General features: G+C 66.4%; 103 protein-coding genes and 1 riboswitch (2 of these 104 only partly in view). Of the genes, 44 read left to right on the plus strand and 59 right to left on the minus strand.

Translation table 11 applies throughout. The features are described from left to right. From NZL82_RS07245 to NZL82_RS07270, 6 genes are all read right to left on the minus strand, one after another. A protein-coding gene (locus NZL82_RS07245) for an urea carboxylase-associated family protein (RefSeq protein ID WP_261269105.1) crosses the window boundary here: on the minus strand, positions 1-596 show its 5' portion. It extends 1 nt beyond the left edge of the window; the window shows 596 of its 597 coding nt (coding positions 1-596); the start codon lies at positions 594-596; only part of the stop codon is in view: it crosses the left edge, with 2 bases visible at positions 1-2. Beyond that, positions 593-1312, minus strand: coding sequence for a guanitoxin biosynthesis heme-dependent pre-guanitoxin N-hydroxylase GntA (gntA, locus tag NZL82_RS07250; RefSeq protein ID WP_261269106.1), 720 nt, complete (start codon positions 1310-1312; stop codon positions 593-595). The genes NZL82_RS07245 and gntA overlap by 4 nt, the downstream gene beginning before the upstream one ends. 115 nt (positions 1313-1427) lie before the next feature. After that, positions 1428-4022, minus strand: coding sequence for a methionine synthase (metH, locus tag NZL82_RS07255; RefSeq protein ID WP_261269107.1), 2595 nt, complete (start codon positions 4020-4022; stop codon positions 1428-1430). A 143-nt stretch (positions 4023-4165) separates the two neighbouring features. After that, entirely contained in the window at positions 4166-5212 is a 1047-nt protein-coding gene (locus tag NZL82_RS07260; protein WP_261269108.1) for a homocysteine S-methyltransferase family protein, read from the minus strand. 61 nt (positions 5213-5273) lie between these two features. Continuing rightward, positions 5274-6215, minus strand: a complete 942-nt coding sequence (gene metF / locus NZL82_RS07265) for a methylenetetrahydrofolate reductase (RefSeq protein ID WP_261269109.1) — start codon at positions 6213-6215, stop codon at positions 5274-5276. Further along, the gene (locus NZL82_RS07270; RefSeq protein WP_261269110.1) at positions 6212-7174 is read right to left on the minus strand and encodes a metalloregulator ArsR/SmtB family transcription factor; all 963 of its coding nucleotides are present in this window, start codon (positions 7172-7174) and stop codon (positions 6212-6214) included. Before NZL82_RS07270 ends, metF begins: the two co-directional genes overlap by 4 nt. 125 nt (positions 7175-7299) lie before the next feature. Between NZL82_RS07270 and NZL82_RS07275 the strand changes: the two genes are divergently transcribed. Further along, positions 7300-7677 carry a hypothetical protein gene (locus tag NZL82_RS07275; protein ID WP_261269111.1) on the plus strand — a complete coding sequence of 126 codons (378 nt, stop codon included), beginning with the start codon at positions 7300-7302 and terminating at the stop codon, positions 7675-7677. Positions 7678-7853: 176 nt separating this feature from the next. On the opposite strand, the gene arfB is transcribed toward NZL82_RS07275, so the two are convergent. Both arfB and NZL82_RS07285 read right to left on the minus strand, forming a co-directional pair. After that, positions 7854-8279, minus strand: a complete 426-nt coding sequence (gene arfB / locus NZL82_RS07280; RefSeq protein ID WP_261269112.1) for an alternative ribosome rescue aminoacyl-tRNA hydrolase ArfB — start codon at positions 8277-8279, stop codon at positions 7854-7856. A gap of 11 nt (positions 8280-8290) precedes the next feature. Further along, the gene (locus NZL82_RS07285; RefSeq protein WP_261269113.1) at positions 8291-8935 is read right to left on the minus strand and encodes an RluA family pseudouridine synthase; all 645 of its coding nucleotides are present in this window, start codon (positions 8933-8935) and stop codon (positions 8291-8293) included. Between the two features lie 49 nt (positions 8936-8984). On the opposite strand from NZL82_RS07285, the gene NZL82_RS07290 reads away from it, so the two are divergent. Continuing rightward, entirely contained in the window at positions 8985-9779 is a 795-nt protein-coding gene (locus NZL82_RS07290; RefSeq protein ID WP_261269114.1) for a M15 family metallopeptidase, read from the plus strand. A gap of 67 nt (positions 9780-9846) precedes the next feature. Continuing rightward, the gene (locus NZL82_RS07295) at positions 9847-10500 is read left to right on the plus strand and encodes a hypothetical protein (protein WP_261269115.1); all 654 of its coding nucleotides are present in this window, start codon (positions 9847-9849) and stop codon (positions 10498-10500) included. A 141-nt stretch (positions 10501-10641) separates the two neighbouring features. Here NZL82_RS07295 and wrbA read toward each other — a convergent pair whose 3' ends face one another. Together wrbA and NZL82_RS07305 are read right to left on the minus strand one after the other, a co-directional pair. Beyond that, on the minus strand, positions 10642-11244 hold the full coding sequence (gene wrbA, locus NZL82_RS07300; protein WP_261269116.1) for an NAD(P)H:quinone oxidoreductase: 603 nt from the start codon (positions 11242-11244) through the stop codon (positions 10642-10644). A gap of 28 nt (positions 11245-11272) precedes the next feature. After that, the gene (locus NZL82_RS07305; protein ID WP_261269117.1) at positions 11273-12004 is read right to left on the minus strand and encodes a pirin family protein; all 732 of its coding nucleotides are present in this window, start codon (positions 12002-12004) and stop codon (positions 11273-11275) included. A 155-nt stretch (positions 12005-12159) separates the two neighbouring features. On the opposite strand from NZL82_RS07305, the gene NZL82_RS07310 reads away from it, so the two are divergent. The 3 genes from NZL82_RS07310 to ctrA all read left to right on the plus strand — a co-directional run bounded on the left by NZL82_RS07310 (position 12160) and on the right by ctrA (position 14984). After that, positions 12160-13083: a LysR family transcriptional regulator gene (locus NZL82_RS07310; protein WP_261269118.1), complete on the plus strand. Its 924-nt coding sequence runs from the start codon at positions 12160-12162 to the stop codon at positions 13081-13083. Further along, a complete protein-coding gene (locus tag NZL82_RS07315) occupies positions 13080-14174 on the plus strand; it encodes an AI-2E family transporter (protein WP_261269119.1) in 1095 nt (364 codons plus the stop codon). Before NZL82_RS07310 ends, NZL82_RS07315 begins: the two co-directional genes overlap by 4 nt. A gap of 102 nt (positions 14175-14276) precedes the next feature. Continuing rightward, positions 14277-14984: a response regulator transcription factor CtrA gene (ctrA, locus tag NZL82_RS07320; protein WP_261269120.1), complete on the plus strand. Its 708-nt coding sequence runs from the start codon at positions 14277-14279 to the stop codon at positions 14982-14984. Positions 14985-15156: 172 nt separating this feature from the next. On the opposite strand, the gene NZL82_RS07325 is transcribed toward ctrA, so the two are convergent. Both NZL82_RS07325 and NZL82_RS07330 read right to left on the minus strand, forming a co-directional pair. Further along, complete coding sequence (locus NZL82_RS07325) at positions 15157-16215, minus strand: choice-of-anchor A family protein (RefSeq protein WP_261269121.1); 1059 nt, start codon at positions 16213-16215, stop codon at positions 15157-15159. A gap of 76 nt (positions 16216-16291) precedes the next feature. Further along, a complete protein-coding gene (locus tag NZL82_RS07330; protein WP_261269122.1) occupies positions 16292-17968 on the minus strand; it encodes an amidohydrolase in 1677 nt (558 codons plus the stop codon). Positions 17969-18120: 152 nt separating this feature from the next. On the opposite strand from NZL82_RS07330, the gene NZL82_RS07335 reads away from it, so the two are divergent. Beyond that, a complete protein-coding gene (locus NZL82_RS07335) occupies positions 18121-18594 on the plus strand; it encodes an NUDIX domain-containing protein (RefSeq protein WP_261269123.1) in 474 nt (157 codons plus the stop codon). Positions 18595-18603: 9 nt separating this feature from the next. On the opposite strand, the gene NZL82_RS07340 is transcribed toward NZL82_RS07335, so the two are convergent. After that, positions 18604-19047: an Lrp/AsnC family transcriptional regulator gene (locus tag NZL82_RS07340; RefSeq protein ID WP_261269124.1), complete on the minus strand. Its 444-nt coding sequence runs from the start codon at positions 19045-19047 to the stop codon at positions 18604-18606. 130 nt (positions 19048-19177) lie between these two features. Between NZL82_RS07340 and ald the strand changes: the two genes are divergently transcribed. Both ald and NZL82_RS07350 read left to right on the plus strand, forming a co-directional pair. After that, positions 19178-20284, plus strand: coding sequence for an alanine dehydrogenase (ald, locus tag NZL82_RS07345; RefSeq protein ID WP_261269125.1), 1107 nt, complete (start codon positions 19178-19180; stop codon positions 20282-20284). Between the two features lie 161 nt (positions 20285-20445). Continuing rightward, on the plus strand, positions 20446-20658 hold the full coding sequence (locus NZL82_RS07350) for a DUF3072 domain-containing protein (protein WP_261269126.1): 213 nt from the start codon (positions 20446-20448) through the stop codon (positions 20656-20658). Between the two features lie 4 nt (positions 20659-20662). On the opposite strand, the gene NZL82_RS07355 is transcribed toward NZL82_RS07350, so the two are convergent. From NZL82_RS07355 to ccmC, 6 genes are all read right to left on the minus strand, one after another. Beyond that, positions 20663-21289 carry a hypothetical protein gene (locus NZL82_RS07355; protein WP_261269127.1) on the minus strand — a complete coding sequence of 209 codons (627 nt, stop codon included), beginning with the start codon at positions 21287-21289 and terminating at the stop codon, positions 20663-20665. Continuing rightward, positions 21289-21666, minus strand: coding sequence for a cytochrome c-type biogenesis protein (locus NZL82_RS07360; RefSeq protein WP_261269128.1), 378 nt, complete (start codon positions 21664-21666; stop codon positions 21289-21291). Before NZL82_RS07360 ends, NZL82_RS07355 begins: the two co-directional genes overlap by 1 nt. After that, positions 21663-22190: a redoxin family protein gene (locus NZL82_RS07365; RefSeq protein ID WP_261269129.1), complete on the minus strand. Its 528-nt coding sequence runs from the start codon at positions 22188-22190 to the stop codon at positions 21663-21665. The genes NZL82_RS07360 and NZL82_RS07365 overlap by 4 nt, the downstream gene beginning before the upstream one ends. Beyond that, positions 22187-24121, minus strand: coding sequence for a heme lyase CcmF/NrfE family subunit (locus NZL82_RS07370; protein WP_261269130.1), 1935 nt, complete (start codon positions 24119-24121; stop codon positions 22187-22189). Before NZL82_RS07370 ends, NZL82_RS07365 begins: the two co-directional genes overlap by 4 nt. Further along, a complete protein-coding gene (gene ccmE, locus NZL82_RS07375) occupies positions 24118-24552 on the minus strand; it encodes a cytochrome c maturation protein CcmE (protein ID WP_261269131.1) in 435 nt (144 codons plus the stop codon). Before ccmE ends, NZL82_RS07370 begins: the two co-directional genes overlap by 4 nt. A 97-nt stretch (positions 24553-24649) precedes the next feature. Beyond that, entirely contained in the window at positions 24650-25375 is a 726-nt protein-coding gene (ccmC, locus tag NZL82_RS07380) for a heme ABC transporter permease CcmC (protein WP_261269132.1), read from the minus strand. A gap of 227 nt (positions 25376-25602) precedes the next feature. On the opposite strand from ccmC, the gene NZL82_RS07385 reads away from it, so the two are divergent. Then, positions 25603-27702, plus strand: coding sequence for a TonB-dependent receptor (locus NZL82_RS07385; RefSeq protein ID WP_261269133.1), 2100 nt, complete (start codon positions 25603-25605; stop codon positions 27700-27702). 86 nt (positions 27703-27788) lie between these two features. Here the strand turns inward: NZL82_RS07385 and NZL82_RS07390 are convergent, their stop codons facing one another. From NZL82_RS07390 to NZL82_RS07410, 5 genes are read right to left on the minus strand one after another with little or no spacing between them, the layout of a single operon-like run. Beyond that, on the minus strand, positions 27789-28238 hold the full coding sequence (locus tag NZL82_RS07390; RefSeq protein WP_261269134.1) for a MaoC family dehydratase: 450 nt from the start codon (positions 28236-28238) through the stop codon (positions 27789-27791). Then, complete coding sequence (locus tag NZL82_RS07395; RefSeq protein ID WP_261269135.1) at positions 28235-30088, minus strand: acetyl/propionyl/methylcrotonyl-CoA carboxylase subunit alpha; 1854 nt, start codon at positions 30086-30088, stop codon at positions 28235-28237. Before NZL82_RS07395 ends, NZL82_RS07390 begins: the two co-directional genes overlap by 4 nt. Further along, positions 30088-30360, minus strand: a complete 273-nt coding sequence (locus NZL82_RS07400) for a barstar family protein (protein ID WP_261269136.1) — start codon at positions 30358-30360, stop codon at positions 30088-30090. The genes NZL82_RS07395 and NZL82_RS07400 overlap by 1 nt, the downstream gene beginning before the upstream one ends. A 5-nt stretch (positions 30361-30365) precedes the next feature. After that, positions 30366-31964 carry a carboxyl transferase domain-containing protein gene (locus NZL82_RS07405; RefSeq protein WP_261269137.1) on the minus strand — a complete coding sequence of 533 codons (1599 nt, stop codon included), beginning with the start codon at positions 31962-31964 and terminating at the stop codon, positions 30366-30368. 16 nt (positions 31965-31980) lie between these two features. Continuing rightward, complete coding sequence (locus NZL82_RS07410; RefSeq protein ID WP_261269138.1) at positions 31981-33147, minus strand: acyl-CoA dehydrogenase family protein; 1167 nt, start codon at positions 33145-33147, stop codon at positions 31981-31983. Between the two features lie 184 nt (positions 33148-33331). On the opposite strand from NZL82_RS07410, the gene NZL82_RS07415 reads away from it, so the two are divergent. After that, positions 33332-35488: a histidine kinase dimerization/phosphoacceptor domain -containing protein gene (locus NZL82_RS07415; protein WP_261269139.1), complete on the plus strand. Its 2157-nt coding sequence runs from the start codon at positions 33332-33334 to the stop codon at positions 35486-35488. A 46-nt stretch (positions 35489-35534) separates the two neighbouring features. Here NZL82_RS07415 and NZL82_RS07420 read toward each other — a convergent pair whose 3' ends face one another. The 7 genes from NZL82_RS07420 to rpiA all read right to left on the minus strand — a co-directional run bounded on the left by NZL82_RS07420 (position 35535) and on the right by rpiA (position 42618). Further along, positions 35535-36044: a biliverdin-producing heme oxygenase gene (locus NZL82_RS07420; protein ID WP_261269140.1), complete on the minus strand. Its 510-nt coding sequence runs from the start codon at positions 36042-36044 to the stop codon at positions 35535-35537. Next, positions 36041-36787 (minus strand): HAD-IIB family hydrolase, encoded by a 747-nt coding sequence (locus tag NZL82_RS07425; RefSeq protein ID WP_261269141.1) that lies wholly within the window; start codon positions 36785-36787, stop codon positions 36041-36043. The genes NZL82_RS07420 and NZL82_RS07425 overlap by 4 nt, the downstream gene beginning before the upstream one ends. Then, positions 36784-37605, minus strand: coding sequence for a Cof-type HAD-IIB family hydrolase (locus NZL82_RS07430; protein WP_261269142.1), 822 nt, complete (start codon positions 37603-37605; stop codon positions 36784-36786). The genes NZL82_RS07425 and NZL82_RS07430 overlap by 4 nt, the downstream gene beginning before the upstream one ends. Next, complete coding sequence (gene gnd / locus NZL82_RS07435; RefSeq protein ID WP_261269143.1) at positions 37602-38585, minus strand: phosphogluconate dehydrogenase (NAD(+)-dependent, decarboxylating); 984 nt, start codon at positions 38583-38585, stop codon at positions 37602-37604. The genes NZL82_RS07430 and gnd overlap by 4 nt, the downstream gene beginning before the upstream one ends. A gap of 76 nt (positions 38586-38661) precedes the next feature. Then, positions 38662-39786, minus strand: a complete 1125-nt coding sequence (gene tal, locus NZL82_RS07440) for a transaldolase (protein WP_261269144.1) — start codon at positions 39784-39786, stop codon at positions 38662-38664. Beyond that, complete coding sequence (gene tkt, locus NZL82_RS07445; RefSeq protein ID WP_261269145.1) at positions 39786-41873, minus strand: transketolase; 2088 nt, start codon at positions 41871-41873, stop codon at positions 39786-39788. The genes tal and tkt overlap by 1 nt, the downstream gene beginning before the upstream one ends. A gap of 73 nt (positions 41874-41946) precedes the next feature. Further along, positions 41947-42618 carry a ribose-5-phosphate isomerase RpiA gene (rpiA, locus tag NZL82_RS07450; protein WP_261269146.1) on the minus strand — a complete coding sequence of 224 codons (672 nt, stop codon included), beginning with the start codon at positions 42616-42618 and terminating at the stop codon, positions 41947-41949. A 267-nt stretch (positions 42619-42885) separates the two neighbouring features. Here rpiA and NZL82_RS07455 point away from each other — a divergent pair, with 267 nt between their 5' ends. Genes NZL82_RS07455 through NZL82_RS07465 form a run of 3 tightly spaced genes read left to right on the plus strand, consistent with a single transcriptional unit; the run spans position 42886 to position 48900 of the window. Next, positions 42886-44073, plus strand: coding sequence for an efflux RND transporter periplasmic adaptor subunit (locus tag NZL82_RS07455; protein ID WP_405051353.1), 1188 nt, complete (start codon positions 42886-42888; stop codon positions 44071-44073). Positions 44074-44080: 7 nt separating this feature from the next. Beyond that, complete coding sequence (locus tag NZL82_RS07460) at positions 44081-47311, plus strand: efflux RND transporter permease subunit (RefSeq protein WP_261269148.1); 3231 nt, start codon at positions 44081-44083, stop codon at positions 47309-47311. After that, the gene (locus tag NZL82_RS07465; protein ID WP_261269149.1) at positions 47311-48900 is read left to right on the plus strand and encodes an efflux transporter outer membrane subunit; all 1590 of its coding nucleotides are present in this window, start codon (positions 47311-47313) and stop codon (positions 48898-48900) included. The genes NZL82_RS07460 and NZL82_RS07465 overlap by 1 nt, the downstream gene beginning before the upstream one ends. 43 nt (positions 48901-48943) lie before the next feature. On the opposite strand, the gene NZL82_RS07470 is transcribed toward NZL82_RS07465, so the two are convergent. The 6 genes from NZL82_RS07470 to NZL82_RS07495 all read right to left on the minus strand — a co-directional run bounded on the left by NZL82_RS07470 (position 48944) and on the right by NZL82_RS07495 (position 51695). Then, positions 48944-49312, minus strand: a complete 369-nt coding sequence (locus NZL82_RS07470; RefSeq protein ID WP_314732874.1) for a phasin family protein — start codon at positions 49310-49312, stop codon at positions 48944-48946. Between the two features lie 96 nt (positions 49313-49408). Beyond that, entirely contained in the window at positions 49409-49867 is a 459-nt protein-coding gene (locus tag NZL82_RS07475; protein ID WP_261269150.1) for a hypothetical protein, read from the minus strand. Beyond that, positions 49857-50243, minus strand: a complete 387-nt coding sequence (locus tag NZL82_RS07480; RefSeq protein ID WP_261269151.1) for a hypothetical protein — start codon at positions 50241-50243, stop codon at positions 49857-49859. The genes NZL82_RS07475 and NZL82_RS07480 overlap by 11 nt, the downstream gene beginning before the upstream one ends. Positions 50244-50387: 144 nt before the next feature. Further along, positions 50388-50735: a hypothetical protein gene (locus NZL82_RS07485; protein ID WP_261269152.1), complete on the minus strand. Its 348-nt coding sequence runs from the start codon at positions 50733-50735 to the stop codon at positions 50388-50390. 61 nt (positions 50736-50796) lie between these two features. Next, positions 50797-51345 (minus strand): helix-turn-helix transcriptional regulator, encoded by a 549-nt coding sequence (locus NZL82_RS07490; protein WP_261269153.1) that lies wholly within the window; start codon positions 51343-51345, stop codon positions 50797-50799. Positions 51346-51497: 152 nt separating this feature from the next. Continuing rightward, positions 51498-51695, minus strand: coding sequence for a hypothetical protein (locus NZL82_RS07495; protein ID WP_261269355.1), 198 nt, complete (start codon positions 51693-51695; stop codon positions 51498-51500). 350 nt (positions 51696-52045) lie between these two features. Here NZL82_RS07495 and acnA point away from each other — a divergent pair, with 350 nt between their 5' ends. Then, the gene (gene acnA / locus NZL82_RS07500) at positions 52046-54733 is read left to right on the plus strand and encodes an aconitate hydratase AcnA (RefSeq protein ID WP_261269154.1); all 2688 of its coding nucleotides are present in this window, start codon (positions 52046-52048) and stop codon (positions 54731-54733) included. A gap of 200 nt (positions 54734-54933) precedes the next feature. Here the strand turns inward: acnA and NZL82_RS07505 are convergent, their stop codons facing one another. From NZL82_RS07505 to NZL82_RS07515, 3 genes are all read right to left on the minus strand, one after another. After that, a complete protein-coding gene (locus NZL82_RS07505) occupies positions 54934-55446 on the minus strand; it encodes a hypothetical protein (RefSeq protein ID WP_261269155.1) in 513 nt (170 codons plus the stop codon). Between the two features lie 118 nt (positions 55447-55564). Then, entirely contained in the window at positions 55565-56251 is a 687-nt protein-coding gene (locus NZL82_RS07510) for a hypothetical protein (protein ID WP_261269156.1), read from the minus strand. Further along, entirely contained in the window at positions 56248-57471 is a 1224-nt protein-coding gene (locus NZL82_RS07515; protein WP_261269157.1) for a TIGR04063 family PEP-CTERM/XrtA system glycosyltransferase, read from the minus strand. Before NZL82_RS07515 ends, NZL82_RS07510 begins: the two co-directional genes overlap by 4 nt. 95 nt (positions 57472-57566) lie before the next feature. Here NZL82_RS07515 and NZL82_RS07520 point away from each other — a divergent pair, with 95 nt between their 5' ends. Together NZL82_RS07520 and NZL82_RS07525 are read left to right on the plus strand one after the other, a co-directional pair. Then, positions 57567-57704, plus strand: a complete 138-nt coding sequence (locus tag NZL82_RS07520) for a hypothetical protein (RefSeq protein WP_261269158.1) — start codon at positions 57567-57569, stop codon at positions 57702-57704. After that, positions 57697-59076: a putative O-glycosylation ligase, exosortase A system-associated gene (locus NZL82_RS07525; RefSeq protein WP_261269159.1), complete on the plus strand. Its 1380-nt coding sequence runs from the start codon at positions 57697-57699 to the stop codon at positions 59074-59076. The genes NZL82_RS07520 and NZL82_RS07525 overlap by 8 nt, the downstream gene beginning before the upstream one ends. Here NZL82_RS07525 and NZL82_RS07530 read toward each other — a convergent pair. Next, positions 59051-59977 (minus strand): right-handed parallel beta-helix repeat-containing protein, encoded by a 927-nt coding sequence (locus NZL82_RS07530; RefSeq protein ID WP_261269160.1) that lies wholly within the window; start codon positions 59975-59977, stop codon positions 59051-59053. The genes NZL82_RS07525 and NZL82_RS07530 overlap by 26 nt on opposite strands. A 125-nt stretch (positions 59978-60102) precedes the next feature. Then, positions 60103-60675 (minus strand): type 1 glutamine amidotransferase domain-containing protein, encoded by a 573-nt coding sequence (locus NZL82_RS07535; RefSeq protein ID WP_314732875.1) that lies wholly within the window; start codon positions 60673-60675, stop codon positions 60103-60105. A gap of 125 nt (positions 60676-60800) precedes the next feature. Here NZL82_RS07535 and NZL82_RS07540 point away from each other — a divergent pair, with 125 nt between their 5' ends. Together NZL82_RS07540 and NZL82_RS07545 are read left to right on the plus strand one after the other, a co-directional pair. Beyond that, positions 60801-61802, plus strand: coding sequence for a DNA topoisomerase IB (locus NZL82_RS07540; RefSeq protein WP_261269161.1), 1002 nt, complete (start codon positions 60801-60803; stop codon positions 61800-61802). A 24-nt stretch (positions 61803-61826) separates the two neighbouring features. Continuing rightward, complete coding sequence (locus NZL82_RS07545) at positions 61827-63005, plus strand: mechanosensitive ion channel family protein (RefSeq protein WP_261269162.1); 1179 nt, start codon at positions 61827-61829, stop codon at positions 63003-63005. Here the strand turns inward: NZL82_RS07545 and NZL82_RS07550 are convergent. Both NZL82_RS07550 and NZL82_RS07555 read right to left on the minus strand, forming a co-directional pair. Continuing rightward, complete coding sequence (locus NZL82_RS07550) at positions 62987-64027, minus strand: DUF2167 domain-containing protein (RefSeq protein ID WP_261269163.1); 1041 nt, start codon at positions 64025-64027, stop codon at positions 62987-62989. The genes NZL82_RS07545 and NZL82_RS07550 overlap by 19 nt on opposite strands. 47 nt (positions 64028-64074) lie before the next feature. Further along, positions 64075-67005, minus strand: coding sequence for an L-glutamate gamma-semialdehyde dehydrogenase (locus NZL82_RS07555; protein WP_405051354.1), 2931 nt, complete (start codon positions 67003-67005; stop codon positions 64075-64077). Positions 67006-67248: 243 nt separating this feature from the next. On the opposite strand from NZL82_RS07555, the gene NZL82_RS07560 reads away from it, so the two are divergent. Beyond that, positions 67249-67728 carry a pyridoxamine 5'-phosphate oxidase family protein gene (locus tag NZL82_RS07560; protein ID WP_261269165.1) on the plus strand — a complete coding sequence of 160 codons (480 nt, stop codon included), beginning with the start codon at positions 67249-67251 and terminating at the stop codon, positions 67726-67728. Between the two features lie 204 nt (positions 67729-67932). On the opposite strand, the gene NZL82_RS07565 is transcribed toward NZL82_RS07560, so the two are convergent. Next, the gene (locus tag NZL82_RS07565) at positions 67933-69165 is read right to left on the minus strand and encodes a polyhydroxyalkanoate depolymerase (RefSeq protein WP_261269166.1); all 1233 of its coding nucleotides are present in this window, start codon (positions 69163-69165) and stop codon (positions 67933-67935) included. Between the two features lie 210 nt (positions 69166-69375). Between NZL82_RS07565 and NZL82_RS07570 the strand changes: the two genes are divergently transcribed. Continuing rightward, positions 69376-71160, plus strand: coding sequence for an ABC transporter transmembrane domain-containing protein (locus NZL82_RS07570; protein WP_261269167.1), 1785 nt, complete (start codon positions 69376-69378; stop codon positions 71158-71160). A gap of 294 nt (positions 71161-71454) precedes the next feature. After that, positions 71455-73404, plus strand: coding sequence for a beta-N-acetylglucosaminidase domain-containing protein (locus tag NZL82_RS07575; protein ID WP_261269168.1), 1950 nt, complete (start codon positions 71455-71457; stop codon positions 73402-73404). Here the strand turns inward: NZL82_RS07575 and NZL82_RS07580 are convergent. Continuing rightward, positions 73388-75889: a family 20 glycosylhydrolase gene (locus tag NZL82_RS07580; RefSeq protein WP_261269169.1), complete on the minus strand. Its 2502-nt coding sequence runs from the start codon at positions 75887-75889 to the stop codon at positions 73388-73390. The two genes, NZL82_RS07575 and NZL82_RS07580, sit on opposite strands and share 17 nt — an antisense overlap. Before the next feature lie 149 nt (positions 75890-76038). Here NZL82_RS07580 and rnr point away from each other — a divergent pair, with 149 nt between their 5' ends. Both rnr and NZL82_RS07590 read left to right on the plus strand, forming a co-directional pair. After that, a complete protein-coding gene (rnr, locus tag NZL82_RS07585; RefSeq protein WP_261269170.1) occupies positions 76039-78237 on the plus strand; it encodes a ribonuclease R in 2199 nt (732 codons plus the stop codon). Between the two features lie 179 nt (positions 78238-78416). Continuing rightward, on the plus strand, positions 78417-79385 hold the full coding sequence (locus NZL82_RS07590) for a glutathione S-transferase family protein (protein WP_261269171.1): 969 nt from the start codon (positions 78417-78419) through the stop codon (positions 79383-79385). Between the two features lie 157 nt (positions 79386-79542). Here the strand turns inward: NZL82_RS07590 and proS are convergent, their stop codons facing one another. Then, on the minus strand, positions 79543-81075 hold the full coding sequence (proS, locus tag NZL82_RS07595; protein ID WP_261269172.1) for a proline--tRNA ligase: 1533 nt from the start codon (positions 81073-81075) through the stop codon (positions 79543-79545). A gap of 92 nt (positions 81076-81167) precedes the next feature. Here proS and NZL82_RS07600 point away from each other — a divergent pair, with 92 nt between their 5' ends. Further along, entirely contained in the window at positions 81168-82064 is an 897-nt protein-coding gene (locus tag NZL82_RS07600; protein WP_261269173.1) for a DMT family transporter, read from the plus strand. Between the two features lie 31 nt (positions 82065-82095). On the opposite strand, the gene bluB is transcribed toward NZL82_RS07600, so the two are convergent. After that, entirely contained in the window at positions 82096-82719 is a 624-nt protein-coding gene (gene bluB / locus NZL82_RS07605) for a 5,6-dimethylbenzimidazole synthase (RefSeq protein ID WP_261269174.1), read from the minus strand. A gap of 118 nt (positions 82720-82837) precedes the next feature. Here bluB and NZL82_RS07610 point away from each other — a divergent pair, with 118 nt between their 5' ends. Next, entirely contained in the window at positions 82838-83077 is a 240-nt protein-coding gene (locus NZL82_RS07610; protein WP_042484722.1) for a SemiSWEET family transporter, read from the plus strand. Positions 83078-83201: 124 nt separating this feature from the next. Here the strand turns inward: NZL82_RS07610 and gcvPB are convergent, their stop codons facing one another. The 5 genes from gcvPB to NZL82_RS07635 all read right to left on the minus strand — a co-directional run bounded on the left by gcvPB (position 83202) and on the right by NZL82_RS07635 (position 88976). Then, the gene (gene gcvPB, locus NZL82_RS07615; RefSeq protein ID WP_261269175.1) at positions 83202-84758 is read right to left on the minus strand and encodes an aminomethyl-transferring glycine dehydrogenase subunit GcvPB; all 1557 of its coding nucleotides are present in this window, start codon (positions 84756-84758) and stop codon (positions 83202-83204) included. Further along, the gene (gene gcvPA / locus NZL82_RS07620) at positions 84755-86113 is read right to left on the minus strand and encodes an aminomethyl-transferring glycine dehydrogenase subunit GcvPA (protein WP_261269357.1); all 1359 of its coding nucleotides are present in this window, start codon (positions 86111-86113) and stop codon (positions 84755-84757) included. Before gcvPA ends, gcvPB begins: the two co-directional genes overlap by 4 nt. Before the next feature lie 188 nt (positions 86114-86301). Next, positions 86302-86673, minus strand: coding sequence for a glycine cleavage system protein GcvH (gene gcvH / locus NZL82_RS07625; protein WP_261269176.1), 372 nt, complete (start codon positions 86671-86673; stop codon positions 86302-86304). Positions 86674-86675: 2 nt separating this feature from the next. After that, complete coding sequence (gene gcvT / locus NZL82_RS07630; RefSeq protein WP_261269177.1) at positions 86676-87851, minus strand: glycine cleavage system aminomethyltransferase GcvT; 1176 nt, start codon at positions 87849-87851, stop codon at positions 86676-86678. A 162-nt stretch (positions 87852-88013) separates the two neighbouring features. Then, positions 88014-88121, minus strand: a riboswitch (glycine riboswitch). A 216-nt stretch (positions 88122-88337) separates the two neighbouring features. Then, positions 88338-88976 carry a hypothetical protein gene (locus tag NZL82_RS07635; RefSeq protein ID WP_261269178.1) on the minus strand — a complete coding sequence of 213 codons (639 nt, stop codon included), beginning with the start codon at positions 88974-88976 and terminating at the stop codon, positions 88338-88340. Positions 88977-89078: 102 nt separating this feature from the next. Here NZL82_RS07635 and ispH point away from each other — a divergent pair, with 102 nt between their 5' ends. The 4 genes from ispH to NZL82_RS07655 all read left to right on the plus strand — a co-directional run bounded on the left by ispH (position 89079) and on the right by NZL82_RS07655 (position 92111). Beyond that, positions 89079-90035 carry a 4-hydroxy-3-methylbut-2-enyl diphosphate reductase gene (ispH, locus tag NZL82_RS07640; protein ID WP_261269179.1) on the plus strand — a complete coding sequence of 319 codons (957 nt, stop codon included), beginning with the start codon at positions 89079-89081 and terminating at the stop codon, positions 90033-90035. A 3-nt stretch (positions 90036-90038) separates the two neighbouring features. Then, positions 90039-90992 (plus strand): homoserine kinase, encoded by a 954-nt coding sequence (gene thrB, locus NZL82_RS07645; protein ID WP_261269180.1) that lies wholly within the window; start codon positions 90039-90041, stop codon positions 90990-90992. Further along, complete coding sequence (gene rnhA, locus NZL82_RS07650) at positions 90989-91426, plus strand: ribonuclease HI (protein ID WP_261269181.1); 438 nt, start codon at positions 90989-90991, stop codon at positions 91424-91426. Before thrB ends, rnhA begins: the two co-directional genes overlap by 4 nt. Positions 91427-91679: 253 nt before the next feature. Beyond that, the gene (locus NZL82_RS07655) at positions 91680-92111 is read left to right on the plus strand and encodes a hypothetical protein (RefSeq protein ID WP_261269182.1); all 432 of its coding nucleotides are present in this window, start codon (positions 91680-91682) and stop codon (positions 92109-92111) included. 115 nt (positions 92112-92226) lie between these two features. On the opposite strand, the gene NZL82_RS07660 is transcribed toward NZL82_RS07655, so the two are convergent. Together NZL82_RS07660 and NZL82_RS07665 are read right to left on the minus strand one after the other, a co-directional pair. Next, positions 92227-93300, minus strand: coding sequence for an FAD-binding oxidoreductase (locus NZL82_RS07660; protein WP_261269183.1), 1074 nt, complete (start codon positions 93298-93300; stop codon positions 92227-92229). Next, positions 93297-94232 (minus strand): alpha/beta fold hydrolase, encoded by a 936-nt coding sequence (locus tag NZL82_RS07665; protein WP_261269184.1) that lies wholly within the window; start codon positions 94230-94232, stop codon positions 93297-93299. The genes NZL82_RS07660 and NZL82_RS07665 overlap by 4 nt, the downstream gene beginning before the upstream one ends. A gap of 50 nt (positions 94233-94282) precedes the next feature. Here NZL82_RS07665 and NZL82_RS07670 point away from each other — a divergent pair, with 50 nt between their 5' ends. The 8 genes from NZL82_RS07670 to NZL82_RS07705 all read left to right on the plus strand — a co-directional run bounded on the left by NZL82_RS07670 (position 94283) and on the right by NZL82_RS07705 (position 101803). Then, entirely contained in the window at positions 94283-94777 is a 495-nt protein-coding gene (locus NZL82_RS07670) for a prepilin peptidase (protein ID WP_261269185.1), read from the plus strand. 52 nt (positions 94778-94829) lie between these two features. Continuing rightward, a complete protein-coding gene (cpaB, locus tag NZL82_RS07675) occupies positions 94830-95813 on the plus strand; it encodes a Flp pilus assembly protein CpaB (RefSeq protein WP_261269186.1) in 984 nt (327 codons plus the stop codon). 8 nt (positions 95814-95821) lie between these two features. Then, positions 95822-97366, plus strand: a complete 1545-nt coding sequence (locus tag NZL82_RS07680) for a type II and III secretion system protein family protein (protein ID WP_261269187.1) — start codon at positions 95822-95824, stop codon at positions 97364-97366. 26 nt (positions 97367-97392) lie between these two features. Further along, positions 97393-98067 carry a CpaD family pilus assembly protein gene (locus tag NZL82_RS07685; RefSeq protein ID WP_261269188.1) on the plus strand — a complete coding sequence of 225 codons (675 nt, stop codon included), beginning with the start codon at positions 97393-97395 and terminating at the stop codon, positions 98065-98067. Then, complete coding sequence (locus NZL82_RS07690) at positions 98064-99329, plus strand: pilus assembly protein CpaE (RefSeq protein WP_261269189.1); 1266 nt, start codon at positions 98064-98066, stop codon at positions 99327-99329. The genes NZL82_RS07685 and NZL82_RS07690 overlap by 4 nt, the downstream gene beginning before the upstream one ends. 4 nt (positions 99330-99333) lie before the next feature. After that, a complete protein-coding gene (locus NZL82_RS07695; protein WP_261269190.1) occupies positions 99334-100320 on the plus strand; it encodes a type II secretion system F family protein in 987 nt (328 codons plus the stop codon). Then, positions 100321-101313 carry a type II secretion system F family protein gene (locus NZL82_RS07700; RefSeq protein WP_261269191.1) on the plus strand — a complete coding sequence of 331 codons (993 nt, stop codon included), beginning with the start codon at positions 100321-100323 and terminating at the stop codon, positions 101311-101313. A 100-nt stretch (positions 101314-101413) separates the two neighbouring features. After that, positions 101414-101803, plus strand: coding sequence for a hypothetical protein (locus NZL82_RS07705; RefSeq protein ID WP_261269192.1), 390 nt, complete (start codon positions 101414-101416; stop codon positions 101801-101803). An 86-nt stretch (positions 101804-101889) separates the two neighbouring features. Here the strand turns inward: NZL82_RS07705 and ppdK are convergent, their stop codons facing one another. The 3 genes from ppdK to NZL82_RS07720 form a co-directional block, all read right to left on the minus strand. Continuing rightward, complete coding sequence (ppdK, locus tag NZL82_RS07710; RefSeq protein WP_261269193.1) at positions 101890-104550, minus strand: pyruvate, phosphate dikinase; 2661 nt, start codon at positions 104548-104550, stop codon at positions 101890-101892. A 126-nt stretch (positions 104551-104676) separates the two neighbouring features. Beyond that, the gene (gene glyS / locus NZL82_RS07715; RefSeq protein WP_261269194.1) at positions 104677-106863 is read right to left on the minus strand and encodes a glycine--tRNA ligase subunit beta; all 2187 of its coding nucleotides are present in this window, start codon (positions 106861-106863) and stop codon (positions 104677-104679) included. Beyond that, a complete protein-coding gene (locus NZL82_RS07720; protein ID WP_314732876.1) occupies positions 106863-107702 on the minus strand; it encodes a glycine--tRNA ligase subunit alpha in 840 nt (279 codons plus the stop codon). Before NZL82_RS07720 ends, glyS begins: the two co-directional genes overlap by 1 nt. A 246-nt stretch (positions 107703-107948) precedes the next feature. Here NZL82_RS07720 and NZL82_RS07725 point away from each other — a divergent pair, with 246 nt between their 5' ends. Genes NZL82_RS07725 through NZL82_RS07745 form a run of 5 tightly spaced genes read left to right on the plus strand, consistent with a single transcriptional unit; the run spans position 107949 to position 110157 of the window. Then, a complete protein-coding gene (locus NZL82_RS07725) occupies positions 107949-108152 on the plus strand; it encodes a helix-turn-helix transcriptional regulator (RefSeq protein WP_261269196.1) in 204 nt (67 codons plus the stop codon). After that, positions 108130-108576, plus strand: a complete 447-nt coding sequence (locus NZL82_RS07730; protein WP_261269197.1) for a hypothetical protein — start codon at positions 108130-108132, stop codon at positions 108574-108576. Before NZL82_RS07725 ends, NZL82_RS07730 begins: the two co-directional genes overlap by 23 nt. Then, positions 108573-108764, plus strand: a complete 192-nt coding sequence (locus NZL82_RS07735; RefSeq protein ID WP_261269198.1) for a hypothetical protein — start codon at positions 108573-108575, stop codon at positions 108762-108764. Before NZL82_RS07730 ends, NZL82_RS07735 begins: the two co-directional genes overlap by 4 nt. After that, entirely contained in the window at positions 108761-109204 is a 444-nt protein-coding gene (locus NZL82_RS07740; RefSeq protein ID WP_261269199.1) for a hypothetical protein, read from the plus strand. The genes NZL82_RS07735 and NZL82_RS07740 overlap by 4 nt, the downstream gene beginning before the upstream one ends. 53 nt (positions 109205-109257) lie before the next feature. Further along, positions 109258-110157 carry a TraB/GumN family protein gene (locus NZL82_RS07745; protein WP_405051350.1) on the plus strand — a complete coding sequence of 300 codons (900 nt, stop codon included), beginning with the start codon at positions 109258-109260 and terminating at the stop codon, positions 110155-110157. Between the two features lie 45 nt (positions 110158-110202). Here the strand turns inward: NZL82_RS07745 and NZL82_RS07750 are convergent, their stop codons facing one another. Further along, positions 110203-111345, minus strand: coding sequence for a hypothetical protein (locus tag NZL82_RS07750; protein ID WP_261269201.1), 1143 nt, complete (start codon positions 111343-111345; stop codon positions 110203-110205). Positions 111346-111521: 176 nt separating this feature from the next. Between NZL82_RS07750 and NZL82_RS07755 the strand changes: the two genes are divergently transcribed. Further along, on the plus strand, positions 111522-111767 hold the beginning of the coding sequence (locus NZL82_RS07755) for a 50S ribosomal protein L25/general stress protein Ctc (protein ID WP_261269202.1). Its footprint extends 363 nt past the window's final position; the window shows 246 of its 609 coding nt (coding positions 1-246); its start codon is at positions 111522-111524; its stop codon lies beyond the right edge, outside the window.

Genomic DNA, 111767 nt, shown 5'->3' on the forward strand with positions numbered 1-111767 from the left:
TAGGGGCGCTCGACCCGATATTCAATCGGTTTGAAGCTCCCCCCGTTCGAAGCGGGTGCGGAACAGGCGGTGAGCCCGATCACCAGATCCATCTGCGCCACAAAGCGGATATGATCGCCCGGCCCACTCAGCGGCGGCAGCACCTCCAGCTTGCCGGTCGCGCCATCGACCGGCACGTTCATGAAACAGTTGAACGCCACCGGAATCCGGTCGGGCACCACGCCGAAAGGCGCCAGCGCCGCCGCCAGATTGCCGAAGCATCCGCGATGGCGCGGCAGGTCGGGATAGAAATGGTCGAACGTATCGACCGAACAGGGCGTCAGCAGGAAATCGTGCATCCCAACCGTGTCGGCCACGATCTCCAGCATCACCCGCGACCGGTTGGAATAGAGCTTGTGCCCGGTGGTGAGCCGGATCGTCTCGGCGTAGTCGAGCGTGCGGCCTGACGAGATCACCTCATCCAGATCATCGGCGTTGAAAGCGAGCAGATCGGCGACCTGTCGACCGCGCGGGTCGATGACAGTCAGGCTGTCGCCCTTGGCCATGCGAAAGGCGTCGCCGCTGCGGGGCGGAATCTCGACGGTTTCGGCGCTCATCGATCGGCCGCCGCTTCGGCACCCGTATAGTGGAAGGGGCAGCGCCAGCCCTCCTCCACCGCGCGACCGCTATATTGCCGGGCCTCGCTCATCTCGCCATGGCGCGCCAGCATCGGGTTGCGCGATCCCGCCAGCGCCTCATCGCGGACCATGATCTTCTCGCGCATCCCCTCATATTTGCCTTGGGCGCGCAATATCTCGAACTGGTCGTGCAGGTTGAAGATCATGGCCGGGCGCGGGAAGCGCCGCGCGGGGCGGCTGGCGTTGGGATGCAGCCCAACGACGAAGAATGCCTCGCCGCCGAAGGACAGCGAGAAATGCGGGTCTTCCGGATCGGCGCTGACCCGTTCGTCCCAATCCTGCCCCAGCCAGACATCCTTGTCCGACAGCGACTGGATCCGCGCCCAGATCGCGCGCTCGAACGCGGCTTCGTCGAGTTGCTCGGGTCCGGCGAAGACCACCGCCAGGCTGCGGAATAGCTGCGGCTCGGCACGATAGCGTTCGGCGAAGCGCCGCAGCCGGTCATGGATGCGCAGATCGTCCCAGGCGCTCGCTATGTCGCGCGCGCCCAATATGTCCAGCGTCCCCCGCGCCATCGCCGCCTTGGCGCCGACACAAGGAAAATCCGCCGCCGCGATATGGGCACGAAGCATCGCGGCCGACTCGGGCTCGCTGGGATCGTGCGGGGGGAATAGACTGCTTCCGGTTTTCGACATGGGATGCCCCAACGCGACGGTTAGGGCAGCGTTCCCGAAAAGCCGTTTTATCTCACATAATTAGCATCGATCAATCGGACTGCTGATCCAGGTCACAAAGCGGAATGCCACCCCGTCAGTCGAGATTGGGGCGCAGCCAGCGGGTCGCCTGGGCGACATCGACCCCGCGCCGCGTCGCATAGTCCGCCAACTGGTCCTCGCCGATCCGCGCAACGCCGAAATATTCGGCCTGGGCGTGCCCGAAGTAGAAGCCGCTGACCGCCGCCGTCGGCAGCATCGCAAAGCTGTCGGTCAACTCCAGCCCGACCGCGCTTTCCGCCGCCAGCAGGTCGAACAGCGTCCGCTTGATGCTGTGTTCGGGGCAGGCGGGGTAGCCCGGTGCAGGGCGGATGCCGCGATATTGCTCGCGGATCAGCGCCTCGTTGGTCAGCTGCTCGCCCGCCGCATAGCCCCACAGGTCGGTGCGGACATGCGCATGGAGCCGCTCGGCGAACGCCTCGGCCAGACGGTCGGCCAGCGCCTTGAGCAGGATGTCGTTATAATCGTCATGCCCCGCCCGGAAGCGTTCGATATGCGCGTCAATGCCATGGATGCCGACCGCGAAGCCGCCCATCCAGTCGCCTGTCGGATCGATGAAGTCGGCCAGGCACATATTCGCCCGGCCTTCGCGCTTGGCGATCTGCTGGCGCAGGAAGGGGATGCGTGTCTCTTCCCCGTCCGTCGTCAGGATCACGTCGTCGCCGTCGCGGCGGCACGGCCAGAGCGCCGCCACGCCGCGTGCGGTCAGCCACTTCTCGGCGATGATGGTGTCGAGCATGGCCTGCGCATCGGCATAGAGGCCGCTGGCGCTCTCGCCGACCACTTCATCGGTCAGAATGGCGGGGAAGTTGCCCGCCAGTTCCCAGGCGCGAAAAAAGGGCGTCCAGTCGATATAGTCGCGCAGGTCCGACAGGTCCCAGTCCTGATAGACATGCACGCCCGGCTGCTTTGGGTCGCCCGCCTTCAGCGCCATGTCCGCGACGAAGCCGCGCGCGCGGGCTTCCTCCAGCGGCAACAGGGCATTCGCCCCCTTCCCCTCACGCGCCTTGCGGACGGCTTCGTAATCGGCGGCGACCTGCGCGACATAAGGATCGCGCTGGGTATCAGACACGAGCGTCGTCGCGACGCCAACCGCGCGGCTGGCGTCGAGGACATGGACCACCGGCCCCGAATAGGCGGGCGCGATACGCAGCGCAGTGTGAACCTTGGAGGTCGTCGCGCCGCCGATCAGCAGCGGCATGGACATGCCGGCGCGCTGCATTTCCTCGCCCACCGTCACCATCTCGTCGAGCGAGGGGGTGATGAGGCCCGACAGGCCGATCATGTCGGCGTCATTCTCATTCGCCGCCGCGATGATCTTCGACCAGGGGACCATGACGCCCAGATCGACCACCTCGAAGCCGTTGCACTGGAGCACGACGCCGACGATGTTCTTGCCGATATCGTGCACGTCGCCCTTCACGGTCGCGAGCACAATCCGGCCCTTGCCCTTGGCGCCCGGCTCCTTCGCCGCTTCGATGAAAGGCAGCAGGTGCGCGACCGCTTTCTTCATGACGCGCGCGGACTTCACCACCTGGGGCAGGAACATCTTGCCCGAGCCGAACAGGTCGCCGACGACGTTCATGCCGTCCATCAGCGGACCTTCGATCACCTCGATCGGCCGTGCGAATTGCTGGCGGCATTCCTCGGTATCGTCGACGACATGCGCGTCGATGCCCTTGACCAGCGCATATTCCAGCCGCTTGGTCACCGGCAGGCTGCGCCACTCGGCAGCCTGCTTCTCAGCGACCGCATCGGTGCCGCGATAGCGCTCGGCCAATGCGACCAGCCGCTCGCCAGCCTCTGGGTCACGGTTGAGGACGACATCCTCGCACGCCTGGCGCAGTTCGGGGTCGATCGTGTCATACACGTCGAGCTGGCCCGCATTGACGATCGCCATGTCCATGCCCGCCGGGATGGCGTGGTAGAGGAACACCGAGTGCATCGCGCGGCGCACCGGCTCGTTGCCGCGGAAAGAGAACGACAGGTTCGACAAGCCGCCCGAGATATGGACGTGGGGGCAGCGCGCCTTGATCTCGCGGCACGCCTCGATGAAGTCGACGCCGTAATTGTTATGCTCTTCGATGCCGGTGGCGACCGCGAAGACATTGGGATCGAAGATGATGTCCTCGGGCGGGAAGCCGATTCCCATCAGCAGGTCATAGGCACGCGCGCAAATCTCGACCTTGCGGTCCTTGGTGTCGGCCTGGCCGACCTCGTCGAACGCCATGACGACCACCGCCGCGCCGTACGCCATGCATCGGCGGGCATAGTGCAGGAACGCCTCCTCGCCTTCCTTCATGCTGATCGAATTGACGATCGGCTTGCCCGACACGCACTTCAAACCCGCCTCGATCACGCTCCATTTCGAGCTGTCGATCATGATCGGCACGCGCGCGATATCGGGCTCTGCGGCGATCAGCTTGAGGAAGGTGGTCATGGCGTATTCGGCGTCGAGCAGCCCTTCGTCCATGTTGACGTCGACCACCTGCGCGCCATTCTCGACCTGGCTGCGCGCTACCTCCACCGCGCGGGTATAGTCGCCCGCCAGGATCATCTTCTTGAACGCCGCCGATCCAGTGACGTTGGTCCGCTCGCCGACATTGACGAAATTGGTGGAGGTGTTGGTCATGGTGTCTTCTCAAATCCTCCCCGCTCGCGGGGAGGGGGACCAGCGAAGCTGGTGGAGGGGGGTCTCCACAAATTGCGTCGCTGGTGGATACCCCCCTCCACCAGCCTCCGGCTGGTCCCCCTCCCCGTGCCGGGGAGGATTGTTCAGGCCGCCATGGTGAACGGCTCCAGCCCGGCGAGGCGGGTGACGACCGGCGGGGTCGGGATGGTGCGGGGGGTCATGCCCTTCACCTTGTCGGCTATCGCCTTGATATGCGCAGGGGTCGAGCCGCAGCAGCCGCCCAGCACATTGACCTGCCCCTCGACCGCCCATTCGCCGACCAGACCGGCGGTGGTGACGGGCGCTTCGTCATAGGCACCCAGTTCGTTGGGCAGCCCGGCATTGGGGTAGATCATGATGAGCGTGTCGCAGATTTCCGACAGCGTCTTGACGTGCGGGCGCAGCTGTTCCGCCCCGAACGAGCAGTTCAGCCCGATGGTCAGCGGCCGGGCATGGCGCACCGCGTGCCAGAAGGCCTCGACCGTGTGGCCCGACAGGTTGCGGCCCGACAGGTCGGTCAGCGTCATCGACAACATGATCGGGATCTCGCGGCTCAGCGCCTCGCCTGCCTCGATCGTCGCCATGATCCCGGCCTTGGCGTTCAGCGTATCGAACACCGTCTCGATCAGGATGAAGTCTGCGCCGCCCTCGATCAACGCGTCGATCTGTTCGCGGTACACGTCCTTGAGGTAATCGAAGTCGATCTCGCGGTAACCCGGATCGTTCACGTCCGGCGACAGCGACAGCGTCTTGTTGGTCGGCCCGATCGCGCCCGCGACGAAGCGGGGGCGGCCGTCCTTCGCGGCGAACTCGTCTGCGATGCGGCGGGCGAGCTTCGCGCTCTCGACATTGATCTCCCGCACCAGATGCTCGGCTCCGTAATCGGCCTGGCTGATCCGGTTGGCGGAGAAGGTGTTGGTCTCGGCAATGTCCGCCCCCGCCTCGAAATAGGCGCGGTGGATGGCCTCCGGCACCTCGGGCTTGGTCAGCGCCAGGATGTCGTTATTGCCCTTCTGGTCGTGGGACAGGCCCAGCGTCCCCGCATAGGCCGCCTCGTCCAGCTTCCAGTTCTGGATCTCGGTGCCGAACGCGCCGTCGGTGATCAGGATGCGCTTGGCGGCTTCGGCGAGGAACGTGTCGCGGGTCGTCATGATCTACTCCTGCCCCCGACCAGTGCGGGAGCGTATTGGCATTCCTATAGGGGCAGAGAGGTTACGCCGCCGCTACCGTCTCGGCCTTCTTTCCGCGCACGCCCAGCAAATGGCTGATCGCATAGGCCAGTTCGGCGCGGTTGAGCGTGTAGAAGTGGAATCCCTTCACCCCGCCCGCGTACAAGCGACGGCACATCTCGGCGGCGATGGTCGCGGCGACCAGCTGGCGCGCGCCGGGATGATCGTCCAGCCCCTCGAACAGCCGGTCCATCCAGTCCGGGATGCACGCCCCGCACATGGCGGCGAACTTGCGGGTCTGCGCGACGTTCGACACCGGCAGGATACCCGGCACGATCTCCGCCGTGATCCCCGCGGCGGCGGCGGCATCGCGGAAACGGAAATAGGCTTCGGGCGAGAAGAAGAATTGCGTGATCGCACGGTTCGCGCCGGCGTCGATCTTGCGCTTAAGGTTATCGATGTCCGCCTTCTGGTCCGCCGAGTCCGGGTGGCATTCGGGATAGGCCGCGACCGAAATCTCGAACGGATGCAGCTTCTTGAGGCCCGCGACCAGATCGGCGGCATTCTCATAGCCGCCCGGATGGCTGACGAAGCGCGCGCCCTCGGCGGGAGGATCGCCGCGCAGCGCCACGATGTGCCGCACGCCCGCCGCCCAATATTCCTGCGCGACCTGGTCGATCTCCTCGCGGGTCGCCTCGACACAGGTGAGATGCGCGGCGGCGTCCATCGTCGTCTCGCGTTGGATTCGCGCGACGGTGGCATGGGTCCGCTCGCGGGTCGAGCCGCCCGCGCCGTACGTCACCGATACGAAGCGCGGATCCAGCGGCTCCAGCGTGCGGATCGCGTCCCAGAGCTGCGCATCCATCTTCTCCGTCTTGGGCGGGAAGAATTCGAAGCTGACCGCGATATCGCCGCCCACATCGGCGAACAGCGGTTCCTCATGCGCCAGCGCGGCCTCGGCCCGCGTCAGGATCGTGTTCGTCATGCCGCCTTCACCCTATTCGTCTCGACGGGCCGAAGCCCCTTCTTCACACCCAGCCAGAGCTTGACGGTCAGCTCGCCGCCCTCCAGCGTCTCGGCCCGCGCCAGCGTCAGCCCGGCAGGGCCGAACCAGCCCGCCATCTGTTCGTCGGCGAAACCCAGGCGGCTATGCGCCGCCTTCTGCCGCAATTCCTCGCGATCATGCGGCGCGAAGTCGGCGATCAACAGCCGCCCGCCCGGCCCCAGCACCCGCGCCGCCTCGGCGATCGCCGCGCCCGGCTGCTGCGCGAAGTGCAGCACATGATGCAGGATCGCGATATCCGCCGCGCCGTCGCCCATGGGCAGCGCATAGAGGTCCGCCTGCCGCAACTCGGTATTGGCGCGGCCGTGCAGCTTGGCGCGGGCCAGCCGCAGCATCTCCGACGAGCGGTCGATGCCCAGCGCCGAGTCCGCCCGGTCGCCGAACAGCTCCAGCATCCGCCCGGTGCCGGTGCCGATGTCGATCAGCGTGCCGAGATCGCCCTCGCCGATCAGCCCGGCCATCGCCTCCTCGATCTCGCTGTCCGCGACATGGAGCGAACGGATCGCGTCCCACTCGCCCGCATGATCCTCGAACCAGGCGGCCGCGCTCGCCGCCCGGTCGGCGCGCACCGCCGCCAGCCGCGCGACATCGGCCACCATCCAGGGATCGGGCGCATCCGCCGTCCAGCGATCGAGCGCCGCCATCATCGGCTCCACCGCCTCGCGGTCGCCCAGCGCGACGAAGACCCAGCTGCCTTCCTTACGGCGCTCGGCCAGTTCGGCGTCGACCAGGATCTTCACATGGCGGCTGACGCGCGGCTGGCTTTGCCCCAGCACCTGCGCCAGTTCGCCCACCGACAGCTCCATCGACCGCAGCAGCGCAAGGATGCGCAGCCGCGTCGGGTCGCTGAGGGCGCGAAAGATTTCGAGCGCATTGGCCATGGATCACGATATAAAGATATCTTTATATGCGGTCAACGGAGCGAACTCATTTCGGCCGACACGGACCCGAAACGGATGATCTGCGTTGGCACGCCGATCAAATGATGAAAACGGGAGTGTTTGCGATGAAGAAGGCCCTGATCCTCGCCCTGACCGGTGCCGCCGCATTGTCGCTGGCCGCTTGCAGCGAGAATGCCCAGCAGCAGACCGAGCAGGCCGCCGACGCCATCGGCTCGGACGTGAAGGCGACGACGCAGAACGCCTCGGACGATGTCGAGGCGGCGACCGCCAAGGCACTGAACTCGGCCGAGAATGCCATGGACAAGGCGGGTGACAAGCTGGACCGCGCCGGTGACCGGGCTGCGGCCCATGCCGACCGCGCGGGCGAGAATATCGATCGCGGGCTCGACCATGCGGGCGACAAGATCGAGCGCGGCGCGGACAATGCCCGCCAGGCGACCGGCAACGCGCTGGTCCGCGCGGGCGAGGATGTCCGCCGCTAAAGGGCGTTATCCTCAGGGATTACAGAAGCGGGTCGGCGATCAGTTCGCCGGCCCGCTTTTCTTTGGGCGGTCTGCGTGGCCTTCGAGTTCGCTCATGCTGAACGGCGTGAGGAGTTTATGACCCCATATTCCAACGTCCGTTCAGCCTGAGCGAAGAAGGCTACGCCCCAACGCTTTCAATCGAACCGAACCTTCCCCCGCCCCGCCTTCACCTGCGCCCGCCCCTTCTTGGCATCGACCCGCCGGGTCTGGGACGCGCGGGTGGGTTTGGTCGGCCGCCGCTTCTTCGGAACGATGGTCGCCTCGCGGAGCAGGTCGATCAACCGTTCACGCACCTCGCGCCGGTTCATCTCCTGCGAGCGGCTGGCATCGGCGCGCAGGGTCAGCACGCCGTCCTTGCCCAGCCGCTGCCCTGCCAACACGGCCAGCCGCATCTTCACCGCTTCCGGCAAACTCGGCGAGCCGCCCACGTCGAAGCGCAACAGCACCGCGCTGTCGGTCGTGTTGACATGCTGCCCGCCCGGCCCGGAGGCGCGGGTGAAGCTCTCGGTGATCTCGCGCTCGTCGATCGCGATGGCGCGGGTGACGGGGATCAGCGCCATCGCCTGCGCCCCTAGTCCCGGAACGCGCCGAAGCGTTCTGGCGTCGGGGCCTCGGCGGTGATCGGGTCCTTGGCGTCTCCGCGCGGCACCGTCAGGCTGGCGGCGTGCAGCAACATGCCGCCCGCTTCGCCCGCTCCATAAACGGGGTCGCCGACCACCGGCGCGCCCAGGCCCGTCGCCGCATGAACGCGAATCTGGTGGGTACGGCCGGTTTCCGGGCGGAACTCGACCAGCGTCCGCCCGCCCTCATGGCGCAATGCGCGCCAGCCGGTCCGCGCCGCCTTGCCCGTCGGATCGGCGACCATCCGCCAGCCCTCTTCCATCGTCGACACCTTGGCGAGCGGCAGGTCGATCATCCCCTCGCCCTCGATCTCGCCGTTCAGAACCGCCAGATAGCGCTTCTCGACCAGCCCGGCCTCGAACGCCTGCTGGAAACGGGCGTGCGCCTTGGGGTTGCGCGACAGGAGCAGGCAGCCGCTGGTGTCGCGGTCGAGCCGGTGCACCGCATGCGGCCAGCGCTTGAACCCGAATTTCAGCGATTCCAGATGGTTTTCGAGGCTGATCGACCCGTTACGGGGCCGATCGACGGGCAGGCCCGCCGGTTTGTCGATCACCAGCGCTTCGCCGTCGATGAATAGAACGCGATCTCCGTGCATCGCGCTCCCTTGCCACCGTGCGCGCCGACATGCCAGAGGCGCGCGTGTCATGCCGAGCGCTCTTGCCGTTTTCCTTCGCCTGTTGGCACTGCTGTCGATCGCGGTGACGCCCGTCATGGCGGCGGCGCAGTCCTGCGACGGCGTGCTGCCCCCGCCAGGCCCGGACGGTCGGGTCGCCGGGCATTTTCCCTATGGCGACGGATCGCCTCAGGACATCGTGCCAGCCCCTGCCGGGTTCGGGCTCAAGCCCTATTGCCGCCTGCACCGCGCGATGATCCCCGATCTGCAACGGCTGCTGGACGCGGCGAAGGCCGATCCGGCGGTCGGCGGCACCTTGCACGGCCTGTCCTGCCACCGCGAGGTCGCTCGCCAGCGCAACGTCTTCTGCCGCGACCGGAGCGTGTCCGCCGCCGAGCGCGCCATTTCGGTCGCGCCGGCGGGGTATAGCGAACATGCGACCGGCTATGCGGTCGATTTCGCGGTGCGTCCGGCGCGCGGATGCCCGGATGCGGAGGCGTGCATGGCCGCGTCGCCCGCGGCGCGCTGGCTGATCGCCAACGCCCCGCGCTTCGGGTTCGAGATGAGCTTTCCGGCGGGAAACAGGCAGCGGGTAAAGTGGGAGCCCTGGCACTGGCGCTGGGTCGGGACCAGTCCCGCCGAGCCGGGCGCAGCGCAGGCGCGGGCGGTCTTCGCCAGAGCGCGGGCGCAGTTCCCGGCCGATCCGGGCGTGCGCGATCCGTTGAAGGTGGTGATGACGGCCCAACCGCCGGTTCCCGTGCCCCCGCCAGCGGCCGCGCCTAGCCCAGCGACGACGAAGGGCAAATCGCGCCGCCAACGGCCCTGAACAACGGCGTGACAGGATCGCGCTTCCCGCTTAGGATCGATCCTCGCAGCACGAGAGGTGACATCGCATGACACGATGCGCGACGTATCTTCTGATAGCGGGTGCTGCTCTGGTCACGCTTCCTACGCCCGTTCTGGCGCAACATTCGGAGACGGCTTCCGACGCGGCCGTTATCAGGACGCTCCCCTCCCTCTCGATCCTCGAATTCAAGCCGGCATTCCGCTATACCGACCCGGACAGGGGCCCCTTTACCGATCGCAATATCTATTTTGGCACCGAACTCCCCGATATCGACGGAGGCCGCGTCATTGATGCCTGGTCACGAAGCCATCTCCCGGCAACGCTGTATCTGACTAACGGCACCTGCCTGCTCTATTCCATCAACCTCGGAAGTTACGGGCCCGTAAGCGGGCGTTTGGAGCCCAGCGCCTGCGCCGATCGCCCCACCAATGATCGCCAGATGCCGTCCCATCCTGTTCCAGCCGGGCTAAGATTCGTCGGTTCGTCCTGGGGCATGAGCGCCTGGGTTAATGAAAAGGACGGTACGACGGTCGTCACCAAACCCTTTGCGAAGACATTCGCACCGCTTTTCACGGCCGATTTTCCGGTGCTGGCGATGATGGCGATAATTGATCCGCATGGCGTGGGGGCGGGCATAACCCTGATCGGTCCACGGAGGGGCAAGCTCGTCGCGGTGACGGTCGATGTGGCGGTGCGGTAAATGCATCGTGGCCGCCATGCCGATCCGGCGTCGGTGCGTACCGGCTGGTCGAGGTTGTGGGCCTTGGCCTCCACCCGTCTCAGGCCGAACGGAGGAAGGATATAAGAACGGGGGCACCCTTCGGCGCCCCCGTCCCTTGCATTACCCGAACAGCTTGGCGGCCGTCTCGGCGATGCGCTTGCCCTGGTAGCGCGCACCGTCCAGATCGACCTGGCTCGGCTGGCGGCTGCCGTCGCCGTCCGCCAGGGTCGAGGCGCCGTACGGCGTGCCGCCATGGACTTCCTTGACGCCCATCTGGCCCTGGAACCCATAATCCAGGCCGACGATGGTCATGCCGTGGTGGATCAGGTTGGTCAGGACCGAGAACAGGGTCGTCTCCTGCCCGCCATGCTGGCTGGCGGTCGAGGTGAAGGCACCGCCGACCTTGCCGACCAGACCGCCCTTCATCCACACGCCGCCGGTCGTGTCCCAGAAGGCCGCCATCTGGCTCGCCATCCGGCCATAGCGCGTGGGCGTGCCGACGATGATCGCATCATAGTTGGTCAGCGCGTCGGGGCCCTCGATCTCGGGGTGCGCGGTGTCGGTCTTGAAGTGCGCCGCCGCAACCACCTCGGCAGGCGCGGTCTCGGCGACGCGGCGGATGTCCACCTCGGCGCCCGCCGAACGCGCGCCTTCGGCGATCGCGTCGGCCATCTGCTCGATGTGACCATAGGACGAATAATAGAGGACCAGAACCTTGGCCATGTGATGTACTCCCTTGCAGAAACGTCAGTTATTCGGCGTCGACCAGAACGATCTCGGCATCCTCGATCGCCGTGATCGTCACGGTCCGGCCACCGGTGAGCGCCGCACCGTCGCGTGCCGCGAACGGGACACCGTCGATTTCGATCCGTCCGGTGGCCGGGACGAGATAGGCGTGGCGCCCCTCACCCACCGCATGTTCGACACTCTCCCCGGCGCGCAACGTGGCGCCCAGGACACGGGCATCGGCGCGGATGCGCAGCGCGTCGCCATCCTCTTCGAACCCGCTGGCCAGCGTCACGAACTTCCCCGAGCGTTCGCCCTTGGGGAACGGCTTGGCACCCCAGCTTGGCTGACCACCCCGGCTGCGCGGCTCGATCCAGATCTGGAACAGCGTCGTCGGTTCGGATTCGAGATTATATTCAGCGTGGCGCACACCCGAACCCGCGCTCATCACCTGCACGTCGCCCGCCGCCGTCCGACCGACATTGCCCATCGAATCCTGATGGGTGATCGCGCCGGTGCGGACATAGGTGATGATCTCCATGTCGGCATGGGGATGCGGCGGGAAGCCGGCGTTCGGCCCGATGACATCGTCGTTCCAGACGCGGATCGCGCCCCAGCCCATGCGGGCCGGATCATAATAGTTGGCGAACGAGAAATGGTGCCGTGCGTCCAGCCAGCCATGATTGGCATGGCCCAGGCTTTCGAAACTGCGGCGGTCGATTCCCCGAACGGGGTGGGTGATGACTTGCGTGCTCATGGGGTAACTCCCTTGGTTGCGCCCAAGATAGTGACGATCATGATCGCGTAAACGGAAACGCTGGAAACCGATCGTTTCCATGTGCATTGTAACGCAGAACCGGCCGTTTGCCGGTCGTACGGGGGTGCCGAACGGTGCTCCAAAGGGGGGTATCAATGCGTCTGCCGGATCTGGAGGCCTGGGCGATCTTCGCCGCCGTCGTCGAGCATCGCTCGTTCAGCGCCGCGGCCGATGCGATCGGCCTGTCCAAGGCCACCGTGTCCAAGGCGATCACCCGATTGGAGGCGCAGCTCAACCAGTCGCTGTTCCACCGCACCTCGCGCCGCCTGGCGCTGACCGAGGCGGGAAAGCCGCTGGCCGATCACGCCGCGCGCATCCTGGCCGAAGCGCGCGCCGCCGAGGAAGCCGCACGCGACGCCGCCAGCGCGCCCGCCGGTCGCATTCGTCTGGCCGCGCCCATGTCGTTCGGCGTGACCAATATCGCGCCGGTGATCGCCGATTTCCTGGCCAGGCATCCGGGGATCGAGATCGAACTGAGCCTGTCCGACGCGCGGGTCGACATCGTGGCGGAGGGCTATGACATCGCGCTGCGCATCGCCGACCTGCCCGACAGTTCGCTGCGCGCGCGGCGGCTGTGCGGCATTTCGACCCATATCATCGCCTCGCCCGGCTATCTGGCGGAGCATGGCACGCCGACCCATCCCAACGAACTGGGCGAGCATCGGCTGCTCAGCTATTCCAACGTCACCGGCCCCTGGCGTTTCCGCCATCCCGGCGGGGCCGAAGTTTCGGTGCGCCCGCAAGGTCCGCTGACGGCCAATAGCGGCGATGCGCTGGTCCCCGCCGTGCTGGCCGGACTGGGAATCGCGCGGCTGCCCGGCTTCATCATCGGGCCCTATCTGACCGGCGGACAGGCGGTGGAGATCTTGCAGGACTGGACCCCGCCACCCATCGGCCTGCACCTGCTGACCCCGCCCAGCCCCTTGCGCCCCGCACGGGTGGAGGCGCTGATCGCATGGCTGGCCGACAAGGTCCGCGATCCCTGCGTCACCGCGCGCCAGCAGGAGGCGGCCCGATGAACCGGCTTCGTCCCGACGAGGGGGATGCGCGGTTCATCCGCCGCGTCGTCCTGATCCTGTTGATCCTGGGCATCACCGCCGCGCTGTTCCGCGCCGGTGATCTGCTGATCCTGGCCTTCGGATCGATCCTGGGGGCCATTGTCATCCATGCGATCGCGGACCTTTATGCCGACCATCTGCCGATCGGGCCCAAACGGTCGCTGACCCTGTCGGTCGCCACGGTGCTGGCGGTGCTGGGGTTCCTCGCCTGGTTGTTCGGCGTCGCCTTTCGCCAGCAACTCAACACGCTGGTCACGCAATTGCCGAACCTGATCGACCAGTTGGCCGCCTGGGCGTCGCAATCACCGGTAGGGGCCAAGGTGGTGGACGCGGTGCGCGCCGCCTATGCGGGCAGCCGGGTGGCGCAGGATATTGGCGGCATCGTGTCGGGCGCGGGCGAATTCGTCCTCAACTGCCTGTTGCTGCTGGTCGGTGCGCTGTTCTTCGCCGCCGATCCCAAAATCTATGAGCGCGGTTTCCTGCTCCTCATCCCCCGATCGATGCGGCCGGCGGTGGAGGATGCGCTGTTCGACACCGGCTCCACCTTGCGCCTCTGGCTGCGGGCGCAGTTGATCCAGATGACGACGATGGGCGTGCTGGTCGGCGTCGGGCTGGCGATCGCCGGAGTGCCCTCTGCCGCCGCGCTGGGATTGCTGACGGGCTTGAGCGAATTCGTGCCCTATGTCGGGCCGATCGCCGCGATGCTGCCAGCGCTGGGATTGGCGGCGCAGGCAGGCAATGGCGCGATCGTCGGCACGCTTATCACCTTTGCGATCGTGCGGCTGATCCAGACCAACGCCATCACGCCCTTCGTCACCAGCCGGGTCGTCGCCATCCCGCCCGCCGTCACCCTGTTCGCCATCATCGGGATTGGCACGATCTTTGGTCTTTTCGGCCTGTTCTTTTCGGCGGCTTTGTTGATCGTCGCCTTTACTTTGATTCGCAGCCTGTATCTTCGGGAAGTTCTTGGCGAGGACATTCCCCCGGTGAAACATCAGACGCTGCTCGACCCTTTTGCACAAGTAAAACAAGACAATAATAATCCGGGTTAGGACCGAATTAACCTTTTACGTTCACCCCCACGTTGGTTAATGGTAAGGATATCCGGTCGCCGGGGGAAAAGGGGGGCGGCCATTCGCGAATGGGGACTGTCGATGCGCGTGCTGCTGATCGAAGACGAACCGACGACCGCCAAGGCGATCGAGCTGATGCTCGGCAGCGAAGGCTTCAACGTCTACACCACTGATCTAGGTGAAGAAGGCCTCGATCTGGGAAAGTTGTACGATTACGACATCATCCTGCTCGACTTGAACCTGCCGGACATGCACGGCTATGACGTGCTCAAACGGCTGCGCGTCGCGCGAGTCTCCACTCCGGTCCTGATCCTGTCGGGCATCAACGAGATGGACTCCAAGGTGCGCAGCTTCGGCTTCGGCGCCGACGATTACGTCACCAAGCCCTTCCACCGCGAGGAATTGATCGCGCGCATCCATGCCGTGGTCCGCCGGTCCAAGGGACATTCGCAATCGATCATCCGCACCGGCAAGCTGGCGGTGAACCTGGACGCCAAGACCGTCGAGGTCGAGAATGCCCGCGTCCACCTGACCGGCAAGGAATATGCGATGCTGGAGCTGTTGTCGCTCCGCAAGGGCACGACGCTGACCAAGGAGATGTTCCTGAACCATCTCTATGGCGGGATGGACGAGCCGGAACTGAAGATCATCGACGTCTTCATCTGCAAGCTGCGCAAGAAGCTCAGCCTGGCCTGCGATGGCGAGAATTATATCGAGACGGTGTGGGGCCGCGGCTATGTCCTGCGCGAGCCGGACGAGATGGGCCAGGGCGAACAGGCCGTCGCCTGACGCTTTCGCATCGGGGGCGGAAGGGGCGGGTTCGCGATGCGGACCGGCCCTTTTTCATGGCCAATCCGCTTGACCTTCGGGCGCACATGGGCCGAACGGGGTCGGCCGATTGCGCCTGACCGATTAGCCCCTTGGTCCGAGCGCGGCCGAAGGCCACGCCCTCCCTCTCCCGTCAGGCCGCCACGCGCCGCCGAAGCGCCAGCACCAACAGAACCAATCCCCCAGCCATCAACGCCAGACTGGCGGGCTCGGGGACCGTCGCAGGGCTTCCGCCGCTGCTCCCGGTCCCGCCCGAACTGCTCGGCGGGTTGGACGTCCCCGGCGTATAGGTGCCGATATAGGTGCCCAGATGGAACTCGCCATTCTGGACCAGGCTGCCGAACACGGCCGATCCCTCGATATAATTGCCCGTCACGGCCGCCGCCTTGGGCGCGAGGACCGATCCCTTCCACGCCGTCGTCAGTTCCAGGCTGGTCGCGTCGGGGAAATTCCAGATGACCTGCTTGCCTAGTCCGCTGGCGTTGCCCAGAAAATTGTCGTCCAGCCGGATCGCGCTGCCGCTGACATTGACGATCACCGTGTCCGCGCCGTTTGCGTTGAAGGCGATTTCGCCGAAGCGGGCCAGGTCGGCGGCGGTCAGGTTGAACACCGCGACGCCATTGGCCCCCTTCACCGCGTCGAACGTCGCCCGATTGCCGCTGATTGCGACCTGCCCGGTGGCGGATAGCGCGGCATAACTGTTCGACAGGTCGGTCATGCCGCTCGTCAGCAGCGTCTTCTGCTGGTTCAGGCCGGCGACGAAGCCCGGATCACTGCTCGCCAAGCCCGATTGCACGATATTCTGGTTGATGTTGGTGTTCGACAGGGTCCCGCCGACCTTCACGTTCTGAACTCCGCCGTTCAGATTGAAGCCGCTCTGGACAATGCCCCCGATCAGCGCACCGGAGCCGTTGTTGAGATTTTTTGTGCCGCCGATCACATTCCCCACCACGGTCAGACCGGGCAAGGCATAGGTGGATGGGGCGGGCGTGGCGATCTGGTAGTTGGACGAATTGCCGCTGAGATTACCGCCGACAAAGGTGCGCCCCTCCACCTCCGAACTGGATGTCAGATCGCCCAGCACGATGAGGTTCCACTCCTTCAAGGCGTCGATGCCGACGACCGGCGAGGCGATGGCAAGGGACGGCAAGGCGGCTGCCACGAGTCCCGCGAGCAACAGTCGATATTTCATGCTCGCGGGGATAGCAGGAAAACCCTGCCAATTGTTTACGCAGTCGATCCCGATGTGGGACCCGGTCCCCGCCGGGTCAGCGCCGTTCCCACACCTTCTGCCCGCCGATCCATGTTTCCTCGACGCGGGTCGCACGCAGTTCGCTGGGGTTGATGTCCAGCGGATTGCGGTCGACGATGATGAAATCGGCCTGCTGCCCCTGTCCCAGGCGTCCGAACAGATCCTCGGCGAACCCGGCATAGGCCCCGTCCATGGTGAAGGCGCGCCATGCCGCCTCGCGCCCGATAATCTCCTGCGGCTGCCACCCGCCATAGGGCTGGCCATCCGGACCCTGCCGGGTGATCGCCGCCGCCCAGCCCGCAAAGGGATCGGGGCTCTCGACCGGATAGTCCGATCCGAAGGTCAGCGTGGCACCATTCTTCAGCATCGTGTTCCAGGCATAGGCTCCCGCCAGCCGCGCCGGGCCCAACCGCGCCTCCGCCATCTGGCGGTCGCTGGTTTCGTGCACCGGCTGCATCGAGGCGATGATGCCATGCTTGCCGAAACGCGGCAGATCGACCGGATCGACGATCTGCGCATGTTCGATCCGCCAGCGTCGATCGCCCTTATAGGTTTCGGCCAGTTCGTCGATCGCATCGAGGACCTGCGCATTGGCCCGGTCGCCGATCGCATGGACGGCGATCTGATACTTGTCCATCGCCGCGCGGCTCATCAGGTTGCGGATGACGTCGTCGGTCATGAAGCCGAGCCCCGTCTGCCCCGGCGCGTCGGCATAGGGTTGCTTCAACCATGCCCCCCGCGATCCCAACGCGCCATCGCCATACAGCTTCACCCCGACCAGCCGCAGCCTGTTATTGTACAGCCAGGGCGTCGGCCCCGTGCCGCCGATCCTCACGGTGTCGTCGATCCCGCCGCCATAGCTGAGGATGCGCACGCGCAAGTTTCCGGCATCGCCCATCCGGCGATAGGTCATCCATTCGTCCAGCGTCGTGCCCATGTCCGCCGTGGCGGTAATGCCGTGGCTGAGCAACGCGTTCTGCGCCTTGAGGAACGCGGCGTTGCGGTCCTTGGCCAGCGGCTGGGGAATGGCCTTCTGGATCAGGGCCATGGCCGCGTCGACGAACACGCCGGAGGGCTGTCCGCCAGCCTTCTCGATCCGGCCACCGGCGGGGGAGACGGTCTTCGCGGTGATCCCCGCCGCCTTCATCGCCGCGCTGTTCGCCCAGAGGGCATGGCCATCGGCGCGCTCCATCACCACCGGGCGGTCGGCGGCGACGGCGTCCAGATCGGCAGCGGTCGGGAAGCGGCCCAGGCCCCAGCTTTCCTGATTCCAACCGCCACCCAGGATGAACTTGCGGTCCGGATTGGCCGCGACATAGGCTGCGATCCGGCTGCGCGCCTCGTCCAGCGACTTGGTGGTCGACAGGTCGAGTTCGATCAGCCGAAAGCCCAGCCCCATCACATGCCCGTGCGAGTCGACAAAGCCGGGCAACATCACCCGCCCCTTCATGTCCGCGCGCCAGTCGAGCTTTTCTGGGCGCTTGTCCTTGGCGGACAGCAGCCGCACGACCTTGCCGTCCGGGGTCAGCAACAGGCCGGTGAAGCGGACGACCTTGCCATCCTTGTCCAGCGTCAGGCCGGTGACATTGTCGACCAGCGCATCGGCAAAGGCCGCCGCGGGGGTCAGCGTCACCGCCAGCGCGGCGGCGAGGAAGGTCCGGAGCGGACGACGGAAACGAGCCTGTTTTGCCATAAGCGTCCGTTCCTAATCGCTGAACGGCCCGGTTGGAAGGTCGCAACCGCGCAGGGTCGGCGTCGGCGCCATGATCCGGTCCGATCGTTTGACAGCGGCGTCGGGCGGGTGACAGTGGGTCGCGGCGCGCGAGGACGATGAGGACGACGGGCATGGCATGGTATCACCGGGTTGCGGGCGGGATCGCCCATCGCGTCTGGCGGATCACGCGGCCGCGCACCTTCGGCGTCCGGGCCATCCTGCTCGATCAGGCCCACCGCGTCGCGCTGGTGCGCCATACCTATACCGATCATTGGTATCTGCCCGGCGGCGGGGTGAAGAAGGGCGAAAGCACGCTGGCGGCGATCCGACGCGAATTGCGCGAGGAGATCGCGATCGAGAATGTCCGGATCGCCCATGTCCTGGGCGTCTATCACAGCATGCGCGAGGGCAAGGACGACCATGTCGTCATCTATATCGCCCATGCGGTGACCGATGGCGACACTCCGCTGTGCCCCACCGACATGATCGAGATCGAACAGGCGCGATGGTTCGCGCTGGACGACCTGCCGGACAGCCTGTCCCCCGCGACGCGGCGGCGGATCGACGAATATCGCTCGGCCGCATCCATCGCGGAGAGATGGTAGGCGATCCGGTCAGGATCGGCGCACCACCTCGCGGATCACGAAATGCGAGGCGAGCCGCGTCACCCCCGGCAGGCGTGCCAGCGTCTCGCGGTGGATGCGTTCATAGCTGTCGTCGCGGCGGACCTCGACCTGGATCATATAATCCGCCTCACCGCTCATCAGAAAGCATTCGACGATCTCTGGACAGCGCAGAATCTCCCGCTCGAAGGCCGCCATCGTTTCCTGCCGCTGATCCTTGAGCGTGACATTGACCATCACCGTGGACGGCCGCCCCCGCGCCTCATGGCTCAGGATCGCGCGATAGCCGGTGATCACCCCCGCCTCGCGAAGCTGCGCCACGCGGCGATGCGCGGCACTGGCGGACAGCCCGACCTTGTCACCCAGCGCGGCGCTGGTCAGGTCGGAATCGCGGGCCAGCTGGGCCAGGATGCGGCGGTCTATTGCGTCGGACATAACTATCCCGCTATATAGCATTCACGCGCAAAGATATCCTGAATTATACGGCCTGGCGGGACCGCTTTGCACACCTCTCCCACCCGATCGGCGCTATTATCGGGACAACGCCTTTTCAGGAGAGTTCGTCATGCGCGTCGGTGTCCCCAAGGAAATCAAGAACCACGAATATCGCGTCGGCCTGACCCCGCCCTCGGTTGCCGAGCTGGTCGCCGCCGGTCATGAGGTCATCGTCGAGACCAAGGCCGGCAGCGGCATCGATTTCGAGGACCAAGACTATATCGACGCGGGCGCGCGCATCGTCGCCACCGCCGCCGAAGTCTTCGACCAGGCCGAGATGATCGTGAAGGTGAAGGAGCCGCAGGCGGTCGAGGTTGCGATGCTGCGCCCGCACCACGTCCTGTTCACCTATCTCCACCTCGCCGCCGACAAGCCGCAGGCGGAGGGCCTGATGCAATCGGGCGCGACCTGCATCGCGTACGAAACCGTCACCTCGCCCCGTGGCGGCGTGCCCCTCCTGAAGCCGATGTCGGAAGTCGCTGGCCGCATGGCGGTACAGGTCGGCGCGCATTATCTGGAAAAGCAGCAGGGCGGCCGCGGCATCCTGCTGGGCGGCGTTCCGGGCGTGGCGCCCGCCAAGGTCGCGATCCTGGGCGGCGGTGTCTCGGGCGTGAACGCGGCGCAGATGGCGGTCGGCCTCCGCGCCGATGTCACCATCTATGACATCAACAACGACCGTCTGGCCGAACTGGACATGTTCTTCTCCAGCCAGATCAAGACCGCCTATGCCTCCAAGGCGGCGATCGCGGCGGCGGTGAAGAACGCCCACCTCGTCATCGGCGCGGTGCTGGTTCCGGGTGCTGCGGCGCCCAAGCTGGTCACCCGCGACATGCTGAAGACGATGAAGCGCGGTTCGGTGATGGTCGACATCGCGATCGACCAGGGCGGCTGCTTCGAAACCAGCCACGCCACCACCCATCAGGACCCGGTGTTCGAGGTCGACGGTGTGATCCATTATTGCGTCGCCAACATGCCGGGCGCGGTCGCCCGCACCTCGACCTTCGCGCTCAACAACGCGACGCTGCCCTTCGCGGTGAAGCTGGCCAATATGGGTGCCGAGGCCGCGATGAAGGCGGACGCGCATCTGGCGGCGGGCCTGAACGTCTCGGGCGGGAAGATCCGTCACGCGGCGGTCGCCGAAGCGCTCGACCTGCCGTTCGAGGCCTGGGCGGGCTAAGCCCCCACCCGTTCGCACCGAGCGAAGTCGAAGTGCACGCCCGGACCTTGGCCGCCAAGGCTGGTCCCATGGCCTTCGACTTCGCTCGGGCTGAGCCGCGGCAAGAGCTTGCGGAACGTAAAGCGAACACCGTCGTTGATCGCCGCGAAAGGAATTTCGCGATGACCGACAACCCCAAGACCGAACCCTTCTCCAACGCCGAGAAGGACCCCGATGACTGGACCACCGGCGACGAGCCGATGACCGGCGCGCAGGCCAGCTATCTCAAGACTTTGTCGGAGGAAGCCGGCGAAGCTTTTGACGATACGCTAAGCAAGGCCGATGCCTCCAAGCGGATCGACGCGCTTCAGTCCAAGACCGGCCGGGGCCAGTAAACCCCTATTGCCCCATCATCCGCATCGCCTGGTCGAGCAGCATCACACGCTGTTCGATGGCGGGGCGATAAGGGGCGTCGGCGGGCGTGCGCTGCAACGCACCCCTCCACAGGATGCGGGCTTTGGCGAAGTCCCCGGCCCGCATCCAGGCCAACCCTTCGAAGAAGAAGGGCACAGGATCGTTCGGTCCCAGCGTCCGGGCCCGGCGAAAGGCGAACCGCGCGGCGGGCGACATCTGAAAGTGGTCATGCGCGAACAGCACGTTGCCCAGCTCGGTCCAATAGGGGACGCTGCGCGGGTTCGCGCCGACCGCGCCGAGCATGATCTTCACCGCCGTCCGGTTGTCGCCGGATCGCGCCAGGGCATCGGCGGCGGTGAACATCGCCGCCTCCCCGCCATAACGGCCCATCAACTGTCCGCGCAGATCGATCAGCGTCTCATTGTCCGACTGCCGATCGGAGGGTGGTACCGGCGCGGCGGCAGGCAGCGTCGGCCGCCCCTGCCACGCATAGCCGACCCCGCCCAGCGCCAGCGCGGCCCCCAGCATCGTCCAGAGAGGACGTGGGAAACGGAGCCACAAGGCCAGCGCCATCGCCGCCGCCGCCAGTCCGAGAAGCGTGAGCCAACCCATCAGCCTCTCCTCCGAAAGCTCGACCGCGCGATCCATGCGCCGACGCCCAACAACAGGATCGGCGTCGCCCACAGCAGCGCCGTCGCGCCCGATAGCGGCGGATCATAGCTGACATAATCGCCATAGCGTTCGATCAACCAGTGGCGGATCGCCTCCGGGCTTTCGCCCCGCGCGATCCGCTGGCGGACCAGCGCGCGCATATCGGCGGCCATGTCGGCATCGCTATCCGCGATTGACTGTCCCTGACACACGACGCAGCGCAACTCGCCCATCAATTCGCGCGCCTGCGCCTCGGCCCTGGGGTCGGCAAGCTGCGTATTGCCGTAATCGGGCGCGGTCGTTCCCGCCGCCAGCGCAAGGGCAAGCCACAGGCTCATCGCGCGGCCGCCACATCGCGGACGATCTCGTCCACCTGATCGGCTCGGATGTCACCGATATATTGCCGCACGATCCGCCCTCGCCCGTCGATCAGGAACGTCTCCGGCACGCCGGAGGAACCGAGCGACAATTGCACCCGGCTGCGGGAATCGTCGCCGATCGCGGCATAAGGATCGCCGTTGCGGCGCAGGAAGTCGGCGATGGCCGTGCTCCTGTCATGAATGGCGATGGCGTCGATCGCCACGCCCCTCGCCTTCAAGGCCATGAGTTGCGGCGCCTCGGCGATGCACGGGATGCACCAGCTGGCGAAGACGTTGAGCAGGCGCGGGCGTCCCTTGCCGAAGTCGCCGCTCGCCAGCCCCGGCTTGCCCGGCACCATCGGGTCGAGGCGAAATTCGGGCAACGGCTTGTCGACCAGCGTCGAGCGGACGGTCGTGTCCGATGGCCGCATCAGCCCGCTTGCCACCACGACGAACAGGATCGCGAACGCCGCCAGCGGCACCCAGATCAACCAGCGCTTCATCCCCACAGCGCCTCGCGCCGCCGCTGCTGCCAGCCTTTGAACCAGCGCCCGAACAGCGCCAGCGCCCCGCCCAGCGCGATCAGCGCGCCGCCCAGCCAGATCAGCGTCACGAACGGTTTCCACCACAGCCGCAACTGCCAGCGCCCGGTCGCCGCATCCTGCTGCCCCAACACGGTGTAAAGCTGGCCGTCCCAATGGGTCGCGATCGCGCTCTCGCTGGTCGAGGTGGGCGGATCGGTGAAGAAGCGCTGCTGCGGTCGGAGCATTTCGGCGGAGCCGTCGCGCGTCACGGTCAGCCGCGCCTCCAGCGCGGACCAGTTGGGTCCGATGTTCGGATAGATGCGGTTCAGTTGCACCCGCCACGGCCCGACGATCGTCGCCTGCCCCGGATAGAGCGCGACCAGCCGCTCGGCGGTGAAAGCGGCATCGCACGCCATACCGACCATGCTGACGCCCAGCCCGACATGCGCGACGACCATGCCCCAGATCGGCAGAGGCGTGCGCCGCCAGTTGCGCCGCGTGATCGGCAGCACGCTGGCGACGATCAGCCCGACGCCGAAGGACAAGCCCAGCAACGGCAACGCCCCCATCCCCCCGGTCAGCGTCAGGACCAGCGCGAAGGTCCCCGCCGCCGCGACCAGGGGCCAGAGCATGCGGATCAGCACCGCCTCCGCCTGATCCTGCCGCCAGCGCAGGGCAGGCCCGACCGCCATGACGGCGACCAGCGCCAGCGCGATCGGCCCGGCGGCGGCGTGAAAGAAGGGCGGCCCGACCGACAGCCGCACGCCGAACCCGGCCGCGACCAGCGGATAGAGCGTCCCGATCAGCACGATGCCCAGGATCACCGACAATAGCAGGTTGTTGACGACCAGCCCGCCTTCGCGGCTGACAAAGGCGAAGCTGCGCCCGGCGCGCACCTGCCCGATCCGCGCCCCGAACAGCGCCAGCGCGCCGCCGATATAAAGGCCCAGCAACCCCAGGATGAACGCCCCGCGCCGGGGATCGACGGCAAAGGCATGGACGCTGGTCAGGATGCCCGAGCGCACCAGGAAGGTGCCGATCATCGACATGGAGAAGGCGACCACCGCCAACATCACCGTCCAGGCCCGCAACCCGTCGCGCGCCGCCAGCACATTGACCGAGTGAAGGAGCGCGGTCGCCGCCAGCCACGGCATCAGCGAGGCATTCTCGACCGGGTCCCAGAACCACCAGCCGCCCCAGCCCAGTTCGTAATAGGCCCAATAGGACCCCGCCGTGATCCCGATGGTCAGGAGAACCCAGGCCCCCAGCACCCAGGGCCGCATGGCGCGGGCAAAGGCGGGGCCGACCTGTCCCGTAACCAGTGCGCCGACCGCAAAGGAAAAGGCCACCGACAGCCCGACATAGCCCGCGTAGAGCGTGGGCGGATGAAAGGCCAGACCGGGGTCCTGCAACAGCGGGTTGAGCCCCTGCCCCTCGACCGCCGCCGGGTTCAACCGCGCAAACGGGTTGGAGGCGAACAGCAGGAAGGCATAGAAGCCGAGCGCGATCGCCCCCTGCGCCGCCAGCGTTGCGACATGGGTCGCCCGGTCGAGCGTACGCTCCTTCCACGCGACAAGCGCCCCGCCCGCCCCCAGGATTGTCACCCAGAGCAGCATCGAGCCTTCGTGATTGCCCCAGGCGCCCGCGAATTTGTAGATCCAGGGCTTGGCCGAATGGCTGTTCTCGGCGACCAGCTTGACCGACAGATCGGTGTTCAGGAACAGCGCGATCAGCGTCGCCATGGCGATGGCGACCAGCGCACCCTGCACGATGGCCACGGGGCCGATCGCCGCCATCGCCTGCTCGCCCGCCGCATCCTTGCGCCGCAGACCCAGCACGCCCAACAACAATTGCAACCCCGCCAGCATCGCGGCGAACCAGAGCGCGGCAAGGCCCGCTTCGGCGATCACGGCTCCAGGCTCCGGCTCTCGTGCATGTTGCCCGCCATTTCGGGGGGCATATATTTCTCGTCATGCTTGGCGAGGAGGTTGGTGGCGACGAAGCGGCCGTCGGGTTGGAACTGCCCCTCCGCCACCACGCCCGATTTCTCGCGGAACAGGTCGGGGGTGATCCCGGCAAAGGTCACGGGCGTCGTCGCCTTGCCATCGGTCACGACGAAGCGCACCGTCACCCCATCGGGCGCGCGATGGACCGATCCCGCCTCCACCATCCCGCCCAGCCGCACCGCCTTGCCCAGCGGCAGGCCCTGCCTCTTTGCGTCGGAGGGGGTGTAGAAGAACGCGGCCTGATCCTTCATCGCCGACATGGCGAGCAGGACGGCCGCGACGATCGCGGCCAGCGCCAGCAGCGCCAGCGTGAGACGTTGGGATTTCGGCGTCATTTCTCGGCGCGCTTCATCGCCAGATAGCTGACCAGGGTCAGCGCGCCTGCGCCTCCCAGCATCACCACATAGGCCGCCACCACGAAACTCATCTGGGTCATGCGCGCGCCATCCGCCGCATCCGCGCCTCGGCCTTGGCCTGCGCCAGCAGGGTGCGCATCCGCATCAACACGATGGCCGCGAACAGAAAGGTGAAACCGGCCAGCGCGATGGGCAGCGGCCAGAGCAGCGACGTGTCGATACTGGAGCCGGTCAGCCCGATCGACTGGCCCTGATGCAGCGTGTTCCACCACACCACCGAATAGCGGATGACCGGCAGCAACGCCGTTCCCGCCAGCCCGTAGAGCGCCGGTATCCGCCCGTCCCCACCGCGATCCGCATCGGCGCGCGCCAATGCGATATAGCCCAGATAGACGAACAGCAGCAGCAACATCGAGGTCAGCCGCCCGTCCCATTGCCACCAAGTCCCCCAGGTCGGCCGCCCCCAGATCGAACCCGTCGCCAGGCACAGCCCCGCAAACACCGCCCCCGGCCAGGCGATGGCGCGCGCCGCGACCTGCGCCAGCGGATGCCGCCAGACCAGCAGCGACAGGCTGGCCACCGCGATCCCGCTCCATCCGCCCATGCCCAGCCAGGCGGCGGGGACATGGATATAAAGGATGCGCACCGTCTCCCCCTGAAGGTAATCGGGCGGCGTCCGGGTCAGCCCGGCCCATAGCGCCACCGCGATCAGCACCATGCCCAGCCCCAGAAAAATTCCGGTCAGCGGACGAGCGATCTTCAGAAAACGCGCAGGGTTGGCAAGGGCATGAAGGGTCGGCACGATGGGCGGACTGTAAGCGGCTTTTTCCGACCCGTCATCCGTTTGCGCACAAGATTCTTGGACATGCGCAACCCGGCGCCATGCGGCTGGTTTACCCAATCGACAAAGGCCTTCAAAGCCGCTCCGTCATCCCGGCAAAGGCCGGGGTCTTCCGGGACAGATCCAATATGCCGGGAAAGGCCGCAGCCTGCGTTGCGGCGGCGAATGACAATCAGGGGGATTTCACGATGACGACCGCCAAGTTTCGGCCCATGCGGCTTTTCTCCACGCGCCTTTCCTTATGCCTGGCCCTTGGCACCGCCCCCTCCGCCGTCCTGGCCCAGACGCTGCCGGAAACGGGATCGACCATCACCGTCACCGGCCGGGGCCTGGCCGACCAGCCTGGCGACCGCGCGCTGGACGTCGTGACGATCGACCGCGACCGGATCACGCAGAACGCGTCGCAGCGACTGGAGAATGTCCTCGCCGATGTCGCCGGGCTCCAGCAGTTCCGGCGTTCCGACAGCCGCTCCGCGCATCCGACCTCGCAGGGCATCACGCTGCGCGGCCTGGGGGGCAATGCGTCGAGCCGGGCGCTGCTGGTACTGGACGGCGTGCCGCAGGCCGATCCGTTCGGTGGCTGGGTGGTGTTCCCCGCCTATGCTACCGGGCGGCTAGGCCGCATCCGGGTGACGCGCGGCGGCGGCTCCGGCTTCTGGGGCCCCGGCGCGCTGGCGGGCACGATCGAGATGGACAGCGCCACGCCCGATCAACTCGCCCCGCTTGATCTGGCGCTGTCCTATGGCAGTCGCGATTCGGTCGATGCGCAGGGTTCCGCCTCGTTGGTCCGCGACGGCGGCTTTCTGACCGTTTCCGGCGCCTATGCACGCGGCGATGGCTTCACCCCCATCGTCGAGGGGCAGCGGGGGCCGGTCGACCGTCCCGCGCCCTATGAGCAATATTCGGGCGCGGCGCGCGGGGTTGTCGGAATTACACCCTCGACCGAGTTGCAGATGACGCTCGCCGCCTTTCACGATGCGCGCGACCGGGGCACCGACTTTACCGACAATCGCTCGGACGGGGCGGATGCCAGCATCCGGCTGGTCGGTCGCGGCGCCTGGAGCTGGTCGGCGCTCGGCTATGTCCAGACGCGGCAATTCGCCTCGCGCTATGCCAGCGTGAATTCCACGCGGACCGCGGCGACGCTGACGCTCGACCAATATAATGTCCCCGCCACCGGGCTCGGCGCACGGGTGGAGGTTTCGCCCCCGTTGGGTGAGGCCGTAAAATTGCGGCTGGGCGGCGACATTCGCGATACCAGCGGAGGGACGCAGGAGCTTTACACCTATGTCGCGGGCCTCCCCACCCGGCGGCGCGAGGCGGGCGGTGCGACGCGGACCATGGGGCTGTTCGCCGATGGCAGCGTCGAGGCGGGCGCGCTGACCCTCACCGCCGCCGCACGGGTGGACGATTGGCGTATCCGCAACGGGCGGCTGGACGAGAATGCGCTGGCGACCGGAGCGGTGCTGACCGACAGTGATTTTCCCGACCGTTCGGGGCAGGAGTTCACCGGGCGGCTGGGCGTGGCGCTGCGGCCGGTTGAGCCCGTGACGCTGCGCGCGGCGGCCTATCGCGGCTGGCGCCTGCCGACGCTCAACGAACTCTACCGGCCGTTCCGGGCGGGTGCCGACGCCACCGCCGCCAATGCCGCGCTGAACCCCGAGCATGTCGAGGGTATCGAGGGTGGGTTCGACCTGACCCCAGTCGCGGGCGTGCGCCTGTCGGCAACCTATTTCCTCAACCGGCTGACCGATGCGATCGCCAATGTGACGATGGGGCGCGGGCCGGGGACGTTTCCAGGCGTCGGCTTCGTCGCGGCGAACGGGGTGTACCGGATGCGGCAGAATCTCGATGCGATCCGGTCGCAAGGGTTCGAGCTGGAGGCCAATGCCCAAGCGGGGCCGGTCAGCGCCCGTGCCTCCTGGTCGCATGTCGATGCCAGGGTCGAGGCATCGGGGCTTGCCGCGCCGCTGGATGGGCTGCGTCCGGCACAGACTCCGCGCGACCAGCTCTCGGCGACGCTCGCGGTCGCGCATCGCGGCGCGGCGCTCAGCGGGACGGTGCGGCATGTCGGGCGCCAGTTCGAGGACGACCAGAATGTCCGGTCGCTGGCCCCCGCGACGACGCTGGACGCCTATGCGGCGGTACCGGTCACGCGCGGCTGGCTGATCGAGGCGCGGGCGGAAAACCTGGCCGATGCGCGGGTCGAGGCGGCGTATAGCGGCGCGGGGCTGATCGAGCGGGCGACGCCGCGCACCTTGTGGATCGGGGTGCGGACGCGGTTGTAATCTCTTGGCCTTCGACTTCGCTCAGGCTGAACGAAGGGTGGTACTGAACCCCGTTCGCCCTGAGCGAAGTCGAAGGGCCTTCGCCCCTATCCCCGCTTCTTCACCAGCGCCGTCCGCAGGCACCGGCACACCACCTCGTCGCGCTGGTTCCGCGCCTCGTGCCGGAACGTCACCAGCCCCGCGCCCGGTCGCGACTTGCTCTCCCGAAGCGCCGTCACCTCGCTCGTCGCGTGCAGCGTGTCGCCCAGGAAGACCGGCGCGGGCATGACCAGTTCGTCATAGCCGAGATTGGCGACCAGCGTCCCCAGCGTCGTCTCCCCCACCGACAGCCCGACCATCAGCGAAAAGGTGAAGGTGCCGTTGACGAGGATCTGCCCGAACTCGCTGGCCCGTGCGGCTTCCGCATCGATGTGCAGCGGTTGCGGATTGTGCGTCATGGTCGAGAAGAGGAGATTGTCCGTCTCGGTCACGGTGCGGCGGATCGGATGGTCGATCCGGTCGCCGATGGTCCAGTCCTCGAAGAAGCGTCCGCTCATGCCGCATCCTCCGCGACGATGCGGACCAGCGCAATGCCCTCCGCCACCTGCCCGCCGGTCTGGGCCTTCAGGTCGGTGACGATGCCGTCGAAGGGCGCGGTCAGGACATGCTCCATCTTCATCGCCTCCAGCGTGACGAGCGGCTGGCCCACGCTGACCGTCTGTCCCTCGGTCACCGCGACCGCGATGATCCGGCCGGGCATGGGCGACAGGATCGCGCCATCCCCCGCCCCGCCCGCCGCCAGCCCATCGGCGCGCCAGCGGGTGAAGGACCAGCTTTGCCCGCCCTCCGAGATCAGCACCTGATCGGTCGGTGCCGGGGGCACATCGCCCGCCTCGCTGAAATCGACGGTGATCGGCCGCCCGTCGAGCAGGAAGCGCGCGCTCCGCCTCGGCGCCGCATTGAGGCGGAAGCCGGTCAGTTCGTCCTGCCCGATCAGCGCGGCGGCGGCTTCGGCCAGCGCTTCCTCGGACGGCTCGGGCGGCGGCATCAGCGCCTCGCCCTCGCGCGCGATCAGGCCGGTATCGACCCGGCCGCGCGCGAAATCGACATGGTCGAGCGTCTGGACCAGAAAGCCCGCATTGGTGCGCACCGGCCAGATCACCGCCTCGTCCAGCGCATCGGCCAGCGCCTCGCGCGCCTCCTCGCGGGTGTCGCCATGCGCGATGACCTTGGCGATCATCGGGTCGTACCAGGGGGTAATCTCCGCACCTTCCTCGACCCCGGTGTCGATGCGGATCGCCGGGTCGTCGCCCAGGTCGAACACCTCGAGCGTGCCGATCGCGGGCAGGAACCCCTTGGCCGGGTCCTCGGCATAGAGCCGGGCCTCGATGGCATGACCCTGGATGGAGAGATCGCCCTGCGTCATCGGCAAGGACTCCCCCGCCGCGACGCGGAGTTGCCATTCGACCAGATCGACGCCGGTGATCGCCTCGGTGACGGGATGCTCGACCTGGAGGCGGGTGTTCATCTCCATGAACCACACCCGATCGGCGCGCAGCCCTTCGGAGGCGTCGGCGATGAACTCGATCGTGCCCGCCCCGACATAATCCACCGCCTGCGCGGCGCGGACCGCAGCGGCGCAGACCGCTTGCCGGGTGGCATCGTCCATGCCGGGTGCGGGGGCTTCCTCGATGACCTTCTGGTGGCGGCGTTGCAGCGAACAGTCGCGCTCGAACAGATGGACGACCTGCCCGTGGCGGTCGCCGAAGACCTGCACCTCGATATGGCGCGGCGAGAGGATATATTTCTCGATCAGCACCCGGTCGTCGCCGAACGACGATGCCGCCTCGCGACGGCAGGAGGCCAGCGCCTCGGCAAAACCGGCGGGGTCGTCGACCCGGCGCATCCCCTTGCCGCCGCCGCCCGCCACCGCCTTGATGAGCACCGGATAGCCGATCGCGTCGGCCTCGGCGGCGAGGCGGTCGGGGTTCTGGTCCTCCCCCAGATAGCCGGGGGTGACTGGCACCCCTGCAGCGATCATCCGCGCCTTGGCGGCGTCCTTCAGACCCATGGCGCGGATGCTGTCGGGATCGGGGCCGACCCAGACCAGGCCGGCGGCGATCACCTTCTCGGCAAACTCGGCATTTTCGGACAGGAAGCCGTAGCCGGGATGGATCGCCTCCGCCCCGCTCTCGCGCGCGGCGGCGAAGATGCGGTCGGCGTCCAGATAGCTTTCGCGCGCCGGGGCGGGGCCGATGGCGACGGCTTCATCGGCGAGCCGGACGTGGAGCGCCCGCGCATCCGCTTCGGAGTAAACCGCGATGGTGCGCAGACCCATGTCGCGCGCCGTGCGGATGATGCGGCAAGCGATCTCGCCGCGATTGGCGATGAGGAGGCTGTTCATCATCAGGATTCCAGCTTGAACATGATGGCACCCGGGCGTTCGGCGATGGCGTCGAAGATCACGGTCAGGATGCGATCGAAACGCTCACCGATCACCTTTCGCGCCGCGGCGGCGTTGGTGATAGACAAGCTGATCGGCGGATCGACGACCGCGACCAGCAGGTCGAACAGCGCGTCCAGGTTGCCGCCATACCATGTGACGCCCGATGCCTCGCGGATGCGGGCGTGGAAATCGGCCTCGTCCACCAGGGTCGCGCCGTCGATGGTCAGGTCCATCGGCATCACATCCGGAACACCCCGAAGCGGGGCGCCTCCGCGATCGGTGCATTCAGGCACGCCTCCAGCGCCAGTCCCAGCACATCGCGCGTCTGTGCCGGGTCGATGATCCCGTCATCCCACAGCCGCGCGGTCGCGTACCAGGGATTGCCTTCGTCCTCATAACGCTGGCGGATCGGGGCCTTGAACGCCTCCGCCTCGTCCGGCGTCCAGCTGTCTGCATCGCGGTGGACCGTCGCCAGCACGCTCGCCGCCTGTTCGCCGCCCATTACGCTGATCCGCGCATTGGGCCAGGTGAACAGGAAGCGCGGAGAATAGGCCCGCCCGCACATGCCGTAATTCCCCGCGCCGAAACTACCACCGATCAGCACGGTGATCTTGGGCACCTGCGCGGTCGCCACCGCCGTCACCAGCTTGGCGCCATGCTTGGCGATTCCTTCCGCCTCGTAACGGCCCCCGACCATGAAGCCGGAGATATTCTGAAGGAACAGCAAGGGGATACGCCGCTGGCAGGCCAGCTCGATGAAATGCGCGCCTTTCTGCGCACTCTCGGAAAAGAGCACGCCGTTATTCGCCAGGATGGCGACCGGCTTGCCGTGGATATGCGCGAAACCGCAGACCAGGCTCGCGCCGTACAGCGCCTTGAATTCGTGGAAGCGCGATCCGTCGACCAGCCGAGCGATGACCTCATGCACGTCATAAGGCGCCCGCACATCCTGGGGGATCAGGCCGTACAGCTCCTCGGCCGGATAAAGCGGTTCGTCGGCATCGGAGAGGTTCACCTCCGGCAGCATCTGCGGCGGCAGCGTCGCGACGATGTCGCGGACGATCGACAGGGCATGATCGTCATCCTGCGCGACATGGTCGACCACGCCCGACTTGCGGCCATGGGTGTCCGCGCCGCCCAGTTCCTCGGCAGAAATGACCTCGCCCGTCGCCGCCTTCACCAGCGGCGGCCCGGCTAGGAAGATCGTCCCCTGCCCGCGCACGATCACGGTCTCGTCCGACATGGCGGGGACATAGGCGCCGCCCGCCGTACAGCTGCCCATGACGCAGGCGATCTGAGGGATGCCCGCCGCCGACATCTGCGCCTGGTTGAAGAAAATGCGGCCGAAATGATCGCGGTCGGGAAACACCTCGGCCTGGTGCGGCAGGTTCGCGCCGCCGCTGTCGACAAGATAGATGCAGGGCAGCCGGTTCTCGAGCGCAATCTCCTGCGCGCGGAGGTGCTTCTTGACCGTCATCGGGTAATAGGTGCCGCCCTTCACCGTCGCGTCATTGGCGACGATCATCACCTGCCGTCCATGGACCCGGCCGATCCCAGCAATCACCCCCGCACCCGGCACGGCGTCGTCATACAGGCCATTGGCGGCAAGCTGGCCGATTTCCAGGAAGGGCGAGCCCGCATCGAGCAACTGTTCGGCGCGATCGCGCGGCAACAGCTTGCCCCGCGCGACGTGGCGTTCGCGCGACGCCTCGCTCCCGCCCAGCCCGGCGCGTGCAACGTCCTTCCGCAAGCGCTCGGCCAGCGCGCGGTTGTGATCGGCATTGGCGCGGAACGCCGCATCGTCCCGTACGAGGCGCGAGGCGATCACCGCACCCATGTTTCGCTCCCCATGCTCATTGCGCCACCTTTTCGAGCTTGCCGATCAGTTCGCGGCCGATCAGCATCCGGCGGATTTCATTGGTCCCCGCCCCGATGTCGAGCAGCTTGGCATCGCGCGCGAAGCGTTCAACCGGCCAGTCCTTGGTATAACCCGCCCCGCCCAGCGCCTGGATCGCCTCCATCGCCACCTTCACCGCATTTTCGCTGGCCAGCAGGATCGCGCCCGCCGCGTCGAACCGCGTCGTCCGTCCGGCATCGCAACTCCGCGCCACCGCATAGACATAGGCCCGCGCGGAATTGAGCGCGACGTACATGTCGGCGACCTTGGCCTGGATCAGCTGGAACTCGCCGATCGCGCGGCCGAACTGGCGCCGCTCGCGGACATAGGGCACGACCACGTCAAGGCACGCCTGCATGATGCCCAGCTGAATCCCCGCCAGCACCGCGCGTTCATAGTCGAGCCCGCTCATCAGCACGCCGACGCCGCCATTCACGGGCCCCATCACCTGCGCGTCCGACACGAAACAGTCGCTGAAGACCAGTTCGGCGGTCGGGCTGCCCCGCATGCCCATCTTGTCGATCTTCTGCCCGATCGCGAAGCCCGCCATGTCCTTTTCGATCAGGAAGGCGGTTATCCCCCGGCTGCCCTCGCCCGTCTTGGCATAGACGACCAAAGTGTCGGCATAGGGCGCGTTGGTGATCCAGAATTTGGTGCCGTTCAGCACCCAGCCGCCATCGGCCTTCACGGCCCGCAGCTTCATCGAGACGACGTCCGACCCGGCCGACACTTCCGACATGGCCAGGCTGCCGACATGCTCGCCAGAGATCAGGCCGGGGAGGTATTTCGCCTTTTGCTCGGGGCTGCCCCAGCGGCGGATCTGGTTGACGCACAGATTGGAATGCGCACCATAGGACAGTCCGAGCGATGCCGAGGCGCGCGACACTTCCTCGATCGCGACGACATGCTCCAGATAGCCCAGACCCAGCCCGCCATCAGCTTCGTCGACGGTGATGCCGTGCAGACCCAGCGCACCCATTTCGGGCCAGATGTCGCGCGGGAACCAGTCCTCTGCGTCCATGCGCGCGGCCAGCGGGGCGATCCGGTCGGTGGCGAAACGGCGGGTCGCCTCACGGATCATGTCCGCACTCTCGCCGAGCGCGAAGTCGAAATCGTCGATCATGTCCTCTCCAAAACGGCTCTTTGAGTCCGTTGCCCCGTTTTAAACGGAAATTACCCAAACGCGCAATCTTCGTTCCAAGCCGGAGGGCACATAACCGTGCGCGCGGATCGAATACGCGATCCAAACATTTGCAAGCTTATGCAAAAGCCGCCATGCATCAGGAACGAGAGGATTTATTGACCTGATGGCCACCCGCCCCGTTGCCACCGATCCAGGCCAGGATATCACCGCCTGCGATCGGGAACCTATCCATATACCCGGGGCGATACAGCCACATGGCCTGCTGCTGGTCGTTGACTCGGCGTCGGACCATATCGTCGCGGGTGCGGGTGCAATCGAGGAGCGGCTTGCCCCCGAATGGCTGGACCGCCCGCTCGCCGAAATCCTGGGCGATCATGTCGCGAATATGGTTGCTGCGATGCCGATCGGGCCCGGATCCATGGTCGCCGCCGTTTCCGTCGAGGGGCTGGGCGAAGCCTTTTCCGTCACCGCCCACCGCGTTGCGGGCGAGCGTGTCCTGATCGAGCTGGAACCCGGCATCGTCGATGCGCCATGGGGCCGGGGCAGTCCGCTGGCCTGGCTGGACGCGGCAGCCACCAGTTTCGAGCGGACGGGCGACCTGTCGATGCTGTTCGACCGGGCGGCGACGACGTTCCGACAGTTGACCGGGTTCGACCGGGTGATGATCTATCGCTTTCTGGACGAGGATGCCGGTCACGTCGTCGCGGAGGCGCGCGCACCCGAACTCCATTCCTTCCTGCATCATCATTTCCCCGCATCGGACATTCCGAAACAGGCCCGTGCGCTTTACGTCCGCAACCGCACGCGCAGCATTCCCGATGTCGCCTATGTCCCCGCACCGCTCCGCCCTGCCGGGTTCGAGACGCTGGACCTGAGCGATGTCGCCTTGCGCAGCGTGTCGCCCATCCATCTGCGCTATCTGGCAAATATGGGTGTGGTCGCATCGGCGTCGATCTCGATCGTCAAGGATGGGGTGTTGTGGGGGATGGTCGCCTGCCACCACCATAGCCCACGTCTCCTGTCCGCCGAGTTGCGCGCCGCCGCCGCCGCGCTCGCCAGCGGGCTGGCGCGTCAGATTCGCGGTCGCGAGGAAGCCGAGCTCTATCGCGAGCGGCTTCGCCTGCGCGCGGCGGAGGACGGCATCTTGCCGCGCATCATCGGACTGGGCGACATCGTCCCCGCCATTCGCCGCCTGATGCCCGACATGATGACCATGCTGGGCGCGACCGGCTTCGCGATCGTCGAGAAGGGCAAGGTCCATGACCATGGCATCTGTCCGCCCGCACTGGCATCGCTGGACATCGCCCAGACGGTGACCACCCGTACCGGCGGCGAATTGTTCGTCACCCATGAGCTGTCGGAGGTGATGCCCGACACGGCACCCCTGGCCGCGAAGGCCAGCGGGCTGCTGGCGCTGCCGCTGGTCGATGGCGGAATCACGCTGCTGTGGTTCCGCGCCGAGCAGGTCGAGGAAGTCGAATGGGCGGGCAATCCGCACAAGTCGGTCGCGCTGACCCCGGATGCCACGCTGACCCCGCGTGCGTCGTTCGAGAGCTGGCGCGAGACGGTACGCGGCCGTTCGCGGCGCTGGACGATGGAGGAGGTCGAGTCCGCCCATCGCATCCGCCGCGCCCTGCATGAAGCGTCGCAGAACCATCGGCTGCGCGGACTGAACACCGCGCTGCAACGGACGCTGGACGACAAGGACGCACTCCTGGTGCAGAAGGACGTGCTGATGAAGGAGGTGGACCACCGCGTCCAGAACAGCCTTCAGCTCGTGTCCTCCTTCCTCGCGCTCCAGGCCAAGGCGGCGGGCGACCCACGCGTGCGCGAGCAGCTGAACGAGGCGCAGGCCCGGCTGTCGGCCGTCGCGCTGGTCCATCGGCGGCTCTACCGCGACGACCAGATCCAAACGGTCGACCTTGCCCGTTATCTGGAAGATCTGGTCGGCGACATGCGGCAATCCATGGGACGAGACTGGTCGGCGATGATGCGCCTGGATTTGACGCCGGTCCTTATGCCGACCGACCGCGCGATCAACCTCGGCCTGGTCACCACCGAGCTGATCATCAACGCCACCAAATATGCCTATGACGGCGCGCCGGGGCCGGTGACGATCACGCTGGAGCAATATGGTCATCGTCTTCGCCTGATCGTCGCGGACGAGGGACGCGGCAAGGGGGATGACGAGGCCGATGACGGTCACGGCTTTGGCAGCCGGATGATGGCCGCGATGATGCAGCGCCTGTCGGGCACGATCGAATATGACGACAACCGACCGGGCCTTCGCGCCATCGTGATCGCCCCGATCGCGGATTAAGGGGCGATCCGCGACACGGCGGGTGGCTCAGGACGGGTGGCGGGGGCTAGGCCGCCCGCCCGTATAATGCGAAGACGGTCGTCGCCGCCGCAACGGCACGGTTGATCCACGGATCGCCCATCGCTGCCGCATCCAGCGCATGGCGGAAATCGCGCCATTCCCCCGGGCCGAAAGTCGATTCGAGATAAGCCCTGGGGAGCCCCTCCCCCACTTGCCGGGCCAGCATCGCGCCGCCCAACCGCGACCCTTCGGTGACGTACAGCGCTCCCCACCGCGCCGCCTCGTCCCCCGGCAGATCGATCGTCATCGGTTCGGGCATGTCCCGCCCCAACACCGCAAGGTCGGCCGCCAGCGCGTCCCGACGCGACCGCCATGGGAAGCCGACCTCATGCGCCGCCAGCCAGTCCTCGACCGCCGGAAGCGCGCGGGCGTGGGCGATCAGGAAAGCCGTATAGCTTTCCCGATCGTCCAGCCGATATCGACCATAGGCGGCATCCACCGCCTCATGCGCGGGGCCGGTTCGCTCGCGCAGGACCAGCGACGCGGTGAAGTTCACTTCAGGCAGGCGACGATCCCCGCAATGACCGCCAGCGTCTCTTCCGGATCGCGCACGCGCACCGTGTCGAGGCCCAGTTCCTTGGCGGGATAGTCGTTGCCACCGGGGAAGATCGCGTCGCCGATGAACATCATCGCATCCAGCGCAATGCCGCTGGCGTCATGCAGCTTCTTGAGACCATAAGCCTTGTCGACGCCCTCGCGGGTGATGTCGATCGAGGTCGCGCCGCCCATGTTGATCGACAGGCCCGGCAGGCGTTGCTTGAGGTCGGCCTGGATGACCTTGCGCTTCTCGAACTTGGGGTCCCAATGTTCCTTGGCGTCGATCGGCGCCTGCTGGCCGAGCGCGGAGAAGGTGATCTGGCTGCCGCGATCCTCGATCCGCTCGCCCCAGGTCTGCTCGGGCACGAAGCCGGTCGCCTCCAGCGAGGCGTCGAACGCCTCCAGGATCTTGGCCTTGGTCGCATCGTCGAACAGCTCGGCATAGACCGGGGTCCATTGGCCGTCCTGATAGGTATAGAGCTTGGTGCCGGTCGTCGGCATCAGCCACAGCTTGGTGCGGTCGGCGCGCTCCGGAAGGCGGCTCGCCACCTGCTTGTCGAACTGCGGCCAGTCACCGCCCGAGATCACTGCGACATGCGCGACGTCGAGCAGGTCGGCCAGCGCCTCCCCCATCGGCTCGCCCAAGGGCTGTTTGCTTTCGGCCAGCGTACCGTCGAGGTCGAACGCAACCAGTTGCTTCATGAAGCGACTCCAATTCGGGGAAAGATGATGGTGTCGATGGCATAGGCTACGCCATCGTCTGCATTGGAACGGGTGTGTACCGAAATCTGTTCCCTGACCGCATCCGGCGCATTCGCCATCACGATCGGCAGGCCCGCGCGGGTCAGCATGGGAAGGTCGTTGGCCTGATCGCCCAGCACCGCCACCTCGTCCAGCGACACGCCGAACGCCTTGGCCAGGGTCGCCACGCCGTCGCCCTTATTGGCCTCAAGCGCGGTCACGTCGAGATAATAGGTCTGCGACTGGGCGATGGTCGCCGCCGACCCGTGCGCCGCGTTGGCCTGTTCATGCAGACCGCGCAGCAACTTGGCATCGTCGCTGACCAGGGTGATTTTGTCGACCTTGTCGATCAGCGCGGAAAAGTCCTGCGCGATGACCGGCTCCTGCGACGAAGCCTTGCGCTCGTGATCGACATGGGTCCCCTCACCGCTGCTGGCATACCAGCGATCGTCGGCGAAGACCCAGATGGCGACGGGGTGGTCCGCCGCCATCGCCAGCACGTCCTTTACGACATCAACCGGCACGCGGAACCGAGCATCGATGCCGCCATCGCGGCGGAACACCGTCCCGCCATTGAACGCGCCGATCGGTGCATCGATGGCCAGTTCGTCGGCCAGCCATCCCAGCCCCGAACGAGGCCGGGCGCTGATGATGGTGAAGCCGACCCCCGCCGCCTCCAGCCGCTTGACGGCGGCAATGGTGGCGGCGCGCAGCTTCTTGTCGGGGTCGACGAGCGTGCCGTCGACGTCCGACACGACAAGCCGGATCGGCAGGCTCATTGCGGGATTTCGGTATGGCCGCCAAAGCCGAAGCGCATCGCCGACAGCACCTTGTCGCCATAGGTATGATCGATCCGGCTGCGATAACGCGCGAAGAGCGAGGCGGTCAGGACGTTGGCCGGGACCTTCTCCTCCATCGCCGCGTCGATCGTCCACTGGCCCTCGCCCGAATCGGCGACATGGCCAGAGAACTGCTCGAGCATCTCGTCCTTGGCCAGCGCGATCGCGGTCAGGTCGAGCAGCCAGGACGAGATCACGCTGCCGCGACGCCAGACCTCGGCGATGTCGGTCAGGTTCAGGTCGAAACGCTCGTCCTCGGGCAGCTTGTCGCTGTTCTTCGACTTCAGAATGTCGAAGCCCTCGGCATAGGCCTGCATCAGGCCATACTCGATGCCGTTGTGGATCATCTTGACGAAGTGACCGGCACCGGCGGGACCCGCATGGATATAGCCCTTCTCGGCGCGCTGATCGACCTTCTCGGCGATGCGGCCCGGTGTGCGGACGATATCGCCCAGCCCCGGCGCCAGCGCGTCGAAGATCGGGTCGAGATGGTCGACCGTTTCCTTGTCGCCGCCGATCATCATGCAATAGCCGCGCTCCAGGCCCCAGACGCCGCCCGAGGTGCCGACATCGACATAATGGATGCCCTGTTCGGCCAGCGACTTGGCGCGGCGAATGTCGTCCTTGTAAAAGCTGTTGCCGCCGTCGATCACGACGTCGCCGTCCTTGGCCAGCTTGGCGATTTCCGCGATCGTGTCCTCGGTCGGGCCGCCGGCGGGCAGCATCACCCACCAGATCGCCTTGTCGGCGAGCTTGGTGGCCATGTCCTCAAGCCCCGTGGCTGCTTCCGCGCCGTCCTTGGCGAGCGCCTGCACCGCCTCGTCGCTGCGATCCCAGGCCACAACCTGATGCCCAGCCTGCATCAGGCGACGCGCGATATTGCCACCCATGCGGCCGAGGCCGACCAGACCGATCTTCATTCGGAACTCCATTATGTTTTTGATGTCGTAGAAAGTGAAAGGCCCCCTTCCCGCCTTGGGAAGGGGGCCTGTCGGATCAGGCCGCTTCGGGCTGCTTCTGCCCGATCGCGCCGAGCAGATCGTCGAACGCCTTGACGAAGGAGGCCACCCCCTCCGCGACCAGCGTGCCGGTCACGCCGTCCAGGTCCAGGCCCAACCGCTCGGCCTCGGCAAGCACGTGCTTCGCCTCGTCGGTATCGGCGGTCAGCGTCTCGGCCACCGTGCCATGGTCGCGGAAGGCGTCCATGGTCTTGGGCGGCATGGTGTTGACCGTGTCCGGCCCGATCAGCGTGTCGATATAGAGCGTGTCGGGGAAGGACGGGTCCTTGGTCCCGGTCGACGCCCAGAGCAGCCGCTGCGGCTGTGCGCCCTTGGCGGCCAGCGCCTGCCAGCGGTCGGACTTCAGGAAATCCAGATACCACTGATACGCCATCTTGGCGTTGGCGATCGCGACCTTGCCGCGCACGGCCTTCAGCGCATCCGCCTCGGCATCACCCGCCGCGACACGGTCATCGATCTTCTTGTCGATCGCCGAATCGATACGGCTGACGAAGAAACTGGCGACGCTGGCGATCCGGTAGATCGGCTGACCGGCCTTGACCCGCTCTTCCAGCCCGGCCGCATAGGCCTCGGCCACCTTGATATAGGCGGCCTTCGAGAAGAGCAGCGTGACGTTGACGTTGATCCCCTTGGCGATGGTCGCCGAGATCGCCGGTGCGCCCGCGTCGGTGCCGGGGATCTTGATCATCAGGTTGGGGCGGTCGACCGCGTGCCACAGCTTCTCGGCCTCGGCGATGGTCGCGTCGGTGTCGTCGGCGATATAGGGCGACACCTCCAGGCTGACATAGCCATCCTTGGCGTCGAGACGGTCATAGACGGGCTTCAACGTTTCCGCCGCCGCCTTGATGTCCTGAATCGCCAGATGCTCGTAACGGTCGATGGTCGCCGCGCCGGGGTTTTCCTTGTCGAACGCCGCCAGCGTGCCGTCATAGGCATCGCCATGCCCCATCGCCTTTTCGAAGATCGACGGGTTGGAGGTGACGCCGGTCAGCCCGTCCTCGGCGACGAGCTTTTCCAAGCCCTTCGCCTCGAGGAACTTGCGATCGACGAAATCGAGCCAGGGGGCGCAGCCCTTGGCGCCCAGTTCCGACAGCTTGCTCATCACTTGGTCTCCAGCATTTCGCGGGCCACCTTCACGACATTGTCGTGGGTGAAGCCATACTTGTCCTGCAACTTGGCAAGCGGCGCCGAAGCGCCGAAGGTCGACATGGTGATCGTGCGGCCGTCGAACCCGACATAGCGGTCCCAGCCGATCGACCCGGCCTGCTCGACCGCCAGACGCTTGGTGACGCCCTTCGGCAGGACGCTTTCCTTGTATTCGGCGTCCTGCAGCTCGAAACGATACCAGCTCGGCAGCGAGACGACGCGCGCCTTGATGCCGTCGGCCTTCAACGTCTCATAGGCGTCCGTCACCAGCGACAGTTCCGACCCCGTTGCGATGAGGATGATGTCGGGTGTGCCGTCGCAATCCGCAAGGACGTAACCGCCCTTCTTCACGCCCGAAGCGGGCGCATATTTGCCGCGATCGAGGGTGGGGAGCGCCTGACGCGAGAAGATCAGCGCGGTCGGGTGGCTGGCCGACTCGACGGCGCAGCGCCACGCCTCGGCCACTTCGTTCGCATCGCCGGGGCGGATGGTGTCGAGGCCGGGGATCGCACGCAGCGTCGCCAGATGCTCGATCGGCTGATGGGTCGGGCCGTCCTCGCCCACGCCGATCGAGTCGTGCGTGAAAACGAACACCGCCCCCAGTTCCATGATCGCGGCGAGGCGGATCGGCGCGCGCATATAGTCGGAGAAGACCAGGAAGGTCGCGCCATAGGAGCGCAGGTGCGACAGCGCCATGCCGTCGACGATCGCGCCCATCGAATGCTCGCGCACGCCGAAGTGGAAATTGCGCCCCTCATAGCTGCCCGGCTGGAACGAACCGCCATCCTTGATCAGCGTCTTGGTCGAGGGCGCGAGGTCGGCCGAGCCGCCGATCAGCCACGGCACCTTGGCGGCGATGGCGTTCTGCACCTTGCCGCCCGAGTCGCGGCTGGCAATGCCCTTGGCATCCGCCTCGAACACCGGAATGTCGCTGTCCCAGCCCTCGGGGAGCTTGTCGGCGAGCATCGCGTCGAGCTCGGCGGCGAGTTCGGGATATTCGGCGCGGTAGCGATCGGTCATCGCAACCCATTCGTCGCGCAGCGGCTTGCCGCGGCCCTCGATCGCACTGCGGAACGCTTCGCACACGCCATCGGGGACCAGGAACTTGGCGTTCTCGGGCCAGCCATAGGCCTTCTTGGTCGCGCGGATCGCATCCTCGCCCAGCGGCTCGCCATGCGCCTTCTCGCTGCCTGCCTTGGGGCTGCCATAGCCGATCACCGACTTCACGACGATGAAGGTCGGCTTGTCCTGGGTCGCCTTGAAGGTGTCGAGCGCGGCGGTCAGCGCACCCACGTCATTGGCGTCGTCGACATGGATGACGTTCCAGCCATAGGCCTCGAACCGCTTGCCGACATCCTCGTTGAACGCGATGTCGGTGCCGCCCTCGATCGAGATCTGGTTCGAATCGTAGATCCAGCAGAGGTTGGACAATTTGAGGTGGCCGGCGGTCGAAGCCGCTTCCGAGGCCACGCCCTCCATCATGTCGCCGTCGCCGCACACGACATAGACGTCATGGTCGAAGATCGGGAAACCCTCGCGGTTAAAATGGGCGGCCAGCCAGCGCTCGGCGATCGCCATGCCGACCGAGTTGCCGCAACCGGCGCCCAGCGGACCGGTCGTCGTCTCGACGCCGGTGGTGTGGCGATATTCGGGGTGGCCCGGCGTCTTCGAGTTGAGCTGGCGGAAACCCTTCAGGTCCTCCAGGCTCAGCGCGGGCTTGCCGGACTTGTTGCCGTCCGCGTCGATCTCCTCGATTCCCGCCAGGTGGATCAGCGAGTAGAGCAGCATCGAGGCATGGCCGACCGACAGCACGAAGCGGTCGCGATTGGGCCAATCGGCATGCGCGGGGTCGTAGCGCAGAAATTTCGACCAGATGGTATGACCGACGGGCGCGAGCGCCATGGGGGTGCCGGGGTGGCCCGAATTGGCCTGCTGCACCGCATCCATCGACAGGGTGCGGATGGTGTCGATGGTCAGTCGCTCGATCGACCCGTCTTCATGCAGATGGGTATCGGCCACGGCGTGGGTGGTGGCGTCGGTCATGGAGTCTGGCCTCATCCTTCGTTATGTGATCGAACGCGTCCGCGCTCGCTCTGGTTGCCATGCGCGACCGGCCTTAGCGCGGGTTCCGCCCCCGTTCCAGCCGGGTAACAATCCCGCCATCGGCAATATAGGCCGCGTCGATTTCGCGCAGGAACAGACCATGCCCGACAACGCCCGGTATCGCTACCAGAGAATCCGCCAGGGTCTGTAGCGCGGTGTCGTCCCAGCCATGGCCGTCGACGACGATATTGCCATTGTCGGTGCGATAATTGGGTCGTTCGGCTGTCCGGTCGAAGAAATGGGCCAATCGCGCAACAACATAGCTCTTGGCAAAGGGCAGGATTTCGACCGGCAGCGGGGTGCCGCCCAACCGTTGCGCCCGCTTCGAACCATCGGCGATCACGATCATCCGGTCGGCGGCGTCCGCCACCACCTTCTCGCGCAGCATCGCGCCGCCCGCTCCTTTGACCGCATACAGTTCCGCGTCGATCGCATCCGCACCGTCGATCGCCAGATCGACCCGCGACACCTCGGCGAAATCGCGCACGCGCAACCCCAGCGATTCGGCCAGCTTCGCACTGGCGTGCGACGTCGCCACCGTCTCAATACGCAGGCGACGCTCGGCCAGCGCGGCAATGGCATGCGTCGCCGTCGAGCCCGTTCCCAGGCCCACCAGCATATCGTCGCATACCTCCCGCACCGCAGCGACTGCGGCTAGGCGCTTGTCGGCGTCCCGATCGATCATGTCTTTTTGAGAATGCATCAGAACCCCAAAAGCTCCCGCATCGCCGGATTTGTCGCAGCGCGACAAATTGCGACAATTAAGGCATCCGCAAATAGGCCATCATCCCTTGCCTTTTCGACCCCGCCTCGTGCACTTTGCCACGAGACAGCAACATTTGCCCGGATCGCGCATTGACGTGCGAGCCGGGCTCCCGCTCGGCATTTCAGGCAGGTGGACGATTTGAACTTTCCAGGCTTTCGCGGGCGCCGGGCGCTTGCCGGCACGGCCATGGTCTTGGCGCTGGCGAGCGTGTCGGCATGCGGTGGTGGTGACAAGGGCGGCGCGTCCAAGGGGGGCGCTGGCGGGCAGCAGCAGACGCCGACCATCGGCTATGTCACCGTGCAGCCGACCAACGCGCCGATCGTGACCGAACTGGCCGCGCGGACCACCGCCTTCGAAAGCTCCGACGTCCGTCCGCAGGTGACCGGCGTCATCCGCCGCCGCTTCTTTACCGAGGGCTCACTCGTCAAGCGGGGCCAGCCGCTCTACGAGATCGATCCGCGCCTCTATCGCGCCTCGGTGAACCAGGCCGCGGCGAACCTGCAAAGCGCGCAGGCCAATGCGGAAGCGACGCGGATACAGGCCGAACGCTATCGCCCGCTGGCGCAGATCGAGGCGATCTCGAAGCAGGATTATACCAACGCCCAGGCATCCGCCCGACAGGCGGCGGCGCAGGTGGCGCAGACCCGTGCCGCGCTGGAGACGGCACGCGTCAATCTGCAATTCACCACCGTCCCCGCCCCGATCAGCGGGCGGATCGGACGCTCGCTGTTCACCGTCGGTGCGCTGGTCAGTTCCAACCAGACCGATCCGCTGGCGCAGATTCAACGACTGGACCCGATCTTCGTCGATATTCAGCAGTCGGCGTCCGACCTGCTGTCGCTTCGCCGCAGCCTGGCGGCCCGCGACGGCCTGATCCCGGCCAGCGCGCGTGTCTCGCTGCGGCTGGAGGACGGGACCGATTACGGCCAGACCGGCACGGTCGAGTTCGCCGAGGCGGTGGTCGATCCGCAGACCGGCACGGTGACGCTGCGTGCGCGCTTCCCCAATCCGCAAGGCCTGCTGCTGCCCGGCATGTTCGTCCGCGCGCGGTTCGCGCAGGCGATCGACACCGGCGCCTATCTGGTCCCGCAACAGGCGATTGCCCGCGATCCGAAGGGCAATGCGACGCTGTTCGTCGTCGGCCCGAACGACAAGGTCCAGCAGAAGACGGTCCGCGCCGAACGCACCCAGGGCGCGTTCTGGGTGGTCACCGATGGGCTGAAGCCCGGCGACAGGATCGTGACCCAGGGCCTCGCCAATCTGCGCGCAGGGCAGAGCGTGAAGGCGGTCCCCGCCGACAGCCCGCAAAAGGTCCAGCCCCCCTCGCCCGAACAGCTGAAGAAGATGCAGGCCGCCAAGGGCAAGGCGGGCTGACCGAACCATGCTCAGCCGCGTCTTCATCGATCGTCCCATCTTCGCCTGGGTCCTTGCCATCATCGTCATGCTGGCAGGCGTCGGCGCGATCATGGGCCTGCCCATCGCGCAATATCCCGACGTCGCCCCGCCCCAGGTGTCGATCCGCGCCACCTTCCCCGGCGCCTCCGCCCAGACGCTGCAGAATTCGGTCACGCAGGTCATCGAACAGCAGCTGACCGGCATTGACGGGCTGCTTTATTTCCAGTCCTCCTCGTCCAGCCGCGGCTCGGTGACGATCACCGCGACCTTCGCCAAGGGCACCGATCCCGACATCGCGCAGGTGCAAGTCCAGAACCAGGTCCAGCAATCGGTCGCGCGCCTGCCGCAACAGGTGCAGCAACAGGGCCTGGTCGTCCGCAAGTCGAACCCCGACTTCCTGTTGATCGCGGGCGTGTATGACGAAACGAACCGGATGACGAACCAGGACGTCTCCGATTATCTCGTCTCCAATCTCCAGGATCCGCTCGGCCGTATCCAGGGCGTGGGCGACACCAATGTCTTCGGCTCGCAATATGCGATGCGCATCTGGCTCAACCCGGAGCGGCTGGCCTCCTATCAGCTGATGCCCTCGGACATCGTCACCGCGATCCAGAACCAGAATACCGAAGTCGCGGCGGGTGAGGTCGGCGGCACCCCGTCGCCCACCACGCAGATGCTGAACGCCACCGTGACCTCCATGTCGCGGCTCCAGACGCCCGAGCAGTTTCGCGAGATCATCGTGAAGACGCTGAACAACGGCGCAACGGTCAAGCTGTCCGATGTGGCGCGGATCGAATTGGGCGCGGAAAGCTATGCCGCGGTCAGCCGGATCAACCAGCATCCGGGCGCGGGCATCGCCGTGCTGATGGCACCGGGCGCCGATGCGCTGAAGACCGCCGAGCTGGTCAAGGCGGAGATCACCCGCGTCGCCAAGACCTTTCCGCCGGGGCTGAAGGTCGCCTATGCCAACGACACCACCGCCTTCATCAAGCTGTCGATCGACGAGGTGGTCAAGACGCTGATCGAGGCGATCATCCTCGTCGTCATCGTCATGTTCGTCTTCCTGCAAAGCTGGCGCGCGACGTTGATCCCGACGATCGCGGTGCCGGTGGTGCTGCTGGGCACCTTCGCCATCTTCTATCTGGCGGGGTTCTCGATCAACACCCTGACCCTGTTCGGGCTGGTGCTGGCGATCGGCCTGCTGGTCGATGACGCGATCGTGGTCGTGGAGAATGTCGAGCGACTGCTCGAAGAAAATCCCGACATGACCCCGCGCGAGGCGACGATCGAGTCGATGAATGAGATCACCGTCGCGCTGATCGCCATCGCGCTCGTCCTGTCGGCGGTGTTCCTGCCGATGGCGTTCTTCGGTGGATCGACCGGCGTCATCTATCGCCAATTCTCGATCACCATCGTCTCGGCGATGATCCTGTCGGTCGCCGTCGCGATCATCCTGTCCCCCGCCCTGACCGCAAGCCTTTTAAAGCAAAAGGCCAAGGAGGGCGAAGAAGGCGCTTGGCTCGACCGCAAGTTCCCGCGCGTGGCGCATGGGCTTCAGCGCGCGAAGGACGGTTTCAACATCCGGTTCGACTGGACGGTCGAGAAATACACCTCCGCGGTACGCACCGTCGTCGATCGCAAATGGCTGTTCCTGCTGATCTATGTCGGCGTCGTCGCGCTGCTGGCGATCCTGTTCCTGCGTCTGCCCACCGGCTTCCTGCCGACCGAGGATCAGGGGTCGGCGATCATCCAGTTCCGTCTGCCCGCCGGCGCGACCCAGGGTCGCACCATGGAGGTCCAGCGCCGGGTCGAGCAATATTTCGCCCAGAATGAGGGCAAGAACGTCAAGGTGCTCTTTACCGTCGCGGGCGGCGGCGGTGGCGGCACCAGCGGCCAGAATACCGGCCAGGGCTTCATCAACTTCGTCGACTGGGCCGACCGCAAGGGCAAGGAAAACAACGCCGACGCGATTACCGGCCGTGCCTCCGCCGCGTTCCGGGGGCTTCGCGACGCGCAGGTCTTCGCGCTGGTCCCGCCCGCCATTCGCGGCCTCGGCCAGTCGGACGGCTTCACCATGGAGTTGCAGAACATCTCCGGCATGCCGCTGGAGAAGTTCGAGGCGATCCGCGACCAGCTGCTCGCCAAGGCCAATGCCGACCCGATGCTTGCCTCAGTCCGCCTGACCGAGCTGCCCGACATCGCCACGCTGCGCGTCGACCTCGACCAGCAGAAACTGGCGGCGCTGGGGCTGACCCAGCAACAGGTGAACTCGACCCTGTCGACCGCCTGGGGCGGGCAATATGTCAACGACTTCATCGATCGCGGCCGCGTGAAGCGCGTCTTCGTCCAGGGTGACGCACCCTATCGCGGCGAACCCGAGGACCTGAAACAATGGTTCGTACGAGGGTCGAGCGGGCAAATGGCCCCCTTCTCCTCCTTCTCGACGATCAACTGGGGCGTGGCGCCGACCACCCTGTCACGGTTCAACGGCATCCCTTCCTACGAATTCCAGGGGTCGGCCGCGCCGGGTTACAGCTCGGGCGACGCGATGCAGCGGATGACCGAACTGGCTTCGCAGATTCCGGGCACCTCGATCGCCTGGGCGGGGCTGTCCTATCAGGAACGGCTGTCGGGCGGTCAGGCGCCGATCCTGTACGGGCTGTCGATCCTGGTCGTCTTCCTGTGCCTCGCCGCGCTGTATGAAAGCTGGTCGATCCCGTTCGCGGTGCTGCTGGTCATCCCGCTCGGCCTGATCGGCGCGGTCGCCTTCGTGACGCTGCGCGGACTGACCAACGACGTCTATCTCCAGATCGGTCTGCTGACGACCATGGGGCTAGCGGCGAAGAACGCGATCCTGATGATCGAATTCGCGGAGCAGGCGGAGAAACAGGGCAAGCGCGTCATCGACGCCGCGCTGGAGGCCGCCAAGATCCGTCTGCGTCCGATCCTGATGACCAGCTTCGCGTTCATCTTCGGCGTGTTGCCGCTCGCCATCTCGACGGGTGCGGGCGCGAACAGCCGCATCGCGATCGGCACTGCCGTGATCGGCGGAATGCTGACCGCGACGGTCCTGGCGATCTTCTACATCCCGCTATTCTTCGTGCTGGTGCGCCGGTCGGTGCGCAACGGTCTGGCGCGGCTGCGCGGCAAGCCGATGAGCGAACATGGTGCGGGCCATAAGCCCGTCGAGCAAAAACCGGGCACGGAGCAGGCCTGATGCGTATCCTGTCCCCCTTCCCCGCCATGCTGCTGGCCGCGAGCGCGCTGTCCGCCTGTTCGATGGCTCCCCGATATGAGCGACCCGCGACACCGGTCCCGCCGTCATGGCCGATCGGCGACGCCTATCTTCGCCAGTCGGAAGCGGCGCTGCCCAGCGTCCGCTATAGCGACGTGTTCCGCGACGCCCGGTTGCAGCGGCTGATCGTCCAGGCGCTGGCCAATAACCGCGACCTGCGCGTGGCGGCGGCGAACATCGCCTCGACCCGCGCGCAATATCGCATCCAGCGCGGCAGCCTGTTTCCCCAGATCGATGCGACAGGCCGCTATAGCTATACCGACCGGGGATCGGGCGGGGCGGGCAGCCAAGCCATCGGCAATGGCAGCACGGGCACGGGGACCGGTACCGGAGGCACCGGAACGGGTACGGGGACAAGCACGGGCGGAACAGGCACGGGCGGTACGGGAACCGGCACCGGTGGCGCCGGTGGCACGATCGTTTCCGGCGCCAATGGCAGCGGCAGCGCCTGGTCGGTCAATCTTGGCACCACCGCCTTCGAACTGGATCTGTTCGGCCGCATCCGCTCGCTGACCGGGGCGGCGCTCGACCGTTATTTCGCGACCGAAGCGGCGGCACGCGCGACCCGGCTGACCCTGGTCGGGGATATTGCCGATGCCTGGCTCAACTATGCGGCGGACCAAAGCCTGCTGACCATCGCGCAGCAGACCGCGGCCAATGCGGAACGCAGCGTCACCCTGACCCGTGCGCGGCTGACCGGCGGGATCGCACCGCGCACCGATCTGCGGCAGGCCGAACAGGTGCTCGCGACCGCGCAGGCCGATCTGGCGCAGCAGAAGACCGCCGTCGCGCAAGACGTGAACGCGCTGCAACTCCTGGTCGGCGCGCCGATCGATGCCGCCCTGCTTCCTCGTTCGATCGAGCAAGCGGCGCCGACGATCGCCACCCTGCCCGCCGGGCTCGACTCGGGCATCCTGTTGCGCCGCCCCGATGTGGTGCAGGCAGAGTATCTGCTGCGCGCCACCAATGGACAGATCGGCGCGGCGCGCGCGGCCTTGTTCCCGCGCATCTCGCTGACCGGATTGGTCGGTTTCGCCAGTACGGCACTGACTTCGCTCTTCTCGGGCGGCAGCTTCAACTATTCGGTCGCACCCGCCGTCAGCTATCCGATCTTCCAGGCCGGAGCGGGCGTCGCGAACGTCCAATATACCGAGGCTCAGCGCGATGCGGCGCTGGCGACCTATGAAAAGGCGATCCAGACCGCTTTTCAGGAGACCGCCGATGCTTTGGCGCGGCAAGGCACGATCGCGGATCAGCTTGGCGCCAATCGCCGCTTCCTATCGGCGGCGGCTGATACCTATCGATTGACCGAGGCGAGCTATCGCGGGGGCATCACACCGTTCCTCAACACGCTGGATGCGCAGCGCTCGCTCTACTCGGCGCAGCGGACGGTGATCGCGACCCAGTTGGTCGAAGCCAGCAACCGCGTGTCGCTCTACCGCGTGCTGGGCGGCGATTCACTCCTGGAAGCGACGCCCGACGGCCCGGTGCCGCTGACGCCCGGCGGATAAAGCGTCCCGCCCCGGCGCGAAGGGCCGGGGCGGGACGAAAGCATCAGCCTTGTTCGGGGCCGCGTGCCGCCCCGATGGCATCCCGACCGAACTGGACGATCAACTCGCCGATCTCGCGCGCCTGCGACATGGACCGGTTTCCCTGTTCGCGCAGAAAGTCGGTCTGAATGCGCATCACGTCCGACAGATCCTTGGCGGAGGCGGCGGCGCGCATGGCGGAAAAAGCCTCGCGCGCATTGGTTTCGGCCTGATCGAGCATCTTGAGCGTCACCACCGAACCGCCCTCGGCCATTTTCTGCCCCGATGCCTTCATCGCCTCGCCAGCGCCCTTCAGGCTGTCGGTGAAGCGCTCCGCGCCCATATCGCCACCGATCGCGCCTGCACCGCCACCATTTCCGAAATCGTCGGCCATTTCATACTCTCCTTGCCCATCGTCCGTTTCAATTGAACCCTTGGGCGCGCCGGGAGTTGCACGGCATCCTGCCGTGACGACGCCGAAGCGGCTGGATTACATCTGCTCGAAGATCGCGCTCAGGCTCGCCAGCCCCTTATCGGTGAGGCGCAATCGGCCCTCCAAGGTCCGAGCGACCCAGTCCCGCGCCATGAGCAGGCGAACCCACCGGGCCCCGACCAATCCGTCGGGCGCAAAGCCCGCCGCCTCCAAAATGGCCGTCTCGCTCTGCGGCACGTCCGCCGCGAATATGGCCAACAGGATTTCCCAGGCGGGATCACCGAACAGATCGCCATCGGCCCGCGCCATCGCGCGAACGCCGCGCCGGTGGCGCAGGATCATCGCGGCGCATTCGCGCGGCGTGGGCTCACGCGGAGGACGGGGCACCGGCACGCCCCCCGCTTCGCCGGAAATTGCCTGGATACGGGCCTGAACCTCGGTCATGATGACGGTGAACTGGGTGAAGCTGGCACGATCGTCCTCCGGCCAATGGAGGAGGCGCAGATCAGACGTCATTGCGCACCCTCCGCCAGTTCGCCCGCCATGGCAGGCTCCAGTCCGGGTCCTGTCCGTGGATCGCCAGCCGCCGTTGATGCCGCATTACGCCCAGCGCGAGCACCAGGATCATCGGATAGGCCAGCTTGCCCCCCGCCGCCGCATACATCCACGGCACCAGATCGGCGTCGAATCCGCGCACGCCATGGATTCCGATCGCCAGCAGATGCAGCGCCGCCAACCAGAGCGGCCAGAATCGGTTGGCCAGCAAGGCGACCGTCATCAACCCGCCCATCAACGACAGGTCGATGACCAGTTCGAACGTCTCGATCGAGCGAAAGCTGGTCGAGGGATCGAAGGGAATGAGCCATGTCGCCACCGAGGCGAAGAACAACATGATCGCGGTCCATCTTTCGGGGCGCCCACCGCGGAGCAGCGCGTAAAGACAGACCGCGCCCTGCAGGATATGAAAAATATAAATATGCGTCACGACGCGCACCGCGAACAGGAAGCGGGGGCGGGCACGTCGCCGAAGCGGTCTTCAGGCCGCAACGCGCAGTGGCGTGGGCGCGACCAGCCCGGTCACTTCGGGCGGCTTGGGACGGGTATCGCCATAATCGTCGGCATCGAATCCGATCGTCTTGCCGACCTTCTCCAGCACCCGGTGGCTCTGCACTGCGGCGCCGCGTGCCTGGCCGATCGCCAGCATCGCCTGGCTCAGCAGTTCGAAGGCGTGCTGCCCCACCACCGCCGACAATTTTGCCTCCGCCCGCGCCTGGGGCAAGGCCACCGCCAGCGCGCCTGCGGTCGCAAAGGCCGCATCGAGATCATTTTCCAGCTTCCACAACAGACGGGTCACCTGGACCGCCGCTTCATGCTCTGCCGTCATCGCTCGCCTTCCCCGTTCGTGATGCCCGCGCGCCGCCAAAACAGGGCGCGGTGGACCATGGTCAACCGGCAAGGTGCGACATCCGACCGATCACGCGGGTCATCACGTCCAATCCGGTCGCCAACATGCCGAAGCCGATGGCGAATGCGATGGCGATCGTGGGAACCCATAACAGCCTTTCGGCCATCGTCATGTCGTTGCGGAGCTGACCTCGCCGCCGGATCGGAAGGGGCAAGCGGGACGATGCGTGGACATGGCCGTCCTGCACCGCCCCACCGACCGTACTCCCATCCGGTGAGATCGGAACTGGCACAGGGTTCGGCTCGGAAAACAGCCCCGAAGAATCGGGTATGATTTTATGCGGGGCCTCTTCTTCAATGATTACATTGACTTGGTCACCCACCTCCGCCTCATATTCGGCCAGGGCCAAGGCCGCCTCACGGCGATTGCGCGCGCCGAGCAGGCGCACCGCCTCCGCCAGATAGCTGTCGACCGTCGATTTTCCCAGGCCCAGTTCGGTGGCGATTTCCTTGGACCCCTTGAGCGCTTTCACGCCACGCAGGCATTCGCGGTGGCGGCGCGTAAGAAGGGCGAAACGTTCGGGGGTCATCTCGTTTTCCGGCCACGCCGGAGGATCCGTCCAGGCATGAATATGCCCTAGCCGGGACTATGGGGCCACGCCAAGCCGTTCCGTCACCGATCCGGCGCGGAAGGAACCATTAAGAAACAAAGTTAATCGTTTACTTCGATTATTGACGCCTATTAGCCGGGTTTACCGGGCAACCTTATACCCTCGATCGAATCGAGCGCGCGAAGCAGGTCGTCGAACGCCGCATCCTCCTCGACCGGGAAGGAACGGCGAAAGCCCGACCCCAGTACGTCGAGGTCTCGCTGAGTCAAAAGACCGACCGCGACGATCGGATCGGGGCGGCGCGGCACTTTTGGCTGGTCGCGCGTCATCGCCGCCACCCGGCCAGGACGGCGGAAAGGGTCTCTCCAATGGCGGCCCCGCGACGGGGCGCGGGCTTGGAAAACAAGGATAATAACAGGCCGCGCATCGTCCGAACTCCATTCATCATGGCTGAACCCGTCATTTGGCGTGCCTGTTCCACGCATTTTCCACGCTTTCGATCGCCGACCGGGACAGCTTGGCCGCGAGAACCCTGTTTCGCGTCGCGACACCCTTCCCCTTGGAGCAAGCCATTGCTAAGGCCGCGCGTGTCAACCGGATCTATCCCCGGCGCGCCTGCCCGCGGCTGAAGCTGCCGTGTCCCCCTGGGCGTGCCCGGCTCGACCAAGAAGGGACGCCCATGACTGCGATAGGCCAGGACAGCCTGAAGACCCGCTCGACGCTCGACGTCGATGGTAAGACCTATGATTATTACAGCCTCGCCAAGGCTTCCGAGCAGCTCGGCGACATCAGCCGCCTGCCCTTCTCGATGAAGGTGCTGCTGGAGAATCTCCTGCGCTTCGAGGACGGCAAGACCGTCACGCGTGAGGATATCCAGGCGATCGTCGACTGGCAGAAGACCCAGCGTTCGGACCGCGAGATCCAGTATCGCCCGGCCCGCGTGCTGATGCAGGACTTCACCGGCGTTCCCTGCGTGGTCGACCTCGCCGCGATGCGCGACGCGATCACCAAGCTGGGCGGCGACGCGGCCAAAATCAATCCGCAGGTTCCCGTCCACCTCGTCATCGACCACTCGGTCATGGTCGACGAGTTCGGCACGCCCAAGGCGTTCGAGGATAACGTCGACCTCGAGTACCAGCGCAACATGGAACGCTACGAGTTCCTGAAGTGGGGCTCGAAGGCGCTCGACAATTTCTCGGTCGTTCCGCCGGGCACCGGCATCTGCCACCAGGTGAACCTGGAATATATCGGCCAGGCCATCTGGTCCTCGACCGAGACCGGTGAACATGCGCAGGGTTCGTCCGCGATCGCGTACCCGGACACGCTGGTCGGCACCGACAGCCACACCACGATGATCAACGGCCTGGGCGTGCTCGGCTGGGGCGTGGGCGGGATCGAGGCGGAAGCCGCGATGCTCGGTCAGCCCGTGTCGATGCTGATCCCCGAAGTCGTCGGCTTCAAGCTGACCGGCAAGCTTCAGGAAGGCATCACCGCCACCGACCTGGTTCTGACCATCACCCAGATGCTGCGCGCCAAGGGCGTGGTCGGCCGCTTCGTCGAGTTCTATGGCCCCGGCCTGTCGTCCATGACGCTCGCCGACCGTGCGACCATCGCCAACATGGCACCGGAATATGGCGCGACCTGCGGCTTCTTCCCGATCGACGACAAGACGCTCGACTATATGCGCCTGACCGCCCGTTCGGACGAGAATGTCGCGCTGGTCGAGGCTTATGCCAAGGCGAACGGCTTCTGGCGTCACGACGATGCCGCCGACCCCGTCTTCACCGACACGCTGGAACTGGACATGTCGACGGTCGTACCGTCGCTGGCGGGTCCGAAGCGTCCGCAGGACAAGGTCGTGCTCACCGAAGTCGACGACGTGTTCAACGCCGACCTCGCCAAGGTGTACAAGAAGGAAGCGCCCGCGCGCGTCTCGGTCGACGATCGTGGCCATGACATTGGCGATGGCGACGTCGTGATCGCCGCGATCACCAGCTGCACCAACACCTCGAACCCGTCGGTGCTGGTCGCCGCCGGTCTGGTCGCGCGCAAGGCGAACGCGCTGGGCCTGAAGCCCAAGCCCTGGGTCAAGACCTCGCTCGCCCCCGGTTCGCAGGTCGTGACCGATTATCTCGACAAGGCGGGCCTGACCGCCGATCTCGACGCGATCGGCTTCAACCTGGTCGGCTATGGCTGCACCACCTGCATCGGCAATTCGGGTCCGCTCGCCGAGCCGATCTCGAAGGCGATCAATGGGAATGACATCGTCGCCGCCTCGGTCCTGTCGGGCAACCGCAACTTCGAAGGCCGCGTGTCGCCCGACGTGCGCGCCAACTTCCTCGCCTCGCCGCCGCTCGTGGTGGCCTATGCGCTGAAGGGCACCGTCACGCAGGACATGCGCGAAACGCCGATCGGCCAGGGCAAGGACGGCCAGGACGTCTATCTGAAGGACATCTGGCCCTCGAACGACGAAGTGCGCAGCCTGATGGATGCGAACATCGACGACGAGATGTTCCGTTCGCGCTACGGCAACGTCTATGCGGGCGACGCCAAGTGGTCGGCGATCGAAGTGACCGGCTCGGACACCTATGCCTGGCCCGCCGCTTCGACCTATGTCGCCAACCCGCCCTATTTCGAGGGCATGGAGATGACGCCGAAGCCCGTCACCGACATCATCGAGGCAAAGCCGCTCGCCATCCTGGGCGACTCGATCACCACCGACCACATCAGCCCGGCCGGTTCGATCAAGGCGGACAGCCCGGCAGGCACGTTCCTGCAGGAGCATCAGGTCGCCAAGAAGGACTTCAACTCCTATGGCGCGCGTCGCGGCAACCATGACGTGATGATGCGCGGCACCTTCGCCAATATCCGCATCAAGAACGAGATGGTGCCGGGCGTCGAAGGCGGCATGACCCAGTATGACGGCGAAGTGATGCCGATCTATGACGCCGCGATGCGTCACAAGGCCGACGGCACGCCGCTCGTCATCGTCGCGGGCAAGGAATATGGCACCGGCTCGTCGCGCGACTGGGCGGCGAAGGGCACCAACCTGCTCGGCGTGCGCGCGGTCATCACCGAGAGCTTCGAGCGCATCCACCGCTCGAACCTGGTCGGCATGGGCGTCCTGCCGCTTCAGTTCGCCGAGGGCGTGACCCGCGAGACGCTGAAGCTGGACGGCACCGAGACCTTCACCATCCAGAACGTCGCAGGCCTGCGCCCGCGTCAGGATGTCGAAGTGATCCTGGCCCGCAAGGACGGCTCGACCGAGACCTTCCTGACCAAGTGCCGCATCGATACCGTCAACGAGCTGGAATATTTCCTGAACGGCGGCATCCTGCAGTACGTGCTGCGCAACCTGGCTGCGTAAGCGGCCTGGTGGGGCGGGCTGATGGCCCGCCTCCCCGCAAGAATGGGCCCGCCCGGAGCGATCCGGACGGGCCTTTTTTTCCACTTGGAATGGGTAGCGGAGGTGAATCGGCGGGGCGTTCCGAGAGGCACGCGCACCCGCCCCTCCGCCATCACCTCAAGGTGGCTCCTGCCCCAATCTTTCGCGCGGGATGGATGGGGTCAGTCGGCGACCTTTTGCGCCTCGACGATCTGCGCATCGCTGCCGAGCGTGTAGAGATAGGCTTTCCGCTGCTCGGACCCGGCTTGCAGGCGCTTCAGCGTTCGTTCCTGATCCTTGGTCAGCGCAAAGCGGGTATAGCCCGATCGAACCAGACACCCATCCACTTCGTCCTGAAGCTGGGCCTGCAAGGCATCGACATGCTGGTCCGGGCGGTACAGACGCCGGAGAAGGACTTGCCGTTCGCTCCGGTCGAACACCGACTCACCCCCCACCGCGGGCATGTTGTTCTCGCGTTCGAGCACCTCGAAACCGCGGACATATTTGCGCGCCTCGTCATCCCCGGTCACATCACGCCGCGCAGCCTTGAGCATGCAGGCGCGGCTGCCGCTCTCGAACAATTCGCGGGTGGTGCCGGGCTTGCCCCAGCTATAGCTTTGGGGCGATTTCGCCATGGCCGCCTGGGTGGACAGCAATGCGACGGCAAGGCTCAGCGGAACGATAGCGCGCGACATGATCTCTCCCACATCCTGCAACGGCGGGTTTCGCCGGTTGGATGCCATCGTGTCCGCGTTCGGGCGCGGTTCTCTATAAGGATGGCGGCCGGATCATAACCCGGCCACACGCCCGACCTCAATGCGATCGTTGCGACTTGCGCAGCGCGGTTTCCCGCTCCAGCCGTTCGAGCATCGCCTCGATCGATTCCTCCGCACGGTCCGGGCGCGGCAGGGCGGCCCCCTTTTCAGCCGGATCCGGCTCGCGCATCGGCGAGATGGGCATGGGATTTTCGAGACCGATCGGCGTAACGGGGCGGACCGGTTCGCGCGGGACCGACAGGATCGCGTCGGGATCATAGGCAGAGAGCGGCTGATCAAGGTCGGCGGGCAGCGTCCGCTCGATCATTTCCTCCTCGACCGGCGGAGGCGGCGCACCAAGCTCGGCAGCATGCAGCGGTCGACGCGGCGGCGCGTCGGGATGCCGGTCCGAACGGCGGACCGAGGGCACATAATCCTCATCCTCGTCATGCTCGGCCGGGGCCTTGCGCGCCAATAGGCCACCGGGACCCCAGAGCAGATAAGCAACCGCCCAGGTCACCGCCCCCGCGCCGAATCCGGCGACAAGCGCCAGCAGCAACCGCGCCTTGGTCCCCAACGGCGGCTGCGCGGCGGCGACGATGTCCGCCAGACCAAGCTGCGCCACCAGCATCTCCAGCCGCCAGTTCGGCGCGACCAGCACCAGAAAGGCGACCATAACGCCGAACGCCCCACCGGCCAGGGCGGGGGCGAAGCGATGGGGAGAGGGCTCGGCGGTAAAGGTCATAGGCTGCTCGTCGACGCCCCGTGTAATAGCCGGTGGTAAACAGGTTCGTAACGGCGAATATTCGACGCCCAGTCGCGCTCTTTCTCCACGAAAGCCCGGCCCGCCGCACGCCGGGCATCCCAAATCGACCGGTCGGCCAGCAAGCCCGCCAGCGCATCGGCCAGGGCGGCCGGATCGTCGGGCGGGAACAGCGTCCCCGTCACGCCGTCGCGGATCAATTCACGATGGCCGCCGACATCCGATGCCGCCACGAGTCGCCCCTGCGCCATCGCTTCCAGCGGCTTCAAGGGGGTGACGAGATCGGTCAGCCGCATTTTCTTGCGCGGATAGGCCAGGACATCGACCAACCCGTAATAGCGCTCGACCTCCTGATGCGGCACCCGCCCGACGAAACGGATCGCGTCCGCCACCGGCGAACGCCCGGCTTGCGCGCGCAACGCCGCCTCCATCGGGCCGCCGCCGACCAGCAGCAGTCGCGCGCGGGGCCGCGCTGCCACAAGCCGGGGCATGGCGGCGATCAGATCGTCCAACCCCTCATAATCATAGAAGCTGCCGATGAAACCGATCACCTCGGCACCCGCCAAATCCCACTCGACCGCCAGCACCTCGTCGCGCGGCGCGGGCTGGCCGAACAGGGTCAGGTCGACGCCATTGGGCGAGACGATGATCTTGTCCGCGCCGATCCCGCGCTCGATCAGGTCACCACGAAGCCCTTCGCAGATCACCGCCACCGCATCGGCGCGCGCACAGGCCCAGCTTTCCAGCGCACGGGTGACACGGTAGCGCGAACTCCCCTCGACGCCGGTGCCGTTGCCGACCGCCGCATCCTCCCAAAAGGCGCGTATCTCATAGACCAGCGGCAAGCCGCGCCGCCGCGCCACCACCCATCCCGCCAGCGCGTCGAGCACGGGGGAATGGGCATGGAGGATATCCGGGCGAAACGCCTTCACCGCCGAGTCGATGGCCCGAACCTGCGCCGCCAGCCCCGCCCCCTCACCGATCACGCTGCGCCGCATCGCGCCGCCGTCTCGAACCGGCGTGCGATAGAAGGTCAGGCCATCGACCGTCTCCAACCCTCCGGTCCCCGCCCCCTGGCGTGGCCCGGTCACGGCGGCGACCGACAGCCCGGCCGCCGCCTGCGCCTTCAGGATCGCGCGGGTGCGAAAGCTGTACCCGCTTTGCAACGGCAGGCCATGATCGAGAATATGCAGGATACGCATGACGATATGCCTGTCATGCCAGCCCTTAACGCCGCGTCAACCGGCGGCTTATAAGCATCGGCGACGCGTAGGGTTTCTAGCCGGGAAGAAGGGCGATGATCGACAGCTTGGCCCTTGTGCTGACCCATAGCCTGATGCTCATCGCCGCATGGCGATTGCTCGGTCGCCGCGATCTGGATCAGGAGGGGGATGCGGGCCCCGCCCCTGGCAAGCGGCGGCGCCCCGATGCGTGACCTGTTCCTGATCGGTTTCCTGTTCGGGCTGTTCGCCATGGGCCTGCGTCGGCCGTTCCTGATGGTGCTGGTCTATGTCTATATCGACATCGTCTCGCCCCAACGGCTGACCTATTACCTGCTGAATGCCGTGCCCATTTCATTGATTGCCGTCGTCGCGGCGCTGGGCGGATGGATATTGACCGACGACAAGCGCGACAGCCGGTTCACCGCGCGACAGGGGGCCATCCTGTTGCTGCTGATCTATTGCGCGATCACCACCTATTTCGGCGCCGATTTCCCAATCGAGGCCGCGGACAAATGGAGCTGGGTGTGGAAGGCGCTGGCCTTTGCGGTGTTCCTGCCGATGACCCTGCGCACCCGTTTGCGGGTCGAGGCCCTGTTGCTGTTCGTGATCCTGTCGCTGTCCTCGATCGTCATCGTCGGGGGGATCAAGACGCTATTTTCCGGGGGCGGTTATGGCGAACTGAACCTGATGGTGAGCAACAATACCGGCTTTTACGAGGGCAGCATCATCTCGGCGGTCGCGGTGGCGACCATCCCGATCATTTTGTGGTTGATGAGGCACGGCACGATCTTCCCGCCCGACTGGCGGGTGCGGCTGTTCGGCGCGGGGCTGATCTTCGCCTGCCTGCTGATCCCCGTCGGCACGTCGGCGCGGACGGGGTTGCTGTGCATCGCGCTGCTCGCGGTGCTGATGCTGCGCGATGTGAAGCGGCGGCTGCTCTATATCGGTGCATTGGCGGCGGCGGGCGTGGCGGTCATGCCGTTGCTTCCCGCCTCCTATACCGAACGGATGAACACCATCCGCACCTATAAAGGGGACGAATCGGCTTCGACCCGGCTGGCGGTGTGGAAATGGACGCTGGACTATGTCGCCTCCAACCCCTTCGGCGGCGGCTTCGAGGCTTATCTTCAGAACAATCTGCGCTACGACCTTACGACGGTCGAAGGGTCGGCGCATGACAGCAAGGTCGAGCAGAAGGTCACCACCGACCATGCCCGCGCCTACCATTCCAGCTATTTCGAGATGCTCGGAGAGCAGGGCTGGCCCGGCCTGTTCCTGTGGCTGGGCATCAACATCGCCGGGCTGTTGCGGATGGAGGCGTTGCGCCGTCGGTATCGCCGGCCGGACGATCCGCTGCTTTGGGGCGGACATCTCGCCGGCGCGCTTCAACATGCGCATCTGATCTATCTGCTGGGCGGGGCGTTCGTCGGAATCGCCTTCAACCCCTTCCTCTATCAGTTGCTGGCGGCACAAATCGGGCTGGACACCTATCTGGCGCGGCGTACCCGCGAGGGGCGGCAGAAGCCGCCGACCGGCCGTCTTCCACCGCGTGGCAAGGCTACCATTTCCGCGCCGTCGGCGTGATCCCGGCCCCTAGGATATTGCCCCGGATCGCCAGCGGCTCGCCAGACCAGTTGCCGACGAAGACCGGTTTGAAGTCCGCACCCGGCGCCAGCCGTGCGCGATTATTCTCGACCACCAGACCCGAGGAGTCGTTCTTCGCCCCCTCCGGCGCGACGGTGATCAGCGTCGAGTGATTGTCCTTGTCGCGGCCGAAGACGAACTCGTTGCCCGCGATCCGCCCTTTCGCGCCGTTGGACAGGTCGATCATATAGTTGGTCGCGTGGCCGTGGCTGTCGTCGAAGCTGCTGTCGAGTATCTCGACATAAGGAGCGCGCGTCTTGACGTAATGGCCGCCCTGCCCCCGCTCGAACCTGCAGGCGGTGACGCGCAGCGACTTGTAGCGCCCCATATAGATGCCATGAGCGCCATTGCCGGTCGGATCATGCCCCAGGCCGGAAAAGGTCGAATGGTCGACCGTCACGGTGCCGTTCGAGTCTTCGGCCGACAGGATGCCCGACTGGCTGTCGAGGAACATCGCGTTGGTGACCGAGAGCGGCCCCCGTTCGATGCGGATACCCGCGCCGTTGCCGTCGGCCACCTCGATATGGCTGAAGACGATCCCATCCACCGAGGCCCCCCGCCCCCGCAGGACCAGGACCGCCTTCCCCTCACAGGCGACGCGGGTGAAGATCACCTTGCCCGGTTCCGCCGCGACATAGGCGATGCGCCCGGCTCCCTGCACCGCACATTCGCGGTAAGTGCCCGGCGCAATGCGAATCGTCCCCTCGCCGTCGCCGATCGCCGCCACCGCCTCCTGCAACGTCGCAAAGCCGCGCCCGCCGACGGTGAACGGCGCGGAGGCCCCTTGTGCCAGCGCGACGCCGGAGGTCAGACCGATCAGCAGCAGCGGGAGCAGGCGCATCGACATATCCTGAAATAACAAGCGGGCGCCGCATCCTGCCACGCCTGGGGCAGCGATGCGACGCCCGGTAGTGTCCCGCGGCGGGATGCCCGGATCCTGCCCATCCCTGATGGGTAGGATCGGGTTTACGCCTCCTCGGTCTCTTCCTCGTCGGCCAGTTCGTCTTCCAACGCGGTCAGGATCGCCTGGTTGAAGGCGGGGATGTCGTCCGGCTTGCGGCTGGTGATCAGATTGCCGTCGACCACGACTTCCTCATCCACCACGTCCGCGCCCGCGTTGGACAGGTCGGTACGGATCGAGGGGAAGCTGGTCAGGCGACGGCCGTCGATCACGTCCGCCTCGGCTAGCAGCCAGGGGCCATGGCAGATGGCGGCCACGATCTTGTCGTCTTCCATGAACTCGGTGACGATCTCGACCGCGCGATCGTTCATCCGCAGCTTGTCGGGGTTGCAGGTGCCGCCGGGGATGACCAGCGCATCATAATCATCGGTATCGACCTCATCGACGGTCAGGTCGGGCGTGGCGGTCTCCGCCTTGTTGATGTCCTGTTCCATACCCTGGATCGGATCGGACTTGAGCGAGGCGAGCGTCACCTTCGCGCCGGCTTCCTCGAGCGCCTGTTTGGGTTTGAACAGCTCGACGGTTTCGAATCCGTCGGCGGCGAGCATCAGGACGCGTGCCTGGGAAAGATCGGCCATGATGGAAAACTCCTGTCTGGGGGAATGCCTTGGGGGATCGGCCCCATCAGAACCCGTGACCGCATCGGCCGTTCCGGAACGAAGCGACCAGCGACGCATTTGCAAAGACGACCCGAGAGAGAGCGATGGCCACCCGATTAGTCTATTGCGATGACAGCAAGCCCGGCATCACCCGGACCAAGGTTCGCGGCAAATGGGCCTATTGGAGCCCGAAGGGCGATCGGATCACCGATCGCGACGAAATCGACCGGCTGAACCGCATCGGCCTGCCCCCCGCCTATCAGGATGCCTGGTTCTGCCCGCGCGCCAATGGCCATATCCAGGCGGTCGGCTGGGACGAGAAAGGCCGCAAGCAATATCGCTACCACCCCGATTTCCGCGAGGCGCAGGAAGCGGCCAAATATGAACGTTGCGCCGCCTTCGGCCATGCCCTCCCCACACTCCGCAAGCGCGTGGAGGCGGATTTAAAGAAGCGCGGGCTGTGCAAGGAGCGCGCGGTTGCCGCCGTCATCCGGCTGCTCGACAACGGCCATATCCGCGTCGGCAACGAAGCCTATGCCGCCACCAACAAGAGTTTCGGCGCGACGACGCTACGCAAGCGCCATGGCCAGGTGAAGGGCACCACGCTGCGGCTGCGCTATCGCGGCAAGTCGGGCAAGATGCGCGACATGACCCTGACCGATCGGTCGCTCGCCAGCTTCGTCAAGCGGTGCCAGGATCTGGACGAACAGCATTTGTTCGCCTGGGTCGATGAAGAGGGCGAGGCCAATCCGGTCACCTCGTCGGATGTGAACGCCTATATCCGCGAGGCGACCGGCTGTGACTTCACTGCCAAGCATTTCCGCACCTGGGCCGCCAGCGTCGCCGCGTTCGAGGCACTGGCGCTGGCCGAAGCGGACCTCAGCCTGAAGGCGATGCTGGAGCCGGTGGTCGAAAAGCTCGGCAATACCCCCGCCATCGCGCGCAAATCCTATGTCCACCCCTCGCTGATCGCGCTGGTGAAGGAGGGGCAGGCTGCGTTCCGCCAGTCGCTCCGCCTGCCACGCGCCCGTGCCGGGCTGTCCCGCGTCGAATGCGGGCTGATCGCGTTTCTCGAAGCCGGAACCCCGGCCAGCAAGGCGGCCTGACCGCCCATCATTTCAGGAGTCTCCATGGCGACGAGCAATACCTCGCCCAAGGCGCCGATCTTCGACGGCTCACGCATACCCGATCAGGTCGAGGGCATTCTCGACGCGACCTATAACTGGGTACAGGATTATTGGCTGAAGGTGCTGATCGCGATCGGCATCGGCGCGGTCATCGTGCTGGCGCTGCTCTGGGTGCGCAAGCTGGGCGACAAATTGTGCAGCCGCCCCGGTTTCGCCGGTGGCTGGGGCGTGATCCTGGGCCATGCGATCGCCCGGACCAACATGTTCTTCATCGTCACCCTGGCCGCGCAACTCGTCGCGGGCTATTCTGGCGCGCCGGGCGAGGTCGCCAAGACGATCAGCTTCCTGTTCACCGTCGCCAGCGTGTTCCAGGCCGCAATCTGGGCGCGCGAACTGATCCTCGGCACGATCGAGCATCGTACCCAATCCGAACATTATTCGGGTGAGGCGTTGTTGTCGGCGATGGGGCTGATCCGCCTCCTCGTGACGGTGGTGCTGTTCGCCATCGCGTTGGTCGTGGTGCTCGACAATCTGGGGGTCAACGTCACCGGCCTGGTCGCGGGTCTGGGCGTCGGCGGTATCGCCATCGGTCTGGCCGCGCAGGGCATCTTCGGCGACCTGTTCGCCGCGCTCGCCATCATCTTCGACCGGCCGTTCCGGCGCGGTGACAAGATCAGCTATGACAGTACCAATGGCGTGATCGAGTCGATCGGCCTGAAGTCGACCCGCATCCGCGCCTTCACCGGCGAACTGCGCATCATTTCCAACCGCCAGCTGCTCGACAAGGAAATCCAGAATACGACCGTGCGCGACCATGTCCGCCTGTCGTTCATGATCGGCGTCGCCTATGAAACCCCGCCCGAGACGCTGGCGCGTATCCCAGCCTTGCTGACCGAGATCGTCGAAGGTGAAGGCGGCAAGGTCGCCCGCGCCGGGTTCGAGAATTTCGGCGCGTCGAGCCTGGACTTTGCATTGCAGTTCGACGTGGCCGGCGACGACTGGGCCACCGCGCACGACCTGCGCAACCGGATGCTCGTCACGCTGATGAAGCGGTTCGCGGCAGAGGGGATTTCCATCCCCTACCCCACCCAGACGACCTACACCGCCGCGCCGGACGGGACGCTGGTCATGCCCTATCCGCAGGTCCAGCCGGTCGAGGTGCATCACACTGCCGGGGGCTGATCCCCGGTAGGTTTGGGCTCCGCAGGCGCGGCCGGCGCGGGTTCCACCCCGTGCTCGGCCTCGGTCGCATAAGCGGGCTCCGCCTCGACGTCCGGCTCGGCATTCTTGCGGCCCAGCAGGCGCTTGCCCCAGCGGACCACGGCCAGCCCGGCCACGACGATCAGCGCGATGAACTTCTTGCCGAAGCCCAGCATGATGGCGAGCAGGCCCAGCTTCTTGGCCGCCGCCACGCCCGCACCCGCCGCGACCAGCCCCGCCAGGCCATATTCGGCGGTCTTGTCGGTCGAGGCGTCATAGTCGGCATAGGTCTCGCCCCGGTCGAAGCTGGCCGCGCGACCGAATTGCGCCGCCGCCGCACGCACCTCGTCCAGATGCGCCATGTCGGACACCATGTTGAGGCTCAGTACCCCGTGCCGCCCGAGCAGCCGCACGTCGTAATTGAGCGAATCCGGCCCCTTGCTGTCGTCGAACTTCAGTTGTCGCCCCCAGACCAGCGAATGGTCCTGCGCATTGTAGGAGGGCGGCTGCGCCCAACCGACGACCTGGACCGTCGGAAAGCCCTGCTTCCGGCGCTCCTCGTTCCGTTCCGCCGCGCCCTCGCGCATATCGGCCAGGACCTTGTCGTAATCCTGCTCGTGCGCGTCCTTGTCGCTGACATAGCCGGTGTCCTCATAGGTCACCACCGCGCCCCAGACATTGTCCGACGCCGTGGTCCCGGTCGGCAGGACGAGACCAAGGACATCGCTGACCGCATCGGCCGGGTTGCCCCAAATCTGGGTCAGCACCTTCTTCGCGTCTTCGGCGGGCAGGAAATAATAACGGTCGCCCAGATGCAGCGTCGCCTTGGCCAAGCCGACCACGACATCGCCGGTCTGCTTGTGCAGCCCCTGTTCGAAGGCACGGATCTGCGCCTCTGCATTGTGTGCCGCCGGCGTCGGATCGGCGGCCATGGCCCCGCCCGACCAGCACGCGACCGTCAGCATCAGCGCCACCGCGATGGCGCGTGTTCCCCGCAAATTCATCATTCCCCCTCGCCCGCCCTCCCGTGGCGGACGAGGGAAGATAATCGTCAGATCCCGCCTTCGTCCAGCGACAACAGCGTGGCGTTGCCGCCCGCCGAGGTCGTGTCGACCGACACCGCCCGCTCCGCACAGAAGCGGTACAGATAATGCGGCCCGCCCGCCTTGGGCCCGGTGCCCGATAGCCCTTCGCCACCGAAGGGCTGGCTGCCCACCACCGCGCCGATCATCGAGCGGTTGATATAGAGGTTGCCGACCGCCGCCTCGCTCTCGGCGACCTCGCTGGCGCGGGCGATGCGGCTGTGCAGGCCCATGGTCAGGCCATAGCCCTTGGCATTCACCTTCGCGATCGTCTCGGACAGCGTGCCCGCTTCCCAAGTGGCGACGTGCAGGATCGGGCCGAACCATTCCTGGGTCAGGTCCTCGACGCGGTCGAGCCGGATCAGCGTCGGCGGCACGAACAGGCCGTCGGCGGGCGCCTCCAGCGTCTTGATCGTGCGCGCCGTCATGGCCGCGCGATAGGCCATCAGCTTGTCATAGGCGGCGCGGTCGATCACCGGCCCGACATCGGTCGCCGGCTGGCCCGTGGGGCCGAGCACCAACGTCTCCATCGCGCCCTTGAGCATCTCGATGACATTGTCCGCGACATCCGCCTGCACCAGCAGCAGCCGGAGCGCCGAGCAACGCTGCCCCGCCGAGCGGAAGGACGAGGTGATGACGTCCGCCACCACCTGTTCAGGCAGAGCGGTCGAATCGACGATCATCGCGTTGATGCCGCCGGTCTCGGCGATCAGCGGCACGATCGGGCGGTCGTCATCGGCCACCAGGGTCCGCGCGATCCGCTTGGCGGTGGCGGTCGATCCGGTGAAGGCCACGCCCGCAATCCGGTGATCCTCGGTCAGTTTCTGGCCAACATCCGGCCCGCCGACCGCCAGCAGCAGCGCGTCGCGCGGCACGCCCGCCCGGTACGCCAATTCGACCGCGGCTTGCGCGATGGCGGGCGTCTGCGGCGCGGGCTTGGCGACGACGGTGTTGCCGGTGACGAGCGCCGCGACCGTCTGGCCGAGGAAGATCGCCAGCGGGAAGTTCCACGGCGCGACCGTCGCCCAGACGCCGCGCCCTTCGAGGTGCAGCGTGTTGCGCTCGCCCGTCGGCCCGGGCAGCTCGACAGACCCCAGCCGCGCCCGCGCCTGCTGCGCATAGTAACGGCAGAAATCGGCGGCCTCGCGGACCTCACCGATCGCGTCGGGGATGGTCTTGAACGCCTCCTGCACCAGGATCGCCATCAGCCGCTCGCGGTCCTGCTCCAGCAGGTCGGCCAGCTTTTCCAGCACGTTCGCACGGGTGTCGAGCGGCGTCGCGTTCCAGGCCGGAAACGCCGCATGCGCGCGCGAGACCAGCGCGGCGACATCGGCGGTGGCGGCGACTGGCGCCACGGCAGGCGCATTCACCGCCTTCACCGTGGCGTCGAGCGTCGCAATGTCGCTCAGGTCGATGCCGGTCGAGTTGCGATGCCCCGGCGCGAACAGGTCGACGGGCAGCGGGATGCTGGGGTGGCGCGCGCCGCCGACCGCGGCGATCTTGGCGACCGGATCGGCGAGGATCTCCGCCTCGGTCAGCCGCGCATCGGCGAGCTGGTGGACGAAGCTGGAATTCGCGCCATTTTCCAGCAAGCGGCGGACCAGATAGGCCAGCAGGTCGCGATGCCCGCCGACCGGCGCATAGATGCGGCACTTATGGCCATGTTCGCGCACCAGCCGCTCGTACAGGCCGTCGCCCATGCCGTGCAGCCGCTGAAACTCGAAGTCGTGGCTGTTGCCCGCCCATTCCAGGATGGTCGCGACGGTCAGCGCATTGTGGCTGGCGAAGGCGGGGCGGATATTCTCCGCCGCCAGCATGTCCTTGGCGACCGCCAGATAGGATACGTCGGTCGCCGCCTTGCGGGTGAACAGCGGATAGTCGTTCAGCCCCTCGACTTGGGTGCGCTTGATCTCGCTGTCCCAATACGCGCCCTTGACCAGCCGCACGTTCATGATCCGGTCGAGGCCATTGGCCCAGGCGATGACCGCGCGCGCACGCTTGCCATAGGCCTGCACCGCCATGCCGAAGCCGTCCCAGCCCTTCAGCGCCGGGAGCGCCGCGACACCGCCGATGATATCGAGGCTCATCTCCAGCCGCTCGGACTCCTCGGCATCGACGGTCAGGGCGATGCCCTTGTCCGCCGCCTGCCGCGCGAGCTGCGCCAGCATGTCGGTCAGCGCGGGCACGCATTCATAGGCGCGCGGCAGCTCGTAACGCGGGTGGAGCGCCGACAGCTTCACCGACACCGAATGCCCCGCCGCCGGGTCGGAGCCGACCGCATCGATCGCCTTCACATAGGCCTGGAAATAACGCTCGGCATCCTCATGCGTGCGCGCCGCCTCGCCCAGCATGTCGAAGCTGGCGGTGAAGCCCTTGTTCTCGGGCTTCTTCATGCGGCGCATCGCCTCTTCGATGGTGCGGCCCATCACGAAGATCTCGCCCATCATCCGCATCGCGGCGCCGACCGCCTGCCGCACGAAGGGCTCACCCGCACGCGACAACAGCCGCTTGAGCGGCCCCGCCTCGCCCTCACCGACTAGCGCGCGGCCGACGACCAGGCCCCAGGTGGCCGAGTTGACCAGCTTGGACGCCGAACGCCCGGTATGCGCGCGCCAGTCGGCCTCGCCCAGCTTGTCGGCGATCAGCAGGTCGGCCGTCTCGGGATCGGGCACCCGCAGGAACGCCTCGGCGAGGCTCAGCAGCGCCACGCCCTCGGACGAGTTGAGGCGATATTCCTGGAGGAACTGGTTCACCCAGCCGCGATTCTGCGCGGCGCGCAGGTCGGCGAGCAGGCCTGAGGCATGGCCCATGATCCGCTCGCGCGTCTCCGGCGTCGCGGCGGCGCGGTCGAGCAGCGGCTTCAGGACATCGGGCTCGGGCGCGCGGTACAAGGATTTCATGGTCTTGCGCGCATCGGCGGTAACGGCAGAGGTCATAGGTCTTCAGGTCCGGTCGAGCGACCCGGCTCGCGGTAAGGCACTGGCGGGTCGCATGGCTATGCTGTGATGGACCAGCGCTTAGCGGGAAATGCGGGGGATGGGTATCGTTTGATATGAAGCCCGTGCAGGGCCAACCGAACATATCGCGCAACCATCCCTGCCCCCGCATCGTTCTCCCGTCAAACCCCTGAAAGGAGAGCCATGATGGCCGACGACACCCCCCAGGAAATCGCCGCCAAGTTCCTCGACAAGCTGAAGGACAGCCCGTTCGTCATGATCGGCCTGAACGATGGCCAGCATTCCGAACCGATGACCGCGCAGATCGACGACGATCAGCCCAACACGCTCTTCTTCTTCGCGGGGCGCGATAACCGCATCGCGAGTGGTGGTCAGGCGATGGCGCAGTTCGTCGGCAAGGGACATGACTTCTTCGCCTGCCTGGCGGGTCATGTCTCCAAGGACAATGATCCCGCGCAGATCGACAAGCTGTGGGACAAGCAGGTCGAGGCTTGGTTCCCCGGCGGCAAGTCGGACCCGAACCTGACGCTGCTGCGCTTCGACATCAATTCGGCCGAATTGTGGGAAACCGACATCTCGCTGTCGGGCCGGGTGAAGATGCTGTTCGGCGGCACGATCCGTTCGGACGAATCGTCCAGCCACGCAGTGGTCGGTTCGGTCGCGTAATTCGCGATCGCCGGATTGCGAAACGCCCGGAGGCCATGGCTTCCGGGCGTTTTCTATTTCCCCGCCCCGTTCAGTCTGAGCGGAGTCGAAGCCAAGAGGAACGGCTCGCCACACGCTTTTGGCTGAGGCCATTCCGTGGCCTTCGACTTCGTTCAGGCTGAAGGAAGATCAGAACATTGAGTCAGGCGTGGCGCCGGTACCCCCTCACCCGTTGGCCTTGATCCATTCCTCGACCACCGGCGCGATGCGGTTCCGCCATTTGGAGCCGTTGAAGATCCCGTAATGGCCGACATTCTCGGCCATATAATAGCGCTTCTTATCGTCCGAGAGATGGGTCGCCAGCGTCAACGCCGCGCGCGTCTGGCCCAGGCCGGAAATATCGTCGCGCTCGCCCTCGATCGCCAGGATGCCGATATCGGTGATCGCGCCCGGATCGACGCGCTTGCCATGGTGCAGCATCTCGCCCTTGGGCAGCGCGTGCCGCTGGAACACCAGTTCGACGGTCTGAAGATAGAATTCCGACGTCATGTCGCACACCGCGCGATATTCGTCGTAGAAGCGCTTAGTCGCCTCGGCGCTCTCGTCATCGCCCTGGACCAGATGCTTGAACATCTCCCAGTGCGAGATCATGTGGTTGCCCAGGTTCATCGACATGAACCCGGCCAGTTGCAGGAAGCCCGGATAGACCCGCCGCCCAGCACCCGGATAGGTCATCGGCACGGTCGCGATCGCATTCTGCTCGAACCAGGCGTGGGGACGCTCGGTCGCAAGCAGGTTGACCGCGGTCGGAGCCTCGCGCGTGTCGACTGGCCCCCCCATCAGGGTCAGGGTGCGCGGGGTACAGGGATGCTTGTCGGCGCTCATCACGCAAGCCGCAACGTAACAGGGCACCGAAGGCTGGCACACCGCCAGCATATGCGTGCCGCCATGCTCGGTGTTGGGGCCGATCTCGGCCAGGAAGTCGATGATATAGTCGACATAATCGTCGAAATCGAACCGCCCCTCGGACAAGGGCACCAGCTTCGCATCGCGCCAGTCGGTGATATAGACTTCGCAGGTCGGCAGCATCCGCTGGACGGTGCCGCGCAGCAGCGTGGCATAGTGGCCCGACATAGGCGCCACGATCAGCAGCTTGGGGCTGTCCTCGACGCCTTCGCGGCGAAAGCGCTTGAGCTGGCCGAAGGGCTTGCGTGCCACGATCTCTTCATGGACCACGACCTCGCGCCCGTCGATCTCGGTCTTGGTCAGACCGAAAGCGGGCTTGCCACGCGGGGCGGAGGCATGGGCGAACACCTCCAGCGCCGATCCCATGATCGCGCCGCCGCCGAAATAGGCAAAGGGGTTGGCCGGGTTCTGAAGCAACCCCGCCCCGAAATTGGCCAGCGCGCTTGCCCCCGCCAGCATCGAGCGTTGCATTTCATAGGCGTCGTACAGCATCGTCGCGTCCCTCGTGCTCCACGGACGGGAGCCATGATCGCATCCCGTTTATCACGAAACCCTTTGCGCAAGATGACCATAATGTGGCCATCCCGTCATATTGCCCGTGATCGTCTTCACCAACATAACGCATGAATGCGCATGAACGATGCGTCACCCCGTCCCGTCGCCGTTGAGCCCATGCCCTCACGCTGCTAGGTCGGCGCGATCATGGCCAGACCCGCCGCTTCCCCCGAGCCCGTCATTCCGCCCAGCCGCCGGTTGAGCAATCTCAAGATGGTATGGCGGTTTACCCTGCGATACCCAGGCCATATCGCGGCCGCCGCGCTGTCGCTGCTTGTGGCGGCGCTGACGACGCTGTTCATCCCGCGCACCTTTCAGAAGGTGATCGACCATGGCTTTGGCCGGGCCTCCGACGCGGCCAGCATCGCACCCTATTTTCAGGGGATGCTGGCGGCCGTGCTGGTGCTGGCAATCGCGACGGCGTTCCGATTCTATTTCGTGTCGTGGCTGGGCGAACGGACCGTGGCCGATATCCGAGTCGCGGTGCAGGCCAATCTGCTTCGGCTCGCCCCCCGCTATTACGAGGAAAACCGCCCCTCGGAGATTGCGAGCCGGTTGACCGCCGACACCGCGATCATCGAGCAGGTGGTGGGATCGACCGTCTCGATCGCGCTGCGCAACACGGTGATCGGGATCGGCGGCACCATCTATCTGTTCGCTCTCTCGCCCAAGCTGACCCTGTCGCTGCTGGTCGGCATTCCGTTGATCGTCCTGCCGATCATGCTGCTGGGCAAGAAGGTGCGAAGCCATTCGCGCGACAGCCAGGACCGGCTTGCCGATATCGGCGCGATCGCGGTCGAAACCCTGGGCGCGATGAAGATCGTGCAGGCGTTCGGCCAGGAACGTCGCGAAGCCGAACGGTTCGAGCAGGCGGTGGGCAACGGCTTCGCCACCTCCCGCCGTCGATTCCTGCTGCGGGCGATCATGACCGCGATGGCGATCGGCCTGCTCTTCAGCGGCTTTACCCTTTTGCTGTGGGAAGCGGTGGCGGACGTGGCCAGCGGGCGGCTGTCGGGCGGGTCGCTGACCGCCTTCGTCGTGACGGGGATGCTGGTCGCGGGCTCGTTCCAGGCGCTGACCGAGGTTTGGGGTGACATCTTGCGCGCGTCGGGCGCGGCGCAGCGTCTGTCCGAACTGCTGGCCGAACAGCCGGAGATCGCGCCGCCCCCCGCCCCCGCCGTGCTGCCGGTGGTACCGATGGGCGCGCTGCGGTTCGAGGATGTCGTCTTCCACTATCCGACCCGCCCCGAAGTCGCGGCACTCGACGGCTTCTCGCTCGACATCCGGCCTGGCGAGACGGTTGCGGTGGTCGGCCCTTCGGGGGCGGGCAAGTCGACGCTGTTCCAGCTGGCGGAACGCTTCTATGACCCGCAGGCGGGACGGATTTCGCTCGACGGCGTGGACCTGCGCGATGCCGATCCGGCGGCGATCCGGGCGCGGATCGCGATGGTGCCGCAGGAGACGGTGATCTTCGGCGCCTCGGCGCGCGACAATCTGCGCTATGGCCGATGCGAGGCAAGCGACGACGAACTCTGGGCCGCCGCCGAGGCTGCCAATGCCGCCGATTTCCTGCGCGCGCTGCCCCAGGGGCTCGACACGTTTCTAGGAGAAGGCGGCGCACGACTGTCGGGTGGGCAGCGGCAAAGGATCACCATCGCGCGCGCGCTGCTTCGCGATGCGCCGATCCTGTTGCTGGACGAGGCGACGAGTGCGCTGGATGCCGAGAGCGAACAACTGGTGCAGCAGGCGCTCGAACGGCTGATGGCGCACCGGACCACCCTGGTCATCGCACACCGCCTGGCCACCGTGCGGGCGGCGGAGCGCATCGTGGTGATGGATGGCGGACGGATCGTCGAGCAAGGGCGTCATGCGGCGCTGATCGCGGCCGGCGGGCTTTATGCGCGGCTGGCGAGCCTGCAATTCCAAGAGTGATGGAGCCGGTTTAATACCAGTTTCCCCGTGCCCCTCTTGATCTGTCGAGGGGACGGGGATGGGTCCGTCGGGCTTTTTGCATCGGGTGAAGCATGGCCTTCGGCTTCGCTCGGGCTGAACGGAGCAGGAGGCGCGTGTTCTGCATGGCCCTGGATCGGCCTCACCGTCTTCGTTGACGCGGTGCATAAGGAGAAGGGCGGGGCCGCTTTTCTCCTTATGCCAAACCTGCTTGCGACCGACGGTACACTCCCCTAGGCTCCGACAATACCATTTTAGTACCGGGGAGTCAGGAAGATGCAGCGATCCACTCAATGGAAGGCCGGCCTTGCCGCCGCGGCCATCGCGTTGACCAGTGCCTCGCCTTCCGCGATCGCGCGGACGACGACGCTGCCCGCCATCTTCCCCGCCCCCGCCGCAATCAGCTTGAGCGACGGCGCGATCACCTTGGGCCGCTCGGCCCTGTTGATCGCCGCGCCGGGCACCGAGCCCGCGACGGTCGCGCTGGTCCGCTCGATCCTTGCCGACGCGGGCGTCACCGAGATCGTCTCCGCCAGCCGCCTGCCCGCCACGTTCGACCGGCCGACCATCGTGATCGGCCCCGACACGGCCGCCATCATCCGCGACGCTCTGGCGCGCAGCAAGGCGGGCACGGACGATCAGGCGGAGGGCTATAGCCTCGCCGCGCTCGCCTCGGGCGATGGCGGCCTCATCACCTTGGCGGGTCACGACGCCGATGGCCTGTTCCATGCGGCACAGACGCTGCGCCAATTGGTCGAGCAGCCGCAAATCCCCGCGCTCGTCATCCGCGACCATCCCGCCATGCCGATCCGCGGTACGATCGAGGGATTCTACGGCAAGCCCTGGTCGATGACCGACCGGACCAAACATCTGGATTTCCTGGGCCGGATGAAGGCCAACACCTATGTCTACAGCCCCAAGGACGATCCCTTCGCGCGGGATAAATGGCGGGAGGCCTATCCCGCCGAAACGCTGAACGCTCTGGGCACGCTCGCCGCACGCGCCAAGGCCAATCATGTAAATTTTGTCTATGCCATTTCGCCGGGGCCCAGCATCTGCTTCTCCAATCCGGCGGACGAACAGGCGCTGCTGCGCAAATTCGCTGCGCTGCGCGGGATAGGCGTGCACAGCTTCTATGTCGCTTTGGACGACATCGAATATCAAAAATGGAATTGCGACGCGGACAAGGCCGCCTTCGGCCCTTCGGGCGCAGAGGCGGCAGGCGTCGCGCAGTCGAAGCTGCTGAACGCGGTCCAGGCCGATCTGCTCAAGCAGGATCCGGCCTCACGCCCGCTGATCATGGTGCCGACCGAATATTATGATGCGAAGGAAAGCCCCTATAAGGCGGCTCTGCGCGCGCATCTGGACCCGCGTATCGTCGTGCAATGGACCGGCACCGATGTCGTGCCGCCCGCCATTTCCATCCCCGATGCCAAGGCCGCGACCAAGGCGTTCGGGCGCAAGACGCTGCTTTGGGATAATTATCCGGTCAACGACTATGCGAGTTCCGCCGGGCGGCTGCTCCTGGCCCCCTATGCCAAGCGCGAGGCGGGGCTGTCGTCCGAGCTGACCGGCATCCTGTCCAACCCGATGAACCAGGAAGCGCCCAGCCGCGTCGCGGTGACCGGCGTGCTGGCGTTCGGATGGAACGACAAGGGCTATGACGCCGACCGCACCTGGCATTATGCCGCGCGCGATCTGGCGGGGGGCGATGCACGGGCGGCGGCGGCGCTATTGGAGCTGTTCGATACCCAGCATCTGGCCCCGACCTTCGGCAGCCAGCCCTGGCAGGAACAGGCGCCCAAGCTGAAGGCTCTGCTCGACCATGTCCGCGAGGCGCTGGCGAACGGCGACGAGGCGGAGCGGCGCGCCGCGCTTGCCGAATTGCACGCCAAGGCCGATGCGCTGGCCGACGCCCCCGACACGATCCGCGCGGGCGTCGCCGATCCGGCCTTTGCCGAGCAGGCGGCTCCCTGGCTCGACGCGATGCAGCTTTGGGGCCGCGCGTTGCAGCAGAGTGCGGCCGGACTGGATGCCGCCGACCGGGGCAATCCGGCCGCAAGCCGCTATTTTGCCGATGCCAAGCGGATCGCCGCGCAGGCCGCCGCCGTTCAGAGCATTCCGGGCGCGGTGCGGTTCGACGGACCGATCAAGATCGCCGACGGCGTGCTCGACCGGTTCATCGTGGACGCACCGAGCCTGATCGCGGTCACGGCGAAACCGTAACCGTCCGGCTGGCGCGGCGGCCATCGGGGGTGCGGGTACGGAGATCGACCGCGCCCGTCACCGCCACCGGCCCGTCATAGCGCCGCCATGTGGTGGCGCCGCCCATGCGATACTCGATCGGGGTGCCGGGAAACTCGGCATTGGCCTCCAGCCTGCCGCCGACGATCCGCGCACCCGGCGGGGCAAGGCGATAGGTCACGCCCGCTTGGTCGAGCATCCGCATCTGCACGCCCATCCGCCCTGCGAAATCCTGCCAGCCGGTCAACAGCTTGGCGCGGTCCACGCGCGCATCGCCGGGCGTATAGCCCGCCCCCGCGACATAGGCGGGCTCCCAGTCCGGTTTGCTCCAGGCGCGTTCCGCCAACGCCAGCAGGCGGGGGAACAGCATATAGTCGACCTGGCTGTCGCGACGGACCGTCTCGCTCCACAATTGCGCCTGAATCCCCGCGATCGCACGGCCGGGCCGTAGCGGGGTCGTGTCGGCAATGGCCTTGGGCTGGGCCAGTATATTGGGAATCAGCGCGGCATTGGCCGCCAGATTGCCCGGCATGAAGCCGAACACCTGGAAACTGTCCACCCCGCGCGAGGCCCAGTCATAGCCGGTCTCGTTCGGATCGGCGGCATAGGGCATGTCGAAATAGCCCAGATCGGGGATCGACAGCACCGTCTTCCACCCGCGATTGGCTTGGCCATGCGCCTCGGCCACGCCCCCGGCGTGCAGGTTGCTCCAGATATTGGTCTGGACGTTGGCGGGCATCTTGCCAGGGTCGGTATGGCCCAGGCCATCGCTCCACCCGGCGACCGCGATGCCGCGCTTGGCCAGATCGGCGGCGACCCGCTCGATGAAGCGCGCGCCGAGTTGCTGAGGCTGGAGCCCGTCGCGTGCCATGACGACCTTGCAGGCGGGCGACTCCTTCCACGCCCCCGCCGTCTCGTCCGCGCCGATATGATAGGTGGTCAGCGGCACCCCCGCCGCCCTGTGCAGGCCCGCTATGGCGTCGATCACCGTGTCGATGAAGCGATAGGTGCTGTCGATACAGACGTTCAGCGTGTTGTCGTCATAATGCTGCACGCTGGAATAGCGGGTGGTGTCGCCCGGTTCGACCAGGCGATAGCGTTCCGCCCCGGCGCGGTCGCCCTTCGCCATCAGCCGCCGATAGCGCACTTCCATCGACCGGATCGCCGCGCGCGAATGGCCCGGCATGTCGAAGGAAGGGATGACGTCGATCTGCCGCGCCTTGGCCGCGCGAAGAATGTCGGAATAGTCGGCGGCGGTCAGATAGCCATTGGTCGGCGCGTCGTGCGCCGGATCGGCCCCAAGCTGGGCTTGCAGGCAGGTCGTCTCCGTAATGTCGTCGCAGCGATAGGCGCCCACCTCGGTCAGTTCGGGAAGGCTCGCGATCTCCAATCGCCACCCCTCGTCATCGCCCAGGTGCAGGTGCAGCGTATTGAGCTTATACGCGGCCATCTGCTCGATCAGCTTCAGGATTTCCGCCTTGCTGTGGAAGTTGCGCGCCAGATCAATGTGAAGCCCGCGAAAGCCGTATCGCGGTGCGTCCTCGACGATCAGCGGGCGAAGCGTCGTCCCCTCCGCCGCCATCTGCTGCGCCAGCGAACGCAAGCCATAGGACGCCCCTGCCGCGTCCGCCGCCGCGATGTCGATCCGCCCATCGCCGATTTTCAGGCGATAGCCCTCGGGTGCGATCCCGGTCTGCTTGCGGATGGTCAGCAGCACCGTGCCCACCGGCAGTCCGGCCACCGCAGGCGCGATGGCGGCGCGGTCGATCCCGCTGGTCGTGATGCGCAGCCCCTTGGACAGATCGACCGGCGCGCCGCCCGGTCGGGTGGCCGATAGCGGCTTTGGCAGGATCGCCACATCGACCGGGGTCGCGCTGCCCCGCTCGGCATAAAGGGCGAAGGCGCGCTCGGGCGTGCGCCAGACGGTCTGGTCGTCGGGCGCGCTTCGGGCCAGCGCAGCCTCGTCGGTCATCGGCGCGACGAAATCCAGGGTCTCGAGCCCCGTCTCGGCGTCGGTGCCGGTCCGGGTGGCCGCGATCACACGCGGAGCAAGACCAGGCACGGCCAGCGTGGCGTTGGGCATCATGTGATTGCGGGAGAAAAACGCCCCCAAGCCCGTCAGCTTCACATGATAGACGTGTCCCGGCGCCAGGCGACGGCCGGGCTTGAGCGTCAGGACGTTCAGATCGCCGTTGATCGTCCGGTTGTCGAAGGCATCGCTGTCGATCTTCAGCACCGGATTGACCAGGCTATAGCGAATCTCGACCGGCAGGTTGGGCGCATCGGCAGGCACGGCGATCGCGATGTCCGCCTCGAAACAGCGTGGAATGCCAGCCGGGCAGGATGCCGGGCGGTTGGTCAGGATGGTGTAGCGATAGCCCAATGTGGCGGCGAGCCGGTCCAGATCGGCCTGCGCTCCTCCTGCCGGAACCGTCGCCAGGATCGCGGCCGAAGCCCATATACTCATCATCCTGCACCCGTCCCGCTACGCATAATGGTCTTATATTGGACCATGATAAGGTCGGTCGCGCAAGCCGAAGACATTCCTCCTCCTGACAAGGGAGGGAATGGACGAGCGGGGGTGACGCCGCCCTTGCCACCCCCTATCTCGGACCCATGAAGAAACCCCAACCGGGTCTGCCGACCCGTGAGCAAATCCTCTCCTTTATCGAACAGTCGGACCAGCCGGCGGGCAAGCGCGAGATCGCCCGCGCCTTCGGCCTGTCCGCGCAGGAGAAGATCGGGCTGAAGGCGCTGCTCAAGGACATGGCCGACGAAGGGCTGATCGACAGCGCGCCGGGCCGCGCCTTCCACAAGATGGGCGGCTTGCCCAAGGTGACGGTGCTGCGCGTCGTCGATGTCGATGACGGCGGCAATGTCTGGGGCCAGCCGGAACGCTGGGAAGCGGACGGCGTGCCCATCCCCCGGCTGCGCATCCGCGAACGCAAGCGTGGGCAACTCGGCATCGGCCAGCGGGTGCTGGCGCGGACCGAGGAAGCGGGCGGCGGCTGGATCGCGCATGTCATGAAGACGATCGCGCCCGCCTCCGAACAGGTGCTGGGCGTGCTGCGCGAGGAGGCCGGACGCTTCTGGCTGACCTCCGTCGACAAGAAGGACCGGCGCGAGATGATGGTGTCGGACACCGGCGGCGCGGAAGCGGGCGACCTGGTGCTGGCCGAGAAGGCGGGCCGCCCGCCGCGCATCACCGCGCGCGTGGTCGAGCGGCTGGGCGATCCCTTCGCGCCGCGCAGCTTCTCGCTGATCGCGATCCACAAGTTCGAGATTCCCGACCGCTTCCAGCCCGAAACGCTGGAGGAGGCCGAACGGGTTGCGCGCCAGCCGCTGGGCGACGACGGCGAGGATTTGCGCGATCTGCCGATCGTCGCGATCGATCCGGTCGACGCGCGCGACCATGACGATGCCGTCTGGGCCGCACCCGACGACGATCCCGCCAATCCCGAGGGCTGGCGCGCCATCGTCGCGATCGCGGACGTCAGCTTCTATGTCCGCCCCGGCTCGGCGATCGACAAGGATGCGCGGCGGCGGGGTAACTCGGTCTATTTCCCCGACCGGGTGGTGCCGATGCTGCCCGAGATCCTGTCGGCCGATGTCTGTTCGCTGAAGGAAGGCGAGGACCGCGCCGCGCTCGCCTGTCACTTGCAGGTGACGAAGGACGGCAAGCTCAAGGGCTTCCGCTTCACCCGCGCGGTCGTGCGGCTGGCGGCGAACATCGCTTATGAGGATGCGCAGGCTGCCATAGACGGCGAACTCTCGCATCCGCTGACCGAGACGGCGCTGCGGCCGCTCTGGGACTGCTGGGCCGCGCTGGCGAAGGCGCGGGATGCGCGCGAGCCGCTCGACCTGGACCTGCCTGAGCGGCGGGTGGTGCTTGACCAGAATGGCCGCATCCTGTCGGTCGCGCCGCGCGCGCGGCTGGATGCGCACCGGCTGATCGAGGATTACATGATCGCCGCCAACGTCGCCGCCGCCAAGGCGCTGGAGGCGAAGAAGGCACCCGTGATGTACCGCGTCCATGAGGTGCCCAGCCGCACCAAGCTGGTCGCGCTGAAGGAATATCTCGAAACCTTCGACATCCCCTTTGCCATGGGCCAGGTGATCCGCCCGGCGACCTTCAACAGCATCATCGACAAGATCGGCGACGCGGACTTCAAGCCGCAGGTGATGGAGCAGATTCTGCGTTCGCAGACCCAGGCCTATTATGCGCCGGTCAATCAGGGGCATTTCGGCCTGTCGCTGGGCTCCTATGCGCATTTCACCTCGCCGATCCGGCGCTATGCCGATCTGGTTGTCCACCGCGCCTTGGTGGGGGCGTATAAACTCGGCGACGGGGGCCTGCTGCCCGAGGGCGAGGAGATGGAGCGGCTGGGTACCTCGATCAGCCAATATGAGCGCCGCGCGATGGAGGCGGAGCGCGAGACGATCGACCGCTATGTCGCGGCGTACCTGGCCGAGCATGTCGGCCAGGTGGTCGAGACGCGGATCACCGGCGTCACCAATTTCGGCTTCTTCGCGACCGTCGACGGCGTGGGTGGCGACGGGCTGGTGCCGATCCGCGATCTGGGCGGCGATTACTTCCACTATGACGAAGGCTCGCAGCAGTTGCTGGGCGAGAAGACCCGCGAAATCTACAAGCTGGGCCAGCGCCTGCCGCTGCGTCTGGCGGAGGCCAACCCGGTGTCGGGGGCGCTGCGCTTCGAACTGCCCGACGGCAAGGGCGCCAAGCCCGAACCGCGCCGCGTGCTGAAACGGCGCGGCAGGCCCGCGAACATCCGCCACAACGGCAAGCGGCGCTGATCCATTCCTCCCCTGGAAGGGGAGGTGGCAGGGCGAAGCCCTGACGGAGGGGTGTACCGCTCTCGATAGGGCGACACCCCTCCACCATGCTTCGCATGGTTCCCCCTCCCCTTGCAGGGGAGGAAAACGGGGGATCGCTCCCCGCCCCCATGCGTAACCTCCCCAAAAGGAGATCATGCATGGGCAATATGGTGGACGGCGTCTGGCACGCCGACGGGCTGTTTAAGTCGGACGAAAAGGGCAGCTTCAAGCGCCCCGATTCCGGCTTCCGCGACTGGGTGACGGCGGACGGAGGCCCGGGCCCCGACGGCCAGCCCGGTCACCGGGCCGAGCTCGGGCGCTATCACCTCTATGTCTCCTATGCCTGTCCCTGGGCGCACCGGACGCTGATCCTGCGGGCGCTCAAGGGACTGGAGTCGATGATCGACCTGTCGGTGGTCGACCCGCTGATGCGCGAGAATGGCTGGACCTTCGCGACGACACGGGGCGGGACCGGCGACACGCTGCACGGCGCGGACTATCTGTGGCAACTCTACGCCCGTGCGCGAGAGGGTTACACCGGTAAGGTGACGGTGCCGGTCTTGTGGGACAAGGACCGCGACACGATCGTCAGCAACGAGTCTGCCGAGATCATCCGGATGTTCAACAGCGCCTTCGACGGGCTCGGCGCGTTGGAGGGGGATTATTACCCCGCCGAATGGCGCGACGAGATCGATGCGATCAACGCAGACGTCTATGACCGGGTGAACAACGGCGTCTACAAATGCGGGTTCGCCAAAAGCCAAGAGGCGTATGACGAGGCCGTCGCCCCGCTATTCGCCGAACTCGACAGGCTGGAGGAGCGACTCACGGGTCGCGAATGGCTGGTCGGTGACCGAATGACCGAGGCGGATATTCGGCTGTTCACCACGCTCGTCCGCTTCGACGCGGTCTATCATGGGCATTTCAAATGCAATGTCCGCCAGGTGCAGGATTATCCGGCGCTGGAGGGGCTGCTGGAACGCATGCTGGCCATCCCCGCCATCGCCGACACCGTGCATCTCGATCACATCAAGACACATTATTATGCCAGCCATCTGGAGCTGAACCCGACTGGCATCATTCCCGCCGGGCCGGACCTGCCCTGGGCCGGGCTGGTACGAAACTAGATTCACCACCGCCCTGGCGGCGGCCGGGGCCCAGGTGCCGTGCATGCGATGATGCGGGCAAAAATGGCTTTAGGGTTGACCGGGCCAACACGTCCGAAACGCCAAGGCGACTGAACCCCGGCCTTCGCCGGGGTGGTGATGGCTTGAGGGTGGGCTTTTAGTAAGCCCGCCCGATCAGTACTCGCTCCACGGCCGCGCGGCCGGTGAAGATGCAGGGGCCGTCATCGCATCCGGTCTGGCCCATCGGCGCGTTGCGGATGGTCAGCTTCAAGCCTTTCAGCTTCTCGACCACCTGCTCCAGTTCCTCGCCCGTCGGCTTGGCCCAGCGGACATCGACCCAGCCGGGGTTCTTCACACCGTCGGCGAAATGCGCCTCGACGCCCGCCCAGTCCTCCACCGGGACGATCTGCGCCTTCAGCCTCTCAGCCGACTGGCGATGGAGTTCGCCCTGAATGTCGGTGAGCAGCGCCTCGATCCCCGACACGAAGTCGCCACGCGGGCTTACGACCGAGTCGAGCTTGCCGTCCTCGCGGTACAGCCGATCACGGCGGATCACCGAGACGTTGCCGCCCGCCATGTCGCGGCCGCCGACCTCGATGATGACCGGCGCGCCCTTCTTGACCCAACCCCAGCGCTTGTTGGCAGCCTTTTGCGCGCGCGCATCGACCATGGCGCGGATCGGCTCGCCCAACGCGGACTGGCCCACCAGCTCCTTTTGCAGGTCACGACAATAGCTCAGCAGCGCCTCGTCCTCGGGCTGGTCGCGCAGCATCGGCACGATCACCACCTGCCACGGCGCCACCTTGGGCGGCACGCGCATCCCGTCATCGTCGCCGTGCACCATGATCATGCCGCCGATCATCCGGGTCGACACGCCCCAGCTGGTCGTCTGTGCAAAGTCCAGCCCGCCTTCGGCATTCTGGAACCGGATATTCTGGGCTCGCGCGAAATTGTCGCCGAGGAAATGGCTCGTCCCAGCCTGCAGCGCCTTGCCGTCCTGCATCATCGCCTCGATCGAATAGGTTTCGACCGCGCCGGGGAAACGCTCATTCTCGGGCTTCTCGCCCGCGATGACGTGCATGGCGAGGCAGTCCTCGGCGAAGCTGCGATAGACTTCCAGCATCTGGATCGTCTCGGCGCGCGCCTCGTCCACCGTGGCATGGGCGGTATGCCCCTCCTGCCACAAGAACTCGGCGGTGCGCAGGAACATGCGGGTCCGCATTTCCCAGCGGACGACATTGGCCCACTGGTTGATCAGCACCGGCAGATCGCGCCACGACTGAACCCAGCGGGCAAAGGCGGTGCCGATCACCGTTTCCGAGGTCGGGCGGACGACCAGCGGCTCTTCCAGCTTCGCCTCGGGATCGGGGACCAGCCCGCCCTTGCCGTCAGCGATCAGCCGGTGATGCGTGACGACCGCCATTTCCTTGGCGAAGCCGTCGACATGCTCCGCTTCCTTCTCGAAATAGCTGAGCGGGATGAAGAGCGGGAAATAGCAATTCTCATGCCCCGTCGCCTTAATGCGATCATCGAGCAGGCGCTGAATGCGCTCCCAGATGCCATAGCCCCAGGGGCGGATGACCATGCAGCCCCGGACGCCCGATTCCTCGGCCAGGTCGCCCTCGGCGATGACGGACTGATACCAGGCGGAGAAATCCGCGTCGCGGGTGACGGACAGAGCATGCTTCATGCCCGCCCGATAGCGGCAAAGACCCGGTTTCGCCAAGAGGGCGGGCGCATGCGGCCTTTCGTCACAGCATCGCACGGGCTAGGAGCCCCCCAATGTCCGATGACCGCGTGCTCAAAGGCATCGGCCTGCGCCTGATCGCCATCTTCTTCCTGTCGACCATGTCGGCGCTCGTGAAGCTGGCCGAGTCGCGTGGGGCGACCTTGTTCGAAACCATGTTCTTTCGACAGCTTTGCGCGCTGCCGGTCGTGCTCGCCTTCGTCATGGCGGGGCCGGGGCTGGCGTCGCTGCGCACCACCCGGTTGAAGGGTCATGCCAAGCGGGCGATGGTCGGGCTGGTCGGCATGGTCTTCACTTTCGGCGCGGTCATGCTGCTGCCGCTGGCCGAGGCGACGACCTTCCAGTTCACCGTGCCGATCTTCGCCACCTTGCTCGGCGCGCTGGTGCTGGGGGAGAAGACCGGGCTGCAACGGTGGAGCGCGGTGCTGGTCGGCTTTGCGGGCGTGCTGCTCGTCGTGCGGCCAGGGGCGAGCGACATGTCGATGTTCGGGGCGGGCGTCGGGCTGATGGCGGCGATGTTCGTGGCGATCGTCGCGATCGTGCTGCGCCAGTTGCGCGACGAGCCCGCGACCACGACCGTCTTCTATTTCACCATCCTGACTCTGCCCTTCATCGCCTTGCCCTATGCCTTCCACCTGAAGATGCATGATCCGCTGACCTGGGTGGTGCTCGTCTCGATCGGGCTGGCGGGCGGCATGGGACAGCTGGCACTGACCGGTGCATCGCGGCTGGCCCCCGTCGCCGCCGTCGTGCCGATGGACTATTCGGGCCTGATCTGGGCGACCGTCTATGGCTGGCTGATCTTCGGGGCCTTGCCCACGGCCGGAACCTGGCTGGGCGCCCCGGTCATCATCGCCAGCGGATTGTTCATCGTCTGGCGCGAGCAGCGGCTGGGCAAGCAGCAGACGATCTCCGCCGCCGCGGAGGATTGACGTTATTCCTCCCCTGCAAGGGAGGGCTTATTTACCGCACCTCCCACCGCTTCGGCGCATTCTCCTGCCAACCCGCACGGTGGAGCAGCGGGGTATCGTCGTCCCACTCGGCATGGCCGAGGCAGAGATAGGCGGCGAAGCTCCAGTCCTGGGGCACCTTGAAGATCCGCTCCATGGCGGCGGGGTCGAGGATCGAGACCATTCCCATGCCCAGATTGGCCGCCCGCGCCGCCAGCCAGAGCGTGTGGATCGCCATCGCGGTCGACTGGCGCAGCGTCTCGGGCATGGTGCGGCGGCCCAGGCCGTGCCCCTCCGCCGGATCGACATGGGTGAAGACCGCCAGCTGGACCGGCGCGGCGTCCAGGCCCGCCAGTTTCAGTGCGCGATACGCCGCGGCCTGTTCGTCGGCATAATCGGCCGCCGCCTCTTCGTCGCAGCGTCGGAAATCGGCGCGGACGGCGGCGCGCAATGCGGGGTCCTCGACGCGGATCACCCGCCAGGGCCGGGCATTGCCGACCGAGGGGGCCAGCGCCATCGTCTCGGCCAGCCGCGCCAGCACCGCCTCGTCGATCGGATCGGTGCGAAAATGGCGGACGTCGCGGCGCCAGCTCAGGATCGTCTCCAGCGTCGTCGCGTCGCTTGTGTCAAAGCACATGCTCGTCCCTTTTCCGCCCCGGAGCATCCTGCCCCGCTTGCGCGTTGCAGCACCAGGCTTCAATCGATTTATCTGTCATGAAGAAGGAGACCAAACGGCTGTGAGCGAACGGAAATTGATGCTGCTCGGCTGGATCGCGACCGCCACGGCGGTGGCCATGTACCTGTCCTATATCGACCAGATCCAACTCAACCTGGCGGGCCAGAAGGGTTCGGTGATTCAGCCGTTGGCGACGATGGTGAACTGCTCGCTCTGGGTCGCCTATGGCTTTTTGCGCGAGAAGCGGGACTGGCCGATCGTCTTCGCCAATGCGCCCGGCGTGATCCTGGGCGGAATTTGCCTGTTTACCGCGCTCTAGCGATGTCGCCCCAGCGAAGGCTGGGGCCTTTGGCGACGGCAGCTGACGATCGCGAGAGATCCCGGCCTGCGCCGGGATGACGATGCCCCCGCGCCACCGCTCGGGCGGCGCGGGGAACAGCCGATCAGGCCGCCTTGTCCTTCCACACCAGCACGGGCTTGCGCGCGGCGAGCGTCTCGTCGAGGCGTGCGCGCGGCGCGAAGTGCGGCGCCGTCTTGAGCGACTGGTCGCCCGCCTTGGCCCGCTCCGCCACCGACGCCAGCGCGCCGATGAACTGATCGAGCGCCGCCTTCGACTCGGTTTCGGTCGGCTCGACCAGCATCGCGCCGTGGACGACCAGCGGGAAATACATGGTCATCGGGTGGAAGCCCTCGTCGATCAGCGCCTTGGCGACGTCGATCGTCGAGAAGCCTTCGGCCAGACCTTCGTCCGAGAAGATGGCTTCGTGCATGCACGGGCCGCTCTTGGCGAAGGGGGCGTCGAGCGTGCTCTCCAGCGAGCGCAGGACATAGTTGGCGTTGAGCACCGCATCCTCGGCGACCTGGCGCAGGCCGTCGGCGCCGTGGCTGAGGATATAGGTCAGCGCGCGGGTGAACATACCCATCTGGCCGTGGAAGGCGACCATGCGGCCGAAGCTGTCGGCATGATGGTCCTCGGCATTTTCTTCCTCGACCAGGCGGAAGCCCTCGCCCGTCTGTTCGACGAACGGCAGCGGCGCGAAGGGGGTCAGCGCCTCGGAGAACACCACCGGCCCCGAACCCGGCCCGCCGCCGCCATGCGGGGTCGAGAAGGTCTTGTGCAGGTTGATGTGCATCGCATCGACGCCCAGATCGCCCGGACGCACGCGCCCGACGATGGCGTTGAAGTTCGCGCCGTCGCAATAGACATAGCCGCCCGCCGCATGGACCGCGTCGGAAATGTCCTTTAGGTCACGCTCGAACAGGCCGCAGGTGTTCGGGTTGGTGATCATCACGCCCGCCACGTCCGGTCCCAGCCGCGCCTTCAGCGCCGCCGTGTCGACGCGCCCGTCGGCGGTTGCGGGGATGTCCTCGACCGAGAAGCCCGCAAAAGCCGCCGTCGCCGGGTTGGTGCCGTGCGCCGATTCGGGGACCAGGATCACCTTGCGATGTCCCTCGCCGCGCTTCTCCAGCGCCGCCTTGATCGCCAGGATGCCGCACAGCTCGCCATGCGCGCCCGCCTTGGGGCTCATCGCGACCGAGGTCATGCCGGTCAGCGTGACCAGCCAGTGCGCCAGCTGGTGAATGACCTCCAGCGCGCCCTGCACCGTGTCGACGGGGGCCAGTGGGTGAACGTCGCTGAAGCCCGGCAGGCGGGCCATCTTCTCGTTCAGGCGCGGATTGTGCTTCATCGTGCACGAACCCAGCGGGAACAGGCCGAGGTCGATCGCGTAATTCTGGCGCGACAGACGGGTGTAATGGCGGACCGTTTCCGGCTCCGACAGGCCCGGCAGGCCGATCGGGGCCTTGCGGGACAGGTCGCCCAGACGCGAACCTGCGACATCGCCCTCGGCGAAGTCGACGCCGGTGGTCTTGTCATCGCCGATCTCGAAGATCAGCTTTTCTTCCAGCATCAGCGCGCGGTTGCCGGTGAAGGTTGCCTGCGCTTCGCCGTCCTTGGCCTCGGGGCTCGTAGGCTTCCAGCCGCTCTGGTTGATCGTCATGCCAGCACCTCCTCGAGAGCCTTGGCAAGCGTCTCGATATCCTCCGCCGTCACCGTCTCGGTGACCGCCACAACCAGTCCGTTCGCAAGCGCGTCCTCACCCGGATAGAGCCGCCCGAGCGACACGCCCGCCAGCACGCCGCGCTCGGCGAGCGTCCGCACGATCGGACGCGCCTCGCGGCCCAGGTCCAGCGTGAACTCGTTGAAGAACACGTCGTTGACCAGCTTGACGCCCGGCACCTTGGCCAGACGGTCCGCCGCGCGGCAGGCATTCGCGTGGTTGATCCCCGCCATGCGGCGCAGACCCGCCTCGCCCAGCAGCGTCATGTGGATCGAGAAGGCGAGCGCACACAGACCCGAATTAGTGCAGATGTTCGACGTCGCCTTTTCGCGGCGGATATGCTGCTCGCGGGTCGACAGCGTCAGCACGAAGCCGCGCTTGCCGTCCGCGTCCACCGTCTCGCCACAGAAGCGGCCGGGCATCTGGCGGATATACTTATCCTTGCAGCCCATCAGGCCCACGTAAGGCCCACCGAACTGAAGGCCGACGCCCAGCGACTGGCCCTCGCCGACGACGATGTCGGCGTCCATCTCGCCCGGGCTGCGGATCGCGCCCAGCGCGACCGGCTCGGTCACGACGGCGATCAGCAGCGTCTTCTTGGCGTGGCACGCTTCGGCCAGCGGAGTCAGGTCGGCGATGCGGCCGAGAATGTCCGGATACTGGACGACGACGCAACTGGTGTCGCCATCGATCGCCGCGATCATCTGGTCGATATCGGTCTCGGCAGTCAGGACGGGCGTGCCGGTCTCCAGCGTGTCGCCGGTATACTTCGCCATCGTCTTGGCGACCGAGACATAATGCGGGTGCAGGCCCGACGACAGGATCGCCTTCGACTTCTTGGTGATGCGCCGCGCCATGCCGATCGCTTCCCAGCATGCGGTCGAACCGTCATACATGGAGGCGTTGGCGACATCGGTGCCGAGCAGACGCGCGACCTGCGTCTGGAACTCGAACAGCATCTGCAGCGTGCCCTGCGCGATTTCGGGCTGATAGGGCGTGTAGGCGGTCAAGAACTCGCCGCGCTGGATCAGGTGATCGACGCTGGCGGGCACATGATGGCGGTACGCGCCGCAACCCAGGAAGAAGGGCACGTCGCCCGCGACCATGTTCTTGCGAGCCAGCGCGGTCATGTGCCGCTCGACCGCCAGTTCGGACGCGTGGTTGGGCAGGCCTTCGATGGGGCCGGACAGGCGGGCGGATTCGGGCACGTCGACGAACAGGTCGTCGACCGATCCCGCGCCGATGACCGAGAGCATCTCGGCCCGATCGGAAGAGGTAAGGGGCAGGTAGCGCATGCGTTCCATTTCTCCGCCCCTCACCCCGAAAACCTCGCGGATCGAGGGGTCATCGCCCTTCCCTTCTTCTCCCCTCCCGCAGGCGGGAGGAGTCGGGGGAGGGCAGTCGGCTTCAACAAGCCTGATGATCGGGGGAGAGCGAGTCCCCTCCCCCAGCCCCTCCCGCCTGCGGAAGGGGAGTAAGAAGGTTAGAGCTTCGCGACGAACGCGGCGTAGGCGGTTTCGTCCATTAACGCGTCCAGCTCCGACACGTCCGACAGGGTGATCTTGAAGAACCAGCCCTCGCCTTCGGGATCAGTGTTAACCAGCGCAGGCTCGTCGGCCAGCTGGGCATTGCCTTCGATCACGGTGCCCGAGACGGGCGCATAGACGTCCGAGGCGGCCTTGACCGACTCGACCACGGCGGCCTCGTCGCCCTTGGACAGCTCGCGGCCTTCCTCGGGGACGTCGACGAACACGATGTCGCCCAGCGCGCCTTGCGCGTAATCGGAGATGCCGACCGTGCCGACATCACCGTCGACGTCGATCCACTCATGATCTTCGGTGAAATAGCGGCTCATGGTCACTTGGCTCCTGAACGAACGTAACGATGGGGGACGAACGGCATGGCCGTGACGGTGGCGTCATGGGTCTTGCCGCGCTGAAGCAGTTTGAGGGCCGTGCCGGGCGTCGCCAGCTCGGTGGGGACATAGGCCATGGCGATCGGCGCGCCCATCGAGGGGGCAAAGCCGCCGCTGGTCACGCGGCCGATGACCGAACCATCCTCGGCGACCACCGACGCGCCTTCGCGCACAGGCTGGCGACCCGCGACGGTCAGGCCGACGCGCTTGACGGCGGGGCCGTTCTCGCGCTCGGCGAGGATACGCCCGGCCCCGAGGAAATCGGCCGCCTCGCGGCGCTTCTTGGCGAGTGCGAAGCCCAGATCGGCCATCACCGGCGTCGTCTCGGGGTCGAGGTCATGGCCGTAGAGCGGCAGCCCCGCCTCCAGACGCAGCGAGTCGCGCGCGCCCAGGCCGATCGGCTTTACTTCGGCCTGCTCGCACAGCAGGTCGGCGAATGCGGCGGCATGCTCGGCGGGGATCGAGATTTCGTAACCGTCCTCACCGGTATAGCCCGAGCGGCTGATCCACAGCGGCACGTCGTTCCATACGAAGTCGGCGGCGGTCATGAACACCAAGGCCTCGACGCCCGGCACGATCCGCGACAGCGCATCGACCGCCTTTGGGCCCTGGAGCGCCAGCAGCGCCTGCTCGTCGAGCAGATTCAGCGTCGCATCGTCGGGAATGAAGTCGAGCAGATAGGCGATGTCGTCATACTTCGTCGCGCCGTTGACGACCATGTAAAGTTCGTCCGCGCCATCGAGGGTGCGCTTCGTCACCATCAGGTCGTCGAGGATGCCGCCCTCTTCGTTCAGCAGCAGCGAATAGCGATTCTTACGATCGCCAAGGCCGGTGATGTCGCCCGGCAGGACCTTTTCGAGCGCGGTGATGACCGGGGCCAGGCCATTCTCGCCGGTGAAGACCACCTGCCCCATATGGCTGACGTCGAACAGCCCGGCCGACTCGCGGGTCCACAGATGCTCGGCCATGATGCCTTCATACTGGACGGGCATCTCGTATCCGGCGAACGGGACCATCCGCCCGCCGCGCGCACGGTGCCAGGCGTCCAGCGGCAGCGTCTGGATGATCTCCTGTCCCTCGGGGGCGTCTTCTACATTCAGGTCGGTTGCGTCGCTCACGGGGCCGGTCTCCGTCAAAAGGGTGTCGGCTAGGGACGCGTGTGTCCTTATCCGATCCGATCCCCCTCTGTCACGGAACCTGAGAGCTTTCGCCGGAATTTCCGGCTTACCCCTTCGGTGGCGCCGCGACCGGGGTCGAGGCGCGCTTTCCAGAGTGTCGATGGCGATCGCGCGGTCCCATTTGCCTGAGAGATTCCGGGGTGGTTGCTCCTTCGGCGGCCGGGTCCTGCCATCTGAAAGATGCACCCGGCGCTCTCCCGCGCGCGCCTATGTCGGACATGTCCGACATCGACGCCGCGCCCTCTGCCGGGCGCGTGGGTTCAAGTCAATTGGCGACAGCAAGGAGCATGCGCAAATATTGGGGATGGCGTCGCCAATATTCTTTCCCTGAGAGAAGAGTCGACAGGCCGCAGGCAAGACGCAGGGGGCTTTCACGCACGGTAACCCGCGTGGCAAGCCCCCCCCCCCCCGCCAGGAAGGACCGGATCAGCGAGTCGCGTTGTACCGCAGTTGCGCATCGGTCAGCTGGAACCCGACCAGCGCCTCGAAGCTGGCGCTCGCCACCGCCTGGCGGACGTCGGGCTGGGTCAGCGGATCGACCGCCGCATCCTCGTCCCCGGCCTTGCGGCGGCGGGTCAGCTTTTCGCGAACCTCGTCCGGCAGCGTCGCCGCCGAACGTGCGACGGTGGCCGAGGCCTCGCCCGCCACCTGTCCGCGCGCCTGACCCGCGTCGAAATGGACGTTGACGCGGCTGACCCGCTTGGCGACGACGTTCGTCCCGCCGCGGACGATCGCGATATAATAGGGCAAGGTCACGTCGCGCGCCGCGCTCGTGTCGGTGCGCCGCGCTTCGACATTGAAGGTGACGGTGGTCACGATGTCGGTTCCCGCATCGGCGCAATTGCCGCGGACATTGGTCATGCTGGCGACCAGATCGATCGACTTTTCATCGGTCGCGCCCGGCGTCTTGAACAGCGTGACGTCGCCCGTCCCCGCCGCGACGCCCACCACCGGGCAGGCCGATCGGACGGCGGTGATGCCGCCCGAGGCATCGATCTCTCCGGTACGGGCGCAGCCCCCCAAGACGAGCGCAAGGGCGACGGAAACGAGGAGCGGTGCTTTCACAGGTCGAAACGCCTATTCTATATGCCGAAGCATGATGCCGGTTTGGCCGCCAGCATAGGAACCGGGTTGGACGCGCGCAAGCAATGGCGTAGAGCCGTGCCCATGACCGATGCCCCCAAGCCGCCGCTCGACCTGTTGATCGCCGCCCCGCGCGGATTCTGCGCCGGGGTGGACCGCGCGATCCGCATCGTCGAGCTCGCGCTCGAAAAGCATGGCGCGCCGGTCTATGTCCGGCACGAGATCGTCCACAACAAGTTCGTCGTCGACAGCCTGAAGGCCAAGGGCGCGATCTTCGTCGAGGAGTTGGATGAGGTGCCGCCGCACGCGCACGTCGTCTTCTCCGCGCATGGCGTCCCCAAATCCGTGCCCGCCGATGCGGAGAATCGCGGCCTGGACTATCTCGACGCGACCTGCCCGCTAGTGTCCAAGGTCCATCGCCAGGCCGAGCGGCTGGTCGAGATGGGGCGTCATATCGTCTTCATCGGCCATGCCGGGCACCCGGAGGTCATCGGCACCTTCGGCCAGGTGCCGCAAGGGTCGATGTCGCTGGTCGAGACGGTCGCCGATGTCGAAGCCTTCGCCCCCGCCGATCCCGACAATCTGGCCTTCCTGACCCAGACCACTTTGTCGGTCGACGACACCGCCGCGACGATCGAGGCGTTGCAGCGCCGCTTCCCGTCGATCCAGGGGCCGCGCGGCGAGGATATCTGCTACGCCACCTCGAACCGCCAGGCCGCGGTCAAGGCGATCGCCGCCGAATGTGACGCGGTGCTGGTGATCGGCGCGCCCAATTCCTCCAACTCGCTGCGACTGGTCGAGGTCGCCGAGCGGGCGGGCAAGCGCGCGCAACTGATCCAGCGTGCCGCCGATCTCGACTGGGCGTTCCTCGACGGGGTCAAGACGCTGGGCCTGACCGCCGGAGCCTCCGCGCCCGAGCTCTTGGTCCGCGAGCTGGTCGATCGCCTGTCCGAACGCTTCACCGTGTCGGAGCGTGAGGAAGAAACGACGCGCGAGACGATCGCGTTCAAGCTGCCCCGCGGGCTGGAAGCGGCTGCCTGATCCATGGCCGTCTATACGCAGGTTTCGGCGGAGGCGCTGTTGGCGTTTCTGGGGCGCTATGACGCTGGCGAACTGATCTCGGCCAAGGGCATCGCCGAAGGGGTCGAGAACAGCAATTATCTGGTCGACACCACGACCGCGCGGTTCATCCTGACGCTGTACGAAAAGCGGGTGGCGGCGGGGGACCTGCCTTTCTTCCTCGCGCTGCTCGACCATCTGGCGGCCAAGGGCCTGCCCGTGCCGCCCGCGATCAAGGACCGGCAGGGCGTCGAGATCCAAGAACTGGCAGGCCGCCCCGCCTGCCTGATCCAGTTTCTGTCCGGCGTGTCGCTGTCGCATCCCAGCCCGGCGCAAGCGCTGGCGGCGGCGGACGCGATGGGCGCGATGCACCGCGCGGTGGCGGACTTTCCGCAGAATCGCCCCAATTCGATGGGCCATGCGAGCTGGCGCCCCTTGTTCGCGCAATGCGGGCGCGATCTCGATCGGATTCAGCCAGGGCTGCACGACGCGATGGGTGAAGCGCTCGATACGGTGCTCGACGGTTGGGACGCGCAAAGCCTCGACGCCTGCGTCATCCATGCCGACCTGTTTCCCGACAATGTGCTGGTGCTGGGCGATCAGGTGACGGGGCTGATCGACTTCTATTTCGCCTGCACCGATTTCCGCGTCTATGATCTGGCTGTCATGCACTCGGCCTGGAGCTTCGATGCGACCGGCGAGACCTATGCACCCGAGATCGGCGCGGCGCTGGTCGAAGGATATGAGCGCCACTTCCCGCTGTCCGACACCGAGCGCGCGGCATTCGCGAAGCTGGCGATGGGCGCGTGCCTCCGCTTCGCGCTTTCGCGCGCCTGGGACTGGCTCAACACCCCTGCCGACGCGCTGGTGACGCGCAAGGACCCCCTGGCCTATTGGCGGCGCTATATCGCCTATCGCGACGGAAAGGCCGGACTGTGACCCCTGTCGAGATCGCCACCGATGGCGCATGCAAGGGCAATCCCGGCCCCGGCGGCTGGGGCGCGCTGATCCGGTCGGGCGCGCATGAAAAGGAATTGTCGGGCGGCGAGGCGCTGACCACCAACAACCGCATGGAATTGATGGCCGCGATCGAGGCGCTGAACGCGCTCAAGCGTCCTTGCGCGGTGACGCTGTCGACGGACAGCCGCTATGTGATGGACGGCCTGACCAAGTGGATCCATGGCTGGAAGCGCAATGGCTGGCGCACGGCGGACAAGAAGCCGGTCAAGAATGCCGAACTCTGGCAGGCTCTCGTCGCGGCCGCGGAGCGCCACCAGATCGAATGGAAATGGGTGAAGGGCCATGCCGGCCACCCGGACAATGAACGCGCCGACAAGCTGGCCAGCGATGCGGCGGAGACGTTTCGGAAATAGCCCGGCCGTCGCTCGCTCCGATAGCGCGCGGGGACCGACTTGAGCGCAAAATTGATCGATGTTACGGACCATGCATGACCCGCGTGGCCGCCCATGTTCAACAACAACGCCGTCATCTCAACGGCGGTGTATGTGCGCGCGCTCGGCTCATGGGATAGCGAAAGGCCATATCCCTCCGCTTGACGCTGACCACCCCGCCCAATCGGCGGGGTTTTTTATGCCGGTTGGGCCTATTCGAAAGGACAACAGGGCTATGTACTTCCGGGACGAAGCCGCGATCGACCGCATCGCGTCAGGCCTGATCGATCGCACCTTGGCGAAGAGCGAATGGACACATGCGGGTCATTTCGCCGCAGCGCTTTGGCTCTGCCGCCATCGACGCGACCTTATCGAAGCGGACGAAATTCGCTTGCTGATCTCCCGATACAACGAAGCCACGAAGACCGCGAACACCGACACGAGCGGTTATCATCACACGATCACCTTGGCATCGATGCGCGGTGCGGCTCACTGCCTTGCCAAGCACCCTGAACACACGCCTCTCCACATCGTGCATTCGGCGCTGATGGCGTCCCACCTTGGCGATTCGAAATGGCTTCTCGAACATTGGAGCCGCGACGTGTTGTTTGGCGTGCCTGCGCGCCGGGCATGGGTCGAACCCGATCTCGCTCCGCTGCCCTTCTAGAATCGCTATCGCTTCCACCGATCGGGATGGTGACGCCGTTCCCGATCGGGGACCTGCGATCAGACAAGTGTGCGGGCCTCCGCCGACCGGTGACGGATCGATGGGACGGCCAGGGTCAGAACCGCGCCGCCGCATAGCGCGCGGCATCGACACCATCGGGCACCGGCCCCTCCCCCAGCAGCAATGCCGCCGCCAGCACCGAGGCGGCGGGCGCGGTCTGGATTCCGAAACCGCCCTGCCCCGCACACCAGAAGAAGCCCGGCACGCGCGCATCGAATCCATATACCGGGGCGCGATCCGGCGCGAAGCTGCGCAGGCCCGCCCAGCGGCGCTCGACCGCCTCGACGCGCCAGTCGACCACCCGCTCCAGCCGGTCGATCGCCACCGCCACATCCCATTCCTCGGGCGCGATATCGCAAGCGATGCTCGGCGTCTCGTCATGCGGGCTGAGCCACAGCCGGCCCCCAGGCTCGGGCTTGAAATAGAAACCGCCCGATATGTCGATGACATGAGGCAGCCCTTCCGGAGCGGGGGGATCGACACGGAGTTGCACCATGGTCCGTCGATAGGGAGTGATGCCGACCGGCGCGGCGCCCGCCATCCGTGCCACTTCGTCGGCCCAGGCTCCGGCGGCATCGACCAGCAACGTCGCCCGGACGGGCCCTGCCCGCGTCTCCAGTCGCCATGTTCCGTCGCACCGTTCGGCGGACAGCAGCGCGGCGTCGGTCATCAGCACCGCCCCCGCCGCGCGTGCGGCCGCCAGATAATCGGCATGCAGCGCCGCGACATCGATATAGGCGCAGCTCGGCTCCCATATCCCCTGCACCCATTGGGGGCGAAGACCGGGGACAAAGGGGGCGGGATCGGCCCGCGACAAATCCACCCCCGTGTGAGCGAAATCGGCGAGAAACCGGTCGATCCGCGCACCGTCCTCGACGCGCCCGACATGCAGCGAACCCAGCGGGTTCAGATACCCGCCGTCGTGCAGATATGGGCCGGAGGCGGTGGTCAGCGGCTGAACCGCCGGGCCGCCATAGCTTTCCGACCAGAAGGCCGCCGAACGCCCCGTCGCATGACGGCCGGGCATATCTTCCGCCTCGATCAGGACGACCCGCGCGCGCGGGCCGATCGCGGCGGCCAGGCTCGCGCCCGCCATGCCCGCGCCGACGATCGCGATGTCATAGGTCATGCGGCAACCTTGCCCAGAAACTGATCGATCGCCGCCAGCGCGCGCAGCCGCACCGGATCCGCCTCGCGCAGCAATTCATGCGCGGCGTCCGGTCCGAAACGCTCGATTTGCGCGCCGATCCGCGCGGCGACCTGCTCCGCCACGCGCGGGTCCACCAGGCGGTCGGCCTCGGCGATCAGCATCAGCGTCGGGAGCGTGACGGCATCCAACCGGCGATCGCGGAGCAGCGATCGTGTCGACCGCGACGCCGCCGCCAGCCACCCCCAGCTCGGCGGCCCCAGCGCCAGTTCGGGCGACTGGGCATACCAATAGGCTTCGTCCTCGAACCGCCCGACATCATGGGTCAGGTTGCGCTGGCGGGTGTGGTGCCCCGCCCCTTCCTCGACGCGCCAGATTGCCCGCTCGGCCCGGCCCAGCAGGGTCATCAGGCGGATGATGCCGCCGCCGAGCAGTGCCCCGGTCGGCAGGCGCAGCTCCAGCATCGGCGCGACCAGGATCAGGGCTTGGGGGTCCACCGCCCCCTCCACCACACTTCGTAACGCAAGATGCCCGCCCATCGAATGGCCAAGCAGGACATGCGGAAGAGCCGAATCATCCTCCGCCCGCCAAGTCCGCCAGAACACGCGAAGGTCCTCGACCAGCACCGCGAAATCGCCGCCATGCCCGATATGCCGATCGGCGAGCATTCGCCCCGATCCGCCCTGTCCGCGCCAGTCGAAGGCGGTCACGCTCCACCCGCTCGCGACCAGATGCGCGAAGACCTCCAGATATTTCTCGACCATATCGGCCCGGCCGGTCTGGAACAGCAGGCGCCCGACGGGCCGCTCGGTCGCCCAATCGAAGCGGCGATGATCCCATCCGTCCGGCGCATGCCAGCGCGTCACCCGCGCGGCGGCGGGAAAGGTTCGGCGGAGGGAAAGGCTGTCGGTCATCCGATCCCCGGTTACGGTTTGGAAAGCCCTGCCGTCTAGGGCGTTATGCCATGGAATGGACCATTGTCCGCATCGCCCTGACCGTGGCGCTGATGCTGTTGCTGCTCTCCGCCGGCATCGAGGATGCGCGCACCCGCGAGATCGCGGATCGCAAGAACATCGCCATCGCGCTGCTCGCCCCGCTCTGGTGGTGGGCGAGCGGCATGGCGGTCTGGCCCGACATGCTGTGGCAACTGGGCGTCGCGATCGGCGTGTTCCTGCTGTTTGCGCAGGCATTTCGCATCGGGATGATGGGTGGCGGCGATGTGAAGATGATCGCGGCGATCGCGCTGTGGCTGCCCCTGCCCTCGCTGGTCCGCATGATGCTGATCATGTCGATCGCGGGCGGGGCGATCACTTTGCTCATGTTGGTGGACCATCGCCTACGCCGTGCCGGGGGGCCGGAGGAGGCACGCGCGATCGAGGTGCCGTATGGCGTCGCCATCGCGATCGCCGCGCTGATGATCCTGCGGGAACCGATATTTAACCCATTCCCTCATACTTAACGCCGCATATAGGCTGAGCAACGGGCTCGGCGCCGAGGCCGAAGAAGACAGGATGGACAGTCGCAAAGTCTTACTGCTGGTGGGGGCCCTGCTGATCGCAGGCGTGACCGCCTTATTCGCGCGGACGATCACGTCCGGTAGCAGCGCGCCGCCCGCCGAGGCCGCCGCCGTCGTCGTCGCCCCGCCCGTGCCGCAAAACGAGGTCCTGGTCGCCACCCGCACCCTGCCGGTCGGCACGATCATCGATCCGACCGCGCTGAAGTTCCAGCCCTGGCCCAAGGACATGCTGGCCGGTGCCTATTATGTGAAGGGCCAGGCCGATCTGGCGAAGCTGACGGGCACGGTGCTGCGCTATGCGATCACCGCCGGGCAGCCGCTGACCCAGGGGGCGGTGGTGCGTCCGGGCGACCGCGGCTTCCTTGCCGCCGCACTGACGCCCGGCATGCGCGCCGTGACGGTGCCCGTCTCCGCCCAGACCGCGGTTGCGGGATTCGTATTTCCCGGCGACCGGATCGACGTCGTCCTGACCCAGGACGTGGCCGGCGGCGGCGATGGCCCGCCGCTGAAGGTGTCGGAAACCATCCTGCGCAACGTCCGCGTGCTGGCAACCGACCAGCGCACCGATTCGCAGGTCGGCGATGACGGCAAGACGCCGGTTCATACCTTCACCACCGTCACCGTAGAGGCGACGCCGAAGATCGCCGAGCAATTGGCCGTGGCGCAGACGCTCGGCACCCTTTCCCTGTCGCTGCGTGCACTGGCGGACCGCCCCGACGAGATGGCGGGCGCCATCACCCAGCCACAGGTCGACCGTGCCTCCTATGTCACCGGCGGCGACATATCGCGCTATCAACGGCGGACCGTGCCCGGTCGTCAGTCGAACGGTGGCCCGGATCAGGGGACCACGGCACCGGGCGGCATGGCGCCGAACGTCGCGGCCGCCGGCGTCGGTCAGGTCGCCATGGCGCAAGGACCCGTCGTGCGGGTCTCGCGCGGCAGTTCCACTAGCGTCGCACCCATTGCGGGGAAGAATTGACGATGTCGATGCGATCCACATTCTCGGGCGCGGCGCGGGGGTCGGCCGTCGCGCTGATGCTCGCCCCGTTGCTCCTCGCGCCAGCCCCGGCGAAAGCGGCCGCCGAACCCGGTGATTCGACCGTCGCGCACGACGGATCGGGCGCGTTGGAGATCAATACCGGCCGCGCGCGCCTGATCACCCTGCCCCGTCCGATGACCGATCTGTTCGTCGCCGACGACAGCATCGCGGACGTTCAGGTGCGTTCGCCGACCCAGCTCTATATCTTCGGCAAGAAGCCGGGCGAGACGAGCATCTCGGCCACGGGGCGTGGAGGCGCGGTCGTCTATGCGACCACGGTTCGGGTCGGCAACAATCTCGATTCGATCGGCCGGATGCTGCGCCTGGCCATGCCGGAGGCGACGATCACCGCAACGCCGATGAACGGGCTGATCCTGCTGACCGGCACCGTCGCCGCCCCCGACGACGCGGCCGAAGCCGAACGGCTCGTCCAGGCCTATGTCGGCAAGGACACCCGGATCATCAGCCGGTTGAAGACCGCGACGCCGTTGCAGGTGAATCTCCAGGTCCGCATTGCCGAGGTGAACCGCAATTTCGTCAAGTCGATCGGCGTCAACCTGCTGAACCGGGACAGCAATGGCAGCGGCTTCGTGTTCGGGCTCGCCACGGGGCGCCCGGGGGCGGGGACGATCACCGACATCACCAATTCCGCCGGGCAGCCGGCGACGCAATATACGTTCAATCGCGGCAGCGGCTCGGGCTCGGTGCTCGGCCTGGGGGGTCGGGTGCTGGGGATGGACCTGCTCGGCGCGATCGATCTGGGCGAGACGCTGGGTCAGGTGTCGACGCTCGCCAATCCCAACCTGACCGCCCTGTCGGGGGAAACCGCGACCTTCCTGGCGGGCGGCGAAATCCCGATCCCGCTGGCGACCGGGCTGGGCGCGGTGTCGGTCGAATATAAGCAATATGGCGTCAGCCTGTCCTATACGCCGACCGTGCTGGCCGATGGCCGCATCTCGCTGCGCGTCCGGCCCGAAGTGTCGCAGATTTCTTCGGTCGGCGCGGTGACGGTCGGCGGGACCTCGATCCCGGCGCTGACCACGCGGCGCGCCGAAACCACGCTGGAACTGGGTTCGGGCCAGAGCATGATGATCGGCGGGCTGCTGTCCAACTCGCGCGACAACTCGATCGAGAAGACGCCGTGGCTGGGCGACCTGCCGCTGATCGGCTCGCTGTTCCGATCCAACGCGTTCAAGCGGAGCGAGACCGAGCTGGTGATCATCATCACCCCCTATCTGGTCAAGCCGGTCAACTCTCCGTCGGACATCGCGCTGCCCAATGACGGGCAGCGCGCGCCCAATGATGCCGAACGCATCCTGCTGGGCCAGATGGGCGCCACCACGAGCCAGCCGCGTCCGGTTCCGACCATGGCCGCCCCCATGCAAGGCCGCCCGAGCGCAGGGGCCGCCGCAGCCGTGCCGGTCGCTCCGCCGAAACCCGCATCCCCCTCCGCTGTCCGCAAGGGCGCGCCAACTCCCGGCTTCTCCGAATGACCGCTCGTCCAAGGATGTCTCGCCCCATGCGTCGCTCCTCGCCAATCCTGATGCCGCTGGGCCTGATGCTGTTCACAGGCGGGTGCATGGGCACCGGCCAGCCGCAGATCGAAAGCCGCCACCAGCCCGTCGTGTCGCAGACCAGCTATGCGCTGGACCTCGCCACATCCGGCGGGCGGCTGGCGGCGGACGAGGATCGGCGGCTGGATGGCTGGGCGCATAATCTGCGGCTGGGCTATGGCGACCGCGTGACGCTCGAGGATCCGGCGGGCGAGGCCCCCGGCGCCTATCGCGAAGTGGCGGACGTCATCGGCCATTATGGCCTGTTGATCGCGCCGGCCTCCGGCATCGCGCGCAGCCCTGTGGCACCTGCGACCATCCGCGTCGTCGTGACGCGGGCCCAGGCCTCGGTCCCCGGATGCCCGGATGCAAGCAGCGATGCCGCCCCCGCCGACTGGTCCGGGCAGACCGCATCCAATCATGGCTGTGCGATCAATCGCAATCTGGCGGCGATGGTCGCCAACCCCAATGATCTGGTCCGCGGGGTCGAAGGCCCGACCACGACCGATCCGGCGATGGGCAGCCGCGCGGTCAACGCCCTGCGCGCCGCCCCACCGACCGGCAATGGTGGCACCTCCCTGCGCAGCGCCAATTCCTCGGGCGGCGGTGGCATGGCTTCGGGCGGCGGGGTGTCACAATGAACGCTCCCTGGACCCCGCATGTCATGACCCAGCGCGATCCGATCCAGGCCTATGTCTGCGACGACTGGACCGCCGAGGCGGTCCGGCCGATCCTCATCGAACAGGGATGGTCGCCCGACAAGGTGTTGAAGGGCGGACTTCGCGGCGCGATCCAGGCCCTGTCGGTCAGCACCAGCCCGCAAATCCTGCTGGTCGATCTCAGCGACACGCCCGATCCCACCAACGAGATCAACAATCTGGCGGAGGTGTGCGAGCCGGGCACGATCGTGATCGCGGTCGGCCAGGTCAACGACGTTCGCCTCTACCGCATGCTGATGGCCAGCGGGCTTCACGATTATCTGCTCAAGCCGATCAACGCCGACATGCTGCGCGACGCCATCGGCCAGGCCAGGACGATCCTTCACGCCCCGCGCGCGATGGATACGGTCCCCGAAAAGGCACCGTGCAACGTCGCGGTGGTGGGCGTTCGCGGCGGCGTGGGGACATCGACGATCGCGACCTCGCTGGGGTGGCTGATGGCGGAGCGGTTAGATCGGACGACCGCCATTCTCGACCTCGACGTGCATTTCGGCACCGCCGCACTCGCGCTCGATCTGGAGCCGGGACGCGGGCTGGTCGATGCGATCGACAATCCGGGGCGGATCGACGGGCTGTTCCTGGAACGCGCGATGGTCAAGGCGACGTCGAAGCTCGCCATCCTGTCCGCCGAGGCCCCGATCAGCGCGCCGATCGTCAATGACGGTCTCGCCTTTGCGCAATTGCAGGACGAGATGCGGATCAATTTCGAGATGACGATCGTCGATCTGCCCCGCAACCTGCTGATCCAGCAACCCATGCTGGTCACGAGCGCGCAGACCCTGGTGCTGGTGACCGAATTCACCCTGGCCGCCGCGCGCGACACGATCCGCATCCTCTCCTGGCTCAAGACCCATGCGCCGCAGACCCATGTGCTGACCGTCGCCAACCGGGTCATGCCCACCGGCCAGACCGAGATCGCGCAGAGCGATTTCGAAGGGTCGATCGAACGCCCGCTCGACGTGCTGATCCCCTATGACCAGAAGCTGGTGGTGCAGGCCGCCAAGGTCGGCAAGCCGATCGCCGAAATGGGCCGCAATTCGCGCACCATCGCGCCACTGGTCGAACTGGCGCAACGCATCTGCGCCTCCTCCGAAGGACCGGACCCGTCGGCGTCTGGCAAGCGCGGCCTGCTCGATCGGTTCGACCTGAAGTCGCTCCTCGCCAAGCGGACGCGGGCGAACTGACGCCATGAGCATGACGGCGACCCTGATCCTGGCCGTTGGCGTTTTCCTGACGCTGCTCCTGGCGATGGCGGCCTTCTCCACCCCCGGGACGTCACGCGGACAATCGCGGCGGCTTGCGGGATTGCGGGACCGGGTTGCGCTGGACCTCAACCAGCCGGTTCAGGCCACCGCCGCCGCCTCGTCGCGCGGCATCGCGCTGGCGGGGGACACGCGGATGGACAAGGCGTTCGGTCGCCTGCTGCCCAACCCCGCACAATTGGGGCAAAGGCTGGACCGGACCGGCCGCGACTGGACCGTCGGGCAATATGGCATGGCCAGCGCGGGGCTTGCGCTCGGCATCATGATCCTTCTCATGATGCTGGGCCTGTCGCTGTTCCTCGCGCTGCTGGCCGGATTGTTGCTCGGGCTTTGGCTGCCCCATATGGTGGTCGGTCGCCTGATCACGCGCCGTGTCGGCAAGTTCACCACCCGCTTTCCCGATGCCATCGAATTGCTCGTACGTGGCCTGCGCTCGGGTCTGCCCATCGCCGAGACCATGACGGTCGTCGCGCATGAGATACCCGGCCCGGTGGGCGAGGAATTCCGCGCCGTCGCCGACCGGATGCGCATCGGCCGGACGATGGACGCCGCGCTTCAGGAAACCGCCGACCGGCTGGACATTCCCGAGTTCCAGTTTTTCGTCATCGCCATCGCCATTCAGCGCGAGACCGGTGGCAATCTGGCCGAAACCTTGTCCAACTTGGCCGAAGTGCTGCGCAAGCGGGCGCAGATGAAGCTGAAGATCAAGGCGATGTCGTCCGAGCCCAAGGCGTCGGCCTATATCATCGGCTCGCTGCCCTTTTTCGTGTTCGGGATCATCTGGACGATCAACCAGTCTTATATGGCGCGCTTCTTCACCGATCCGCGACTGATGCTGATCGGTGTGCTGGGTTTCGTCTGGCTGGGGCTGGGCGCCTTCATCATGTCCCGCATGATCAGTTTCGAGATTTGAATGACCGCTTCCGCCAACAGCATCCTGGGATTGGAACCCTCGGCCGCCGCCACCCTGTTATGGGGCGTATGCATCTTCGCCCTGCTCGTCGTCGCCTATCTGCTGATCGGCACGCGCGATCCGATGACGCGGCGGGTGCGGGTGCTCAACGAACGGCGCGAACAGCTCAAGGCCGGGATCGCTGCGCCCGCCAAGCGCCGATCGCAATGGGTCGACCGCGCCGACATGCTGGAACGGATGCGCCTGATCCTCAGCGCGCTGAAGATGCTGCAGGACGAACAGGTCAAGGCGGTCCAGTTGCGTCTGCTCCAGGCGGGCCTGCGGTCGAAGGAACTGGCGGTGGCGGTGATCTTCGGCCGGCTGGCGCTGCCCATCCTGCTGGGCGGCAGCATGGCCTTGTGGGTCTATGGCACCGACAGCTTTTCGGATTGGAGCGGCCTGAGCTGCTATATGCTGGTCGCTGGGACACTGGTCCTGTCCTACAAGGCGCCCGACCTCGCGCTCAAGAACCGGATCGACAAGCGCACCGCCGCGATTCGCAAGGGACTGCCCGACGCACTCGACCTGATGGTGATCTGTGCCGAGGCCGGGTTGACCGTCGACGCCGCCTTTGCCCGCGTCGCCCGCGAATTGCGCCGCGCCTATCCCGAACTGGGCGACGAGTTCCAGCTGACTTCTGTCGAACTGAGCTTTCTGACCGATCGGCGGCAGGCGCTGGAAAACCTGTCGATGCGGGTCAATCTCGACGCATTGCGCAGCGTCGTCACGACCATGATCCAGACTGAGAAATACGGCACCCCGCTCGCCAGCGCGCTGCGCGTCCTGTCGGCGGAGTTCCGCAACGAACGGATGATGCGCGCCGAGGAAAAGGCCGCGCGTCTGCCCGCCATCATGACGGTGCCGTTGATCCTCTTCATCCTGCCGACCCTGTTCGTCGTGATCCTGGGCCCCGCTGCCTGTTCGATCAAGGATACGCTCCTGTCGGGGCAATGACGCCCCCGACCTTGCGCTGCCGGTCCCTGCGCAACCAGCCGCCGCGCAACCAGCATCGCCTCCAGTCGTTGACCGGTCGTAACAGACAGGGATCGATGCGATGTTGTTCACTTCGACCACGCAATTCGCCGTGCTGGGGCTGGTCCTCATCGCCGGATGGCTTTTCGGGCTGGCGAGCCATCCCGGCGGGCGCAAATGGCGGACGCGCTACGCCACGGAGCGTGACGCCCATGCGGCGCAGGTGAAGGATACCGAAACCAAGCTGTCCGCCGCGCAGTCGCGGATCGCGGAACTGGAGCGCGAAAATCACCGGCTCGCCAGCGCGCAGCCGGTGGCGGCGGCTCCGGTCGCCACCGCTCCGGTGGTGGATCGGGCAGCATCCGGCTCGACCTATCGCCCGGTGGCGGCAAGCGCAGCGCGCCCGGCCTATCCGGCTGGCGAGCGTCGCGGCTGGTTCGATTTCGGGAACCGGGTGACGACCCACGGGTGAGCCCGCCACGTCGTCTCAGAGCAGGCTGGGGCGGAGAGTAAGGAAGGTCGGAACCGCCTTCGGGCAAGCGGTTCCGACCTACTCTCTTAATTTGCCTTCAGCGCCGCCTGCGCCGCCGCCAGCCGAGCGATCGGCACGCGGTACGGGCTGGCCGAGACATAATCCAACCCGACCTGCTCGCAGAAGGCGATCGATGCCGGGTCGCCGCCATGCTCGCCGCAAATGCCCAGCTTGATGCCGGGGCGCGTCGCCCGGCCCCGCTCGGCGGCCAGGCTGACCAGTTCGCCGACGCCCTCGACATCCAGGCTGACGAACGGGTCCTTGGCGTAGATGCCCTTCTCGACATAGGCGCTCAGGAAGCGCGCGGCATCGTCGCGGCTGACACCCAGCGTGGTCTGGGTCAGGTCGTTGGTGCCGAAGGAGAAGAACTCGCCCACCTCGGCGATTTCCCCGGCCTTCAGCGCGGCGCGCGGCAGCTCGATCATGGTGCCGACCAGATACTCGACCGTCTTGCCACGCTCAGCAAAGACCGCCTGTGCAGCCTTGTCGATCACCGCCTTCATCAACTCCAGCTCACGCCGGGTGGCGACCAGCGGGATCATGACCTCGGGGATCGGGGCTTCACCCGACTTCTCCGCCACGTCCAGCGCCGCCTCGAAGATGGCGCGTGCTTGGATTTCGTAAATCTCAGGGTACGTCACGCCCAGACGGCAACCGCGATGGCCGAGCATCGGGTTGAACTCGTGCAGTTCGCTCGCCCGGCGCTTCAGCGTGTCCACATCCACGCCCGCCGCCGTCGCGACCTCGGCGAATTCGGCCTCCTGCTGCGGCAGGAATTCGTGCAGCGGCGGGTCGAGCAGCCGCACCGTTACCGGCAGACCCGCCATCACCTCGAAGATTGCGGTGAAGTCGGCGCGCTGTTCGGGCAGCAGCTTGTCGAGCGCGACGCGGCGGCCCTTTTCGTCCGAGGCCAGGATCATCTGGCGCACCGCCGTGATCCGCGCGGCGTCGAAGAACATATGCTCGGTGCGGCACAAGCCGACGCCCTCCGCGCCGAAATCGCGCGCGGTCTGGCAGTCGAGCGGGGTTTCCGCATTGGCGCGGACCTTCAGGCGGCGGACCTGATCGGCCCATTCCATCAGCGTGCCGAAATCGCCCGCCAGCTCGGGCTGGACGGTCGCCACCGCGCCGACCATCACCTCGCCGGTCGAACCGTCGAGCGTCAGGATATCGCCCTCGCGCACCTCGCGGGCACCGACGCGCAACAGCTTGGCCTTGTTGTCGATCGACAGCGAACCCGCGCCCGAGACGCAGGGCCGCCCCATGCCACGCGCCACGACCGCCGCATGGCTGGTCATGCCGCCGCGTGCGGTCAGGATGCCCTTGGCCGCATGCATGCCGTGAATGTCTTCCGGCGAGGTTTCGACGCGGACCAGGATCACCGCCTCGCCCGCCGCCGCCGCGCGCTCGGCGGCATCGGCGTCGAACACCACCTTGCCCGAAGCCGCCCCCGGCGAAGCGGGCAGCCCCTTGGTCAGCACGTCGCGCCGGGCATTGGGGTCCAGCGTCGGGTGGAGCAACTGGTCGAGCGCCGCCGGATCGACCCGCGCGATCGCCTCCTCGCGGGTGATGAGGCCCTCATTCGCCATGTCGACCGCGATCTTCAGCGCCGCCTTGGCGGTACGCTTGCCCGAGCGGGTCTGGAGCATCCAGAGCTTGGCCTGTTCGACGGTGAACTCGATGTCCTGCATGTCACGATAATGGTTTTCCAGCCGGTCGAAGACGGCGGCCAGCTCCGCATACACCACGGGCATCGCCTCTTCCATCGAGGCGGGCTTGGCCTTCGCTTCCTCGCGCGCGGCCCTGGTCAGATATTGCGGCGTGCGGATGCCCGCGACCACATCCTCGCCCTGCGCGTTGATCAGGAATTCGCCATAATAAGCGCGGTCGCCCTTGGACGGATCGCGCGTGAAGGCCACGCCCGTCGCCGAGGTGTCGCCCATATTGCCGAAGACCATCGCCTGCACATTGACGGCGGTGCCCCAATCGGCGGGAATATCGTTCAGGCGGCGATAGACCTTCGCACGCTCCGACTGCCACGATCCGAACACCGCGCCGACCGCGCCCCAAAGCTGGTCGTGCACGTCCTGCGGGAAGGGCTTGCCCCATTGCTCCTCGACCAGGCCCTTATAGGTCGTGACCAGCGCCTTCCAGTCCTCGGCCGACATCTCGGTGTCGAGGGTGAAGCCGTTATCCTCCTTGGCGATCTCCAGCGCTTCCTCGAACGCGCCGTGATCCAGCTCCAGCACGACATCGGCATACATCTGAATGAAGCGGCGATAGCTGTCCCAGGCGAAACGCTCATCGCCCGCCTTCTTCGCCAGCCCCTCGACGGTCGCGTCGTTGAGGCCGAGGTTCAGCACCGTGTCCATCATGCCCGGCATCGACACGCGCGCGCCCGAGCGGACCGAGACGAGCAGCGGGTTTTCGGGGTCGCCGAAGCGCTTCTCGGTCACCGCCTCAATATGCGCGATGCCGTCCGCCACCTCGTCGCGCAGCTCCTGCGGAAACTGCTCGCCATCCTCATAATAGCGGGTGCACATCGCGGTGGAGATGGTGAAGCCCGGTGGCACCGGCAGCCCGATCGAGGCCATCTCGGCCAGGTTCGCGCCCTTGCCGCCAAGCAGGTTCCTGTCCCCCTTACCGCCGTCCGAAACGCCGCCGCCGAAACGGTACACATAGGTCATCGGTTCGATCCTTTACTGGTCGTATCGTCCGACGCCCTGGGGACACAGGCGTCGGTGTTAATAAGGCGATTTTGCCGGAGGGGAAGACAAGAACGTCAGAATTGCTTTCCCGATCCGGCCGTTACCTCATCCCTCGATCCTCGAGAAATCCGCCACCATATGCACCGCGGCCCGGACGCGGGCGAGCAGCGCGAGGCGCGCGATACGCTTGGCCGGATCGGCGTCGTTGACGGTGACATCGTCGAAGAACCGGTCGATCGGCGCGCGAAGCGAGGCGAGCGCGGCCATCGCGGCCTCGAAATCCTCGGCCTTCACCGCTTGCGCAGCCTTGGGCTCGGCCGCGTCGAGCGCGGCGATCAGATCGGCCTCGGCGGGTTCGGGCGTGTAGGTCGGCGCGGTCCAGCGCTGGTCGCCCTCGACGCCTTCCTTCTTCAGAATGTTCGCGGCGCGCTTAAACCCGGCGAGCAGGTTGGTGCCGTCGTCGGTGGTGACGAAGGCCTGCAGCGCACGGACACGGGCGAGCAGGCGGACGAGATCGTCCTCGCCGCCGAGCGCGAACACCGCGTCGATCAGGTCGTGACGGACGCCTGCTTCGCGTTGCTGGACCTTCAGGCGGTCGGCGAAGAAGCCTGCCAATGCCGGCAAGCCCAACAAAACGTTCGTTCGAGTGTACGCGCCCGGCCCCGTGATGCTGGCGGGATCAGCCACATACGGGGTCTTCGACACGAAACCATGTCTAATCAGTTCTTCAGCTTTACATGCAGAACGATACGGCTCATCCAAAACCTGATCGATGATTGGTTTTGCTGATGCAGCCATAACTCTGGCCATCTGCATTCGAAGACCGTTGACTTGGATAAGTCGCAAAATTGCCAATGCTGCTCGACGGATAGCGAATGGATCCTTGGATCCCGTAGGCTGCTCACCTACTGCAAAGAAGGCGACGAGGGTATCCAGCTTATCCGCCAGCGCCACGGCCACCGTTACCGGCGCAGTGGGAACATCATCCCCCTGCCCGACTGGCTTATAGTGATCGCGAATAGCTTCGGCGACACGCGGGTCTTCGCCCTGTGCGGCGGCGTAGTAGCCGCCCATCAGGCCCTGCAATTCGGGGAACTCACCGACCATCCCGGTGACGAGGTCGGCCTTGGCCAGTTCCGCCGCACGGCGCGCGAGTGCCGGGTCGCAGTTTGGCACGATGCCCTCGCTCGCCAGCCATTCGGCCAGCTTGGCCACCCGCTCCACCTTGTCGGCGACGGTGCCGAGCTTCTCGTGGAAAACGATCTTTTCCAGCTTGGGCCACAGATCGTCGAGCTTGGTCTTCAGGTCGGTCTCGTAGAAGAAGCGCGCGTCGGACAGGCGGGCGGCGAGCACCTTGCCATTGCCCTCGACGATCTTCGCGCCGCCATCACTCGCCTCGATATTGGCGGTGCAGACGAAGGCGTTCGCCAGCCTCCCGTCGGCCGAGCGGCAGACGAAATACTTCTGGTTCACCCGCGCGGTCAACTGGATGACTTCCGGCGGCACGTCGAGATAGGCTTCGTCGAAGCGGCCGAGCAGCGGCACCGGCCATTCGGTCAGCCCGGCATTCTCGGCGACCAACCCTTCGTCCTCGACCAGTTCCAATCCGGCCTCGGCGGTTAGCGCCGACGCGCGATCGCGAATGATCGCGGCGCGCTCGTCCTGATCGACCAGCACCTTGGCGGCGCGGAGCTGTTCGACATAGGTGTCCGCGCCGGTCAACACGGTCTCGGCAGGCGCGTGGAAGCGATGACCGCGCGTGACATTGCCGCTGGCGATCCCGGCGATCTCGAACGGCACCACCTCGCCGCCGAACAGCGCGACGATGGCGTGCAGCGGCCGGACCCAACGCATCGACTCGGTCGAGGTCGATTCCGCACCCCAGCGCATCGACTTGGGCCAGGGGAAGGCGCGGACGATCGCGGGGATCGCCTCTGCCAGAACCTCGGCCGTCGCGCGGCCCGGCTTTTCGGTGATCGCGAAGAGCACGCCGTCGCGCTCGATCAGTTGCTCGCGCGTCAGTCCGGTCTTGCGGAGAAAGCCCTCCAGCGCCTGAGGCGGGGCCGACGCACGCGGGCCCTTCACTTCCTCGGACACGGCCTCGGTCGCGGACGGAAGACCCTTGGCGATCAGCGCCAGGCGGCGCGGGCCCGCATAGGTGACGACCTCACCCGCCGACAGACCGGCCTTGGCGAGTTCGGCGGCGAACAGCTTGGCGAGGTTCTCGCGCGCGCCCGCCTGCATTCGGGCGGGGATTTCTTCGGAGCGGAGTTCGAGCAGAAAATCGGTCATCACGCGGCCCAGCCGTTCTTGTCCATCCAGGCGCCGCACGCGCCCTTCGCCAGATCGCGGACGCGGCCCATATAGGCCTGGCGCTCCGCCACCGAGATCACGCCGCGCGCCTGCAGCAAGTTGAAGGTGTGGCTGGCCTTGATCGCCTGTTCATAGGCGGGGATGGGCAGCTTGGCCTCCAGACAGCGTTCGCACTCGGCCGCCGCCTTACGGAAGGCGTCGAACAGCGTCTCGGTGTCGGCCACCTCGAAATTCCAGGTCGACATTTGCTTCTCGTTTTCGAGAAACACGTCGCCGTAGCTCACGCCCGCATCGTTGAAGCGCAGGTCATAGACGTTGTCGACGTCCTGAATGTACATGGCCAGACGCTCGAGCCCATAGGTCAGCTCGCCCGCGACCGGCTTCATGTCGTAACCGCCCATCTGCTGGAAATAGGTGAACTGGGTCACCTCCATCCCGTCGCACCAGACTTCCCAGCCCAGGCCCCAGGCGCCCAGGGTCGGGCTTTCCCAATCGTCCTCGACGAAGCGGATGTCGTGCTTGGCCATGTCCACGCCGATCGCGGCGAGGCTGCCCAGATACAGGTCCTGCAGGTCGGCGGGCGAGGGCTTCAGGATCACCTGATACTGGTAATAATGCTGGAGCCGGTTGGGATTCTCGCCATAGCGGCCATCGGTCGGGCGGCGGCAGGGCTGGACGAAGGCGGCGTTCCACGAATCCGGACCCAGCGCGCGCAGCGTGGTCGCGGGGTGAAAGGTGCCCGCCCCCATCTCCATGTCATAGGGTTGCAGGATCACGCATCCGCGCTCGCTCCAATAATCATGGAGGGTGAGGATCATGCGCTGGAAGGAAAGTGGTCCTTCCGGGGGTCCGTTCCGGGTCAGCATAACGCGGCAGGCTTTGGCTCATGCCCCCTTCGCGGTCAAGGCAAGCCGCCGCGCCCGCTATGCCGCCAGTCAGCCAAGCATGATATTTTGTCAGGTCTTGTTGACATGGTCACGACTCACTGTCACTTTGTCATGGTCACCTGACATTCCGTCATGCACGGGTGACAAAGGGAGGTTGCCATGCAAGAGGAGGTGGACATGAAAAATCGCCTCAAGGTGCTGCGCGCCGAACGCAACTGGAGCCAGGCGGAACTCGCCGGGCGGCTGGACGTGTCGCGGCAGGCCGTCAACGCCATCGAAACGGGGAAATACGACCCCTCGCTGCCGCTCGCCTTTCGCATCGGCCGCCTGTTCGACATGCCCATCGAGGAGATTTTCGATGACGAGCATCATGGTGAGTGAAGCCGCCGGATGGGGCGAGAGCCGCGAGGCCGCGCGTACGACGCGCCGGAAGCGACGGCGAATGCTGCTGGTCGCCGTGGCGATCCTGCTCGTGGTCGGCCTGCCGTTTCTGGAAGGGTTTATCGACGGGTTGTTCCATCTTCCCCGCGTATCCGCGCCACGGCCCCTGGCCCAGATCACAGCGGCCGTCATCCTGATCCTCGGGGGCATCGTGACGTGGCGCAACTGGCGCGAAACCGACGAAATGCAACGGCGGCTGGCAATCGAGACATGGGCCGCGATCGGACTGGCCAACTTCGTCCTGCACCCGGTGCTGACGATCATCGGCGCGCAGATGCATCAGGCGGATTTCGAAGACTCCAGTTGGGGCATCGCGATCCTGATCGGCCTGGCCTTCTATTTCGTCCGGCGGGTGCGGTCATGAGCCGTCGTCTGACCCGCGCAGTCATCGGGAGCGGCATCGCGCTGTCGCTGCTCGGTTGGGGGGCCGGACAGGTGGGCAAGGTCACGCTCGACACGCTTCGTCCCAACATCCGCGCCGCTACCACCGCCGCCCATAGCGCGCGGATGCCCGCTTTTTCCGTCCATCTTTCTATCGAGGTGCGGCCATGACCGATCTATTCCAACGTGACAGCCGTGGTCCCAGCGAGCGCGCCAATCACCGTCTGGTCGCCATCTCGGGCGCCGTCGGCGGCGTCATGGGCTTGTCCATGGCTCTCGTGGCGATCCTTTCCGCCCCGGCGGGAATGAAGCCCAGCACATTGAACATGTGGACGTCGCCATTGCCGCTCTGGTTCGCGATCCTCATGGCACTGATGTGGGGCGTCGTGGTGCCGATCATTTCCTGGCGCTGGCACCGGGTGGTCGATGAGCATGAGAGCCGCGCCTATCGCGACGGCGCGCTGGCGGCCTTCTATGTCGTCGGCCTGGGCGCCCCTGTCTGGTGGTTCCTGTGGCGCGGCGGCGTGCTGCCGCCCCTTCAGGTCGAGTGGGTCTACGGTGCCCTGATGGCCACCTGCGGCATCGTATGGATGTGGCGCAAATACGTCTGATCTTCCGACCCCTTCTCCCATCCGGCCCCTTCCCTTTCCGAAAGCCCGATCCCATGAAGACGATCATGAAAGCCGCCCTCACCTCGCTCGCGCTGATGCTGGCGCTACCCGCCTGCGCGCAGAGCAAGCCCGCCCAGGCCCCCAATGACGCCGATCCCGCGCTCTGGGTGGTCAAGGATGCCGATACGACCATTTATCTGTTCGGCACCATCCATGTGCTGAAGCCCGGCCTGAGCTGGTTCGACGAGGCGGTGAAGACCGCCTTCGACAAGTCCGACCAGCTGATGCTGGAGATGGTGCAGCCCGACCCGGCGACGATGCAGCAGATCGTCCTCAAGAACGGCATCGTCGCCACCGGCCCGACCCTGACCGAGCAGTTGCCCGCCGACAAGCGCGGCGCCTATCTGAAGGCGATGACCGATGCGGGCCTACCACCCCAGGCGTTCGACCGGATGAAGCCTTGGCTGGCGGGCGTCACCCTGTCGCTCGCGCCGATCCAGAAGCTGGGCTATGATCCCAAGAACGGGCCGGAAGCCGTGCTGGCCGATGCGGCCAAAGCGGCGAACAAGCCGGTTGCGGGACTGGAGACCGCCGAGCAGCAGATCGGCTTTTTCAACGGCCTGTCGCAAAAGGCACAGATCGAGTTCCTGACCTCGACGGTCGAAGATCTGCCCAAGGCGGGTGAGGAAATGGCCGAGATGGTCGACGAATGGGCCAAGGGCGATCCTGATGCGCTGGCGCGTACCATGAACGAAAGCCTGAAGGACTCGCCCGAGGTCGCCAAGACGCTGCTGACCGACCGCAACGCGCGCTGGGCGACGTGGATCAAGGAGCGGATGGCCAAGCCCGGCACCATCTTCATCGCGGTCGGCGCGGGCCATCTGGCAGGCAATGACAGCGTCCAGGCGCAGCTCGCCAAACAGGGGATCAAGGCGCAGCGGATCGCCTATTGATCTCCAAAGCCGCCCGCTCCCCCGAACGGGCGGCCCGTTTCGTCGTCAGCTCTTCGTCGTTTCCATGCGGGTGAGATCCAGTATCTCGACACCCATGGGGCCTGTCGCCTGGCGGACCAGCGACCCCGCTGGGGTTTCCATCTTGGCCCGGCGGGTCAACCGCTCGATCCGGTAGACTCCCGGCTGACCCTCGGCCAAGGTGACGGGAGCGTAGCGGCGGCTGGCGATCCACTGGACGTACGGATCGGCCCAGCCCCGACTGCGGGTGCCGCGCAATATCTCGACATCGGTCACGCGCCCATCGGGTCGCACCATATAGCCGACATCCACCCAACGCACCGGCGCACCGCCCGACGACCAGACCCCGCGTTCCGGCTCACCGAAGGTCCGGCGCATCTCGGCGGCGGCCATGTCGGCCGATTGCGGCATGGGCGACGTGGTCAGCAGCATCGGCGGCTCGTTCGACCCGGTGCGTAACGTCGCGACGAGCTGGTCGATCGCCGCATCATCGCCCGTCAGCGCGGCGATCCGAGCGGTCAGGACGGCACGCACGGCCCCCACCACGGGATCGTTCTGGCCGTAGGTCCCGATCGCCGCCAGTTCCCGCTGTGCCTGCCCCGCATCGCGCTCCATCACATAAACGGCGACCCGACGAAGACCGGCGATCGCGGCCAACCGCGTCTCGCCCTGCGCGACATAGCGACGCCGGGCGCTGTCATAGCTGCTCATCGCTTGGCGCCGGTTGCCGCGCTCCAGCCAACTGTCGCCCAGCAGGATCGGCAGGATGCGGGCCTGGGTGTCGTCCGCCGCCAGATTCGTGCGGATGACGCCCGCCTGCCCCACGATATCGGCACGATAGGCGTCCATGTCGCCGAGATGGCGATTGACGGTCGCGCTCGCCTCGTACAATGCCGCCACATGCCGGGGATATTGGTCCGCCGCATGGCGGTTGCGCGCGATCGAGCGGTCCAGCGCCGTGCGCGCCTGGCGATACCGGCCCTGCCCGAATTTCGCCTCCGCCAGGGCCATGGTCAGGCGAACATCGTCCGGCACCGCGCACCCCCTTGTCAGGCAGTTGGACAGGGCCCGCTCGGCCCGCTCGCCGCGCACAACGATATCGGGCGCGGGCGGGACCTCGCCCCCGGATACGGCCTGCGCCAGCATCATCCACAAAGCCCCGACAAACATGGCATGCTCCCCATACCGTGATCGTTATGGGGAGCATGCGGGATGCGCCCCCAAGGCGCAAGCGCCCCCGCCTTGCTTTTCGGCCGCATCCCAGCTATGCGCCGCCGCTTCCGGTCATGGTCATCCCTGGAGGCGTGGTCGGAAGCCTATATCCATTTTGTTTCGGAGTTACTGGAATGAGCGACACCCTTACGCTCGCCGCCGAGACGCGCGATCAGGTTGGCAAGGGAGCCTCCCGTTCGCTGCGTCGTGAAGGCCGCGTCCCCGCCGTGATCTATGGTCAGAACAAGGCCGCCGCGTCGATCCATCTCGAAGAGAAGGCCCTCGTCAAGGCGCTGATGACCGGCCATTTCTTCACCTCGGTCATCATGGTGGACGGCCAGCGCACGCTGGCGAAGGACGTCGCGTTCCATCCGGTTTCG

The organism is Sphingomonas sp. LC-1 (assembly GCF_025371035.1).
Lineage (GTDB): Bacteria > Pseudomonadota > Alphaproteobacteria > Sphingomonadales > Sphingomonadaceae > Sphingomonas > Sphingomonas sanguinis_E.

What these genes read in the sequence shown, in the direction of transcription:
- gntA (WP_261269106.1), bottom strand. Translation starts at nt 1,312, where the DNA reads ATGTCGAAAACCGGAAGCAGTCTATTCCCCCCGCACGATCCCAGCGAG.
- metH (WP_261269107.1), bottom strand. Translation starts at nt 4,022, where the DNA reads ATGACCAACACCTCCACCAATTTCGTCAATGTCGGCGAGCGGACCAAC.
- NZL82_RS07260 (WP_261269108.1), bottom strand. Translation starts at nt 5,212, where the DNA reads ATGACGACCCGCGACACGTTCCTCGCCGAAGCCGCCAAGCGCATCCTG.
- metF (WP_261269109.1), bottom strand. Translation starts at nt 6,215, where the DNA reads ATGACGAACACGATCCTGACGCGGGCCGAGGCCGCGCTGGCGCATGAG.
- NZL82_RS07270 (WP_261269110.1), bottom strand. Translation starts at nt 7,174, where the DNA reads ATGGCCAATGCGCTCGAAATCTTTCGCGCCCTCAGCGACCCGACGCGG.
- NZL82_RS07275 (WP_261269111.1), top strand. Translation starts at nt 7,300, where the DNA reads ATGAAGAAGGCCCTGATCCTCGCCCTGACCGGTGCCGCCGCATTGTCG.
- arfB (WP_261269112.1), bottom strand. Translation starts at nt 8,279, where the DNA reads ATGGCGCTGATCCCCGTCACCCGCGCCATCGCGATCGACGAGCGCGAG.
- NZL82_RS07285 (WP_261269113.1), bottom strand. Translation starts at nt 8,935, where the DNA reads ATGCACGGAGATCGCGTTCTATTCATCGACGGCGAAGCGCTGGTGATC.
- NZL82_RS07290 (WP_261269114.1), top strand. Translation starts at nt 8,985, where the DNA reads ATGCCGAGCGCTCTTGCCGTTTTCCTTCGCCTGTTGGCACTGCTGTCG.
- NZL82_RS07295 (WP_261269115.1), top strand. Translation starts at nt 9,847, where the DNA reads ATGACACGATGCGCGACGTATCTTCTGATAGCGGGTGCTGCTCTGGTC.
- wrbA (WP_261269116.1), bottom strand. Translation starts at nt 11,244, where the DNA reads ATGGCCAAGGTTCTGGTCCTCTATTATTCGTCCTATGGTCACATCGAG.
- NZL82_RS07305 (WP_261269117.1), bottom strand. Translation starts at nt 12,004, where the DNA reads ATGAGCACGCAAGTCATCACCCACCCCGTTCGGGGAATCGACCGCCGC.
- NZL82_RS07310 (WP_261269118.1), top strand. Translation starts at nt 12,160, where the DNA reads ATGCGTCTGCCGGATCTGGAGGCCTGGGCGATCTTCGCCGCCGTCGTC.
- NZL82_RS07315 (WP_261269119.1), top strand. Translation starts at nt 13,080, where the DNA reads ATGAACCGGCTTCGTCCCGACGAGGGGGATGCGCGGTTCATCCGCCGC.
- ctrA (WP_261269120.1), top strand. Translation starts at nt 14,277, where the DNA reads ATGCGCGTGCTGCTGATCGAAGACGAACCGACGACCGCCAAGGCGATC.
- NZL82_RS07325 (WP_261269121.1), bottom strand. Translation starts at nt 16,215, where the DNA reads ATGAAATATCGACTGTTGCTCGCGGGACTCGTGGCAGCCGCCTTGCCG.
- NZL82_RS07330 (WP_261269122.1), bottom strand. Translation starts at nt 17,968, where the DNA reads ATGGCAAAACAGGCTCGTTTCCGTCGTCCGCTCCGGACCTTCCTCGCC.
- NZL82_RS07335 (WP_261269123.1), top strand. Translation starts at nt 18,121, where the DNA reads ATGGCATGGTATCACCGGGTTGCGGGCGGGATCGCCCATCGCGTCTGG.
- NZL82_RS07340 (WP_261269124.1), bottom strand. Translation starts at nt 19,047, where the DNA reads ATGTCCGACGCAATAGACCGCCGCATCCTGGCCCAGCTGGCCCGCGAT.
- ald (WP_261269125.1), top strand. Translation starts at nt 19,178, where the DNA reads ATGCGCGTCGGTGTCCCCAAGGAAATCAAGAACCACGAATATCGCGTC.
- NZL82_RS07350 (WP_261269126.1), top strand. Translation starts at nt 20,446, where the DNA reads ATGACCGACAACCCCAAGACCGAACCCTTCTCCAACGCCGAGAAGGAC.
- NZL82_RS07355 (WP_261269127.1), bottom strand. Translation starts at nt 21,289, where the DNA reads ATGGGTTGGCTCACGCTTCTCGGACTGGCGGCGGCGGCGATGGCGCTG.
- NZL82_RS07360 (WP_261269128.1), bottom strand. Translation starts at nt 21,666, where the DNA reads ATGAGCCTGTGGCTTGCCCTTGCGCTGGCGGCGGGAACGACCGCGCCC.
- NZL82_RS07365 (WP_261269129.1), bottom strand. Translation starts at nt 22,190, where the DNA reads ATGAAGCGCTGGTTGATCTGGGTGCCGCTGGCGGCGTTCGCGATCCTG.
- ccmE (WP_261269131.1), bottom strand. Translation starts at nt 24,552, where the DNA reads ATGACGCCGAAATCCCAACGTCTCACGCTGGCGCTGCTGGCGCTGGCC.
- NZL82_RS07385 (WP_261269133.1), top strand. Translation starts at nt 25,603, where the DNA reads ATGACGACCGCCAAGTTTCGGCCCATGCGGCTTTTCTCCACGCGCCTT.
- NZL82_RS07390 (WP_261269134.1), bottom strand. Translation starts at nt 28,238, where the DNA reads ATGAGCGGACGCTTCTTCGAGGACTGGACCATCGGCGACCGGATCGAC.
- NZL82_RS07395 (WP_261269135.1), bottom strand. Translation starts at nt 30,088, where the DNA reads ATGATGAACAGCCTCCTCATCGCCAATCGCGGCGAGATCGCTTGCCGC.
- NZL82_RS07400 (WP_261269136.1), bottom strand. Translation starts at nt 30,360, where the DNA reads ATGGACCTGACCATCGACGGCGCGACCCTGGTGGACGAGGCCGATTTC.
- NZL82_RS07405 (WP_261269137.1), bottom strand. Translation starts at nt 31,964, where the DNA reads ATGGGTGCGGTGATCGCCTCGCGCCTCGTACGGGACGATGCGGCGTTC.
- NZL82_RS07410 (WP_261269138.1), bottom strand. Translation starts at nt 33,147, where the DNA reads ATGATCGACGATTTCGACTTCGCGCTCGGCGAGAGTGCGGACATGATC.
- NZL82_RS07415 (WP_261269139.1), top strand. Translation starts at nt 33,332, where the DNA reads ATGGCCACCCGCCCCGTTGCCACCGATCCAGGCCAGGATATCACCGCC.
- NZL82_RS07425 (WP_261269141.1), bottom strand. Translation starts at nt 36,787, where the DNA reads ATGAAGCAACTGGTTGCGTTCGACCTCGACGGTACGCTGGCCGAAAGC.
- NZL82_RS07430 (WP_261269142.1), bottom strand. Translation starts at nt 37,605, where the DNA reads ATGAGCCTGCCGATCCGGCTTGTCGTGTCGGACGTCGACGGCACGCTC.
- gnd (WP_261269143.1), bottom strand. Translation starts at nt 38,585, where the DNA reads ATGAAGATCGGTCTGGTCGGCCTCGGCCGCATGGGTGGCAATATCGCG.
- tal (WP_261269144.1), bottom strand. Translation starts at nt 39,786, where the DNA reads ATGAGCAAGCTGTCGGAACTGGGCGCCAAGGGCTGCGCCCCCTGGCTC.
- tkt (WP_261269145.1), bottom strand. Translation starts at nt 41,873, where the DNA reads ATGACCGACGCCACCACCCACGCCGTGGCCGATACCCATCTGCATGAA.
- rpiA (WP_261269146.1), bottom strand. Translation starts at nt 42,618, where the DNA reads ATGATCGATCGGGACGCCGACAAGCGCCTAGCCGCAGTCGCTGCGGTG.
- NZL82_RS07455 (WP_405051353.1), top strand. Translation starts at nt 42,886, where the DNA reads ATGGTCTTGGCGCTGGCGAGCGTGTCGGCATGCGGTGGTGGTGACAAG.
- NZL82_RS07460 (WP_261269148.1), top strand. Translation starts at nt 44,081, where the DNA reads ATGCTCAGCCGCGTCTTCATCGATCGTCCCATCTTCGCCTGGGTCCTT.
- NZL82_RS07465 (WP_261269149.1), top strand. Translation starts at nt 47,311, where the DNA reads ATGCGTATCCTGTCCCCCTTCCCCGCCATGCTGCTGGCCGCGAGCGCG.
- NZL82_RS07470 (WP_314732874.1), bottom strand. Translation starts at nt 49,312, where the DNA reads ATGGCCGACGATTTCGGAAATGGTGGCGGTGCAGGCGCGATCGGTGGC.
- NZL82_RS07475 (WP_261269150.1), bottom strand. Translation starts at nt 49,867, where the DNA reads ATGACGTCTGATCTGCGCCTCCTCCATTGGCCGGAGGACGATCGTGCC.
- NZL82_RS07480 (WP_261269151.1), bottom strand. Translation starts at nt 50,243, where the DNA reads ATGTTGTTCTTCGCCTCGGTGGCGACATGGCTCATTCCCTTCGATCCC.
- NZL82_RS07485 (WP_261269152.1), bottom strand. Translation starts at nt 50,735, where the DNA reads ATGACGGCAGAGCATGAAGCGGCGGTCCAGGTGACCCGTCTGTTGTGG.
- NZL82_RS07490 (WP_261269153.1), bottom strand. Translation starts at nt 51,345, where the DNA reads ATGACCCCCGAACGTTTCGCCCTTCTTACGCGCCGCCACCGCGAATGC.
- NZL82_RS07495 (WP_261269355.1), bottom strand. Translation starts at nt 51,695, where the DNA reads ATGACGCGCGACCAGCCAAAAGTGCCGCGCCGCCCCGATCCGATCGTC.
- acnA (WP_261269154.1), top strand. Translation starts at nt 52,046, where the DNA reads ATGACTGCGATAGGCCAGGACAGCCTGAAGACCCGCTCGACGCTCGAC.
- NZL82_RS07505 (WP_261269155.1), bottom strand. Translation starts at nt 55,446, where the DNA reads ATGTCGCGCGCTATCGTTCCGCTGAGCCTTGCCGTCGCATTGCTGTCC.
- NZL82_RS07510 (WP_261269156.1), bottom strand. Translation starts at nt 56,251, where the DNA reads ATGACCTTTACCGCCGAGCCCTCTCCCCATCGCTTCGCCCCCGCCCTG.
- NZL82_RS07515 (WP_261269157.1), bottom strand. Translation starts at nt 57,471, where the DNA reads ATGCGTATCCTGCATATTCTCGATCATGGCCTGCCGTTGCAAAGCGGG.
- NZL82_RS07520 (WP_261269158.1), top strand. Translation starts at nt 57,567, where the DNA reads ATGATCGACAGCTTGGCCCTTGTGCTGACCCATAGCCTGATGCTCATC.
- NZL82_RS07525 (WP_261269159.1), top strand. Translation starts at nt 57,697, where the DNA reads ATGCGTGACCTGTTCCTGATCGGTTTCCTGTTCGGGCTGTTCGCCATG.
- NZL82_RS07530 (WP_261269160.1), bottom strand. Translation starts at nt 59,977, where the DNA reads ATGCGCCTGCTCCCGCTGCTGCTGATCGGTCTGACCTCCGGCGTCGCG.
- NZL82_RS07535 (WP_314732875.1), bottom strand. Translation starts at nt 60,675, where the DNA reads ATGGCCGATCTTTCCCAGGCACGCGTCCTGATGCTCGCCGCCGACGGA.
- NZL82_RS07540 (WP_261269161.1), top strand. Translation starts at nt 60,801, where the DNA reads ATGGCCACCCGATTAGTCTATTGCGATGACAGCAAGCCCGGCATCACC.
- NZL82_RS07545 (WP_261269162.1), top strand. Translation starts at nt 61,827, where the DNA reads ATGGCGACGAGCAATACCTCGCCCAAGGCGCCGATCTTCGACGGCTCA.
- NZL82_RS07550 (WP_261269163.1), bottom strand. Translation starts at nt 64,027, where the DNA reads ATGAATTTGCGGGGAACACGCGCCATCGCGGTGGCGCTGATGCTGACG.
- NZL82_RS07555 (WP_405051354.1), bottom strand. Translation starts at nt 67,005, where the DNA reads ATGAAATCCTTGTACCGCGCGCCCGAGCCCGATGTCCTGAAGCCGCTG.
- NZL82_RS07560 (WP_261269165.1), top strand. Translation starts at nt 67,249, where the DNA reads ATGGCCGACGACACCCCCCAGGAAATCGCCGCCAAGTTCCTCGACAAG.
- NZL82_RS07565 (WP_261269166.1), bottom strand. Translation starts at nt 69,165, where the DNA reads ATGCTGTACGACGCCTATGAAATGCAACGCTCGATGCTGGCGGGGGCA.
- NZL82_RS07570 (WP_261269167.1), top strand. Translation starts at nt 69,376, where the DNA reads ATGGCCAGACCCGCCGCTTCCCCCGAGCCCGTCATTCCGCCCAGCCGC.
- NZL82_RS07575 (WP_261269168.1), top strand. Translation starts at nt 71,455, where the DNA reads ATGCAGCGATCCACTCAATGGAAGGCCGGCCTTGCCGCCGCGGCCATC.
- NZL82_RS07580 (WP_261269169.1), bottom strand. Translation starts at nt 75,889, where the DNA reads ATGAGTATATGGGCTTCGGCCGCGATCCTGGCGACGGTTCCGGCAGGA.
- rnr (WP_261269170.1), top strand. Translation starts at nt 76,039, where the DNA reads ATGAAGAAACCCCAACCGGGTCTGCCGACCCGTGAGCAAATCCTCTCC.
- NZL82_RS07590 (WP_261269171.1), top strand. Translation starts at nt 78,417, where the DNA reads ATGGGCAATATGGTGGACGGCGTCTGGCACGCCGACGGGCTGTTTAAG.
- proS (WP_261269172.1), bottom strand. Translation starts at nt 81,075, where the DNA reads ATGAAGCATGCTCTGTCCGTCACCCGCGACGCGGATTTCTCCGCCTGG.
- NZL82_RS07600 (WP_261269173.1), top strand. Translation starts at nt 81,168, where the DNA reads ATGTCCGATGACCGCGTGCTCAAAGGCATCGGCCTGCGCCTGATCGCC.
- bluB (WP_261269174.1), bottom strand. Translation starts at nt 82,719, where the DNA reads ATGTGCTTTGACACAAGCGACGCGACGACGCTGGAGACGATCCTGAGC.
- NZL82_RS07610 (WP_042484722.1), top strand. Translation starts at nt 82,838, where the DNA reads ATGCTGCTCGGCTGGATCGCGACCGCCACGGCGGTGGCCATGTACCTG.
- gcvPB (WP_261269175.1), bottom strand. Translation starts at nt 84,758, where the DNA reads ATGACGATCAACCAGAGCGGCTGGAAGCCTACGAGCCCCGAGGCCAAG.
- gcvPA (WP_261269357.1), bottom strand. Translation starts at nt 86,113, where the DNA reads ATGCGCTACCTGCCCCTTACCTCTTCCGATCGGGCCGAGATGCTCTCG.
- gcvH (WP_261269176.1), bottom strand. Translation starts at nt 86,673, where the DNA reads ATGAGCCGCTATTTCACCGAAGATCATGAGTGGATCGACGTCGACGGT.
- ispH (WP_261269179.1), top strand. Translation starts at nt 89,079, where the DNA reads ATGACCGATGCCCCCAAGCCGCCGCTCGACCTGTTGATCGCCGCCCCG.
- thrB (WP_261269180.1), top strand. Translation starts at nt 90,039, where the DNA reads ATGGCCGTCTATACGCAGGTTTCGGCGGAGGCGCTGTTGGCGTTTCTG.
- NZL82_RS07655 (WP_261269182.1), top strand. Translation starts at nt 91,680, where the DNA reads ATGTACTTCCGGGACGAAGCCGCGATCGACCGCATCGCGTCAGGCCTG.
- NZL82_RS07660 (WP_261269183.1), bottom strand. Translation starts at nt 93,300, where the DNA reads ATGACCTATGACATCGCGATCGTCGGCGCGGGCATGGCGGGCGCGAGC.
- NZL82_RS07665 (WP_261269184.1), bottom strand. Translation starts at nt 94,232, where the DNA reads ATGACCGACAGCCTTTCCCTCCGCCGAACCTTTCCCGCCGCCGCGCGG.
- NZL82_RS07670 (WP_261269185.1), top strand. Translation starts at nt 94,283, where the DNA reads ATGGAATGGACCATTGTCCGCATCGCCCTGACCGTGGCGCTGATGCTG.
- cpaB (WP_261269186.1), top strand. Translation starts at nt 94,830, where the DNA reads ATGGACAGTCGCAAAGTCTTACTGCTGGTGGGGGCCCTGCTGATCGCA.
- NZL82_RS07680 (WP_261269187.1), top strand. Translation starts at nt 95,822, where the DNA reads ATGCGATCCACATTCTCGGGCGCGGCGCGGGGGTCGGCCGTCGCGCTG.
- NZL82_RS07685 (WP_261269188.1), top strand. Translation starts at nt 97,393, where the DNA reads ATGCGTCGCTCCTCGCCAATCCTGATGCCGCTGGGCCTGATGCTGTTC.
- NZL82_RS07690 (WP_261269189.1), top strand. Translation starts at nt 98,064, where the DNA reads ATGAACGCTCCCTGGACCCCGCATGTCATGACCCAGCGCGATCCGATC.
- NZL82_RS07695 (WP_261269190.1), top strand. Translation starts at nt 99,334, where the DNA reads ATGAGCATGACGGCGACCCTGATCCTGGCCGTTGGCGTTTTCCTGACG.
- NZL82_RS07700 (WP_261269191.1), top strand. Translation starts at nt 100,321, where the DNA reads ATGACCGCTTCCGCCAACAGCATCCTGGGATTGGAACCCTCGGCCGCC.
- NZL82_RS07705 (WP_261269192.1), top strand. Translation starts at nt 101,414, where the DNA reads ATGTTGTTCACTTCGACCACGCAATTCGCCGTGCTGGGGCTGGTCCTC.
- ppdK (WP_261269193.1), bottom strand. Translation starts at nt 104,550, where the DNA reads ATGACCTATGTGTACCGTTTCGGCGGCGGCGTTTCGGACGGCGGTAAG.
- glyS (WP_261269194.1), bottom strand. Translation starts at nt 106,863, where the DNA reads ATGACCGATTTTCTGCTCGAACTCCGCTCCGAAGAAATCCCCGCCCGA.
- NZL82_RS07720 (WP_314732876.1), bottom strand. Translation starts at nt 107,702, where the DNA reads ATGATCCTCACCCTCCATGATTATTGGAGCGAGCGCGGATGCGTGATC.
- NZL82_RS07725 (WP_261269196.1), top strand. Translation starts at nt 107,949, where the DNA reads ATGAAAAATCGCCTCAAGGTGCTGCGCGCCGAACGCAACTGGAGCCAG.
- NZL82_RS07730 (WP_261269197.1), top strand. Translation starts at nt 108,130, where the DNA reads ATGACGAGCATCATGGTGAGTGAAGCCGCCGGATGGGGCGAGAGCCGC.
- NZL82_RS07735 (WP_261269198.1), top strand. Translation starts at nt 108,573, where the DNA reads ATGAGCCGTCGTCTGACCCGCGCAGTCATCGGGAGCGGCATCGCGCTG.
- NZL82_RS07740 (WP_261269199.1), top strand. Translation starts at nt 108,761, where the DNA reads ATGACCGATCTATTCCAACGTGACAGCCGTGGTCCCAGCGAGCGCGCC.
- NZL82_RS07745 (WP_405051350.1), top strand. Translation starts at nt 109,258, where the DNA reads ATGAAGACGATCATGAAAGCCGCCCTCACCTCGCTCGCGCTGATGCTG.
- NZL82_RS07750 (WP_261269201.1), bottom strand. Translation starts at nt 111,345, where the DNA reads ATGTTTGTCGGGGCTTTGTGGATGATGCTGGCGCAGGCCGTATCCGGG.